General features: G+C 72.4%; 104 protein-coding genes, 2 tRNA genes and 2 pseudogenes (1 of these 108 only partly in view). 40 read left to right on the forward strand and 68 right to left on the reverse strand.

Annotated features, from left to right (window positions below):
• Window positions 1–76 precede the first annotated feature (76 nt).
• Window positions 77–301, forward strand: a complete 225-nt coding sequence (locus tag ACZ6JT_RS18940; protein WP_469211145.1) for a hypothetical protein — start codon at window positions 77–79, stop codon at window positions 299–301.
• Here the strand turns inward: ACZ6JT_RS18940 and ACZ6JT_RS18945 are convergent, their stop codons facing one another.
• Entirely contained in the window at window positions 302–829 is a 528-nt protein-coding gene (locus tag ACZ6JT_RS18945; protein ID WP_469211147.1) for a DUF4240 domain-containing protein, read from the reverse strand.
• Window positions 830–857: 28 nt separating this feature from the next.
• Window positions 858–1,661: a hypothetical protein gene (locus tag ACZ6JT_RS18950; RefSeq protein ID WP_469211148.1), complete on the reverse strand. Its 804-nt coding sequence runs from the start codon at window positions 1,659–1,661 to the stop codon at window positions 858–860.
• A 197-nt stretch (window positions 1,662–1,858) separates the two neighbouring features.
• Between ACZ6JT_RS18950 and ACZ6JT_RS18955 the strand changes: the two genes are divergently transcribed.
• Window positions 1,859–2,224 carry a hypothetical protein gene (locus tag ACZ6JT_RS18955; protein WP_469211150.1) on the forward strand — a complete coding sequence of 122 codons (366 nt, stop codon included), beginning with the start codon at window positions 1,859–1,861 and terminating at the stop codon, window positions 2,222–2,224.
• A 22-nt stretch (window positions 2,225–2,246) separates the two neighbouring features.
• Here ACZ6JT_RS18955 and ACZ6JT_RS18960 read toward each other — a convergent pair whose 3' ends face one another.
• Window positions 2,247–2,822 (reverse strand): GNAT family N-acetyltransferase, encoded by a 576-nt coding sequence (locus ACZ6JT_RS18960; RefSeq protein ID WP_469211152.1) that lies wholly within the window; start codon window positions 2,820–2,822, stop codon window positions 2,247–2,249.
• A complete protein-coding gene (locus ACZ6JT_RS18965; protein ID WP_469211153.1) occupies window positions 2,819–3,610 on the reverse strand; it encodes a carbon-nitrogen family hydrolase in 792 nt (263 codons plus the stop codon). The genes ACZ6JT_RS18960 and ACZ6JT_RS18965 overlap by 4 nt, the downstream gene beginning before the upstream one ends.
• A 150-nt stretch (window positions 3,611–3,760) precedes the next feature.
• Here ACZ6JT_RS18965 and ACZ6JT_RS18970 point away from each other — a divergent pair, with 150 nt between their 5' ends.
• The gene (locus ACZ6JT_RS18970) at window positions 3,761–4,585 is read left to right on the forward strand and encodes a maleylpyruvate isomerase family mycothiol-dependent enzyme (protein WP_469211155.1); all 825 of its coding nucleotides are present in this window, start codon (window positions 3,761–3,763) and stop codon (window positions 4,583–4,585) included.
• Between the two features lie 60 nt (window positions 4,586–4,645).
• Here ACZ6JT_RS18970 and ACZ6JT_RS18975 read toward each other — a convergent pair whose 3' ends face one another.
• Together ACZ6JT_RS18975 and ACZ6JT_RS18980 are read right to left on the reverse strand one after the other, a co-directional pair.
• On the reverse strand, window positions 4,646–5,929 hold the full coding sequence (locus tag ACZ6JT_RS18975) for an MFS transporter (RefSeq protein ID WP_469211568.1): 1,284 nt from the start codon (window positions 5,927–5,929) through the stop codon (window positions 4,646–4,648).
• 119 nt (window positions 5,930–6,048) lie between these two features.
• Window positions 6,049–6,777, reverse strand: coding sequence for a GntR family transcriptional regulator (locus tag ACZ6JT_RS18980; RefSeq protein WP_469211156.1), 729 nt, complete (start codon window positions 6,775–6,777; stop codon window positions 6,049–6,051).
• A 145-nt stretch (window positions 6,778–6,922) separates the two neighbouring features.
• Here ACZ6JT_RS18980 and ACZ6JT_RS18985 point away from each other — a divergent pair, with 145 nt between their 5' ends.
• Window positions 6,923–8,125, forward strand: a complete 1,203-nt coding sequence (locus tag ACZ6JT_RS18985; protein WP_469211157.1) for a DUF418 domain-containing protein — start codon at window positions 6,923–6,925, stop codon at window positions 8,123–8,125.
• On the opposite strand, the gene ACZ6JT_RS18990 is transcribed toward ACZ6JT_RS18985, so the two are convergent.
• From ACZ6JT_RS18990 to ACZ6JT_RS19000, 3 genes are all read right to left on the reverse strand, one after another.
• Window positions 8,082–8,420 (reverse strand): protease inhibitor I42 family protein, encoded by a 339-nt coding sequence (locus ACZ6JT_RS18990; protein WP_469211159.1) that lies wholly within the window; start codon window positions 8,418–8,420, stop codon window positions 8,082–8,084. The genes ACZ6JT_RS18985 and ACZ6JT_RS18990 overlap by 44 nt on opposite strands.
• Window positions 8,421–8,449: 29 nt before the next feature.
• The gene (locus ACZ6JT_RS18995) at window positions 8,450–10,345 is read right to left on the reverse strand and encodes a C1 family peptidase (RefSeq protein ID WP_469211161.1); all 1,896 of its coding nucleotides are present in this window, start codon (window positions 10,343–10,345) and stop codon (window positions 8,450–8,452) included.
• 159 nt (window positions 10,346–10,504) lie between these two features.
• A complete protein-coding gene (locus ACZ6JT_RS19000; RefSeq protein WP_469211162.1) occupies window positions 10,505–10,738 on the reverse strand; it encodes a mycoredoxin in 234 nt (77 codons plus the stop codon).
• Between the two features lie 87 nt (window positions 10,739–10,825).
• On the opposite strand from ACZ6JT_RS19000, the gene ACZ6JT_RS19005 reads away from it, so the two are divergent.
• Together ACZ6JT_RS19005 and ACZ6JT_RS19010 are read left to right on the forward strand one after the other, a co-directional pair.
• Window positions 10,826–12,031 (forward strand): DUF1266 domain-containing protein, encoded by a 1,206-nt coding sequence (locus ACZ6JT_RS19005; protein ID WP_376612121.1) that lies wholly within the window; start codon window positions 10,826–10,828, stop codon window positions 12,029–12,031.
• Window positions 12,032–12,106: 75 nt separating this feature from the next.
• Entirely contained in the window at window positions 12,107–12,526 is a 420-nt protein-coding gene (locus tag ACZ6JT_RS19010; RefSeq protein WP_469211164.1) for a PPOX class F420-dependent oxidoreductase, read from the forward strand.
• Window positions 12,527–12,551: 25 nt separating this feature from the next.
• Here the strand turns inward: ACZ6JT_RS19010 and ACZ6JT_RS19015 are convergent, their stop codons facing one another.
• From ACZ6JT_RS19015 to pdhA (ACZ6JT_RS19040), 6 genes are all read right to left on the reverse strand, one after another.
• Entirely contained in the window at window positions 12,552–13,106 is a 555-nt protein-coding gene (locus ACZ6JT_RS19015; protein WP_469211166.1) for a YcxB family protein, read from the reverse strand.
• 45 nt (window positions 13,107–13,151) lie between these two features.
• The gene (locus ACZ6JT_RS19020) at window positions 13,152–13,916 is read right to left on the reverse strand and encodes a hypothetical protein (protein ID WP_469211167.1); all 765 of its coding nucleotides are present in this window, start codon (window positions 13,914–13,916) and stop codon (window positions 13,152–13,154) included.
• A 60-nt stretch (window positions 13,917–13,976) separates the two neighbouring features.
• The gene (locus ACZ6JT_RS19025; RefSeq protein ID WP_469211169.1) at window positions 13,977–14,912 is read right to left on the reverse strand and encodes a GNAT family N-acetyltransferase; all 936 of its coding nucleotides are present in this window, start codon (window positions 14,910–14,912) and stop codon (window positions 13,977–13,979) included.
• 138 nt (window positions 14,913–15,050) lie between these two features.
• Entirely contained in the window at window positions 15,051–16,481 is a 1,431-nt protein-coding gene (locus ACZ6JT_RS19030; protein ID WP_469211170.1) for a dihydrolipoamide acetyltransferase family protein, read from the reverse strand.
• A gap of 12 nt (window positions 16,482–16,493) precedes the next feature.
• On the reverse strand, window positions 16,494–17,474 hold the full coding sequence (locus ACZ6JT_RS19035) for an alpha-ketoacid dehydrogenase subunit beta (protein ID WP_365467791.1): 981 nt from the start codon (window positions 17,472–17,474) through the stop codon (window positions 16,494–16,496).
• Window positions 17,474–18,682 (reverse strand): pyruvate dehydrogenase (acetyl-transferring) E1 component subunit alpha, encoded by a 1,209-nt coding sequence (pdhA, locus tag ACZ6JT_RS19040; RefSeq protein WP_469211171.1) that lies wholly within the window; start codon window positions 18,680–18,682, stop codon window positions 17,474–17,476. The genes ACZ6JT_RS19035 and pdhA (ACZ6JT_RS19040) overlap by 1 nt, the downstream gene beginning before the upstream one ends.
• A gap of 326 nt (window positions 18,683–19,008) precedes the next feature.
• Here pdhA (ACZ6JT_RS19040) and ACZ6JT_RS19045 point away from each other — a divergent pair, with 326 nt between their 5' ends.
• Window positions 19,009–19,668, forward strand: coding sequence for a response regulator transcription factor (locus ACZ6JT_RS19045; RefSeq protein ID WP_351586035.1), 660 nt, complete (start codon window positions 19,009–19,011; stop codon window positions 19,666–19,668).
• A gap of 239 nt (window positions 19,669–19,907) precedes the next feature.
• Here the strand turns inward: ACZ6JT_RS19045 and ACZ6JT_RS19050 are convergent, their stop codons facing one another.
• A complete protein-coding gene (locus ACZ6JT_RS19050) occupies window positions 19,908–21,497 on the reverse strand; it encodes a protein kinase domain-containing protein (RefSeq protein ID WP_469211173.1) in 1,590 nt (529 codons plus the stop codon).
• Between the two features lie 230 nt (window positions 21,498–21,727).
• On the opposite strand from ACZ6JT_RS19050, the gene ACZ6JT_RS19055 reads away from it, so the two are divergent.
• The 10 genes from ACZ6JT_RS19055 to ACZ6JT_RS19100 all read left to right on the forward strand — a co-directional run bounded on the left by ACZ6JT_RS19055 (window position 21,728) and on the right by ACZ6JT_RS19100 (window position 33,573).
• Entirely contained in the window at window positions 21,728–23,389 is a 1,662-nt protein-coding gene (locus ACZ6JT_RS19055) for a protein kinase domain-containing protein (protein ID WP_469211175.1), read from the forward strand.
• A 160-nt stretch (window positions 23,390–23,549) separates the two neighbouring features.
• Window positions 23,550–24,074 (forward strand): hypothetical protein, encoded by a 525-nt coding sequence (locus tag ACZ6JT_RS19060; RefSeq protein ID WP_469211177.1) that lies wholly within the window; start codon window positions 23,550–23,552, stop codon window positions 24,072–24,074.
• Window positions 24,075–24,204: 130 nt separating this feature from the next.
• Window positions 24,205–24,858 (forward strand): PadR family transcriptional regulator, encoded by a 654-nt coding sequence (locus tag ACZ6JT_RS19065; RefSeq protein ID WP_469211179.1) that lies wholly within the window; start codon window positions 24,205–24,207, stop codon window positions 24,856–24,858.
• Window positions 24,859–24,883: 25 nt separating this feature from the next.
• Window positions 24,884–25,624: an ABC transporter ATP-binding protein gene (locus ACZ6JT_RS19070; protein WP_469211180.1), complete on the forward strand. Its 741-nt coding sequence runs from the start codon at window positions 24,884–24,886 to the stop codon at window positions 25,622–25,624.
• A 101-nt stretch (window positions 25,625–25,725) separates the two neighbouring features.
• On the forward strand, window positions 25,726–28,485 hold the full coding sequence (locus tag ACZ6JT_RS19075) for an ABC transporter permease (protein ID WP_469211570.1): 2,760 nt from the start codon (window positions 25,726–25,728) through the stop codon (window positions 28,483–28,485).
• Window positions 28,486–28,566: 81 nt separating this feature from the next.
• On the forward strand, window positions 28,567–29,106 hold the full coding sequence (locus ACZ6JT_RS19080) for a bacterial proteasome activator family protein (RefSeq protein WP_030014634.1): 540 nt from the start codon (window positions 28,567–28,569) through the stop codon (window positions 29,104–29,106).
• A 192-nt stretch (window positions 29,107–29,298) separates the two neighbouring features.
• Window positions 29,299–30,189: an NTP transferase domain-containing protein gene (locus ACZ6JT_RS19085; protein ID WP_469211182.1), complete on the forward strand. Its 891-nt coding sequence runs from the start codon at window positions 29,299–29,301 to the stop codon at window positions 30,187–30,189.
• Window positions 30,186–31,481: a molybdopterin molybdotransferase MoeA gene (locus ACZ6JT_RS19090; RefSeq protein ID WP_469211184.1), complete on the forward strand. Its 1,296-nt coding sequence runs from the start codon at window positions 30,186–30,188 to the stop codon at window positions 31,479–31,481. The genes ACZ6JT_RS19085 and ACZ6JT_RS19090 overlap by 4 nt, the downstream gene beginning before the upstream one ends.
• Window positions 31,469–32,569: a potassium channel family protein gene (locus ACZ6JT_RS19095; protein WP_469211186.1), complete on the forward strand. Its 1,101-nt coding sequence runs from the start codon at window positions 31,469–31,471 to the stop codon at window positions 32,567–32,569. Before ACZ6JT_RS19090 ends, ACZ6JT_RS19095 begins: the two co-directional genes overlap by 13 nt.
• Window positions 32,570–32,595: 26 nt before the next feature.
• A complete protein-coding gene (locus ACZ6JT_RS19100) occupies window positions 32,596–33,573 on the forward strand; it encodes an NAD(P)H-quinone oxidoreductase (protein WP_469211188.1) in 978 nt (325 codons plus the stop codon).
• A 176-nt stretch (window positions 33,574–33,749) separates the two neighbouring features.
• Here ACZ6JT_RS19100 and ACZ6JT_RS19105 read toward each other — a convergent pair whose 3' ends face one another.
• The 3 genes from ACZ6JT_RS19105 to pdhA (ACZ6JT_RS19115) are packed head-to-tail and all read right to left on the reverse strand — an operon-like array spanning window position 33,750 to window position 37,233.
• Complete coding sequence (locus tag ACZ6JT_RS19105) at window positions 33,750–35,078, reverse strand: dihydrolipoamide acetyltransferase family protein (RefSeq protein ID WP_469211189.1); 1,329 nt, start codon at window positions 35,076–35,078, stop codon at window positions 33,750–33,752.
• Complete coding sequence (locus ACZ6JT_RS19110; protein WP_469211572.1) at window positions 35,078–36,046, reverse strand: alpha-ketoacid dehydrogenase subunit beta; 969 nt, start codon at window positions 36,044–36,046, stop codon at window positions 35,078–35,080. The genes ACZ6JT_RS19105 and ACZ6JT_RS19110 overlap by 1 nt, the downstream gene beginning before the upstream one ends.
• Window positions 36,047–36,096: 50 nt before the next feature.
• A complete protein-coding gene (gene pdhA / locus ACZ6JT_RS19115; protein WP_030718772.1) occupies window positions 36,097–37,233 on the reverse strand; it encodes a pyruvate dehydrogenase (acetyl-transferring) E1 component subunit alpha in 1,137 nt (378 codons plus the stop codon).
• A gap of 206 nt (window positions 37,234–37,439) precedes the next feature.
• Between pdhA (ACZ6JT_RS19115) and ACZ6JT_RS19120 the strand changes: the two genes are divergently transcribed.
• Window positions 37,440–38,045, forward strand: coding sequence for an Lrp/AsnC family transcriptional regulator (locus tag ACZ6JT_RS19120; protein WP_469211191.1), 606 nt, complete (start codon window positions 37,440–37,442; stop codon window positions 38,043–38,045).
• An 85-nt stretch (window positions 38,046–38,130) separates the two neighbouring features.
• Here the strand turns inward: ACZ6JT_RS19120 and ACZ6JT_RS19125 are convergent, their stop codons facing one another.
• From ACZ6JT_RS19125 to ACZ6JT_RS19135, 3 genes are all read right to left on the reverse strand, one after another.
• Window positions 38,131–39,816 (reverse strand): hypothetical protein, encoded by a 1,686-nt coding sequence (locus tag ACZ6JT_RS19125; RefSeq protein WP_469211192.1) that lies wholly within the window; start codon window positions 39,814–39,816, stop codon window positions 38,131–38,133.
• Window positions 39,817–39,938: 122 nt separating this feature from the next.
• Entirely contained in the window at window positions 39,939–40,526 is a 588-nt protein-coding gene (locus tag ACZ6JT_RS19130) for a TetR/AcrR family transcriptional regulator (protein WP_469211194.1), read from the reverse strand.
• Window positions 40,523–42,034, reverse strand: a complete 1,512-nt coding sequence (locus tag ACZ6JT_RS19135; RefSeq protein ID WP_469211196.1) for a 3-hydroxyacyl-CoA dehydrogenase — start codon at window positions 42,032–42,034, stop codon at window positions 40,523–40,525. Before ACZ6JT_RS19135 ends, ACZ6JT_RS19130 begins: the two co-directional genes overlap by 4 nt.
• 124 nt (window positions 42,035–42,158) lie before the next feature.
• On the opposite strand from ACZ6JT_RS19135, the gene paaN reads away from it, so the two are divergent.
• On the forward strand, window positions 42,159–43,841 hold the full coding sequence (gene paaN / locus ACZ6JT_RS19140; protein ID WP_469211197.1) for a phenylacetic acid degradation protein PaaN: 1,683 nt from the start codon (window positions 42,159–42,161) through the stop codon (window positions 43,839–43,841).
• Window positions 43,842–43,946: 105 nt separating this feature from the next.
• Here paaN and ACZ6JT_RS19145 read toward each other — a convergent pair.
• The 4 genes and pseudogenes from ACZ6JT_RS19145 to ACZ6JT_RS19160 form a co-directional block, all read right to left on the reverse strand.
• Window positions 43,947–44,042, reverse strand: a pseudogene (locus tag ACZ6JT_RS19145) (MerR family DNA-binding transcriptional regulator); the annotation flags it as partial.
• Window positions 44,043–44,813, reverse strand: coding sequence for a TrmH family RNA methyltransferase (locus tag ACZ6JT_RS19150; RefSeq protein ID WP_469211199.1), 771 nt, complete (start codon window positions 44,811–44,813; stop codon window positions 44,043–44,045).
• Complete coding sequence (locus ACZ6JT_RS19155) at window positions 44,806–45,996, reverse strand: HTTM domain-containing protein (RefSeq protein WP_469211200.1); 1,191 nt, start codon at window positions 45,994–45,996, stop codon at window positions 44,806–44,808. Before ACZ6JT_RS19155 ends, ACZ6JT_RS19150 begins: the two co-directional genes overlap by 8 nt.
• Window positions 45,984–46,646 (reverse strand): DUF5819 family protein, encoded by a 663-nt coding sequence (locus ACZ6JT_RS19160; RefSeq protein WP_469211202.1) that lies wholly within the window; start codon window positions 46,644–46,646, stop codon window positions 45,984–45,986. Before ACZ6JT_RS19160 ends, ACZ6JT_RS19155 begins: the two co-directional genes overlap by 13 nt.
• Window positions 46,647–46,781: 135 nt before the next feature.
• Between ACZ6JT_RS19160 and paaA the strand changes: the two genes are divergently transcribed.
• The 6 genes from paaA (at window position 46,782) to ACZ6JT_RS19190 (ending at window position 51,732) form a co-directional block, all read left to right on the forward strand.
• Window positions 46,782–47,831 carry a 1,2-phenylacetyl-CoA epoxidase subunit PaaA gene (paaA, locus tag ACZ6JT_RS19165; protein ID WP_469211203.1) on the forward strand — a complete coding sequence of 350 codons (1,050 nt, stop codon included), beginning with the start codon at window positions 46,782–46,784 and terminating at the stop codon, window positions 47,829–47,831.
• Window positions 47,828–48,112 (forward strand): 1,2-phenylacetyl-CoA epoxidase subunit PaaB, encoded by a 285-nt coding sequence (gene paaB / locus ACZ6JT_RS19170; protein ID WP_030009045.1) that lies wholly within the window; start codon window positions 47,828–47,830, stop codon window positions 48,110–48,112. The genes paaA and paaB overlap by 4 nt, the downstream gene beginning before the upstream one ends.
• Before the next feature lie 95 nt (window positions 48,113–48,207).
• On the forward strand, window positions 48,208–48,879 hold the full coding sequence (gene paaC, locus ACZ6JT_RS19175; RefSeq protein ID WP_469211573.1) for a 1,2-phenylacetyl-CoA epoxidase subunit PaaC: 672 nt from the start codon (window positions 48,208–48,210) through the stop codon (window positions 48,877–48,879).
• Window positions 48,873–49,379 carry a 1,2-phenylacetyl-CoA epoxidase subunit PaaD gene (gene paaD, locus ACZ6JT_RS19180; protein WP_030707587.1) on the forward strand — a complete coding sequence of 169 codons (507 nt, stop codon included), beginning with the start codon at window positions 48,873–48,875 and terminating at the stop codon, window positions 49,377–49,379. The genes paaC and paaD overlap by 7 nt, the downstream gene beginning before the upstream one ends.
• Window positions 49,380–50,483, forward strand: a complete 1,104-nt coding sequence (locus ACZ6JT_RS19185) for a 2Fe-2S iron-sulfur cluster-binding protein (RefSeq protein WP_469211205.1) — start codon at window positions 49,380–49,382, stop codon at window positions 50,481–50,483.
• Window positions 50,484–50,589: 106 nt separating this feature from the next.
• Window positions 50,590–51,732 carry an acyl-CoA dehydrogenase family protein gene (locus tag ACZ6JT_RS19190; RefSeq protein WP_469211206.1) on the forward strand — a complete coding sequence of 381 codons (1,143 nt, stop codon included), beginning with the start codon at window positions 50,590–50,592 and terminating at the stop codon, window positions 51,730–51,732.
• Between the two features lie 6 nt (window positions 51,733–51,738).
• Here the strand turns inward: ACZ6JT_RS19190 and ACZ6JT_RS19195 are convergent, their stop codons facing one another.
• The 6 genes from ACZ6JT_RS19195 to ACZ6JT_RS19220 all read right to left on the reverse strand — a co-directional run bounded on the left by ACZ6JT_RS19195 (window position 51,739) and on the right by ACZ6JT_RS19220 (window position 57,214).
• Window positions 51,739–52,083 carry a rhodanese-like domain-containing protein gene (locus ACZ6JT_RS19195; RefSeq protein WP_469211208.1) on the reverse strand — a complete coding sequence of 115 codons (345 nt, stop codon included), beginning with the start codon at window positions 52,081–52,083 and terminating at the stop codon, window positions 51,739–51,741.
• A gap of 100 nt (window positions 52,084–52,183) precedes the next feature.
• Window positions 52,184–52,945, reverse strand: coding sequence for a J domain-containing protein (locus ACZ6JT_RS19200; protein ID WP_469211574.1), 762 nt, complete (start codon window positions 52,943–52,945; stop codon window positions 52,184–52,186).
• Window positions 52,946–53,114: 169 nt separating this feature from the next.
• Entirely contained in the window at window positions 53,115–54,515 is a 1,401-nt protein-coding gene (locus tag ACZ6JT_RS19205; protein WP_469211209.1) for a DUF2252 domain-containing protein, read from the reverse strand.
• Between the two features lie 52 nt (window positions 54,516–54,567).
• Window positions 54,568–55,227, reverse strand: coding sequence for a response regulator (locus tag ACZ6JT_RS19210; protein WP_469211211.1), 660 nt, complete (start codon window positions 55,225–55,227; stop codon window positions 54,568–54,570).
• Between the two features lie 8 nt (window positions 55,228–55,235).
• Window positions 55,236–56,924, reverse strand: coding sequence for a sensor histidine kinase (locus ACZ6JT_RS19215; protein ID WP_469211213.1), 1,689 nt, complete (start codon window positions 56,922–56,924; stop codon window positions 55,236–55,238).
• Between the two features lie 207 nt (window positions 56,925–57,131).
• Window positions 57,132–57,214 (reverse strand) — tRNA-Leu (locus tag ACZ6JT_RS19220).
• A gap of 293 nt (window positions 57,215–57,507) precedes the next feature.
• On the opposite strand from ACZ6JT_RS19220, the gene ACZ6JT_RS19225 reads away from it, so the two are divergent.
• The 6 genes from ACZ6JT_RS19225 (at window position 57,508) to pknB (ending at window position 65,602) form a co-directional block, all read left to right on the forward strand.
• Window positions 57,508–58,362 (forward strand): FhaA domain-containing protein, encoded by an 855-nt coding sequence (locus ACZ6JT_RS19225; RefSeq protein ID WP_469211215.1) that lies wholly within the window; start codon window positions 57,508–57,510, stop codon window positions 58,360–58,362.
• A 10-nt stretch (window positions 58,363–58,372) separates the two neighbouring features.
• Window positions 58,373–58,870: an FHA domain-containing protein FhaB/FipA gene (locus tag ACZ6JT_RS19230; protein ID WP_215014477.1), complete on the forward strand. Its 498-nt coding sequence runs from the start codon at window positions 58,373–58,375 to the stop codon at window positions 58,868–58,870.
• Between the two features lie 138 nt (window positions 58,871–59,008).
• Window positions 59,009–60,469 carry a PP2C family protein-serine/threonine phosphatase gene (locus tag ACZ6JT_RS19235; protein ID WP_469211217.1) on the forward strand — a complete coding sequence of 487 codons (1,461 nt, stop codon included), beginning with the start codon at window positions 59,009–59,011 and terminating at the stop codon, window positions 60,467–60,469.
• A gap of 34 nt (window positions 60,470–60,503) precedes the next feature.
• Window positions 60,504–61,928: an FtsW/RodA/SpoVE family cell cycle protein gene (locus tag ACZ6JT_RS19240; protein ID WP_365467880.1), complete on the forward strand. Its 1,425-nt coding sequence runs from the start codon at window positions 60,504–60,506 to the stop codon at window positions 61,926–61,928.
• The gene (locus ACZ6JT_RS19245) at window positions 61,925–63,391 is read left to right on the forward strand and encodes a peptidoglycan D,D-transpeptidase FtsI family protein (protein ID WP_469211219.1); all 1,467 of its coding nucleotides are present in this window, start codon (window positions 61,925–61,927) and stop codon (window positions 63,389–63,391) included. Before ACZ6JT_RS19240 ends, ACZ6JT_RS19245 begins: the two co-directional genes overlap by 4 nt.
• Before the next feature lie 195 nt (window positions 63,392–63,586).
• On the forward strand, window positions 63,587–65,602 hold the full coding sequence (pknB, locus tag ACZ6JT_RS19250) for a Stk1 family PASTA domain-containing Ser/Thr kinase (RefSeq protein ID WP_469211221.1): 2,016 nt from the start codon (window positions 63,587–63,589) through the stop codon (window positions 65,600–65,602).
• 213 nt (window positions 65,603–65,815) lie between these two features.
• Here the strand turns inward: pknB and ACZ6JT_RS19255 are convergent, their stop codons facing one another.
• The 6 genes and pseudogenes from ACZ6JT_RS19255 to ACZ6JT_RS19280 all read right to left on the reverse strand — a co-directional run bounded on the left by ACZ6JT_RS19255 (window position 65,816) and on the right by ACZ6JT_RS19280 (window position 69,792).
• Window positions 65,816–66,538 (reverse strand): class E sortase, encoded by a 723-nt coding sequence (locus tag ACZ6JT_RS19255; RefSeq protein ID WP_469211223.1) that lies wholly within the window; start codon window positions 66,536–66,538, stop codon window positions 65,816–65,818.
• A 13-nt stretch (window positions 66,539–66,551) separates the two neighbouring features.
• Window positions 66,552–67,388 (reverse strand): annotated as a pseudogene (locus tag ACZ6JT_RS19260) (class E sortase); the annotation flags it as partial.
• Entirely contained in the window at window positions 67,370–68,008 is a 639-nt protein-coding gene (locus ACZ6JT_RS19265; protein ID WP_030707619.1) for an aminodeoxychorismate/anthranilate synthase component II, read from the reverse strand. The pseudogene ACZ6JT_RS19260 and the gene ACZ6JT_RS19265, both read right to left, overlap by 19 nt.
• Window positions 68,005–68,181 (reverse strand): hypothetical protein, encoded by a 177-nt coding sequence (locus tag ACZ6JT_RS19270; RefSeq protein WP_030011120.1) that lies wholly within the window; start codon window positions 68,179–68,181, stop codon window positions 68,005–68,007. Before ACZ6JT_RS19270 ends, ACZ6JT_RS19265 begins: the two co-directional genes overlap by 4 nt.
• 89 nt (window positions 68,182–68,270) lie before the next feature.
• A complete protein-coding gene (locus ACZ6JT_RS19275) occupies window positions 68,271–69,047 on the reverse strand; it encodes a class E sortase (RefSeq protein WP_469211226.1) in 777 nt (258 codons plus the stop codon).
• Window positions 69,019–69,792: a DUF881 domain-containing protein gene (locus tag ACZ6JT_RS19280; RefSeq protein WP_365467895.1), complete on the reverse strand. Its 774-nt coding sequence runs from the start codon at window positions 69,790–69,792 to the stop codon at window positions 69,019–69,021. The genes ACZ6JT_RS19275 and ACZ6JT_RS19280 overlap by 29 nt, the downstream gene beginning before the upstream one ends.
• A gap of 91 nt (window positions 69,793–69,883) precedes the next feature.
• Between ACZ6JT_RS19280 and crgA the strand changes: the two genes are divergently transcribed.
• Window positions 69,884–70,138 carry a cell division protein CrgA gene (gene crgA / locus ACZ6JT_RS19285; RefSeq protein WP_030383881.1) on the forward strand — a complete coding sequence of 85 codons (255 nt, stop codon included), beginning with the start codon at window positions 69,884–69,886 and terminating at the stop codon, window positions 70,136–70,138.
• 115 nt (window positions 70,139–70,253) lie between these two features.
• Here the strand turns inward: crgA and ACZ6JT_RS19290 are convergent, their stop codons facing one another.
• The gene (locus ACZ6JT_RS19290; RefSeq protein WP_469211227.1) at window positions 70,254–71,132 is read right to left on the reverse strand and encodes a rhomboid family intramembrane serine protease; all 879 of its coding nucleotides are present in this window, start codon (window positions 71,130–71,132) and stop codon (window positions 70,254–70,256) included.
• Between the two features lie 111 nt (window positions 71,133–71,243).
• Window positions 71,244–71,771, reverse strand: coding sequence for a peptidylprolyl isomerase (locus tag ACZ6JT_RS19295; protein ID WP_469211576.1), 528 nt, complete (start codon window positions 71,769–71,771; stop codon window positions 71,244–71,246).
• Between the two features lie 175 nt (window positions 71,772–71,946).
• Here ACZ6JT_RS19295 and ACZ6JT_RS19300 point away from each other — a divergent pair, with 175 nt between their 5' ends.
• Window positions 71,947–72,639 carry a DUF5324 family protein gene (locus ACZ6JT_RS19300; protein ID WP_469211228.1) on the forward strand — a complete coding sequence of 231 codons (693 nt, stop codon included), beginning with the start codon at window positions 71,947–71,949 and terminating at the stop codon, window positions 72,637–72,639.
• 70 nt (window positions 72,640–72,709) lie between these two features.
• Here ACZ6JT_RS19300 and ACZ6JT_RS19305 read toward each other — a convergent pair whose 3' ends face one another.
• Window positions 72,710–73,264, reverse strand: a complete 555-nt coding sequence (locus ACZ6JT_RS19305; protein ID WP_469211230.1) for a LysM peptidoglycan-binding domain-containing protein — start codon at window positions 73,262–73,264, stop codon at window positions 72,710–72,712.
• Window positions 73,265–73,454: 190 nt separating this feature from the next.
• On the opposite strand from ACZ6JT_RS19305, the gene ACZ6JT_RS19310 reads away from it, so the two are divergent.
• Complete coding sequence (locus ACZ6JT_RS19310) at window positions 73,455–74,375, forward strand: ATP-grasp domain-containing protein (RefSeq protein ID WP_469211232.1); 921 nt, start codon at window positions 73,455–73,457, stop codon at window positions 74,373–74,375.
• Window positions 74,376–74,460: 85 nt separating this feature from the next.
• Window positions 74,461–74,625 carry a hypothetical protein gene (locus tag ACZ6JT_RS19315; RefSeq protein ID WP_158754291.1) on the forward strand — a complete coding sequence of 55 codons (165 nt, stop codon included), beginning with the start codon at window positions 74,461–74,463 and terminating at the stop codon, window positions 74,623–74,625.
• Window positions 74,626–74,698: 73 nt separating this feature from the next.
• Here ACZ6JT_RS19315 and ACZ6JT_RS19320 read toward each other — a convergent pair whose 3' ends face one another.
• A complete protein-coding gene (locus ACZ6JT_RS19320) occupies window positions 74,699–77,920 on the reverse strand; it encodes an AfsR/SARP family transcriptional regulator (RefSeq protein WP_469211233.1) in 3,222 nt (1,073 codons plus the stop codon).
• 176 nt (window positions 77,921–78,096) lie between these two features.
• On the opposite strand from ACZ6JT_RS19320, the gene ACZ6JT_RS19325 reads away from it, so the two are divergent.
• Window positions 78,097–79,539, forward strand: a complete 1,443-nt coding sequence (locus tag ACZ6JT_RS19325; RefSeq protein ID WP_469211236.1) for an NB-ARC domain-containing protein — start codon at window positions 78,097–78,099, stop codon at window positions 79,537–79,539.
• Window positions 79,540–79,605: 66 nt separating this feature from the next.
• Here ACZ6JT_RS19325 and ACZ6JT_RS19330 read toward each other — a convergent pair whose 3' ends face one another.
• The 12 genes from ACZ6JT_RS19330 to ACZ6JT_RS19385 are packed head-to-tail and all read right to left on the reverse strand — an operon-like array spanning window position 79,606 to window position 92,468.
• Window positions 79,606–80,610 (reverse strand): MmcQ/YjbR family DNA-binding protein, encoded by a 1,005-nt coding sequence (locus tag ACZ6JT_RS19330; RefSeq protein ID WP_469211238.1) that lies wholly within the window; start codon window positions 80,608–80,610, stop codon window positions 79,606–79,608.
• A gap of 35 nt (window positions 80,611–80,645) precedes the next feature.
• A complete protein-coding gene (locus tag ACZ6JT_RS19335) occupies window positions 80,646–81,791 on the reverse strand; it encodes an NAD(P)/FAD-dependent oxidoreductase (RefSeq protein ID WP_469211239.1) in 1,146 nt (381 codons plus the stop codon).
• Between the two features lie 35 nt (window positions 81,792–81,826).
• Window positions 81,827–83,089, reverse strand: coding sequence for an ATP-grasp domain-containing protein (locus ACZ6JT_RS19340; RefSeq protein ID WP_469211241.1), 1,263 nt, complete (start codon window positions 83,087–83,089; stop codon window positions 81,827–81,829).
• A gap of 5 nt (window positions 83,090–83,094) precedes the next feature.
• Window positions 83,095–83,598: a YbaK/EbsC family protein gene (locus ACZ6JT_RS19345; RefSeq protein WP_388831571.1), complete on the reverse strand. Its 504-nt coding sequence runs from the start codon at window positions 83,596–83,598 to the stop codon at window positions 83,095–83,097.
• On the reverse strand, window positions 83,598–85,376 hold the full coding sequence (locus tag ACZ6JT_RS19350) for an ABC transporter substrate-binding protein (RefSeq protein ID WP_469211243.1): 1,779 nt from the start codon (window positions 85,374–85,376) through the stop codon (window positions 83,598–83,600). The genes ACZ6JT_RS19345 and ACZ6JT_RS19350 overlap by 1 nt, the downstream gene beginning before the upstream one ends.
• The gene (locus ACZ6JT_RS19355; protein ID WP_030707650.1) at window positions 85,373–85,708 is read right to left on the reverse strand and encodes an avidin-fold protein; all 336 of its coding nucleotides are present in this window, start codon (window positions 85,706–85,708) and stop codon (window positions 85,373–85,375) included. Before ACZ6JT_RS19355 ends, ACZ6JT_RS19350 begins: the two co-directional genes overlap by 4 nt.
• Window positions 85,705–86,529: a dimethylargininase gene (ddaH, locus tag ACZ6JT_RS19360; RefSeq protein WP_469211244.1), complete on the reverse strand. Its 825-nt coding sequence runs from the start codon at window positions 86,527–86,529 to the stop codon at window positions 85,705–85,707. The genes ACZ6JT_RS19355 and ddaH (ACZ6JT_RS19360) overlap by 4 nt, the downstream gene beginning before the upstream one ends.
• Complete coding sequence (locus ACZ6JT_RS19365) at window positions 86,522–87,769, reverse strand: ATP-grasp domain-containing protein (protein ID WP_469211246.1); 1,248 nt, start codon at window positions 87,767–87,769, stop codon at window positions 86,522–86,524. Before ACZ6JT_RS19365 ends, ddaH (ACZ6JT_RS19360) begins: the two co-directional genes overlap by 8 nt.
• Before the next feature lie 14 nt (window positions 87,770–87,783).
• Entirely contained in the window at window positions 87,784–89,100 is a 1,317-nt protein-coding gene (locus tag ACZ6JT_RS19370; protein WP_469211249.1) for an MFS transporter, read from the reverse strand.
• A gap of 15 nt (window positions 89,101–89,115) precedes the next feature.
• Window positions 89,116–90,735, reverse strand: a complete 1,620-nt coding sequence (locus tag ACZ6JT_RS19375) for a class I tRNA ligase family protein (RefSeq protein ID WP_469211251.1) — start codon at window positions 90,733–90,735, stop codon at window positions 89,116–89,118.
• Complete coding sequence (locus tag ACZ6JT_RS19380) at window positions 90,732–91,100, reverse strand: cupin domain-containing protein (protein ID WP_030707659.1); 369 nt, start codon at window positions 91,098–91,100, stop codon at window positions 90,732–90,734. Before ACZ6JT_RS19380 ends, ACZ6JT_RS19375 begins: the two co-directional genes overlap by 4 nt.
• Before the next feature lie 54 nt (window positions 91,101–91,154).
• Complete coding sequence (locus ACZ6JT_RS19385) at window positions 91,155–92,468, reverse strand: SidA/IucD/PvdA family monooxygenase (protein WP_469211253.1); 1,314 nt, start codon at window positions 92,466–92,468, stop codon at window positions 91,155–91,157.
• 335 nt (window positions 92,469–92,803) lie between these two features.
• Here ACZ6JT_RS19385 and ddaH (ACZ6JT_RS19390) point away from each other — a divergent pair, with 335 nt between their 5' ends.
• Complete coding sequence (gene ddaH / locus ACZ6JT_RS19390) at window positions 92,804–93,670, forward strand: dimethylargininase (protein ID WP_376615587.1); 867 nt, start codon at window positions 92,804–92,806, stop codon at window positions 93,668–93,670.
• 92 nt (window positions 93,671–93,762) lie between these two features.
• Here the strand turns inward: ddaH (ACZ6JT_RS19390) and ACZ6JT_RS19395 are convergent, their stop codons facing one another.
• Together ACZ6JT_RS19395 and ACZ6JT_RS19400 are read right to left on the reverse strand one after the other, a co-directional pair.
• Window positions 93,763–94,539, reverse strand: coding sequence for an MGMT family protein (locus ACZ6JT_RS19395; RefSeq protein ID WP_469211256.1), 777 nt, complete (start codon window positions 94,537–94,539; stop codon window positions 93,763–93,765).
• Complete coding sequence (locus ACZ6JT_RS19400) at window positions 94,536–95,141, reverse strand: RNA polymerase sigma factor (RefSeq protein WP_469211258.1); 606 nt, start codon at window positions 95,139–95,141, stop codon at window positions 94,536–94,538. The genes ACZ6JT_RS19395 and ACZ6JT_RS19400 overlap by 4 nt, the downstream gene beginning before the upstream one ends.
• A gap of 360 nt (window positions 95,142–95,501) precedes the next feature.
• On the opposite strand from ACZ6JT_RS19400, the gene ACZ6JT_RS19405 reads away from it, so the two are divergent.
• Window positions 95,502–97,700 (forward strand): BTAD domain-containing putative transcriptional regulator, encoded by a 2,199-nt coding sequence (locus ACZ6JT_RS19405; protein ID WP_469211260.1) that lies wholly within the window; start codon window positions 95,502–95,504, stop codon window positions 97,698–97,700.
• A gap of 17 nt (window positions 97,701–97,717) precedes the next feature.
• Here the strand turns inward: ACZ6JT_RS19405 and ACZ6JT_RS19410 are convergent, their stop codons facing one another.
• From ACZ6JT_RS19410 to ACZ6JT_RS19460, 11 genes are all read right to left on the reverse strand, one after another.
• Window positions 97,718–98,380 carry a LysE family translocator gene (locus ACZ6JT_RS19410; RefSeq protein ID WP_469211262.1) on the reverse strand — a complete coding sequence of 221 codons (663 nt, stop codon included), beginning with the start codon at window positions 98,378–98,380 and terminating at the stop codon, window positions 97,718–97,720.
• 23 nt (window positions 98,381–98,403) lie between these two features.
• Window positions 98,404–99,681, reverse strand: a complete 1,278-nt coding sequence (locus tag ACZ6JT_RS19415) for an ATP-grasp domain-containing protein (protein ID WP_469211264.1) — start codon at window positions 99,679–99,681, stop codon at window positions 98,404–98,406.
• Window positions 99,668–100,642 carry an alpha/beta hydrolase gene (locus ACZ6JT_RS19420; RefSeq protein WP_469211266.1) on the reverse strand — a complete coding sequence of 325 codons (975 nt, stop codon included), beginning with the start codon at window positions 100,640–100,642 and terminating at the stop codon, window positions 99,668–99,670. The genes ACZ6JT_RS19415 and ACZ6JT_RS19420 overlap by 14 nt, the downstream gene beginning before the upstream one ends.
• Window positions 100,643–100,683: 41 nt before the next feature.
• Window positions 100,684–102,015, reverse strand: a complete 1,332-nt coding sequence (locus tag ACZ6JT_RS19425) for an MFS transporter (RefSeq protein WP_469211268.1) — start codon at window positions 102,013–102,015, stop codon at window positions 100,684–100,686.
• A complete protein-coding gene (locus tag ACZ6JT_RS19430) occupies window positions 102,012–103,262 on the reverse strand; it encodes an ATP-grasp domain-containing protein (RefSeq protein WP_469211269.1) in 1,251 nt (416 codons plus the stop codon). The genes ACZ6JT_RS19425 and ACZ6JT_RS19430 overlap by 4 nt, the downstream gene beginning before the upstream one ends.
• Before the next feature lie 141 nt (window positions 103,263–103,403).
• Window positions 103,404–103,781, reverse strand: coding sequence for a Rieske 2Fe-2S domain-containing protein (locus ACZ6JT_RS19435; RefSeq protein ID WP_469211272.1), 378 nt, complete (start codon window positions 103,779–103,781; stop codon window positions 103,404–103,406).
• The gene (locus ACZ6JT_RS19440) at window positions 103,772–105,187 is read right to left on the reverse strand and encodes an iron-containing redox enzyme family protein (RefSeq protein ID WP_469211274.1); all 1,416 of its coding nucleotides are present in this window, start codon (window positions 105,185–105,187) and stop codon (window positions 103,772–103,774) included. The genes ACZ6JT_RS19435 and ACZ6JT_RS19440 overlap by 10 nt, the downstream gene beginning before the upstream one ends.
• A 63-nt stretch (window positions 105,188–105,250) precedes the next feature.
• Window positions 105,251–106,336 carry a 50S ribosomal protein L11 methyltransferase gene (locus tag ACZ6JT_RS19445; RefSeq protein WP_469211275.1) on the reverse strand — a complete coding sequence of 362 codons (1,086 nt, stop codon included), beginning with the start codon at window positions 106,334–106,336 and terminating at the stop codon, window positions 105,251–105,253.
• Window positions 106,337–106,595: 259 nt separating this feature from the next.
• Window positions 106,596–107,387, reverse strand: coding sequence for a 2OG-Fe(II) oxygenase (locus ACZ6JT_RS19450; RefSeq protein ID WP_469211277.1), 792 nt, complete (start codon window positions 107,385–107,387; stop codon window positions 106,596–106,598).
• A gap of 53 nt (window positions 107,388–107,440) precedes the next feature.
• Window positions 107,441–107,995, reverse strand: coding sequence for a methylated-DNA--[protein]-cysteine S-methyltransferase (locus ACZ6JT_RS19455; RefSeq protein ID WP_469211278.1), 555 nt, complete (start codon window positions 107,993–107,995; stop codon window positions 107,441–107,443).
• A gap of 216 nt (window positions 107,996–108,211) precedes the next feature.
• A tRNA-Ala gene (locus ACZ6JT_RS19460) sits at window positions 108,212–108,284 on the reverse strand.
• A gap of 161 nt (window positions 108,285–108,445) precedes the next feature.
• On the opposite strand from ACZ6JT_RS19460, the gene ACZ6JT_RS19465 reads away from it, so the two are divergent.
• Both ACZ6JT_RS19465 and ACZ6JT_RS19470 read left to right on the forward strand, forming a co-directional pair.
• On the forward strand, window positions 108,446–108,994 hold the full coding sequence (locus ACZ6JT_RS19465; protein WP_030707692.1) for a helix-turn-helix domain-containing protein: 549 nt from the start codon (window positions 108,446–108,448) through the stop codon (window positions 108,992–108,994).
• A 42-nt stretch (window positions 108,995–109,036) separates the two neighbouring features.
• A complete protein-coding gene (locus tag ACZ6JT_RS19470; RefSeq protein ID WP_469211281.1) occupies window positions 109,037–110,350 on the forward strand; it encodes a serine/threonine-protein kinase in 1,314 nt (437 codons plus the stop codon).
• Here ACZ6JT_RS19470 and ACZ6JT_RS19475 read toward each other — a convergent pair.
• On the reverse strand, window positions 110,337–111,643 hold the 3' portion of the coding sequence (locus tag ACZ6JT_RS19475) for a hypothetical protein (protein WP_469211282.1). 22 nt of this gene lie beyond the right edge of the window; the window shows 1,307 of its 1,329 coding nt (coding positions 23–1,329); the start codon falls outside the window, past its right edge — the gene reads right to left on this strand; the stop codon is at window positions 110,337–110,339. The two genes, ACZ6JT_RS19470 and ACZ6JT_RS19475, sit on opposite strands and share 14 nt — an antisense overlap.

A 111,643-nucleotide genomic window follows, 5' to 3' on the forward strand; every position in this document is an offset into this window, starting at 1 on the left:
GTGCACCCGCGGGGGTGACGACGCCCGCACGGGACACGTGGGAGCCTGAACGCAGGCAGCGAAGGAGGCGTCCGGCGTGACCCCAGCGCACGACTACAGCGAGGGCATCGACCCCGAGCGCGCACTGAAGTACGCCAACCGGCACCACGGCGGGGACCGCACCGAGATCGTCGAAGGGGTCATCAGCAACGTGACGCCGAGTTGGGACCACGAGAACGTGGCCGAAGAGATCCACCCCTTCGGGACGCCGGTGCGGTTGCCCGAGCCGTTCGGGATCGACCTCGACACCAGCGGGCTCTAGCTACGCGTAGGCGAAGAGGGTGCTCAGGCGGGGGAGGCGGGGTGCCAGTGCGGACGTGTCGTCGAAGTCGAAGTCCCAGGCCGGGTCCAGGGGCGGGTAGCTGATCGTGAAGGAGTCGGCCGGGAGTTCGCGGCCGGTGGCGGACTCGTAGGCGGTCCAGGCGATCGAGAGGGCCTCCTCGTCCCACAGTTCGTGGCCCTCGGCCGCGGCCTCGCGGACCGCCGGGTGGGCCGCCAGGGAGTCCGGGTCGGACAGGGCCGCTTCGAAGACCTCCCGGCCCTGGGTGAGGAGCCAGCCGCGGAAGTAGTCGAAGCCGTCGTCCGAGCAGCCGCCGTTGATCACGTAGGCCGCGGCCCAGAGCGGGCTGCGGTAGGACTCCGCCAGCAGGTCCCACAGCACCTGCTGGGCCGCGGCTATCTCCGCCGCCGGACGGGCCGCCAGCAGCTGTGCCGCCCGCCCCGCCACCTCGTCCGCCGCCGTGCCCGCGCGGGCCGTCTCGATCAACTGCCAGAACGTCTGCTTGTCCATGGCGAAAGCCTGGCACCCGGCACTGACATCAGCCGAGGAAGGAATGGAGAGATCTCGTGAGCGATGTGATGAAGGTGTTCCGGGCGTCCGCCGGGAGGAGGTCCAGCGAGAGGTAGGGGTTGAGGTCCTCCAGCTCGACGAGGAGGAGTTCGCCCGAGGGGGCCCGGCAGGCGTCGACGCGCTGGATGCCGTGGTCGAGGGTGTTCCAGTCGATGAAGGCGCGGGCGAAGGCCAGGTCCGCCTCGGTCGGGACGTAGCGCTCCAGCTCCCAGCGGCGGGCCGGGTCCGGGGCGTGGAGCGCGTACTGGAAGGCGTCGTCGACGAAGTAGAAGGACACCTCGTACGCGAAGTCGATGCGGGGCTGGATCAGCACCGCCCCGGCCGGGCCGTCCGGTGTCGCGGTGAAGGTGAGGCCGATGGAGTCGGCGCCCTGCTTCGGTTTGACCGCGTAGGTGGGGACCTGGGGCAGCTCCGAGAGCCTCGCGGGGTCGTCGATCGTCGGGATGACCGGGTAGCCGGCGGCCGTCAGGTCGAGGAGGTACTGCTTGCCCGCCATGTCCGCGCGGCCGGTAAGCGGGTTGTAGACCGGCGTGCCGGCGGCGAGGGCGGCGGCGCGGAAGGAGTCGTAGGCCTCCTGGTAGTGCAGGACCGGGCCGCTGTTGCGGACGACCACCGCGTCGAAGCCGAGCGGGAGGAGCGCCTGCGCGTCCGCGGGGTGGCACAGGGCCAGCTCGAAGTCGGCCCGCAGCCGGGAGGTGAGGAATATGTCCTCGTCGCAGTAGCGGCGCCCGCGCGCGGGGTAGGCCAGGTCGGTCACGTAGAGGAGTGGCATGGCGGAAACCTATCGCGGGCACTGATCGGCGCATGAAATACCTCGTACGGGACAAAGTGCCGGCCATCGGGGATGACGCCGGCTGAGTACGGGCCCAGGGGGAGGTGAGCACGCGCGCTCATGCCGGGGCCGTGGGGTGGGGCGAGGATCGTGCACGTCCCCACAGAGCGTGCACGTCCCCACGGAAGGAACCCCCGGTGAACCCCAGCACGTACGCGGCCCTGTACGGCCCGTGGCAGCCGGCGAAGCCCGCGCCCGAGGAGCGGCCCGCCGTCGCCGTGCTCGCGGCCCTGCTGTGGACGGTCACCACCCTCTCGCTCGTCTGGCTGGCCGGCCTCTTCTCCATCGTGCTCGTCTGGAGCGCGGCGGCCGGGCAGCCGGTGGTGGGCCTGCTGCTGCGTTTCCTCCTGGTCCCGGTGGTGGCGGCCGCGGCTCTCACCGCTCTGGCCTTCGCCCCCGGCATCCGCCGGCTCGCGGTGTCGAGCCGGATGCTCCTCCTGGGCGCCCTGGCCTGCCCGGCCCCGACCGTGCTCGCGGTCATGGCCTGGTTCCGCACCGCCTGAGCCGGGCGGACGGACCCACGCCCTACCGCCCGGCCGGCGGGCCGCCGGGCAGGGGCAGCACCATCACGTCGTAGGCCGGGTGCCCGTCGCCGTACCGGGCCCGGCCGACCTTCCGGTAGCCCCAGGCGGCGTAGGCCGTCCGTGCGGGTGCGGCCTCGGGGTCCGGGCGGGCGGTCAGCGTGCTCCGCTCGGCCTCCTGATCCGCGATCAGGAGCCGGTGCAGGGCGGCGGCGATGCCCTGCCGTCGCCAGGCTCCGCGCACGGCGAGTTCGGCCACGTTGAAGGTCCGCCGCCCGTTCTCCTCGACGAAGGATTCGCCGAGCGGCTCCTCCACGGCCTCCCACCACCGGGTGTCCGCGGGCAGCCGGTAGCCGTACGAGAAGCCGACGAGCTCGTCGCCGTCCCGCGCCAGGACCAGCCGGAATCCGTCCCGCTGCGCCTGCCGCCCGGCGCGCGCGCGGAAGGCGACGGCGTCCCGGGGCCCCTCGCGGTACGGGGGCTCCGCGTAGACCTCCCGGTAGACGCGGGCGAGCGCGTCCAGCCGCCGTACCGCCTCCTCGGCGTGCTCGATCCGCTCGTACGTGACGCCCGTGGTCACGCCTGGCCGTCGCGGCCCAGGCGGCGGTCCTTCAGGGCCGGGAACTGGGCGCGGGTCTCGGGGACCTTGGCCGGGTCCAGGTCCACCGTGAGGACGGCCTCGCCGGGGCCGGCCTCCGCCAGGACCTCGCCCCACGGGTCCACCACCAGGCTGTGCCCGGCCTGTTCGACGCCCGCGTGGGTGCCGGCCAGCCCACACGCCAGGACGTACGACTGGTCCTCCACGGCGCGGGCCCGGTTGAGCAGGGTCCAGTGGGAGCGGCGGCGCGCGGGCCAGCCCGCCGCGACGACCATCGTGGTGGCCCCGGCGTCGACCAGGCCGCGGAACAGCTCCGGGAAGCGCAGGTCGTAGCAGGTGGCGATGCCGAGGGTCTGTTCCGGCAGCTCCACCGTGGTCAGGGAGTCGCCCGGCGACATGAGCACCGCCTCACCCTGGTCGAAGCCGAAGCGGTGGATCTTCCGGTAGGTGGCGGCCAGCTCGCCCGCCGGGGAGAGGACGAGGGCGGTGTTGTAGAGGGAGCCGTCGCCGGCGCGCTCCACGACCGAACCCGCGTGCAGCCAGACCCCGGCGTCGCGGGCGGCCTTGGACATGGCCTCGTAGGTCGGGCCGTCCAATGGTTCGGCCTCGGTCTCGAACTGCTCGTAGGCGAAGGCGCCGACGGGCCACAGTTCGGGCAGCACGACGAGGTCGGAGGCTTCCTGCTCCCGTACGAGCTCGGCCACGCGGGCACGTCGGGAAGTCACCGACTCGCCCTCGTTCACTGCGATTTGGATCAGCGAGGCGCGCACACTACCACCGTCCTGGCGTTCAAGCCGTCAACTCGGGCCTACGATCGTCACACGAAAGCACTGCCGGGGTGCTCACCGGCAGCGTAGTTTTGGAAACTGAGTCCACCGCTTCCGAAAACGCGCCACTGAACAGCACCGCGAGGGGTCCCGTTGACCGTCCATCCCAGCCTTCAGCCCTATGCCGACGCGTGGACGCACTCCATCGAGGCGATATCCGAGCTGGTCCTCCCGCTGACGGAGGGCGAGTGGAACCGGGCGACGCCGTGCCCCGGCTGGTCGGTCCGTGACGTCGTCTCGCACATCATCGGCATCGAATGCGAGCAGCTCGGGGACCCGCGGCCGATCCACACGGTGGCGCGGGACCTGCGGCACGTGGTGGACGAGTTCAGCCGGTACATGGAGGTGCAGGTCGACGTGCGGCGTCACCACACCGCGCCGGAGATGACCTCGGAGCTGGAGTACACCGTCATCCGGCGCGCGCGGCAGCTGCGCAACGAGAAGCGGGATCCGGACACGATGGTGCGCGGTCCGCTGGGCGACCAGGTGACGCTGGAGCACGCGCTGCGGCTGCGCGCGTTCGACGTGTGGATCCACGAGCAGGACCTGCGGGCGGCACTGGGTGTGCCGGGGAACTGGGACGCGCCGGGTGCGTACGTGGCGCGGGACGTCCTGCTGGCCGGGCTGCCGAAGGTGGTGGCGAAGCGGGCGGGCGCGCCGGCGCACTCGGCGGTGGTCATCGACGTGCACGGCCCGCTGGAGTTCATGCGGACGGTACGGGTGGACGCGGACGGCCGCGGCACGGTCGACAAGGCGCCGTCGCTGGGTCCGGCCGTGACGCTGACGCTGGACTGGGAGACGTTCGTACGGCTGGCGGCGGGGCGGGTGCGGGCCCATTCCGTCGCGGACCGGGTGAAGGTCGAGGGCGACGCCGAGCTGGCGGAGGCCATCCTGACGCAGTTCGCCGTCACTCCGTAGGAGCGCCCCGTACGGCCGCCGGCCGGCCGCCGTACGGGCCTGCTCGCGCGGCGGACGGCCCTACGGGCCCTCGCGTCCTGCGGCGTCCGGCAGGGGACGCGCGCGGGGCGCCCGCTCCTGTTCCGCTTCCCGGGCCAGTGCGCGGCGGCGCAGCCGGAGGATCTGGGAGACGCCCAGCGCTTCGAGGACGAACACCGTCGAGAAGGCGATGCGGTAGTTGTCGCCGGTGGCGTCGAGCAGTACGCCCACGGTGAGCAGGGTGGTCATCGACGCGATGAAGCCGCCCATGTTCGTGATCCCCGAGGCGGTGCCCTGGCGCTGCGCCGGGTTGGCCGGGCGGGCGAAGTCGAAACCGATCATCGATGCCGGGCCGCAGCTGCCGAGGACCAGGCACAGGGCGATCAGCAGCCACATGGGTGCCCTGTCGCCGGGGTAGGCGAGGACGGCCGCCCAGAGGAGGGCCGTGAGGCCGACGGTGCCCAGCGCGAGCGGGATCCGCGCGGACTGGCGCCGGCCGACGACCTGGCCGTAGACCAGGCCGAGCGCCATGTTGGAGGCGACGACCAGCGTCAGCAGTCCGCCCGCGGTGGTCCGCGACAGCCCCTGCGCCTCGACGAGGAAGGGCATGCCCCACAGCAGCAGGAACACCATCGCCGGGAACTGCGTCGTGAAGTGCACCCACAGGCCGAGGCGGGTGCCGGGTTCGGCCCAGGACTCGCGGATCTGGCGCCGTACGAAACCACCGGATCCGCCGGAGCCCCCGCCGCCGCCGGAGCCCCCGGAGCCGTGCTGCGTCGGCGCCGGACCGTGCCCCTCCGGGTGGTCCCGCAGGAAGAGCACCAGCGGCACCAGCACGGCCACCCCGGCCACCGCGCTCCCCGCGAAGGCCGCGGTCCAGCCGACGCCGTGCAGGACGGGGGCGAGGACGAGCGTGGAGACGAGGTTGCCGGCCATGCCGACCAGCCCGGCGAGCTGCGCCATCAGCGGCGCGCGCCGGGCCGGGAACCACCGGGTGCCGAGCCGCAGTACCGAGATGAAGGTCATCGCGTCGCCGCAGCCGAGCAGGGCCCGTGCGGCGAGCGCCATGCCGTAGGAGGGGGAGAGGGCGAAGCCGAGCTGGCCGACGGTGAAGAGCACCGCGCCCAGCGTCAGCACCTTCTTGGTGCCGAGCCGGTCGACCATCAGGCCGACGGGTATCTGCATGCCCGCGTAGACGAGCAGTTGGAGCAGGGAGAAGGTGGCCAGCGCCGAGGCGTTGACGTGGAAGCGGTCGGCGGCGTCGAGGCCAGCCACGCCCAGGCTGGTACGGAAGATCACCGCCACGAAGTAGACGGCGACGCCGATGGACCAGACGGCGACGGCCCGTCCGCCGCCGGGAGGGTCCTGGACCGGCTGCGGCGCGCTCGCGGGCGCGCTCCCCGGTCCACTCCCCGGCGCGGTCTCCTGCACCGTGACCCGGGCGGTCACCGGCCCGGCCCCCGGACCAGTTCCCCGACGCGCCCGATGTGCCCGCGGACCACCGCGGCGGCCGTGTCCGCGTCCTCGGCCCGCAGCGCGTCCAGGATCTCGGCGTGCTCGGCCAGGGTGCGCTCCACCCGGTCGGGGTGGGCGTGCAGCAGGGCCACGCCCATCCGCAGCTGCCGGTCGCGGAGCTGGTCGTAGAGCCGGCACAGGATCTGGTTCCCGGCGCTGCGCACGATCTCGGCGTGGAAGCCGCGGTCGGCGGCCGTCATCGCGGCGAGGTCGCCCCCGGCGGCGTGCCGGCGCTGTTCCGCCAGCAGGGCCGCGAGCCGGTCCAGCAGGCCGGGCGGCGCGGGCACGGCCCTGCGCACGGTGAACTCCTCGACCAGCAGCCGGGTTTCGAGCACGTCCGTGATCTCCTGCGCGGAGACCGGCAGGACCAGCGCGCCCTTCTTCGGGTACAGCTTCAGCAGTCCCTCGGTCTCCAGGCGCAGCAGCGCCTCGCGGACCGGGGTGCGGGACACCCCGACGGCCTCGGCGAGTTCGCCCTCGGTGAGGAGGGTGCCGCCTTCGTAGCGGCGGTCGAGAACTCCCTGCTTGACGTGCCGGTAGACGCGTTCGGCGGCGGTGGCGGGCGCGGCTGTGGCCAGGCGTGTGGCTGTGGGTGCGGGGGCGGGTGTGGCTGCGGGTGTGGGTGTGGCGCTCTGGGCGGGCGGCGCGGCGGACGGCATGCGCACAGGATAGATACATGAGGGGTGCACCGGACTTGCCGTCCGGGATGTGGACCCGCGCCCCGCGCCGGTGCATCGAAGGATGTAGCCGGGCTTCGTCCACCCGCAGGACGTACCGGGCCGCGCGCGCCGGGACGCTGAAGTCATGGCCCACACGACCCTCGTCGCCCCCGCGGTGACCGCGACCCGGCTCCCCCTCCTCGACGTCCTGCGCGGCGCCGCCATCCTCGGCACCCTCATGACCAACGTCTGGATCTTCGCCTCCCCCGGCTCGGAGTGGAGCGTGCTCCAGGGCGGTCCGGGGGCGTCCGACCCGATCGCGGACCCCTCCGCGGCGAACCTCGCCGAGACCGTGTTCCGCTTCCTCGCCGACGGGAAGTTCCTGTCCCTGCTGACGATCCTGTTCGGGGTGGGCCTGGCCATCCAGTTCGACTCCGCCGCGCGCCGGGGCGAGCCGTGGCCCGGGCGCTACCCGCGCCGGGCCGCGTTCCTCTTCCTGGAGGGCACGGTCCACTTCGTGCTCGTCTTCGCCTGGGACGTGCTGATGGGGTACGCCGTCACCGCCCTGCTGGTGGCCTGGCTGCTCGCCCGGTCCGAGAGGGTGCGGCGGGTGGCGATGTGGACCGCGGGCGGGCTGCACCTGGCCCTAGTCGGCCTGGTGACGCTGCTGGAGCTCGCAGGTCCCGCCTCCGGGCCCAAGGCCCCCGACCCCGAGGCGGTCCGGCTCTACGCCCACGGCAGCTGGTCCGAACAGATCGCCTTCCGGCTCGAGCACGCCCTCGCGCTGCGCATCGAGCCCGTCTTCTCCTTCGGACTGCTGGTCTTCCTCTTCCTCCTCGGCGTCCGGCTGCACCGCGCCGGCGCCTTCGCTCCGACCGCCGGCGGACACCGCATCCGCGTCCGGATGGCCGCCTGGGGCCTCGGCGTCGGACTGCCGCTGGGCGCCGCCGCCACCCTCGGCGGCTCCGACTTCTTCTTCCTGGGCCGCTACGGCACCGCCCCGCTGATCGCCGTCGGGTACATCGGCCTGATCGGCTGCGCCCTCGACCGCTTCCGGGTGCGCGGCGCGGACGCCCTCGGCTCCGTCGGCCGCACCGCCCTGTCCTGCTACGTCGGCCAGAACCTGCTGTGCGTGCTGCTCTGCTACGGCCTCGGCCTGGGACTGGCCGAGCGCCTGGGCGGCAGCGGGCCCTGGTGGGTGATGGGCCTGTGGGCGGCGGTGAGCCTCACGCTGCTCACCGCGTCCCGGCTGTGGCTGCGCCGCTTCGAACGGGGACCGCTGGAGGCCGTACAGCACCGGCTCCTCAGGCGCCGCCGGTCCGCGGGGGGACGCCCGGCCGGGCGGTGACCTCCACGTCCAGCACGAACTCGTCGTACGGGGCCTCCTGCGGGTAGGGCGGCCGGACCTGCGCGAAGCGGATCCGGGCCCGGCCGCCGCCCGGGGCCAGGCCCCGTACGACGTACGTCCGCTCGATCGCGGCCCCGGGGAGGCCGGCACCGGAGGCCGACGGCCCCTCCGCCACCGCCACCACGTCCGCGTCGCCCGTGACCTGCCAGGTCCACACGTACCCGCGCGCGCCGCGTCCGGTGAGCCGCAGCTCGTACGGCTCACCGGGGTTCAGCACGACGCTCCGTACCTCCACGCCCGCCAGGTCCTCTCCGCTGCCGGATCTCAGCCGACGGGGCCGATGACCGCCCCCTCGTGCCAGCCCGCGCCGTCCCGCCAGTAGTGCTGGAGGCGGCGGTCGGTGCGCAGGACCACGACTTCCAGGTTGAACCCGAAGCTGCCCTGGAGCATCCCGGTGACCGAGGCGACGTCGTGCCCGAAGACCGCGCTGCGGGTCCAGGCCGAGCCCGCGGCGTTGCCGCGCCACCAGTGCTCCACGCGCCCGCCGGCGACGGCCGCGCACAGCTCGTAGTTCCCGGCGGTGTCCTCGTCGGCGGCCCCGTACTGCCCCTCGATCAGGCACGGCGCGGAGACGGCCGGCGTGCCGCTGCCGAAGACCTCCCCGGCGCGCCAGGCGAATCCGTTCGGGTCGTCGCGCCACCACAGCTGCATGCGGCCGTCCGTGCGGGCGGCGACGAGGTCGAGGTGGCGGCCGCGGGTCTGGACGAGGGCGGGCCCGAAGTGGGCGATGTCTGAGGCGAAGCGGCCGCCGTCGTTCCAGGTCCAGGGGGCGCCGTTGATGCGCCACCAGTGGTTCAGGCGGCCGTCGGCGGTCCGTACGACCACCTCGAAGTTGCCCGGCTTGCCGTAGTCGCTCTGGATGAAGGCCGGGGTCGAGCCGACGGCCGCGTCGCCCGGCCCGAAGGCGCCGCCGTCGCGCCATACGCGCACGGACTGCTCGAAGTACCAGTGGCGCAGCCGGCCGCCGGTGGTCACGTGCAGGGACTCCATGTTGCGGTTGTAGGTGGTGCCGGTGAAGGCGGGCTGGCCGGAGGCGTCGTTCGCGAAGGCGTCCGCGCGGGCCCACGCGAAGGGGGCGTCGCCCTCGCGCCACCAGTGCCGGAGCCGGCCGCCGGTGGTGGTGGCGAGGAGCTCGAAGTTGCGGTGGGCGCGGCCGTTGCCGCTCTCGTAGACGTTGCCGGTGTGCAGGCGGCGCTTGGTCCACGGGTCGATGTTGGTGCCGCGCAGGCCGCACTTGGCCCAGTGGTCGATGGCGACCTCGCCGTAGGCGATCCGGCCGTAGCCGCCGACGTGGTGGCCGGTCCCCCAGGAGTTCTTGAACAGCCAGCAGCCGGCCGCGTCGTCGTAGCCGACGACCAGCACGCAGTGGCCGCCGGCGAGCCGGTCGCTGGTGCGGTGGTAGACGCCGGAGCCGAGGGCGAAGAAGTCGTCGTACACGTCGAAGCAGGCGGTCAGCGGGCCGACCGTGTCCAGCCAGACCTTCTGCTGCTCGACGTCGCCCAGCCGCACGTAGTCGGGGATCCGGACGGTGCGCCCGGACCGGTCCCAACTGGGCGTGTACTCGGCGCGCCAGGCGTCGCGGCGGGCGGCGGGCAGATGGGCGGGCGGGGTGCTGTACGGCCGGCAGTCCGGGTCGGCGAGCCCCCCGTTGTCCTTGATCCAGTCGAGCGCGGTCTCCGGATCGGAACCCTGCCCGCAGGCGAAGCGCAGACCGTCGTGCACGTCCCCCTCCGAACGCTCCGCCCATACGCAGTGCTCGATGCGGGCCATGGACTCCACCAGGCCGGCGGCGCCGAAGGCCCAGCAGGAACCGCACGGGTTCTGGTCCTTCACCTTGGTGATCCACGGCCACCCCCAGCGGCTGCGCCAGTCCACGGCGGCGGGCCGGGCCGCCCCGGCCGTCGGCGGACCCGCCAGGAACCCGTGCGCGGCGCGGCGCCGGGTCAGGTGCGGATTGCCGCTCGCGTGCCCGAGGAGCGCCCGCAGATCGACGGCCCCCACGTCCGCGGCGGGCGTCAGGTTCGCCCCGGGCTCCAGACCGAGCGAGGGCCGCGGCACCGGCTCCTCGTCGGCCAGGTGCTCCATGACGGACCAGCGCGCCCCCCGCGCCGCGAGCCGGGCCCGCAGCTCCCCCGCCGTCCGGACAGACTCCTCCGGCATACCGGCCCCCCAGTGTGCAACCGCTCGGATCGAGACCCGCGAGCGTCCCTCCCCCACCGGGGGGCGTCAAGGGGGTCCGGACGGTCGCGCGGTGGCACGGGGGGCGTGCCGCGCGGACGCTTCCCGACATCGTGCGCCGGGCGGGGCGGGGTGGGGGGCTCAGCCGTGCAGGGCCTCGCGGATGCGGCGGACGGAGGGGTTCACCATCGCCGGGTGGTCGCCGACGACCACCGTCGGGACGGTCTCGTTGCCGTCGGCGACGCTGCGGACGAAGGCCGCCGCCTCGGGATCCCGCCAGATGTTGACCTTCCGGTACGGGATCCGGGCCAGGCGCAGCTGCGTGCGGAGCTTGATGCAGTACGTGCACCCCGGCCGCCAGTACATCGTGATCATCCCTGGAGCCTATGCGGGAAACCCCCGATCCGGGTGAGGGCCCTACGGGCCGGGCCGCCCGCGGAGGGGCCCGTATAAGGTCCCCGTATGGGCACCTGGATCGCGCCGAGCGTCATCGAGAGAGAGCTGTACGAGGCCAAGACCGCCGGCGACTGGGCCGCGTACTTCGACGTACTCGCCCGCGCCCAGCTCTACCTGGTCCAGCACCGCGTCCAGTCCGACGCGCACCCCGACTCCGTGTTCTTCCACGCCACCGCGGACCGCATGCTCGTCGTCCACACCGCCGGCATGCTGCCCGCCCCCACCCCCGAGACGGTCTTCGAGTCCCGGAGCCTGGGCTGGTTCTCCAAGGTCTGGGGCCCCGGGGATCCGGCCTTCCTCGCCGTGAACCCGGGCTCACCCACCGAGGCCTACCTCACCACCACCCCTGCCGACCTGGCCCGCTGGCGGGCGCACGCGGACGCCGCGCCGCAGTACGGCCTGCCCGACGGGAAGGTCCACGCCCTCTTCACCGGCGGCCCGCTGCACGGGCCCATCGCCCACGGCCTCGCCATAGGCGGCCATCTCGCCGTGACGAACGGCGAGTTCTGGAACGCCCTCGCCTACCACGGCAGCGGCTACCAGCACGAGCGCCGCCGCGTCGGCAAGAGCTGGAGCATCACCGACCGCGCCGACTGGCTCTCCACCCTGGAGCAGCTCCTGAGCGTGGACATGGTCAGTCCCGTCTGGGAGTACGCGCTCCGCGTCCGCCGCGTCCTCGCCTCCGACTTCGCCGGGCCCGTCGACGTCGAGCACTGGCGGCACGCCGCCGAGGCGAGCCTGCGCCGCAGCGCCGAGCGCTCCGCCGAGCCGCAGCTCACCCCCGACGGGGTCACCGTCGCCCAGCCGCGCCCGGTCGCCGAGGTGGAGGGCGAGATCGCCGGGGTCAAGCGCCTCATCGGCCGGATCGCCCGCTACGAGCAGCGCTTCCGCGCCGACGGGCTGCTCCCCGAGGACGGTTGGGTCCGTTCGGTGGAGGCCTGGGACCTCGGCCGGGCCTCCCAGATGGCCCGCTGGGGCATCGGCTGCCGCTACGGCACCCTCCACGAGGCCGAGAAGGCCGTACTGCGCGCCGGGGAGGCCGCCCGCCAGACGTACCGCTCGTGGGAGGAGTTCTCCGCCGGGTACGTCCTCGGCCGGTGCCTGCACTTCGACGAGGAGGAGTTCGGCACCTGGTACACGAGCGCCCTCGCCGCCCACGTCGAGCTGACCACCGATCCGGCCAGTCCGTGGCTCAACATTCCGTGGAACTGACCGACTTCGGGTCATCACCGGACGCGGCCGGAAACCGGCGGCGGCCGCGCACGCGCCCCGACTAGCCTCGCCGCCATGACTGTTGAGCTGAACGAGACGGTGCGGGGGCTGCTCGACTCCCCGCACCCCGCCGTGCTTTCGACCATCAATCCCGACGGCAGTCCGCAGAGTTCGGTGATCTGGGTGACCCGCGACGGGGGCGACCTGCTGATCTCCACCGAGCGGGGTCGCCGCAAGGAGCGCAACATCGTCCGGGACGGGCGGGTCGGTCTCACCGTCTTCGACCTGGCCAACCCCTTCCTTTACGCCGAGATCCGCGGCACGGCGACCGTCACCGAGGACGTCGGCCGCGCGGTGGCCGTCCGCATCGCCGAGGAGTACCTCGGCCCGGGCGCCGGCAAGGAGTACCGGGACGCCCCGCCGGAGGCCGTCCGCGTGGTCGTCCGCATCACCCCGACCAAGGTCCTCGGCAACGCGGCCCGCGCCGCGGGCTAGGGCCTGCGGGCGGCCGGCCGGACGGTCAGATGCGCCGCAGGTTCCGGTCGAGCAGGGCCCGCACGCGGTCCACGTCGGCCGGATCCTGCGCGCCGCGCTTGGGCAGTACGAAGACCCCGCGGGTGTTCTTGGTCTTGACCGCGAAGAACTCGTCCGTCTCGAAGTACCAGGGGAAGAGCCGCCACTCGATGTCGCCGGACAGTTCGGGGCCCCCATCCACCCCTGCGCCCGTGGTGGTCAGCCGATCCTCGTGGACGACCGTCCGGCAGGCGCCGTACTCCTCCATGTCCGCGTACTGCTCCCGCGCGATGCGGGCCAGTACCCGGGGGAGGGTCACCAGCGCGGTGAGCACGGCACAGGCCATCACGAAGGCGGTCACGGCGGGGGAGAACCCCTTGAGCGTCGGCAGCACCCACGAGAGCCCCAGGGTGAAGGCCGCGAGGCCGATCTGGCCCCGGATTCCCGGCCAGGTCCCGAAGGTGAAGCGCCGTACGGCCTTCGTGTAGTCGTCCTGCGTCGGCTCGTAGACGAACACGACCTGCTCGGTCGACTCCTGTACGCGATCCCCACCCATGTTCATGGCAGCGGAGCATAGCCGCAGGTCAACCGCCTGCGACAGGCCTGTTCACGGAAGGTCGGGGCGGACCTGCGACCAGGCGTCGACCGCCTGCGCCACCGGGTCGGCGTCCGGCAGGTGGGGGCGTACGGCGGTCAGCCAGGGCAGCAGGCTCTTGATGCGGCGCAGGTGCCGGATGCGGTGGTGCGGGAGGTCGCGCCAGCCGCGGCCCTGCGCCGCGGCCTGCGCCGGGGTGAGGTCGATCAGGGCCAGCAGCTCCCGGCACAGCGCCACCGGGTCGCCGCCGCGGGCCGGGCCGAACTGCTGGATCAAGTAGCCCTGTACGCGGGCCAGTTCGGGAGCTCCAACCAGCGCGGGCGTGCCCTCGGCCCGCGCGCACCGGTGAGCGGCGGCCAGCGCGACCCGGCCCCAGCGCAGCCGGACCTCGTCCGGGAGGCGTTCGTCCCGCATGCGCACTCCGGCGAGGACGCGCAGGGTCCGCGGCTGGGGTTCGTCCCGCAGCGGCGGACCGGTGGCCAGCCAGGCCTCCAGGTCCTCCAGCGAGTGCCCGTCGGGCGGCACCGAGGTCAGCACCTGCCCCCGGGTGAGCAGGGCGACCATGGCGCCCGTGAGGTGGACCTTCGCGGTGTGTCCGGCGTCGAAGGAGCCGACGGGCCGCCCGTACCGCTCGATGTGGCGCAGGCCCAGCCTCGACTCCCCGACGGCGTAGACCTGCCCGGCCCGGGCCACCCCGCCGACGCACCGGACCACGCACACGCCGCCCGTGACGTCGGCCTCCTCGACGGAGTACACCTGCAATTCGGCGATGGACACCCGACCCCCTTCCCCGGGCGGGAGATTACCTCCGCCGCGGGGGCGGGCACACGGCCCGGGTCAGCTCGAGGGGCCCTCCAGGACGAGCCGGATCTCGGTGACCTCGTAGCCGGCGCGGTCGAAGGCGGCGGCCATCGGGACGTTGACGGTGTCCGTGGTCGCGGTGATGCGCTGCGCGCCCTGGCCCGCGTGGAAGCGGGTGATCTCGCCCAGGATCTCGTCGATCAGGCCCTGGCCGCGCTGCTCCGGCACGACGCCCAGGTAGCCGACGTTGCGGTGGTACGGGGTCGCCGACGGGATGGCCATGCCCGCGAGGGTGCCGTCGGGGAGGTGGGCGAGCCGCCACCAGGAGCGCTCGCCGGGGCAGTCGAGGTAGAACTCGATGTCCTCACGGGCGAGCTGCTCCGCCTCCATCGTCTGGAGTTCCGTCTGCGTGTGCAGGTCGAGGCTGCCGGTGGACAGCCGGACGAAAGCGTCGAGGAACTCCTCGTCGGTGCCCTCGCGGAAGACGAGCCGCCCGGTGGACTCAGGCGTCCCGGCGGCCGGGGTCCACTCGTAGCGCAGGCGCTCGATCTCGCGCGTGAGGCCGGTCTGGTACGCGGCCTCCCGGCGCCAGGCGATCGCCGCGGCGAGCTCCGGGTCGGCCTGCCAGCCGCGGGGCAGGGAGACGTTGTAGCCGGGCAGCAGGCCGAAGGCGGCGTGGCCGGCCTCCAGCAGCCCGGCGGCGACCGCGGCCGGGTCGGTCACGGAGGCGCTGACCTGGAGGCAGTCGAGCGCGATGGGCCGCTCGCTGTCGGAGCGGCCCCACCACAGGGCGCGGGCCAGGATCTCGCCGTCCTCGTCCTCCGCGATCCAGATCCACTCGGGCCGGATCTGGTCTTCGGCGAGTTCCTCGCGGATCCTCTCGGCGGTCAGGGAGGGGACGGGACCGTCCGCCGGGTAGGCGACGGCACGGTCGAGGTCTGCGGGGTCTGCGGCGGCAGCACGGAAGATCATCCGGCGATGATCACACAGCCCTCCCACCCTGACCAGGGCTTTCCCGAGCCACTGCCGGCGGCCGCCGTCCCGTCATCGGTCATGGCGATGGCCGGCCTCCGGTGGGAGGCCGGCCATCGGTGGAGCTTGGGGCGGGTGTTACGACCAGGTGATCAGGCGGCGGGGGTGTTCCAGGACCGCCGCGATGTCGGCCAGGAAGCGGGAGCCGAGTTCGCCGTCGATGAGACGGTGGTCGAACGACAGGGCCAGGGTGGTGACCTGGCGCGGCTTCACCTTGCCCTTGTGGACCCACGGCTGGAGCTTGATCGCGCCGACCGCGAGGATCGCGGACTCGCCCGGGTTCAGGATGGGCGTACCGGTGTCGACGCCGAAGACGCCGACGTTGGTGATGGTGAGGGTGCCGTTCTGCATGTCGGCCGGGGAGGTCTTGCCGTCGCGGGCCGTGGCGACCAGCTCGGACAGGGCCGTCGACAGCTCGCCGAGCGTCTTGGCGTGGGCGTCCTTGATGTTCGGGACGATCAGCCCGCGGGGGGTGGCCGCCGCGATGCCCAGGTTCACGTAGTGCTTGAGCACGATCTCCTGGGCCGCCTCGTCCCAGGACGCGTTGACCTCCGGGTTGCGGCGGACGGCCACCAGGACGGCCTTCGCGATGAGGAGCAGCGGGTTGATGCGCAGCCCCGCGAGGTCCGGGTCGTCCTTGAGCTCCTGCACCAGCTTCATCGTGCGCGTCACGTCGAGCGTGATGAACTCGGTGACGTGCGGCGCGGTGAAGGCCGAGCCGACCATGGCCTGGGCGGTGACCTTGCGGACGCCCTTGACCGGGATGCGGGTCTCGCGCGCCGACGCCGGCACCTCGGCCGCCTGGACGGCCGGGGCCGCCACGGGGGCCGCTGCCGGGGCGGCGGCGGGCACGGCCTGCGGGGTGAGCGCCGCGGCGGCCGCCGCGTGGACGTCCTCCCGGGTCACGACCCCGCCGTCACCGGTGGGGACCACCGAGGCCAGGTCGATCCCGAGGTCCTTGGCGAGCTTGCGCACCGGCGGCTTGGCCAGCGGCCGCTCGCCGCTCGGCTGTGCCGGGACCGCGGGGAGCACCGGAGCCGCGGGCGCCGCGGGTGCCACGGGAGCGGCCGCCGGAGCGGTGCCGTTCTGCGCGGGTGCCGCCGCGGGCGCCTTGCGCGGGCGGCGCTTGGTGGAGGCGGTGGAGACGCCGTAGCCGACCAGGACGGGCTGGCGGGCCGCGGCGGCCGGCTCCTCCGCCTCGACGGCGGCAGGAGTCACTGCGGCGGCCGGGGCCGCCTCCTGCGCCGGCGCCTCGGCACCGGCGCCTGCCTCCGTCTGCACCGAGATGATGACCTGGCCGACGTCGACCGTGGTGCCCTCCTCGAAGAGGAGCGCGTGCACGACGCCGTCGAACGGGATCGGCAGTTCCACGGCGGCCTTGGCCGTCTCGACCTCGCAGACGACCTGACCGTCGGTGACGGTGTCACCCGGCTGGACGTACCACTTGAGGATCTCGGCCTCGGTGAGGCCCTCGCCCACGTCGGGCATCTTGAATTCGCGGATGGTCATGAACGTGGCTCCTCAGTACGCCAGCGAGCGGTCGACGGCGTCGAGCACCCGGTCCAGGCCCGGAAGGTACTCGTCCTCCAGGCGGGCCGGCGGGTACGGGGCGTGGAATCCGCCCACGCGCAGCACCGGCGCCTCCAGGTGGTAGAAGCACCGCTCCGTGATGCGAGCGGCGATCTCGGAGCCCATGCCCAGGAACACCGGGGCCTCGTGCACGACGACCAGCCGGCGGGTCTTCTCGACCGAGGTCTGCAGACCGTCGAAGTCCACCGGGGACATCGAGCGCAGGTCCACGACCTCCACCGACTTGCCCTCCTCGGCGGCCGCGGCCGCCGCCTCCAGGCAGACCTTCACCATCGGGCCGTAGGCGGCCAGGGTGATGTCCGAGCCCTCGCGGGCCACGCGCGCCTTGTGCAGCTCCCCGGGGATGGCGTCGACGTCGACCTCGCCCTTGTCCCAGTAGCGGCGCTTCGGCTCGAAGAAGATCACCGGGTCGTCGCTCAGGATCGCCTGCTGGAGCATCCAGTAGGCGTCGCTCGCGTTCGACGGGGAGACCACCTTGAGGCCCGGGACGTGCGCGAAGAGCGCCTCCGGGGACTCGCTGTGGTGCTCGACCGCGCCGATGCCGCCCGCGTACGGAATGCGGATGACGACCGGCATCTTGATCTTGCCGAGGGCCCGCGCGTGCATCTTCGCGAGCTGCGTGACGATCTGGTCGTAGGCGGGGAAGACGAAACCGTCGAACTGGATCTCCACGACCGGCCGGTAGCCGCGCAGGGCCAGGCCGATGGCGGTGCCGACGATGCCCGACTCGGCGAGCGGGGTGTCGATGACCCGCTCCTCGCCGAAGTCCTTCTGCAGGCCGTCGGTGATCCGGAAGACACCGCCCAGCTTGCCGACGTCCTCACCCATGATCAGAACCTTCGGGTCCTGCTCCAGGGCCTTGCGCAGCGACTCGTTGAGCGCCTTCGCGATCGACATCTTCTCGACAGCCATCAGTGACCCTCCTCGGCCGACTCGAAGGACGCGAGGTAGGCGGCGAACTGCGCGCGCTCCTCGTCGACGAGCGCGTGCCCGTCCGCGTAGACGTTCTCGAAGATCGCCATGGTGTCCGGGTCGGGCATGGAGCGCACGGCCTCGCGTACGCGCTTGCCCATGGCCTCGCTCTCGGCCTCCAGCTCGGTGAAGAACGCCTCGTCGGCGCCGCCCGTGGCCAGCAGGTGCGCCTTCAGGCGCAGGATCGGGTCCTTGGACTCCCAGGCCGCCGTCTCCTCGTCCCGCCGGTACTTCGTCGGGTCGTCGGAGGTGGTGTGCGCGCCCATCCGGTACGTGAACGCCTCGACCAGGGTCGGGCCCTCGCCGCGCCGGGCCCGGTCCAGGGCCCAGCGGGTCACGGCCAGGCAGGCCAGTACGTCGTTGCCGTCGACGCGGATGCCCGGGAAGCCGAAGCCCTGCGCGCGCTGGTAGAGCGGCACGCGCATCTGGCGCTCGGTCGGCTCGGAGATCGCCCACTGGTTGTTCTGGCAGAAGAACACCACGGGGGAGTTGTAGACGGCGGAGAAGTTGAAGGCCTCCATCACGTCGCCCTGGCTGGACGCGCCGTCGCCGAAGTAGGCGATGACGGCCGCGTCCGCGCCGTCCTTGGCCACGCCCATCGCGTAACCGGTCGCGTGGAGCGTCTGCGAGCCGATGACGATCGTGTAGAGGTGGAAGTTGTTGGTGTTCGGGTCCCAGCCGCCGTGGTTCACGCCGCGGAACATGCCGAGCAGGTTGGTCGGGTCGACCCCGCGGCACCAGGCCACGCCGTGCTCGCGGTACGTCGGGAAGACGTAGTCCTCGTCGTTCAGCGCTCGGCCGGAGCCGATCTGCGCGGCCTCCTGGCCGAGGAGCGAGGCCCACAGGCCCAGCTCGCCCTGACGCTGCAGGGCGGTCGCCTCACCGTCGAACCGACGGGTCATGACCATGTCGCGGTACAGCCCGCGCAGGTCCTCGGTGGTGATGTCGGCGACGAAGGGGGCGAACTCGGCGTTCTCCGCGTTGTCGACGCGGTCCCCTTCGGGCGTCAGCAGCTGTACGAGCTGAGGTACGACATCCTGCGTCTGCGCGGTGGCAGCGGCGGGCTTGGCGGCGCTTGCCGCGCCTGCCGCCCGCTTGGTGCCGCTGCTGCGTCGCGGCTTGCGCGCGGCAGTGCTCTCCACGGTCACGTGTGCTCCTCCGTCGGTCCGGCACCCGGGTTCTCCGGGGTCCAGTGCGGCTCACCTGCATCCGTGACGAGCGCACGGGGTGTGTGCGCGTCGCGTTCGGGATTCAGGCGTGACAGGTGCCCCGGCGAGTGCCCTGCGCAATGCACGTTACCCAGTGCGCCGCATAACTGCGAAACCCCGTTTGACCTGCGTTTTTGCTTGGATTTCCAAGTAAATCCGCGGCAACGGGAACAACCACTGGTCACAGCCTTGCAGGGGCCGGGAACAACGGCACGTTATCCCGGGTAACTCCGGCAGGGAAGGGGTGAGTGTGTGAAACTGACGTCGTGCGCGAAGACGGAAAAATCAAGGTATTCCTCCTGGACGACCACGAAGTGGTACGTCGGGGCGTCCACGAGCTCTTGTCGGTCGAACAGGACATCGAGATCGTCGGCGAGGCGGGCACGGCAGCGGACGCCCTGGTCCGCATTCCCGCCACGCGCCCGGACGTGGCCGTCCTCGACGTCCGGCTGCCCGACGGCAGCGGTGTGGAGGTGTGCCGCGAGGTGCGCTCCCAGAACGAGGACGTCAAGTGCCTGATGCTGACCTCCTTCGCCGACGACGAGGCCCTCTTCGACGCGATCATGGCCGGCGCCTCCGGCTACGTACTGAAGGCGATCCGCGGAAACGAGCTGCTCAGCGCGGTGCGCGACGTGGCCGCAGGCAAGTCCCTGCTGGACCCGGTCGCCACCGCCCGCGTGCTGGAGCGGCTGCGCGACGGCAAGAACGGCAAGCGCGACGACCGGCTCTCCCACCTCACCGAGCAGGAGCGGAAGATCCTCGACCTGATCGGCGAGGGCCTGACCAACCGCGTCATCGGCGAGCGGCTGCACCTGGCCGAGAAGACGATCAAGAACTACGTCTCCAGCCTGCTCTCGAAGCTCGGCATGGAGCGCCGCTCCCAGGCCGCCGCCTACGTGGCCCGCCTGCAGGCCGAGAAGCGCTAGCCCGACTCTTTCGGAACCCGGCTGACCCGCGCCCGCGCAGTTCACCGGAACGGCGCAGCCCCTCGAGCCGGCCACCGTAGAACTGGAACTATTCGGTCCGGGTCCGCATTTCGTTGACGGAGCGGTCTTCGACCCCGTCTACACGCGGATCGAACCCCAGTTCACCACCGTGCACGCGCTCACCGGGAATCCCGAACGCAGTACCGGCACGCGCTCTGATCCGCTGAATTCCCCGTCCCTCACTCCTCGAACAGGCCGGCGGGGCCACCCGTCTCGGTGGGCTTCGACGTCGGTGGCGTCGTGGGCTTGGTCGACTGGCTCGTCGAGGGCTTCGTCGTCGCCGTGTTGGACGGCGAGGTCGAACCGGTCGGCGAGTGCGAGGCGGTCGGCGAGTTCGACGGACTGAAGCTCTGCGTCCGACTGCGGCTCGGCAACGGCTGGTTGTCGTTGTTCGACGGCGCGCTGTCCGTGGGCTGGTGCGAAGGCTGGGCGTCCGGGGACTTGGACGCGCTCGGCGGGGCGCTGGAGCTCGGCTTGGTGCCCGGCGTCTGCTTCTCGTCGCCCTTGCTGCCCACGCTGTTGACGGCGAAGGCCACGCCGCCCGCGATGGCGACGATCGCGAGCACCGCGAACAGCCACATCTTCCAGCGGCTGCCGTTGCCGCCGCGGTCGTCATAGCCGTCGTAGCCGCCGCCGTTGCCACCGGAACCGCGGCCGCCGGGGAACGCCGAGCCGTCGTCGGGGTTGAGCGGCGGCACCATCGGCTGCTGGAACTGCGAGGTCGAGGAGTGCGCGGGGTACTGCCGCTGCCCGCCCGTCCCGGCCGCGGGCATGACCGTGGTGGCGCTCCCGCCGCCCCGGCCGTGCGGCAGGGCCATGGTGACCGGACCGGTGTTCCAGGTGCCGGTGTTGGCCCCCTGGTCGTGCAGCATCTGCAGGGCGTACTGGACCAGCCCGCGCATCTCCTCGGCGCTCTGGAACCGGTCGTCCGGGTCCTTGGCGAGGGAGCGCATGACGAGCCCGTCGAGCTCCTGCGGAATGTGGTGGCCCTCCGGCAGCTGCGAGGGCGGCACGGGCGCGTCCTGGACGTGCTGGTAGACCACCGACAGCGGGGTCTCGCCGGTGAAGGGGGGTCGCAGCGCGAGCAGTTCGTAGAGCAGACAGCCGGTCGCGTACAGGTCGGAGCGGTGGTCCACGGCCTTGCCGAGGGCCTGCTCGGGCGACAGGTACTGCGGGGTGCCCATGACCATGCCGGTCTGGGTCATCGTCGACTGGACGCCGTGCAGGGCGCGGGCGATGCCGAAGTCCATCACCTTCACCGCGCCTGTGTCGGTGATGATGACGTTCGCCGGCTTGATGTCGCGGTGCACGATGCCGTGCTGGTGCGAGTACGCGAGGGCCTCGAGCACGCCCGAGGTGATGATGAGCGCCTGCTCGGGACCCGGGGCCTCGGCGCTGACCAGCAGGTCGCGGATGGTGCGGCCCTCGACCAGTTCCATCACGATGTAGGGGACGGTGTTCGGGCCGACCCGGTCCTCGCCCGAGTCGTACACGGCGACGACGGCGTGGTGGTTCAGCCCGGCGACGGACTGCGCCTCGCGGGTGAAGCGGGCCTTGGACACCGGGTCCTCGGCCAGGTCGGCGCGCAGCAGCTTCACGGCGACGGTGCGGCCCAGCCGTACGTCCTCGGCCGCGAAGACCTCGGCCATGCCGCCCCGGCCCAGCCGGTGCGTCAGCCGGTAACGGCCGTCTCCCACCAGGCCGCCTGCGCCCCAGTGCTCAGGACCATCGGTCATCCCGGCGCCGTTTCCCTCGGGTTCGGGTGCCATCAGTCCTCGCCGTCGTCTCTCTCGGCCGCCGCTGAGCGGTAGTCCTCTTCTTTGGTGTTCCGACGAACGCTACAGCCTCGGAACCGGTCACCGTTCGGACAAGACCACCCTGTGCCCATGTGGTCACGGAACGGGCACCTGGCTTGACGTGTGCTTGCCCTCGGGCAGACTGGGCGCCATATGCGCCCGGCCAGAGGCGTGGGGACACATCCCGAGGGGAAGCAACAGTCATGAGCCAGGACGGCACTCAGGGCCAGTACGCGGGCGGCTCTCTGGCCGGTGGCCGTTACCAGCTAAGGGACTTGCTGGGCGCGGGCGGCATGGCCTCCGTGTACCTGGCGTACGACTCGGCGCTCGACCGGCAGGTCGCCATCAAGACCCTGCACAGCGACCTCGGCCGCGAGCAGTCGTTCCGCGAGCGGTTCCGCCGCGAAGCCCAGGCTGTAGCGAAACTGTCGCACACGAACATCGTCTCGGTATTCGACACCGGTGAAGGCGAAGTGACGTTCGGCGGCTCCGGCGCGGGCGACGGCGCCGTGATGCCCTACATCGTCATGGAATACGTGGAGGGCCAGCCCCTCGGCTCGGTGCTGGAGGCGGACATCCGCCAGTACGGCGCCATGCCGGCGGACAAGGCCCTGAAGGTGACGGCCGACGTGCTGGCCGCCCTCGAGACCAGCCACGAGATGGGGCTCGTCCACCGCGACATCAAGCCCGGCAACGTCATGGTGAACAAGCGCGGCGTGGTCAAGGTGATGGACTTCGGCATCGCCCGCGCCATGCAGTCGGGGGTCACCTCGATGACGCAGACCGGCATGGTCGTCGGCACCCCCCAGTACCTCTCGCCCGAGCAGGCGCTGGGGCGCGGCGTCGACGCCCGCTCCGACCTGTACTCGGTCGGCATCATGCTGTTCCAGCTGCTGACCGGGCGGATCCCCTTCGACGCGGACTCGCCGCTGGCCATCGCGTACGCCCACGTGCAGGAGGAGCCGGTCGCCCCGTCCTCCGTCAACCGCTCGCTCACCCCGGCGATGGACGCGCTGGTGGCGCGCGCCCTCAAGAAGAACCCGAACGAGCGCTTCCCCACGGCCGCGGCCATGGGCGACGAGGTGGCGCGGGTGCTGGCCTCCGGACAGACCGGGGCGCCGGTCATCGTCCAGGGCCATGGGCCGCTGAGCAGCGGTGCGGGCGTGGCCTCGGCCGTGTTCCCGCCGGTGGACTCCGGGTTCCAGGCGCCGCCGCAGTCGTTGCAGCAGCCGTACCAGGCCCACAACCCGACGCCCGCCCCGTACGCGCCGACGCCGGCCCCGCAGGGGCACGCGCAGGGTGGCTACGCCTACCCGCACACGCCCCCGCCGCAGCAGTACGCGCCGCAGTCGGTGCAGCAGCCGTACACGATCTCGCCGGCGAGCACGCAGAGCGTGTCCCGGGCGGGCGGCGACGGCAAGCGCAACATGCCGGTGATCGTGGGTGCGGTCGCGGTGGCGCTGCTGGCCGTCGGCGGTCTGATCGCGGCGATCGTGAACGGCGACGACGACAAGAAGGGCGGCACCACGGCGGACCCGGGGGCCTCCACGGCCGCGTCCGCCTCGGCCAAGGCCGGGTACAAGGGACCCGACATCACGCGCACGATCGACCCGAAGAAGTGCACGGAGCCGGTGAAGCACTACAGCGAGGCCGGCAAGTACTCGGCGCCGGACCTCAAGTACAAGAACCTGCTCTCCGTGAAGGAGTGCATCCAGGCCTCGGGCGGCAAGTACAAGATCGAATACAAGGACGAGGCCGTCTACGGCAAGGACACGGTGCTGATCCAGTCGCCGGCCGCCGGCGACAAGATCGACAAGGAAGGCACGGAGTACACGCTGACCGTGTCGACCGGCAATCCGGAGTAGTCCGGAGCAGCCCGCACCCGAGGCACCTCACGACACACCGGCATCCCGGGCACCCCAATGGGGCGCCCGGGATGCCGGTTTTGCTCCATTATGTAAATCTGGGCGCACATCTCTGACGCTGAGCGAGCGTCTCGGCCGCTCGGGACGGGAGGGGCTCCCCGTGATCCAAGGCTTCCGTCCGCCGCGCTGGCTGGCCTGTACCGCACTGGTCGCCGCCGCCCTCGCGCCCGCCGCCTCCGCGTACGCAGGCCCCTTCGCCCTGACCCCCGGCGCCACCTCGCGCACCTCACCCGCCGCGCGCACCCCATCCGCCTCCCCGGCCTCGGCCACCCCGTCGGACGAGGCCCCCCGCGAGCTCGCCGGCAGCTTCGCCGGGGTCGGGCGGGAGCGGCCCGGCCGGCCGGTGGGCGAGCCCGCCAACCCGGAGCTGGTCGTGGCCGCGCGGCCGCTGCCCGTCCGACCGCACGCTCGGCCCACACCCCCGGCCCCGCCGCCGCCCCCACCGCCCCCACCCGCCGTGGCGCCGAGCCCGCGCGGCCCGCACGGGGAGGTCCGCGCCCTCGGCACGGAACCGAACGACCGGGCCGCCGACCTGGCCGCGCACATACTCCCGCTCGGCACCGGATTCGCCCTGATGGGCCTGGGGCTGGGCTACCTCGGCGTGCGCCTGCGGCGGGGCGTCTAGGGCGCCCGCGGCCGGCGGCGCGAGGGGGCCCGCCGCCCGGTCCGCCATCCGGTCCGCTGTCGGGTCCGCCTTGCGGCGTACGCCCGAGGATGGTTGCCGAGCGTGAACATACTCGGTATACATACTCGGTATGTCGATCCGCCACGGGCTCCTCGCCCTCCTGGAACGGGGTCCTCGGTACGGCTCTCAGCTGCGCACCGAGTTCGAATCCCGCACCGGCTCCACCTGGCCGCTCAACGTCGGGCAGGTGTACACGACCCTCGCCCGCCTCGAACGCGACGGTCTCGTCGCCCCCGACGGCGAGGACGCCGCCGGGCACACCCTGTACGCCATCACCGACTCCGGGCGCACCGAGCTGCGCCAGTGGTACGAGCGGCCCGTCGACCGGGCCAACCCGCCCCGCGACGAGCTCTCCATCAAGCTCGCGATGGCCGTGGGCGCGCCCGGCGTGGACATCCGCGCCGTCATCCAGTCCCAGCGCCACGCCACGATCAAGGCGATGCAGGACTACACCCGGCTCAAGGCCACGGCGCTCGCCGCGGTCGAGAGCGGGCAGTCCCGCGAACGCGACGACGTGGCCTGGCTGCTCGTACTGGAGCAGCTGATCTTCCAGACCGAGGCCGAGGCCCGCTGGCTCGACCACTGCGAGGCCCGGCTCGTACGGCTCTCCCTGCCGGCCGACCGGAGAGCCGGCGAAGCCGAACCACCCCAGGCCACCGCCGCCGAGAGCCCGGCCCCGACCACCACCGATCGGCCCCGTACCGCCCGTATGCGGCGAGGCTGAACCACCGTCCCAGGGGGGACCCCTCATGCCTGACCAGCACCAGCAACCCGTACTGCAGTTGGACCGACTCGTACGCACCCACGGCAGCGGCGCCACCGAGGTGCACGCCCTGCGCGGCATCGACCTCTCGGTCTTCCCCGGCGAACTCGTCGCCGTCATGGGCCCCTCCGGCTCCGGCAAGTCCACGCTGCTGACCCTCGCGGGCGGCCTCGACACGCCGAGCAGCGGCCGGGTCGTGGTGGAGGGCACCGACATCACCGCGGCGAGCCGCAAGCAGCTGGCCGCCCTGCGCCGCCGCAGCATCGGGTACGTCTTCCAGGACTACAACCTGATACCGGCCCTCACCGCCGCCGAGAACGTGGCCCTGCCCCGCGAACTCGACGGGACCTCCGCCCGCAAGGCGCGGGTGTCCGCGCTCGCCGCGCTGGAGGAGATGGGCCTCGGCGCGCTCGCCGACCGCTTCCCCGACGAGATGTCCGGCGGCCAGCAGCAGCGCGTCGCCATCGCCCGCGCCCTCGTGGGCGACCGCCGCCTCGTCCTCGCCGACGAGCCCACCGGCGCCCTCGACTCCGAGACCGGCGAGTCCGTCCTGTCCCTGCTGCGCTCCCGCTGCGACGCGGGCGCGGCCGGGGTCCTCGTCACGCACGAGCCGCGGTTCGCCGCCTGGGCCGACCGCGTGGTCTTCCTGCGCGACGGCAGCGTCGTCGACGAGACCCTGCGCAGCCGGCCCGACTCCCTCCTCTCCGGGCAGGCGGCCGGCCAGTGACCTCCTCGCTCCAAGGCTGGTACCACTCCTGGGTCGCTGCCCTGCGCATCGCCCGCCGCGACGCCTGGCGGGCCAAGGGCCGCAGCTGCCTGGTCCTCGCGATGATCGCCCTGCCGATCATCGGCGTGAGCGCCGCCGACCTCACTCTGCGCAGCGCCGAGCTGTCCCCTGAGCAGACCCTCTCGCGCAAGATCGGGGCCGCCGACGCGCGCGTGAGCCACTCGCACCTGGGCGTGGCCGTCTACCAGCTGCCGGACGGCACCAGCTCCGTACCCGCCGGCGGTTTCGAGAAGTTCGACGGCGGGTCGCTGCCGCCGGAGAGCCCGCAGGAGCTGGACCCGTCAGCGCTCCCGGCCGGTGCCCAGGTCGTCAAGGACTCCGTGGGCTTCGGCAAGGTCCGCACCAAGCACGGTCTGCTCGACACCGATCTGCACGAACTCGACACGCAGAGCCCGCTGGTGGACGGCATGTTCACGCTCGACCGCGGCCGGCTGCCCGAGCGCGCCGGCGAGGTCGCCGCCACCACCGCCTTCCTGAAGAACTCCGGCTTCTTCGTCGGCTCCACGATCACCCCGCGCGGCGCGACCAGCTCGTACAAGATCGTCGGGGCGTACGAACGTCCCAGCGAGCTCGGCAAGCCCGAGATCCTGGCCCCGCCGGGAACCCTGATCGCCCCGCTCGACCGGGCGCTGGAGGCCTCCGGAGGCTTCGGGCTCCGCCCCAACGTCACCTTCCTGGTCAAGGTCGGCGGCGAAGGTTTCACGTGGAACATGGTCAAGGCGGCCAACACCAAGTCCCTGGTGGTCGTCTCCCGCGCCGTCATCCTGAACCCGCCCGCCGATGCCGACGTGCCGCTCTACCAGCAGGAACCCAAGGAGCAGTACCAGCTGGACGCGGGCCGCGCCTCCGACATGGCCGTCGTGGCCACCGTCGTGGGCCTCGCCATGCTGGAGATCTGCCTGCTCGCCGGACCGGCCTTCGCGGTCGGCGCCCGGCGCTCGCGCCGCCAGCTCGGCCTGGTCGGCGCCAACGGCGGCGACCGGCGCCACATCCGCTCCATCGTGCTCTCCGGCGGCCTGGTCATCGGAGCCGTGTCCGCGGTCATCGGCACCGTCGTCGGCGTCGTGCTCACCATCGCGCTGCGCCCCGTGCTGGAGGACCAGCTCGGCGTCCGCTTCGGCGGTCTCGACTTCCGCCCGCTGGAACTGGCGGGCATCGCCCTGCTCGCCGTGGTGACCGGTCTGCTGTCCGCGATCGTCCCCGCCGTCACCGCGTCCCGGCAGACCGTGCTGGCCTCGCTGACCGGCCGCCGCGGGGTGCGCCGCGCCAACCGCGTGCTGCCGGTCCTCGGCCTGCTCGCCGTCGCCGCGGGCGCCATGATCGCCCTGTACGGCACCGCGTCGAGGATGGGCGCCACCGTCGTCGCGGCCGGCAGCGCCCTCGCCGAGCTCGGCATCGTCGCCCTCACCCCGGTCCTGGTCGGCCTGTTCGGCCGGCTCGGGCGCTGGCTGCCGCTGTCGCCGCGGCTCGCGCTGCGCGACGCCGTGCGCAACCGGGGACGTACGGCGCCCGCCGTGGCCGCAGTCCTGGCCGCCGTCGCCGGCACCGTCGCGGTGGCCACGTACGAACACAGCCGGGACCTGCAGATGCGGCACGAGTACGTCGCCGACCTGCCGGACGGCGCCGGGGTGCTGGAGGCCAGGGAGCACAGCGCGTACAAGGAGGTGCCGGCCCTGCGCGTGGCCCTCTCCAAGGAGCTTCCGGTGGCGGTCCGGGCGGACTTCGACCGGCTGGTCGTCGGCATGCCGAGCTGCGAGTCGTTCTCCCGGGAACCCGGCTGCGGCCGCGTCGAGATCATCACGCCCAAGGAGCAGCGCTGCCCGCTGTACGACACCCCTGGTGGCGAAAGCGCCTTCAAAGACGAGCAGGCCCGGACACTGCGCCAGGACTGGCGCTGCGCGGAGATCAAGCACAGCAACCAGAACGCGGTGGTCGTCGCCGACGAGAAGCTGCTGAGCGTGCTGGCGGTCACCGACCCCGGCTCCGTGGCCGCCCTCAAGGAGGGCCGCGCCGTCTCCTTCGACAAGCGCCAGGTCAAGGACGGCAGGATCACCCTGCGGGTGGTCACCGCCATGGAGAGCGCCGGCACCACCCCCGCGTTCGGCGAGGATCCGCCCGGCGAGGACAAGGTCCTGCCCGTCCATCTGGCGCCCGAGACCGCCGAGGGCTGGGGCACCCGACTGGTCGTGCCGCCGGCTGCGGCCAAGGCCGCCGGACTGGCCACCGCGCCGTCCGGTTCGTACTTCACCCTCGACGGGACGGCGAGCAGCGAGCAGCGGCAGAAGATCGCCGGTGAGATCGACCGCATGGGCGTCGAGGCCGACCTGCGCATCGAGGCGGGCTACCAGGGCAACGACAGCCTGGGACTGCTCGCCCTGACCGTCTTCGCCGGCCTGGTCACCATCGGCGCGGCCGGCATCGCCACCGGGCTCGCCCAGGCCGACGCCGAGGCCGATCTGAAGACCCTGGCGGCCGTGGGCGCGGCGCCGCGCGTGCGGCGGACGCTCAGCGGCTTCCAGTGCGGGGTGGTCGCCCTGATGGGCGTCGTCCTCGGCTCGGCGGCCGGGATCCTGCCCGCGGTCGGACTGCGCATGGTGCAGCGACGCGAACTGGACGCGCTCCACCGGTACCAGCTCGGCAAGGGCTACGTGTCGGCGCAGGAGGCCCTGCCCTACGTGCCGATCTCCGTGCCGTGGGAGACCCTCGCCCAGCTGATCGTCGTGGTCCCGCTCGGCGCGGCCCTGCTGGCGGCACTGGTCACCCGCTCCAGCGGCGCCCTGGCCCGCCGGACCGCGCAGTAATCCCGGGCCCCCGTACAGGGTGGATCACGACTGTACGGGGGCACACCGTGTGAGAACGAAGGTGTGCGAGAGAATGACGGCATGGAGATGCCGAGGAGTGAACGGTCGCAGGACAGTCCCCCGCACGTTCTGATCGTGGGACAGGACGGGACGGCGGTCGGCGACGCCGATGACGAGTCGCGCGAGGTCCCGGTGACGGAGATGGTCGAACAGCCCGCCAAGGTCATGCGCATCGGCAGCATGATCAAGCAACTCCTGGAAGAGGTACGTGCCGCGCCTCTCGACGAGGCGAGCCGGGTCCGGCTCAAGGACATCCATGCCGCCTCGGTGAAGGAGCTGGAGGACGGTCTGGCCCCGGAGCTCGTGGAGGAACTGGAGCGCCTGTCCCTCCCGTTCACCGAGGAGGCCATTCCCTCCGAGGCCGAACTGCGCATCGCGCAGGCCCAGTTGGTGGGCTGGCTGGAAGGTCTCTTCCACGGCATCCAGACGGCCCTGTTCGCGCAGCAGATGGCGGCGCGGGCCCAGCTGGAGCAGATGCGGCGCGCCCTCCCGCCGGGCGGCCCCCACGACGACGACGAGGACGGCGGCCACGGCGCGATCCGCTCGGGCCCGTACCTCTAGCCTCCGGCGGTCCGCAGACAAAGGCGGGTCCGGTCCACGCCCCCCGGCGCGGGCCGGACCCGCCTCCGCTTTCGCTTTCGCTTTCGTCGGCCGCCCTGTTCGGCCCCGCCGGCACGAACACGGCCCCGCCCGGATAAGCCCGGGGGAAGTGCGGCTCTCCGCAGGGGACATGCTCCGCGCATACTCATGGGCATGAGCTACGACGCGATCGTGCTGGCCGGCGGCGCCGCGCGGCGCCTCGGCGGGGCGGACAAGCCCGCGCTGAGCGTGGGCGGCCGCGCCCTCCTCGACCGCGTCCTCGACGCCTGCCCCGACGCCCGGACCACGGTCGTGGTCGGCGGCCGCCGCCCCACCGCGCGCCCGGTCCGCTGGACCCGGGAGGATCCGCCCGGGGGCGGGCCCGTGGCCGCGCTGGACGCCGGGCTGCGCGGGACCACCGCCGAACTGGTCCTCGTACTCTCCGCGGACCTGCCGTTCCTGGACCGGGCGACCGTACGGGCCCTGCTCGACGCGCCCGGCCCGGACGGGGCGATGCTGCGCGATCCCGACGGCCGGGACCAGCCGCTGGTCGCCGCCTACCGCGCCGAGCCCCTGCGCCGCGAGATCGCCCTGCTGGCCACGGAACACGGCACCCTCACCGGACTCCCGCTCCGCGCGCTCACCGCCGAACTGCACCTCGCCCGCGTCACGGCGCAGCCACTCGCCTCGTTCGACTGCGACACCTGGGACGATCTCGCCGCCGCCCGAGCCCGCATCAGGGAGCATGGGAGCGTGCTGGACCAATGGATGACCGCCGCCAAGAACGAGCTGGGCATCGACCTCGAGGTCGACGTCAAGACCCTGCTCGACCTCGCCCGGGACGCCGCCCACGGCGTCGCCCGCCCCGCCGCCCCGCTGACCACCTTCCTGGTCGGTTACGCGGCCGCCCAAGCCGCCGCCACCGGCGCCGACCCCGCCCAGGCCGTCGCCGAGGCCTCCCGCAAGGCCGCCGACCTGGCGCTGCGCTGGGCCGCCGAGGCCGAGGCCGACGCGGGAACCGACGCGGGGGGCGACGCCACCGCCGAACAGAACGGCTCCGGATGACCCCCGCGAACTCCGCCGAACGGGCCCTCGACGAGGCCCTGGCCCTGGTCAGCCGCGCCCCCGAAGGCGGCGGGGCGGGCGACCACCGGGCCGCCCCCTGGCCGCGCGCCCGCGAGGCCGCCGTCCGTGCCGGGGCCGGAGTGCGGGCCCATACGCACCGGGTTCCCCTCGCCGACGCCCTCGGCGAGGTCCTGGCCGCGCCCCTGGACGCGCTGACCGACCTGCCGTCCTTCGACACCTCCGCCATGGACGGCTGGGCCGTCGCCGGTCCCGGTCCCTGGAGCGTCCGGTCCGGCGCCGGCGTCCTGGCCGGTTCCGAGCGGCCCGCGCCCCTCGCGGACGGCGAGGCCGTACGGATCGCCACGGGCGCGCGGATCCCCGCCGACACCACCGCCGTCATCCGTACCGAGCACTGCCGTGAGGCGGGCACCCAGCTCTTCGCCGACCGGCCCGTCCTCACCGGCCAGGACATCCGCCCGCGCGGCCAGGAGTGCCGCTCCGGGGACCTGCTGCTGCCCGCCGGCTCCCTGGTCACCCCGGCCGTCCTCGGGCTCGCCGCGGCGGCCGGGTACGACGAGCTGGCCACCCGGCCCCGGCCCCGCGTGGAGATCCTGGTCCTCGGCGACGAACTGCTCACCGAGGGCCGCCCGCACGACGGACTGATCCGCGACGCCCTCAGCCCCATGCTCGGCCCCTGGCTCGCCCGGCTGGGCGCCGAGGTCATCGGCACGCGAAGGCTCGGCGACGATCCGGAAGGGGCCGCGGCCCTGCTGGAGGCCGTCACCGGGTCCACCGCCGATGTGCTGCTGACCACCGGCGGCACCGCCTCCGGGCCCGTCGACCACGTCCACCCCGTCCTGCGCGAGGCGGGCGCCGAGCTGCTGGTCGACGGGGTGGCGGTACGCCCGGGGCACCCGATGCTGCTGGCCCGCATCGGCGACCGGGCGGACGGGCGGCACCTGGTCGGGCTGCCCGGCAACCCCCTGGCCGCCGTCTCCGGGCTGCTGACCCTCGCCGAGCCCCTGCTGCGCGCCCTCGCGGGCCGCCGCAAGCGCCCCCGCTACACGGCGCCGGTCCAGGGCGACGTACCCGGCCACCCGTACGACACGCGGCTGGTCCCGGTGCTGCTGAGCGACGAGCACGCGGTGCCGCTGCGCTACCACGGACCGGCCATGCTGCGCGGTGTGGCGGCCGCCGACGCGCTGGCCGTCGTACCGCCCAAGGGCGCGCGCTCCGGGCAGGACCTGGAAATCCTCGATCTGCCGTGGACTTCCGGGGGATGTTTCACGTGAAACTTCACGGTCAGGACGCCATGGCCCGCGAAGCCGACGAAAGGCTCGTCTCGCGGCGCATCAAACTGCCCAAGCGGATCGTCGAACAGCCGCTCCGGCAGGTCACCAAACGCCTGCTGATGGCCCTCTTCGTGCTCTTCCTGACGGTCTTCATCGTGTGGCTGGACCGCGACGGCTACCACGACAACGCCAACGAGCAGGTCGACTTCCTCGACTGCTTCTACTACGCGACCGTGACGCTGTCGACGACCGGCTACGGCGACATCGTCCCGTACAGCGACAGCGCGCGGCTGGTCAACATCCTGCTGATCACACCGCTGCGGGTGCTGTTCCTGATCATCCTGGTCGGCACCACCCTGGAAGTCCTGACGGAACGGACGCGGGAAGAGTGGCGGCTGAAGCGCTGGAGGAAGAACTTGCGTGAGCACACGGTCGTCGTCGGCTTCGGCACCAAGGGCCGCTCGGCCCTCCAGACGCTGCTGGCCACGGGCCTCAGCAAGGAGCAGGTCGTCATCGTCGACCCGAGCGCCAAGGTGATCGACATGGCCAACGCGGAAGGGCTCACCGGTGTGGTCGGCGACGCCACCCGCTCCGAGGTGCTGCTGCGCGCCGAGTTGCCGAAGGCCCGTCAGATCGTCATCGCCACCCAGCGGGACGACACGGCGGTCCTGGTCACGCTGACGGCCCGGCAGCTCAACCGCGGGGCGAAGATCGTCGCGGCGGTGCGCGAGGAGGAGAACGCCCCGCTGCTGCGCCAGTCCGGCGCCGACGCCGTCATCACGAGCGCGAGCGCGGCCGGCCGGCTGTTGGGCCTCTCGGTGCTCAGCCCGAGCGCGGGCACCGTGATGGAGGACCTGATCCACCAGGGCAGCGGCCTCGACCTGATCGAACGGCCCGTCCGCAAGTCGGAGGTGGGCAAGTCGGTGCGGGACACCGACGACCTGGTGGTGAACGTGCTGCGCGGACACCGGCTGCTCGCCTACGACGATCCGCACGCGAGCCCGATCCAGCTGACGGACCGTCTCATCACCATCGTCCGTGCGGCCCCGTCCGGCACGCCTCCGTTGACCCTGGGCTCTGCCGAGTAGGGGCGAGTTCGCGTAGCCTCCGGGCCATGCATGCGATCACCATCGAGCAGCCCGGCGGCCCCGAGGCCCTCGTCTGGACCGACGTCCCCGATCCGGTGGCGGGCGACGGCGAGGTCCTCGTCGAGGTCGCGGCGAGCGCCGTGAACCGCGCCGATGTCCTCCAGCGCCAGGGGTTCTACGACCCACCGCCCGGCACCTCGCCCTATCCGGGGCTGGAGTGCTCCGGTCGGATCGCCTCGATCGGGCCGGGGGTGTCCGGCTGGTCGGTGGGTGACGAGGTGTGCGCCCTGCTGGCGGGCGGCGGGTACGCGCAGCGGGTGGCCGTTCCGGCGGGTCAGCTGCTGCCGGTCCCGGCGGGCGTGGACCTGGTGACGGCCGCCGCACTGCCCGAGGTCGTCACGACCGTGTGGTCCAACGTGTTCATGGTGGCCGGGCTGCGGCCCGGCGAGACCCTGCTCGTGCACGGCGGGTCCAGCGGGATCGGGACGATGGCGATCCAGCTGGCCAAGGCGGTGGGCGCCACGGTCGCCGTGACGGCGGGCGGGCCGGAGAAGCTGGCGCGCTGCAAGGAGCTGGGCGCGGATGTCCTGATCGACTACCGCGAACAGGACTTCGTGGCGGAGCTGAAGGCGGCGACGGGCGGCGCCGGCGCGGACGTGATCCTCGACATCATGGGCGCGAGGTACCTCTCCCGGAACGTGGACGCCCTGGCCGTGAACGGCCGCCTCGCGGTGATCGGGCTGCAGGGCGGCGTGAAGGCCGAGCTGAACCTCGGCGCGCTGCTCGCCAAGCGCGCGGCGATCACCGCCACCACCCTGCGGGCCCGCCCGCTGGAGGAGAAGGCGGCCATCGTCGCGGCCGTACGGGAGCACGTGTGGCCGCTGGTGGCCGCGGGCCGGATCCGCCCGGTGGTCCACGCGTCGTTCCCCATCGCGGACGCCGCCGAGGCCCACCGGGTCATGGAGTCGAGCAGCCACGTGGGCAAACTGCTGCTCACGGTCTGAGCGCGGCGGGCACCAGCCCCTCCGGCGCGTCTCCGCGGAGCGCCCGTCCGGGCGATCCGCACCCACGCGGCCTGAACCCCGCCGCCCCTCCCGACTCCGTGGCACGGCCCCGGTTCCGGGAAGGGGCGGGGTGGGGGAGGCTGCGCGCAGCGGCGACCGCGTCCCACCCCGCGGAGCTACAGGCTGCGCAGCAGGACCGCCGGGGATTCCACGCAGTCGGCGACGTAGCGGAGGAAGCCGCCCGCCGTGCCGCCGTCGCAGACCCGGTGGTCGAAGGTCAACGACAGCTGGACGACCTTGCGGACCGCCAACTGCCCCTCGTGGACCCATGGCTTGTCGATGATCCGGCCCACGCCCAGCATCGCCGCCTCCGGGTGGTTGATGATCGGCGTGGAGCCGTCGACCCCGAACACCCCGTAGTTGTTCAGGGTGAAGGTCCCGCCCGTCAGGTCGGCCGGCGCCAGCTTCCCGGTCCGCGCCAGCTCCGTCAGGCGGGCGAACTCCGCCGAGAGGGACTCCGGGTTGCGGTCCTGCGCGTCCCGGACCACCGGGACCATCAGGCCCCGCTCGGTCTGCGCGGCGAAGCTCAGGTGCACGGCCGGGAGCCGGACGATCTCCTTCGCCTCCAGGTCCACCGTGGAGTTGAGCTCCGGGTAGCGGGCCAGCGCCGCCGTGCAGATCCGGGCCAGCAGCGCCAGCACCGAGATCTTGGGGCCGCCCACCGCGTTCATCGCGGCGCGGGCCGCCATCAGCTCGGTGGCGTCCGCGTCGACCCAGCAGGTGGCGTCCGGGATCTCCCGACGGCTGCGCGACAGCTTCTCGGCGACCGCGCCCCGCACGCCCTTGAGCGGGATCCGCTCGCCCTGCGCGGCCGGAGCCGGTGCGGCCTGCGCCGGTGCGGCCACCGGCTGCGCGGCACGAAGCGCCGCCTCGACGTCCGCCCGCAGGATCAGCCCCTCCGGGCCCGACCCGTGCAGGGCCCGCAGGTCGACGCCGTTGTCCTTGGCCAGCTTCCGCACCAGCGGCGAGATGACCGGCACCGGCCCGGCGGGAGCCGCCGGAGCAGCCGGAACCACCGGCGCCGCGACCGCGGGAGCCGGGGCGACCACGGGCGCCGACACCGCGGCGGTGACGGGTCGCACCCGTCGCCGACGCGCCGGGCGCGAGTGGTCGGAGCCGTAACCGATCAGGGGCCGGGGCGCGTTGCCGGAGCCGTCGGCCTCGGCGGCCGGGGCCGCCGGGGCCTCGGGGAGCGACGCCGCACCCACCGCCACGGTGATCAGCGGAGCCCCGACCGGCAGCTCCTGCCCCTCCTCGCCGAAGCGGGCGGTGACCACTCCGCCGTACGGGCAGGGCACCTCCACCATCGCCTTGGCCGTCTCGACCTCCACGACGGGCTGGTCGATGGCGACGACATCGCCCACCGCCACCAGCCAGCGCACGATCTCCGCCTCGGTGAGGCCCTCACCGAGGTCCGGCAGCTTGAATTCCATGACCTGCGGCATCAGTTCTCCCACTGCAGGCGTGCCACGGTGTCCAGGATCCGGTCCACGCCCGGCAGGTGGTGCTTCTCCAGCATCGGCGGCGGGTACGGGATGTCGAAGCCCGTGACCCGCAGCACCGGCGCCTCCAGGTGGTGGAAGCAGCGCTCCGTGACGCGAGCGGCGATCTCCGCGCCGGGTCCGCCGAAGCCGTTCGCCTCGTGGACGACCACCGCGCGCCCGGTGCGGCGTACGGACTGTACGACCGTCTCCTCGTCGAAGGGGACGAGCGAGCGCAGGTCCACGACCTCCAGGTCCCAGCCCTCCGCGCGCGCCGCCTCGGCCGCCTCCAGGCAGACCGGCAGCGAAGGCCCGTAGGTGATCAGCGTCGCGCTCGTGCCCGCCCGCCGGACCAGGGCCTTGCCGATGCCGGGCACGGCCGCCGGCGCCTCGGGCGACCAGTCGGTCTTCGACCAGTAGAGCCGCTTCGGCTCCAGGAAGACCACCGGGTCGTCGCTGGCGATCGACGCGCGCAGCAGTCCGTACGCGTCCTCGACGGTCGCCGGGGTCACCACGTGCAGGCCGGGCGTCGCGACGTAGTACGCCTCGGAGGAGTCGCAGTGGTGCTCCACGCCGCCGATCCCGCCGCCGTACGGCACACGGATGGTGATCGGGAGCGGCATCGCGCCGCGCGTGCGGTTGCGCATCTTCGCGACGTGCGAGATGAGCTGCTCGAACGCCGGGTAGGCGAAGGCGTCGAACTGCATCTCGACCACCGGCCGCAGCCCGTACATGGCCATGCCGACCGCCGCGCCCAGGATCCCGGCCTCCGCGAGCGGGGTGTCCGTGCACCGGTCCTCGCCGAACTCCTTCGCGAGCCCGTCCGTGATCCGGAAGACCCCGCCGAGCGTGCCCACGTCCTCGCCCATGACGTGGACCGTCGGGTCCTCGGCCATGGCGTCGCGCATGGCCCGGGTCAGGGCCTGCGCCATCGTCGAGGGCTTGGCCCCCGGCTTCGCGGACTTCGCCGCCGCCACCGTTGTCACGCCTGGTCCTCGGCTTCCAGCTCTGCGCGCAGCATGGCCGCCTGCTCGCGCAGCCGGTCCGTCTGCTCCGCGTACACGTGCGCGAACAGGTCCATCGGGTCCACCACCGGGTCCGCGTTCATCCCCTCGCGGAGCGCCGCGGCCATCACCTCGGCCTCGTCGCGCGCCGCCTGGATGCCCGCCTCGTCGATGATCCCGCGCGCGGTCAGTTCGCGCTCCAGGAGATCGATCGGGTCGTGCGCCTTCCAGGCCTCGACCTCGGCGTCACCGCGGTAGCGGGTCGCGTCGTCGGCGTTCGTGTGGGCCTCCATCCGGTACGTGACCGCCTCGATCAGCGTCGGACCGCCGCCGGCCCGGGCCCGCCGGACCGCCTCGGACAGCACCTCGTGCACCGCCGCGATGTCGTTGCCGTCGACCAGCCGGCCGGGCATCCCGTACCCCACGGCCTTGTGGGCCAGCGTCGGGGCGGCGGTCTGCTTGGCGAGCGGGACGGAGATCGCGAAGCCGTTGTTCTGCACCAGGAAGACCACCGGGGCCTGCCAGACGGCGGCGAAGTTCAGCGCCTCGTGGAAGTCGCCCTCGCTGGTGCCGCCGTCGCCGACCATGGCGAGGGCGACGACGTCGTCGCCGCGCAGCCGGGCCGCGTGCGCCAGACCCACCGCGTGCGGCAGCTGGGTGGCGAGCGGGGTGGAGAGCGGGGCTATGCGGTGCTCACGCGGGTCGTAGCCGGTGTGCCAGTCGCCGCGCAGCAGGGTCAGCGCCTGTACGGGGTCCAGTCCGCGCGCCACGGCCGCCAGGGTGTCGCGGTAGCTCGGGAAGAGCCAGTCCTGGTCCTCGAGGACCATCGCGGCCGCGATCTCGCAGGCCTCCTGGCCGACGGTGGAGGGGTAGACGGCGAGCCGGCCCTGCTTGGTCAGTGCCGTGGCCTGGGCGTTGTAGCGGCGGCCGCGCACCAGCTCGGCGTAGCAGCGCCGCATCAGCGCGGGGTCCAGCCGGTCGGCCGCCTCGGTGCCCAGGACCCGGTGGGGCTCGGGGTCCGGGAGCAGCGGAGCGGCGTCCGTACGGGGCCTCCAGGCGGGCGGCGGGGTGGGACGGTGGGACGCACCGGCACCGGGCAGCTCTTGGACCGTCATGGCGGCGTACACCTCCTCGTGGGAAGCGGGCTGGGGGCACCCCCAGCCGTAGCTGGGGGAGGCGACGGCTCGGGTGTGAGGCGCCTCACCTACCGATTGTTCGGTTGTCCGCGCAATTTGGCTACAGGCGACTCCAGGCTGTGGACAAACTGGCGCCGGGGCCCTGGGATGGATGCAGGACGTCCAGGAGAGGGAGGCATCGGGCAATGCCGGATGAACAAATGGTCGGAGCCGGTTCCGCACCGGTTCCACCGGGGGGCGCCCCGGGCACACCCGGTGCCCCGGCGGTCCCGCCGGTCACACCCCGCCCCCTGGACCCGATCGACCGGTCGATCATGCGGCTGCTCCAGGCGGACGGCCGTGCGTCGATACGGTCGGTGGCGGAGCAGGTGCACGTCTCGCGCGCGAACGCCTACGCCCGCATCAACCGGCTCATCGACGACGGGGTGATCCGCGGTTTCACGGCCCGCGTCAACCACGAACGCGCGGGCCAGGGCGCATCGGCGTACATCACCCTGAAGATCGTCCAGAACTCCTGGCGGACGGTGCGCGAGCAGCTGCGCGAGCTTCCGGGGGCCGCCCACATCGCGCTGGTCAGCGGGGACTTCGACGTCCTGTTGCTGGTGCACACGCCCGACAACCGGACGCTGCGCGAGCTGGTCCTGACCCGTCTCCAGGCCATCCCGGAGGTCCTTTCCACGCGCACCCTGCTGGTCTTCGAGGAAACGGATCTCCTGGACACGGGACCGGGCGGACCGGGCGGCCAGGGCGGGCCGGGTGCGGGCGGCCCCCCGGCGCTCACCGAGGAGTAGTCCGTACGCGCGACAGCGCCCCGGGAACGGCCGTGGAGGGCCGTTCCCGGGGCGCTGTGCCCGGCACCCGTGGGTGCCGCGGGTGCTACGGCTTGATCACCGGGTTCTCGTAGTAGCCGGAGATGTCGACGACGAGGTCGGTCTTCTCCCAGCCCTGGTTCCAGAAGTCCACGATGCCGTTCTGGCCCCCGCTCGCCTGGACCAGGTTCGGGACGGTCCTGCCCTTCGTCCAGTTCAGCGTCGAGGCGCCGGGTCGCGCCGGCGTGACGGCGGTGCCCTTCTCGTACTGCTCCACCGTGTTCGGGTCCGGGGCGACCGAGAGGAAGCCCCCGCCCGCCGTGTTGGTGACGGTGGTGTTCAGGACGTACGCGCTGACGCCGCCGTCCTCCGGAAAGAACGGCACGGCCAGGTAGCCGCGGCCGGCGATCGGCCCGAAGGCCCCGCTGATCGCGCCCTCCGGGTCGCGCGTGTCGAGCCAGCGCATCGGCGAGAGCGGCATGAAGGCACCCTTGCCGGCCGGGCTGTAGTAGCCGACGACGTCCACCACGACGTCGGCGCCGGCCCAGGCGTTGTTGCGGATGTTGATGGACCCGTCGGCGCCGACCGGCACGATCACCGAGTTGGCGACGGTCTGACCGGCGGTGAAGTTCACGTTGGACGCGAGCGGGATCCTGCCGCCGCCCGGGTAGACGATCAGGTGGCCGGCCTCCTTCGGGCCGGTCACCGTGACGTTGAGCGCCACGGCCTTGACGCCCTGGGGCACCCCGCGCAGGCCGGCGATCTGCGTGCCGAAGCTCGTCTGACCGGGGACCTGGCCCTTGTTCGTGCCGAGGCCGTCACGGGTGTCGACGAACCGGGTCGGCTCCATCGGCGTGTAGCCGTTGGCCGCCTTCGGCATGAAGTAGCCGGTGATGTCGGCGATCAGGTCGACCGACTCCCAGCCGCCGTTGTAAAGGTCCACGGAGCCGTCGTTGCCGACGGGGACGACGACCAGGTTCGGCACGGTCTGGCCGGGCTCGAAGTTGATGTTCGAGGCGTTCGGCCGCTGGTTGCCCGTGTCGAAGGCCGTGATGTGGCCGGCGCTGGTGGTGTTGGTGACGGTGACGTTGAGGACCACGGCCTGCACGCCGGCCGGGATCGTGCCGTAGCCGCCGATCTTCACCCGGGCGGAGCCGTACGGGGCGACCTTGGCCTTCGGCGCGCGGAACCCCTCGCGGGTGTCCAGCAGACGCGTGGGCTCGTACGGCGTGAACTCGGAACCCGAGGTGACGACCGCGACCTCGTTCTCGACGTACACCTTGTTGGCGACGTCGTTCACGCCGACCTTGATCGTGTACTCGCCGACCTCGGCGTAGGTGTGCTCCGGCATCAGCAGGGCAGAACCGGAGGCGGTGAGGTACTGCACCGGGCCCCCGTCGCCCCAGGAGATGCTGACCTCGAGCGCGGCGTCGGCGCTCGTGACGTTCGCCTCCAGCTGGAGGGAGTGCGCGCCGGTGTTGGTGGCGCTCAGGGCCACCTGCAGGTCCGGATTGCCGGCGGCGGCGACGCCCGCCGTCCGGGCGGCGCCGGGGGCACCCTTCCGGACGGACTTGTCGGCGCCGCTGGTGAAGGTCCTGAAGTGGGACGCTCCGACCTTCTTCGGGTCGGAGGGCTTGGCGACCTGCCGGACGGCCGGCGCGGACGGATCCGCGGCCTGGGCCGTGCCCGGCAGGACACCGACGACGGCCGCGACGATCGCGGCGGCTGAGACTACGAGACGGCGACTGCGCACCGGTCCCCCCATTTTCGCTCGGTGCGATGTGTCCTGAAAGCACGTTTTGAACGCGCTCAAGACTGAATCCCGCTCAGGCTACAGAAACGCCCGGCGGCGCGGCGAAGGGGGGCACCCGCAGGTCAGCGGGCGGTGCGCAGTCCGTCCAGGGCCATGCTGACCACCGCGTCCGCGAGCTGGTCCTGGCTGGTTCCCGGGTGCGGGCGGTACCACTCGACGAGGGAGTTCACCATGCCGAACAGCAGTCGGGTGGCCAGCCGGATGTCGACGTCCGCCCGCAGGTCGCCGTCGGCCGCGGCGGCCTTGAGCAGGTCGGCCACCTGGTGGTCGAACTCGCGGCGGCGTTCCAGCGCCCAGCGCTCGGTCCGGGTGTTGCCGCGCACGCGCAGCAGCAGCGTCACGTACGGCAGCTCGCCGACCAGCACCTCGACCGTGCGGCGGGTGACGTACTCGACGCGGTCGACCGCCCGGCCGCGGACCGCCCCCGGCTCCTCCAGGACCGCGAAGAGGCCGTCGAGGGCGCGGCTGACGGCCCGCCGCAGCAGCTCCTCCTTGCCCGTGACGTGGTGGTAGATGGAGGACTTCGAGATGCCCGCGGCCTTGGAGAGGTGCTCCATCGAGGTGCCGTCGTAGCCGCGCTCGTTGAAGACCTGGACGGCGACGGACAGCAGCGTCTCGGGGGTGTACGTGTCCCGCTTGACCGTCGTCATTCGGCCTCCTCCTCGTCACCCGCGGCGTAGCCCAGCTTGAACAGCGCCAGCGAGGGCGCGTACCGGCCGCCGGGACAGCGCTCGTCGAGGTTGTGCAGGAGGTCGTAGGCGAAGTCCCGGCCGAGCCGCTCGTGCCACTCGGCCGGGCCCACCGGGTAGTTGACCCCGAGCCGCATCGCCGTGTCGATGTCCTCGGCCGAGGCCACCCCGCGGGCCACGGCGTCCGCCGTGAGGTCGATCAGCATCGCCACGGTCCGGGCGACGATCATGCCGGGAACGTCACCGATGACGGATACCTGCTTGCCCAGCTTCTGGAAGAGGCCGACCGCCTCGGCGAGGGTCCGCTCGCTGGTGTCCTCGCCGGCGGAGAGCGCGATGCGGGTGGCGCCGCGGTAGTCGAGCGCGAGGTCGAAGTACACGACGTCCGCGAACTCGACCGAGGTCTTCCCGTCCGCGAGGACCAGCTGGCCCTCGCCGGGCAGCTGGATGTACGGGCCCCCGTGCTCGGTGGCCGTGACCGCGATCCCGGCCTCCTCCAGCAGGTCGGTCAGCTCCGCCGCAGGCCCGAGGTCGCCGACCACGGTGACCTTGGCCGGGGCCTCCTCGGGTCCGGCGGTGTGCGGCTGCGCGGCGACGGCGTCCGGGCCGTACGGGAACCAGCCGTGGCCCGACTTGCGGCCGAGGCGACCCGACTGGACCAGCCGGCGCTGCGCGAGGGAGGGGGTGAACTTGGGGCTGTGGAAGAAGGACTCCCACACGGAGCGGGTCACGGCCTCGTTGACGTCCTGGCCGATCAGGTCGGTCAGCTGGAAGGGGCCCATCTTGAAGCCGCCGCTCTCGCGGAGCACGGCGTCGATGGTGGCCGGGTCGGCGCCCTGCTCCTCGTACACCGCGAAGGCCTCGGCGTAGAAGGGGCGGGCGATCCGGTTGACGATGAAGCCGGGGGTGTCGGCGCAGCGGACCGGTGTCTTCCCCCAGCCGAGGACGGTGCCGTACGCGCGCTCGGCGGCGGCCGGGTCGGTCGCGGAACCGCTGACCACCTCGACGAGCGGGAGCAGCGGGGCCGGGTTGAAGAAGTGGAGGCCGAGGAAGCGGCCGGGGTGCGCGAGCCCGGCGGCGAGCTCGGTGACGGAGAGCGAGGAGGTGTTCGTGGCGAGCAGCGCGTCCGGCGCGACCACCTCTTCGAGAGCGGCGAAGAGCGCCTGCTTGACGGTGACGTTCTCGACCACCGCCTCGATGACGAGGGCGGCCCCGGCGAGGTCCGGGAGGGCGGGCGCCGACGCGATCCGGCCGATCGCGTCCTGGGCCTCGGCCCGGTCCAGGCGGCCCTTGGCGGCCATCCGCTCGACGCGGTCCTGCACGAAGCCCACGCCGTCGGCGGCGAGTGCGGCGTCGATGTCGTAGATCAGCACGCGGTGACCTGCGAGAAGGGCGACCTGGGCGATGCCCTGGCCCATGGTGCCCGCGCCGACGACCGCCACAGTGCGGGACCGCTCGATTGCTGTCATGTCCTGATCCTCCCGCACCGACTTATCCACAGGTCTGCCGGGCCCTCTTGTCCCGACCGATCGTTCGGTTACTCTAACTCCAGTCTGCTCTTCTTCGCCCGGCTCAACGAGGAGTTGGTCCCTGATGGCCGCCGAGCTCACCGTCCCCCAGTTGTCCGCCAAGCACCGGCCCACCCTGGACCAGGCCCTGTCGGCGATCCGCAGCCGCGCCTACTGGTCCCCGCATCCCGAGCACCCCAAGGCGTACGGCGAGACCGCGCCGGCCGACGGGCTCGCCGCCTTCGAGGCCCTGCGGGGCACGCGGCTGGACCTGGGCCAGCCCGGCACCGACGGCTGGACGGGCTCCGAGGTGTCCCCGTACGGCCCGGAGCTCGGCGTCGAGTACCCGCACGCCGACCCGGACGTGCTGCTGCCCGCGATGAAGGCCGGCATGGGTGCCTGGCGCGACGCGGGACCCGAGGCGCGCGCCCTGGTCTGTATCGAGATCCTGGCCCGCATCTCCGCCCGCACCCACGAGTTCGCGCACGCGGTCATGCACACCAGCGGCCAGGCGTTCATGATGGCGTTCCAGGCCGGCGGCCCCCACGCGCAGGACCGCGGCCTCGAGGCCGTGGCCTATGCCTACGAGGAGCAGACCCGGGTCCCGGGGCAGGCCGACTGGTCCAAGCCCCAGGGCAAGAAGGACCCGCTGAACCTCGGCAAGAGCTTCACCGCGGTCCCGCGCGGCATCGCCCTCATGATCGGCTGCAACACCTTCCCGACGTGGAACGGCTACCCCGGTCTGTTCGCCTCCCTCGCCACCGGCAACGCCGTGCTGGTCAAGCCGCACCCGCGGGCCGTGCTGCCGCTCGCACTGACCGTCAAGGTGGCGCGCGAGGTCCTCGCGGAGGCGGGCTTCGACCCGAACCTGGTGGCGCTCGCGGTCGAGCGCCCGGGCGAGGGCATCGCCAAGGACCTGGCCGTCCGTCCCGAGATCAAGCTGATCGACTACACCGGGTCCACGGAGTTCGGCGACTGGCTGGAGGCCAACGCCCGCCAGGCGCAGGTCTACACGGAGAAGGCCGGCGTCAACACCGTCGTCCTGGACTCCACCGACGACTACAAGGGGATGCTGGCGAACCTCGCGTTCTCCCTGTCCCTGTACAGCGGCCAGATGTGCACCACCCCGCAGAACCTGCTGATCCCGCGCGACGGCATCGCCACGGACGCCGGCCACAAGACCTACGACGAGGTCGTCGCCGACCTCGCCGCCTCGGTCGGCGGCCTGCTGGGCGACGATGCCCGGGCCAACGCGCTGCTCGGCGCGCTGGTCAACCCGGACGTCAAGGCCCGCCTGGAAGCGGCGGCCGGACTGGGCGAGGTCGCGCTGGCCTCCCGGGAGGTCGTGAACCCCGAGTTCCCGGACGCCGTGGTCCGCACCCCCGTCCTGGTCAAGCTGGACGCGGCCAAGCCGGACCCGGAGGCGCCCTACCTCTCGGAGTGCTTCGGCCCGGTCGCCTTCGCCGTGGCCGTGGACACCACCGCCGACGCCCTCGACCTGCTGCGCCGCACGGTGCGGGAGAAGGGCGCCATGACGGTCGGCGCGTACACGACCTCGGCCGACACCGAGCGGGCGATCGAGGAGGTCTGCCTGGAGGAGTCCGCGCAGCTCTCGCTGAACCTGACCGGCGGGGTGTACGTCAACCAGACCGCCGCGTTCTCGGACTTCCACGGCTCCGGTGGCAACCCGGCGGCCAACGCCGCGCTGTGCGACGGCGCCTTCGTCGCGAACCGCTTCCGCGTGGTGGAGGTCCGCCGCCAGGCATAGGACGCCTCCGCCTGATCAGGCGGATCAGGCCCCGGACGCCTCCTGCCCCAAGACGCGGGAGGAGGCGTCCGCCTGGGCCACCCCGCGCAGGGCGGCGAAGACCGCGTCACCGGGCGGGAGCAGGCCCTCCCGGACGTCGTACTTGATCGTCGGCACCGGTACCCCGGTCCGCCGGCTCAGCTCTCCGATGCGCCCGCGCATTCACCCTTTGTGTTCGCTGGCGGGCGGGCCGCCCCAGTGGAAGAGCGCCATGGCGACGCTGGTGGCGAGATTGTAGCTGGAGACCTGCGGGCGCATGGGCAGGGAGACGAGGTGGTCCGCCCGCTCGCGCAGCTCGGGTGAGATCCCGTGGCGCTCCGAGCCGAAGGCGAGGAGGGCGTCGTCCGGGAGGGTGAGGGTACGGATGTCCACGCCCTCGGGGTCGAGCGCGTAGAGCGGCCCGGGCGGCAGCTCGTCCAGCGCGAGGCGCTCGACGGTGGTGGCGTAGTGCAGACCGGCCCCGGCCCGGACCACGTTCGGGTGCCAGGGGTCCAGGTCGCCGCGGGTCACCACGCCGGTGGCGCCGAAGCCGGCGGCGAGGCGGACGACGGCGCCGACGTTGCCGAGGTTGCGGGGGTTGTCGAGGACGACGACGGGCGCGGACCTGGGCACCCGCCCGAGCCCGGCGAGGGCGGCCGCGCGGTCGGGGCGTACGGCGAGGGCCGCGACGCCGGTGGGGTGCACTCGGGGGAGCAGCTCCTTGAGTCCGGCCCGGCGCACCAGCCGGGCCACGTCGGCCTGCACGTCGGGAGCGAGCTCGGCGGCGAGCGCGCGGACGCCGGTGGGGTCGTCGGCGAGGGCGATGCGTACGTCGGCGCCGAAGCGGAGGGCGTGCTTCAGTGCGTGGAATCCGTCGAGCAGCACGAGGTCCGGCCGCTCGGCGGCCTCCCGCCACTCCCGCACCGTCTCGTCCGCGCCCGTCTGCTCACTCATGCCCCGACCCTACGGTCCCCCGGACCGGCTCCGGTTCGCGCGGCGCGGGGACCGGCTCGGCGGCGACGGCACGGCTCGGGCGCAGGCCCGCGGCACGGGCGCCGAGCCAGATCAGGAAGCCCGTCGGCAAGAACACCGCGTCGGCGGCGATCATCGCCAAAGAGAAGAACGGCAGCCCCAACAGCACCGCGATCCCCGCGTGCTCCAGCATCATCACGGCCAGCAGCACGTTCTTGACCCGCCGGTTGAACAGCGTGAACGGAAACGCCACCTGCACCGCCACCGTCCCGTACGACAGCAGCATCACCAGCGTCCCGCTCCCCGCGACCAGCGCCGACAGCCCCGGCCACGGGGTGAAGTAGTCCAGCCCCAGGGGGTAGTACAGCGCCGTACCGTCCTGCCACCGCGAGCCCTGGATCTTGTACCAGCCCGCCGTCGCGTAGATCAGGCAGACCTCCGCCATGATCACCAGCAGCCCCGCGTTGTGCAGCAGGTTGGCGAGGACGTCCAGGACCGCCCGTCCCTCGCCCTCCGGATCGTGGCGGTCCACCAGCCACCACAGCCCGCAGGCCACCCACACCGCCGCGAAGGCCGCCAGCCAGCCGTAGCCGAACCCGCCGGTCACGGCCCCGTACGCGAACACGAGCCCCAGCGCGCCCCACAGCACCGGCCCGGCGGCGCCCGCGCAGGCCGACCCGCGCAGCCGGGCCCGCCGCGCGTCCAGCGACCACACCTGGGCGCACCGGGTGAGCACCAGGTAGATCGCCATCAGGTGGATGACGTTGTCCCCGCCGTCGCCCATGAACACGCTGCGGTTCTGCAGCGACAGCACCCCGACCATGAACACCACGGAGGTCGCCCGCGTGCGCCAGCCCAGCAGCAGCCCCACGCTCGCCAGTACCGAGACGGCGTAGACGCTCTCGAACCACAGCGCCGAGTCGGACCACATCAGCACCGTGAAGGCACCGTTGGAGTCGGTCAGTCGCTCCGCGAGGCGCCAGCTCCACGGCCCGTCCGGCCCGTACAGCTCCGCGCGGTTCGGGAACTCGCACAGCAGGAAGAACAGCCAGGTCCCGGCGAAGCCGATGCGCACGACGGCGCTCTGGTAGGGGCCGAGCGCCTCTCCGGTGACCTTCGCGGCCGCCTGCCCGAGCGCCGCGCGGGCCCGCCTCACACCGTCCACCACGGCAGCTCCCGGTAGTAGGTCTGGGTGTCGGTGGTCTCGGTGCTCCACTCCGGCGCGGGCACCGAGGTCGTCGCCGAGCGCAGCTGGATCCGCAGGAGGTGGCCGCCCGGGTGCTGCGGGGAGAGCCGGTTCACGGCGATCCGCCGCAGGTACTCCTCGGACAGCTCGCCCCGATCGCCGGTGGGCTTGTTGTCCTCGTCGTGGGAGCCGGTGAAGAAGTCCCAGGCCCGGCGCAGCTCGTTCTGCCGGGTGTGGCTCGGCAGCAGGCTGTGCCGGATGGCGGCGTTGTCCTCGGCGCTCAGGTCGCGCCAGCCGGTGGTGATCAGCTCGCCGCCGGCGGTGCGCACCTCCGCGCGCGCCTCCACGGCGATGTTCTGCTGGAGCGGGTTGGGGGCGAACAGCTTCCAGTTCTGTTCGAACTCGGGATAGATCCAGCTGTCGATCGCCCGTGCGTGCTGCTTGCTGACCGTGTTGGAGGGGGCCACGTGCAGGAAGACGAGCGCAAGGTGGGCGCAGACCGCCACGGCGACGGCCCCCAGGGCCAGGGCCGTGACGACCCGGTACGGGGTGGACAGACCGGCTATTCCGGGCGCCCGGGGCGGTGGCGGAGCGGCCCCTTCGGCGAGCTCGTGCCCGTTCGCATCCATCCCGCCCCGATCGTCCGGCGTCCACAGGGTTGACCACAGAGGTTGACACCCTACGGGCCGTCGTCTCACCATTGAAGCGGATGAACCGAACGATCGGTCGGTCGGGCGGACGGCAGGCACTGACAGGGGGCCGTGATGGTGGCAGTGACCCCGGAGACGGGACCGGACACGGCCCTCGGGGCAGACAGGACGGACGGGACGGGCATGACTGCTGACCTGGGCACACAGCTCGCGGCGGCGTTCGACGCCGCCGTGGCGGCGGACGAGCGCGTGGAGCCGCGCGACTGGATGCCCGACGAGTACCGCGCCTCCCTGGTCCGCCAGATGGCACAGCACGCCCACTCCGAGATCATCGGCATGCAGCCCGAGGCGAACTGGATCACCCGCGCGCCCTCGCTGCGCCGCAAGGCGATCCTGATGGCCAAGGTGCAGGACGAGGCCGGCCACGGGCTGTACCTCTACAGCGCGGCCGAGACGCTCGGCACCAGCCGCGACGAGCTGCTCGACAAGCTCCACTCGGGGAAGCAGAAGTACTCCTCGATCTTCAACTACCCCACCCTGACCTGGGCCGACGTCGGCGCGATCGGCTGGCTCGTGGACGGCGCGGCGATCACCAACCAGGTGCCGATCTGCCGCTGCTCCTACGGGCCCTACGCCCGCGCCATGGTCCGGATCTGCAAGGAGGAGTCCTTCCACCAGCGCCAGGGGTACGAGCTGCTCCTCGCCCTCTCGCGGGGCACCGAGGCCCAGCACGCCATGGCGCAGGACGCGGTGAACCGCTGGTGGTGGCCCTCCCTGATGATGTTCGGCCCGCCGGACGACGAGTCGGCGCACTCGGCGCAGTCGATGGCCTGGCGGATCAAGCGCCACTCGAACGACGAGCTGCGCCAGCGGTTCGTGGACATCGCCGTCCCGCAGGCCGAGTCCCTCGGCCTGACCCTGCCCGACCCGGACCTCAGGTGGAACGAGGAGCGCGGGCACCACGACTTCGGCGCCATCGACTGGGCGGAGTTCTGGGACGTGCTGAAGGGCAACGGCCCCTGCAACGAGCAGCGGATCGGCCAGCGGCGCACGGCCCACGAGGAAGGCGCCTGGGTGCGCGACGCCGCCGCGGCGTACGTGGACAAGCAGGCGGCAAGGCAAGCGGCGGAGCACGCCGAACAGAACGAGGAGGCACGGGTATGACGCAGAACTGGCCCCTGTGGGAGGTCTTCGTGCGTTCGCGCCGCGGCCTCTCGCACACGCACGCGGGAAGCCTGCACGCCCCCGACGCGGAGATGGCCCTGCGCAACGCCCGTGACCTGTACACGCGGCGCGGCGAGGGCATCTCGATCTGGGTGGTGCCCTCCACCGAGATCACCGCCTCCTCGCCGGACGAGCGGGACCCGTTCTTCGCCCCGTCCGCCGACAAGCCGTACCGGCACCCCACCTTCTACGACATCCCGGAGGGGGTGAGCCACCTGTGAGCGGCACCGACACCGGCACCACCGACACCGGCACCGGCACCGGCACCGGCACCGGCACGACCGTCGCGGCGGCTCTCGCGCTCGGCGACGACGCGCTGGTCCTCTCCCACCGCCTCGCCGAGTGGGCGGGGCACGCCCCCGTCCTGGAGGAGGAGGTCGCCCTCGCGAACATCGCCCTCGACCTGCTCGGCCAGGCCCGCATCCTGCTGTCCATGGCCGGCGACGAGGACGAGCTGGCCTACCTGCGCGAGGAGCGGTCCTTCCGCAACCTCCAGCTGGTCGAGCAGCCGAACGGCGACTTCGCCCACACCATCGCCCGCCAGCTCTACTTCTCCTTCCACCAGCACGAGCTGTACGGGGAGCTGGCCCGCGGCGACGGCCCGTTCGCCCCGCTCGCGGCCAAGGCCGTCAAGGAGACCGCGTACCACCGCGACCACGCCGAGCAGTGGACCCTGCGGCTCGGCGACGGCACCGAGGAGAGCCGGCTGCGCATGCGGACCGCCCTCGACGCCCTGTGGAAGTACACCGGGGAGATGTTCCAGCCGGTGGAGGGGCTCGACGGCGTGGACTGGGCCGCTCTGGAAGAGCGCTGGCTGGCCGCGCTGACCGGTGTGCTGGAGCGGGCCGGTCTCGCCCTGCCCGAGGGGCCGCGCACCGGCGCCTGGGCCGCCGGCGCCGGCCGCCAGGGCCTGCACACCGAGCCGTTCGGCCGGATGCTCGCCGAGATGCAGCACCTGCACCGCAGCCACCCGGGGGCGTCATGGTGACCGCCGACGCCGGGGTGACCCGCCTGGAGGCGGAGCTGGCCGAGCTGGCCGGTTCCGTCCCGGACCCCGAGCTGCCCGTGCTCACCCTCGGCGAGCTCGGCGTCGTGCGCGGTGTGCGGATGCACGAGGACGGCCACGCCGAGGTCACCCTCACGCCCACCTACACCGGCTGCCCGGCCATCGAGGCCATGTCGGCCGACATCGAGCGGGTCCTGACCGGCCACGGCATACCCGAGGTGCGGGTGACCACCGTGCTGGCCCCCGCCTGGTCGACCGACGACATCAGCGCCGAGGGCCGCCGCAAGCTCGCCGAGTTCGGCATCGCCCCGCCCCGCCCGCACGCGGCGGGCGGGCCGGTCCCCCTCACCCTGTCGGTCCGCTGCCCGAACTGCGGATCGACCGACACCGAACTGCTCAGCCGGTTCTCCTCCACCGCGTGCAAGGCGCTGCGCCGCTGCGTCGCCTGCCGCGAACCGTTCGACCACTTCAAGGAGCTGTAGATGGCCGCCCCCCGCCACGGCGCGTTCCACCCGCTGACGGTGGCGGCAGTCGACCGGCTCACCGACGACTCGGTGGCGCTGACCCTCCGGGTTCCCGCGGAGCTGCGCGAGGAGTACCGGCACGCCCCCGGCCAGCACCTGACCCTGCGCCGCACCGCCCCCGAGGGCGGCACCGAGGTCCGCCGCACCTACTCGATCTGCTCTCCCGCACCGGCGCCGGACGGCCCGGGCCCGGCGGAGCTGCGGGTCGGCGTGCGGCTGGTGGAGGGCGGCGAGTTCTCCACCTTCGCCCACAAGGAGATCGCCGCCGGGGACGTCCTCGACGTCATGGTCCCGGCCGGCCGGTTCGTGCTGGAGCCCGCCGCCGCCCCGGCCTCGGGGCACTACGCCGCGATCGTCGGCGGCAGCGGCATCACACCCGTGCTGTCCATCGCCGCGACCCTGCTGGCCGCCCGGCCCGACGCCCGCTTCTGCCTCGTGCGCAGCGACCGTACGGCGGCCTCGACGATGTTCCTGGAGGAGGTCGCCGACCTCAAGGACCGGTATCCGGCGCGGTTCCAGCTGGTGACGGTCCTCTCCCGGGAGGAGCAGGAGTCCGGGCTGCCCTCCGGGCGGCTGGACGAGGAGCGGCTGGCGGCCCTGCTGCCCGCGCTGCTCCCGGTGGCGAAGGTGACGGGCTGGTTCCTGTGCGGCCCCTACGGTCTGGTGCAGGGCGCCGAGCGCGCCCTGAGCGGCCTCGGCGTCGTACGGACCCGGGTGCACGAGGAGATCTTCCACGTCGAGGAGGTCACGGCGCCGGCCCGCACCGCGGCCTCGGTGGCCGCCTCGCACGGGCGGGTCACCGCGCGGCTCGACGGACGTTCCGGCACCTGGCCGGTCCAGGACGGCGAATCCCTGCTGGACGCGGTGCTGCGCAACCGCGCGGACGCCCCGTACGCCTGCAAGGGCGGGGTCTGCGGCACCTGCCGGGCCTTCCTGGTGTCGGGCGAGGTCCGGATGGACCGGAACTTCGCCCTGGAATCCGAGGAGACGGAGGCCGGATTCGTCCTGGCCTGCCAGTCGCACCCGCTGACGGAGGAAGTGGAGATCGACTTCGACCGCTAGGGCGGCCTGGCCGGGAGTTCCGCTCCGGGCCTTCCTCTGTCCAATTTCCAGAACCTGTTCTATCTTGACGCACCGTCAGACCTGAACGCGCGCGGGAGGACAGGCAGTGGACTTCACCTTCACCGAGGAGCAGCAGGCCGCCGTCGAGGCGGCCCGGGCCGTGTTCGCGGACGTCGCACCCGACGGCGTGCCCAGCCCCGCGCTCACCCCGGGCGCCGTCGCCGACGACTTCGACCGCCCGCTGTGGGCCAGGCTCGCCGGGGCCGACCTGCTGGGCCTGGTCCTGGCCGAGGAGCACGGCGGCGCCGGCCTGGACGCCATCGCCCTGTGCCTGGTGCTGCGCGAGGCGGGCCGGGCGCTGGCCCGGGTTCCGCTGCTGGAGCACTGCGCCGCGGCCATGGCGGTCCAGGCCCACGGCAGCCCCGAACTGGCCTCCGCCCTGCTGCCCGGCGCGGCGCGCGGCACGCTCGTGCTCACCGCCGCCGCGCACGGCCGCTCCGGCCACGACCCGGCCGAACTCGCCGTCACCGCCCGCCGCGAGGAGGGGGCGTGGGTCCTGGACGGCACGCAGACCGCCGTCCCCTGGGCGCAGAACGCCGACTGGATCGCCGTGCCGGCCCACACCGGGGAGGGCGACGCCGTCCTCGCGTTCGTCCCGCGCACCGCCGAGGGCCTCGCCCTCGCCGAGCAGGTCTCCACCAGCGGGGAGCGGCTGGCCGAACTCGCCCTGGACGGCGTACGGGTGGAGGCCGCCCACCTCATCGACACCCCGGGGGCCTGGGAGCGGCTCCGCCAGCTCCTCGCCACCGGCACCTGCGCACTGGCCCTCGGGCTCGGCGAGAGCGTCCTCACGATGACCGCCCAGTACACCGGCAAGCGCGAGCAGTTCGGCTTCCCGGTGGCCACCTTCCAGGCGGTCGCCGTCCAGGCCGCCGACCGCTACATCGACCTGCGCGCCATGGAGGTCACCCTGTGGCAGGCCGCCTGGCGGCTCGACGCCGCGACCGCCGGGGCCGGCGGTCCGCTCCCGAGCTCCGGTGACGTCGCGGTCGCCAAGATCTGGGCCTCGGAGGGCGTGCGCCGGGTCGTGCAGACCGCCCAACACCTGCACGGCGGCTTCGGCGCCGACACCGACTACCCGCTGCACCGCTACCACGCCTGGGCCAAGCAGCTGGAACTCCAGCTCGGCCCGGCCGCCGCGCACGAGGAGGCCCTGGGCGACCTGCTGGCCGCCCACCCCCTCGGCTGAGCGGGACTACAGCACGAAGGCCGGATTCCCGTTGTCCGTCACCATCGGGCGCCCGGCACCGTCCCAGGCCTTCATCCCGCCGTCGACGTTCACGGCGTCGATCTCCTGGCGCACCAGGTACTGGGTGACCTGCGCGGAACGGCCGCCGACCCGGCACATCACGTACACGCGGCGGCCGTCCTCGACGGCCTCCGTAAGCTCACCGAAGCGGGCGACGAAGTCGCTCATCGGGATGTGCAGGGCGCCCTCGACGTGGCCGGCCGCCCATTCGTCGTCCTCGCGGACGTCAAGGACAAAGCCTTCGGAGGGCACCGCGGCGGCGTCCACCGAGGGAAGCGGTCCGAAGTTCATACGTCGCCTTCTCTCATCACAGATGGTCCCTCCAACTTATCCGACGGGCACGTTCGACCCCGCCGGCGCGGCCCGTGGCACGGACCGTGGCACGGCCCGCTCACTGCGCGGCGAGCGCCGCCGCCAGCTCCGCCTCACGCTCGGACACCTGCGCCAGCAGCTGCTCCGCGATCTCCTCGAGCAGCCGGTCCGGGTCCTCGGGAGCCATCCGCAGCATCGACCCGATCGCGCTGTCCTCCAGCTCCCGGGCCACCAGCGCCAGCAGCTCCTTGCGCTGTGCCAGCCACTCCAGCCGGGCGTACAGCTCCTCGCTCTCGCTCGGCGCGGCCGCCTCCGGGGCCGGTCCGGCCGCCCACTCCTCGGCCAGCTCGCGCAGCAGCTCCGCGTCGCCCCGCCCGTAGGCGGCGTTGACCCGGGCGATGAACGCGTCGCGCCGCTCCCGCTCCGCCTCCTCCTGGGCGAGGTCGGGGTGCGCCTGGCGGACCAGCTCGCGGTACAGGCGGCGGACCTCCTCCGTGGGCCGCACCCGCTCCGGCGGCCGCACGGGCCGGTCGGTGAGCATCGCGCCGGCGTCGTCGGAGATCCCGTCCGAGCCCAGCCAGTCGTGGAACAGCTCATCCACGCCCGGCATCGGCATGACCAGTGAGCGTGCCTCCCGGGCCCGGCGCAGGTCCTCGGGGTCCCCCGTGCGGGCCGCCCTGGCCTCGGCGATCAGCGCGTCCAGCTCGTCGAGCCGCGAGTACATCGGGCCGAGCTTCTGGTGGTGCAGGCGGGAGAAGTTCTCCACCTCCACGCGGAAGGTCTCGACCGCGATCTCGAACTCGATCAGCGCCTGCTCGGCGGCCCGTACGGCCCGCTCCAGGCGCGCCTCCGGGCGCTCCTCACCGGTGACGGAGGAGTCGCCGGAATCACCGGGGACTGTCTGTTCGGGCTGCTCGGTCTGCTCGCTCACCCGGCCAGCCTACGGCCCCTCCGCGCGGGCGGTGTTTCACGTGAAACACCGCCCGCGGCGACCGGGCCCGCCGACGCCGTCAGACCCCGGCCTCCGCGGCGATCCGGCCCGCCCGCACCGCCGCCACCAGGTCGGCGTGGTCGGCCTCGCTCCTGTCGGCGTAGGCCACCGCGAAGGCCGCCATCGCCTCGTCCAGTTCCTCGTTCTTGCCGCAGTAGCCGGCCAGCAGCCGCGGGTCGGCGCTGTGCGCGTGCGCCCGGGCCAGCAGGGCGCCGGTCATCCGCCCGTAGTCGTCGATCTGGTCGGCGGCCAGCGCGGCCGGGTCCACGCTGCCCTTGCGGTTGCGGAACTGCCGGACCTGGAACGGCCGGCCCTCCACCGTGGTCCAGCCCAGCATGATGTCGGAGACCACCTGCATCTGCTTCTGCCCGGCGACCACCCGGCGGCCCTCGTGCTCCTCGGGCGGCGAGACGAAGCCCAGCGCGGGCAGGTGCGGCAGCAGCACCGAGGGCCGGGCCTCCTTCACCTGGAGCACCAGCGCCTCGCCCCGGTGGTCCAGCAGCAGCACCACGTACGAGCGGGTGCCGACGCTCCCGGTCCCCACCACGCGGAAGGCCACGTCCTGGATCGTGTACCGGGACAGCAGTGGCAGCCGGTCGCCCGGCAGGGTCCCGAGGTAGGGGCCGAGCGAGGCCGCCACGGCGGCCGCCTCCGCGTCGCCGACCCGGCGCAGCACGGGCAGCGCGTCGACGAAGCGGAGCCCGCCGTCCGGCCCCGTCCGCGTCGACTTGGCGGCGAACCGGGCGGAGGTGTTGTTGCGGGCCTTCTCCGAAACCCGCTCCAGCGTGCCCAGCAGGTCCCGGGCGTCGGCGTGCGAGACGAGTTCCTCGTCCGCGATGGCGTTCCACGCGTCGAGGGCGGGCAGCCTGGCCAGCAGCCGCATGGTCCGCCGGTAGGCGCCCACCGCGTCCAGCGCGGCCGCCCGGCAGGTGTCCTCGTCCGCGCCCGCCACCCGGCCGGCCAGCACCAGCGAGGTCGCCAACCGCTTGACGTCCCATTCCCACGGGCCGAACACGGTCTCGTCGAAGTCGTTCAGGTCGATGACGAGCCGCCCGTGAGCGTCCCCGTAGAGGCCGAAGTTCGCCGCGTGGGCGTCGCCGCAGATCTGCGCGCCGATCCCGGTCACGGGGCCGCCCGACAGGTCGTGGGCCATCAGCCCGGCCGACCCGCGCAGGAAGGCGAAGGGGTTCGCGGCCATGCGGCCCACCCGTATGGGAGTCAGCTCGGCGACCCGCCCCGCGTTGGACTCCTCCACCGCCCGCACCGCGTCCGGCCGCCCGGCCGGCGCCACGAAGGCGGCGTGCGCCGCCCGCGGCACGCGCGCGCGCAGCGCCTTGCCCTCCGCCTTGGGAGAGCCCGCCGCCGTTCGCGGCGCGAAGCCCGCCACGTCCGGAATCCGCTGCCCCGCTACCGCCGCCATCGGCGCCGCCCCCACCCGTTCATCGATCGTCTTTCGAACGGGCTGACCGTATCTACAGCCCGGCGTCCCTGGCCAGCAGCGCGGCCTGGACCCGGTTCTCGCAGCCCAGCTTCGCCAGGATGCGGCTCACGTACGTCTTCACGGTCGCCTCGCTCATGTGCAACCGCCGGCCCGCTTCCGCGTTGGACAGCCCCTCGCCCAGCAACGCCAGCACCCCGCGCTCCCGCTCGCTCAGCTCCGCCACCCGGCGCCGGGCCTCCTCGCCGCGCGCGGCGGCCTTCCCCGACGCCAGCTGGTCCACGACGTGCCGGGTGGCCCCCGGCGAGAGGTACGCGTCCCCGGCCGCGGCGGCCCGGACGGCCCCGATCAGCTCGCCGGGCGCCGAGTCCTTCAGCAGGAACCCGGCGCCGCCCTGGCCCAGCGCCCGCAGCACGTTCTCCTTCTCGCCGAAGGTCGTCAGGATCAGTGCGCGCACCTCCGGCGCGACCCGCCGCAGTTCGGCCAGCGCCGTCAGCCCGTCCATCACCGGCATCTGGATGTCGAGCAGCATCACGGCGGGCGCGTGCGAGCGGGCCAGTTCCACCGCCTCCCGGCCGTTCGCGGCCTCCGCGACGACCTGGATGTCCGGCGCCGAGGTCAGGATCATCCTGATCCCGGCCCGGATCAGCGGCTCGTCGTCGGCGATCACCACGCGGATCACTTCGGCTGTCACCCGTGCTCCTACTGCTTGACCTCGTAGACCTGCTTGTCGACGAGCTTGCCGTCCTGGAAGCAGAACCGGAAAACCAGGTCCGTGTCCCAGCTCCCCGACGACTCCTCGGCCAGCAGGGCCAGGCACTCCGACCCCGGCGGCCTGGCCGGCCCCTTGCGGACCGCTCCCGCCGTCATGAAGCTCTCGCCGCTCGGCAGCCGGTCGCGGACGGACTGCTCCGACTCGCCCACGTGCACGGCGTCGTACTCGTCGCGGCCGATCATGGCGTCGCCCGCCGAGTCCACCAGCAGCACGACTCCGGCACCGAGCACGATCACCAGCAGCACCACCGCCGCGAAGGCGATCCCGCAGCCCACGGCGACGCCGCCGGTCCGGCTGCGCACCCGTACGGCCAGCTCCTTGTCCAGGGCCGCCCAGTCCATCGGCTGCTCCCCGGCCGGCGCGTGCGTCCGCGCGTGGGCCCGCTGCCCGAAGTCGTCGGCCACGTCCTCCACCCCCGCCGGCTCGGCGCCGTACGGGAGCACCCCGGCCACCCGGAACCCGCCGTCGTCGGTGGCGCCCGCGTGCACCATCCCGCCGACCAGCCGCGCCCGCTCGCGCAGCCCCGTCAGGCCCTGCCCGCCCGAGACGACCTCGGGGTCCACCGGACCGGCCGCCGGACCGTTGGCGATCTCCACCACCAGCGAGTCGTCCTCGTACCGCAGCTCGACGGCGATCGGCGCCCCCGGAGCGTGCTTGTACGCGTTCGTCAGGGCCTCCTGGACGATCCGGTACGCGGCGTGGTCGCACGCCGCGACCAGCGGCCTCGGCTGCCCCGAGGTGGTCAGCCGTACGTCGGTGCCCGAACCGCGCGCCGACTCCACGACCCCGGGGATCCCGGCCACGCCGCGCGCCGCCGGCTGGGCGTCCTCCACCGGCGCGGGCGCCTCCACGCCGTCGCGCAGGATGCCGACGACCTCGCGCAGTTCGTGCATCGCGGCCACCGAGGCCTGCCGCAGCACGCCCACGGCCTCGCGCTGACGGCCGGTGAGTTCCGGATCGACCTCCAGCGCCCCGGTGTGCACGGAGATCAGGGCCAGTTGGTGCCCCAGGCTGTCGTGCATGTCCTGGGCGATGCGCTGCCGCTCGCGCAGCCTCGCCTGCCCGGCGACCATGGCCCGCTCGCGCAGCAGCTGTCCGTTGCGCTCGTGGAGCGCCCGCAGCAGGGTGCGCCGCTGCGACCAGTACCGGCTGGCCAGACCCGGCATCACGATCATGGCCAGGAACATCAGCGTGGAGAACACGATCACCAGCACCGGCTGCATCTGCGCCGACTGGTCCGCGACGCTCGCGCCGACCGCCGCGACGAAGGCCAGCGCGAAGGCGGCCACCGCCCGGCCCACCCCGACGATCCGCCGTCCCGCCGACCAGGCCAGCAGCGGCGTGACGAAGAACGTCCCCGGCAGGAGGACGCCCACCGCCGAGGCGACCACGAGCGCGGTCCCCGGCAGCCGCCGGCGCATCAGGGTCAGCGCCACCACGACCACGGAGCCCACGAGCATCCGCGGACCGGAGCCGCCGCTGAGCTCGTCGACGCCCAGCCCGAGGACGGCCAGCACCCCGCCGACGGCCAGGTCCGTCACCAGCATCCGCCGGGTCCACGGCTGTGGCCCCCTCAGCCGGTCCCAGCCCGCCCGCGTCTTCGCCTTCACATCCACCCGCCCGACCCTAGACACCCCGCCCCCCGCCCGGCTGCCCTCTTTCGTCGCCCCCTCCCCGACGAAAGTCGAACGCGGGCGGCGACCTGGACGACGTGTCCTGGATCACCCCCGGCAGGGCGGCAGAAGCGACCGGGGGAAGGAGAAGTGACGGGGAAACACGAAACGGCCGCCACCGCTTTCGCAGTGACGACCGTCTCGTCGATGTGGGCGAGGGGGGATTTGAACCCCCACGTCCCGAAGGACACTGGCACCTGAAGCCAGCGCGTCTGCCGTTCCGCCACTCGCCCGAGCAGCGTCCCAGTGGTTCTTCCCTTTCGGGCCGTTCCCCTGGCGACGTCGAAACATTAGCACGGTGAACGGGGTGGTTTGCAATCGCTTTCCCGGGACACCCGCACCCCGCTGTGGACGGCCCCTCCCGCACTCCGCTCCCGGTGCGGGACACTGTTCCTGCGACGCCCCTACGATCCCTTGTGAGGACCAACACTCGTCCTCACAGGAGCGATGGGGAACCACTGGAATCCGCCACGCGTGGATACGATCAGTAAGCAGTACAGGGCGACAACGACGGAGGAGGTGCCCCATGGGAGTCCTGAAGCGGTTCGAGCAGCGACTCGAAGGTCTGGTGAACGGCACCTTCGCCAAGGTGTTCAAGTCCGAGGTCCAGCCGGTGGAGATCGCGGGAGCCCTCCAGCGGGAGTGCGACAACAACGCCACCATCTGGAACCGCGAGCGGACCGTCGTCCCCAACGACTTCATCGTCGAGCTCAGCGCCGGTGACTACGACCGCCTGAGCCCCTACTCCGGGCAGCTCGGCGACGAGCTCGCGGGCCTCGTCCGCGACTACGCCAAGCAGCAGCGCTACAGCTTCATGGGCCCCATCAAGGTCCACCTGGAGAAGGCCGACGACCTCGACACCGGGCTCTACCGGGTCCGCAGCCGCACCCTCGCCTCCAGCACCTCCCAGCCGCAGGCGGGGCCGGCCTCACCGCAGGGCGGCTACGGCTACCCGCCGGAGAACCAGCCGCAGGGCGGTTACGGCTATCCGCCGGTCGCCGCCCCGCCCATGCCCAGCGCACCGCCGCCCGGCGGCGCGGGCCCGCGCAGGCCCGCCCCCGGCGGACCCGGACCGGCCCCCGCGGCCGGCCCGGGCGGCCCCCGGCGGCACTGGATCGAGATCAACGGCACCCGCCACCAGATCTCGCGCCCCACGCTCGTACTCGGCCGAAGCACGGAAGCCGACGTGCGGATCGACGACCCCGGCGTATCCCGCCGGCACTGTGAGATCCGGACCGGAACGCCCTCGACGATCCAGGATCTCGGGTCCACCAACGGCATCGTGGTGGACGGGCAGCACACCACCCGCGCTACGCTCCGCGACGGCTCGCGGATCGTCGTGGGCAGCACCACCATCATTTACCGGCAAGCCGAAGGGTGAAGCGGGGGCAATGTCAGAGCTGACCCTGACGGTCATGCGGTTGGGTTTCCTAGCCGTTCTGTGGCTGTTCGTCATCGTGGCCGTCCAGGTCATCCGCAGCGATCTCTTCGGGACGAGAGTGACCCAGCGCGGCTCCCGCCGCGGTGGAGCCACGAGCGCCCCGCAGCAGGCGGGCCGCCAGGCCGCGCCTCCGCAGCAGCGCCAGCGCCGCGGTGCGCCCACTAAGCTCGTCGTGTCCGAGGGCACCCTCACGGGAACCACGGTGGCCCTCGCCGGCCAGACGATCACCCTGGGCCGCGCCCACGACTCCACGATCGTGCTGGACGACGACTACGCGTCCAGCCGCCATGCCAGGATCTATCCCGACCGTGACGGCCAGTGGATCGTCGAGGATCTCGGGTCCACCAACGGCACGTATCTCGACCGGACCCGGCTGACCACCCCGACGCCCATTCCACCGGGCGCACCGATCCGCATCGGCAAGACCGTCATCGAGCTGCGGAAGTAGTACGAGAATGAGCGAGCGGAGCGAGCGCGCGACGGCGATCCGTCCCACCGTGGACACGGACACGCGCGCGCTCCCGACCGGAGGGTGGGCAGTGTGGCTCGAGACCGGTTGTACCCGGAGCCGACCGGCGAGGTGCGCATGAGTCTGTCCCTGCGGTTCGCCGCCGGATCACACAAGGGCATGATCCGCGAGGGGAACGAGGACTCCGGCTACGCCGGCCCCCGTCTCCTCGCGATCGCCGACGGCATGGGAGGCCAGGCCGCCGGCGAGGTCGCGAGCTCCGAGGTGATCTCCACCCTCGTGCAGCTCGACGACGACGTCCCGGGCTCCGACATCCTCACCTCCCTCGCCACAGCCGTGCAGCGGGCCAACGACCAGCTGCGCGTCATGGTCGAGGAGGACCCCCAGCTCGAGGGCATGGGGACCACCCTGACCGCCCTGCTGTGGACCGGTCAGCGCCTCGGCCTCGTCCACGTCGGCGACTCCCGCGCCTACCTGCTCCGCGACGGCGTCCTCACCCAGATCACCCAGGACCACACCTGGGTGCAGCGCCTCGTCGACGAGGGCCGCATCACGGAAGAGGAAGCCACCACCCACCCGCAGCGCTCCCTGCTGATGCGCGCGCTGGGCAGCGGCGACATCGTCGAACCCGACCTCTCCATCCGTGAGGTCCGGGCCGGCGACCGCTACCTGATCTGCTCCGACGGGCTCTCCGGCGTCGTCTCCCACCAGACCCTGGAAGAGACCCTCGCCGACTACCACGGCCCCCGCGAGACCGTGCAGTCGCTGATCCAGCTGGCGCTGCGCGGCGGCGGACCCGACAACATCACCTGCATCGTCGCCGACGTGCTCGACACCGACAGCGGCGACACCCTCGCCGCCCAGGTCAGCGACACCCCGGTGGTCGTCGGCGCGGTCGCCGAGAACCAGCACCAGCTCTTCGACGGCGGCAACGCCATGCAGACGCCGGCCGGCCGGGCCTCGGGCCTCGGCCGCCAGGCCCCGCCCCCCGCCGGTGCCTTCGGCCCCCCCGGCAGCGGCGACGCCCCCGGCTACGGGTACTCCGAGCAGGGCAAGGGCGGCGGCGGTTACGGCAGCTTCGGCGAAGCCGACGGCTACGACGCCGACTCCGGCTACGAGGACGGGTACGGCCACCCCCGCAGGCGCCGCAGCAAAGGGCGCAAGTGGACCACCCGTACGCTGACCCTGCTCATCGTCGTCGGCGTCATCGGCGGCGGCCTGTACGCCGGCTGGCGCTGGACCCAGACCCAGTTCTACGTCGGCAAGAAGGGCGAGCACGTCGCGCTCTTCCGCGGCATCAGCCCGAAGCTCGGCCCGCTGGAGCTCTCCAAGGTGGAGACCGACCGCCCCGACATCGAACTGAAGTACCTGCCGCCCTTCAAGCGGAAGCTGGTCGAGGCCACCATCAGCGAAGGCAGCCTCGACGTCGCCAAGAGGAAGCTCGACGACCTCGGCGTCCAGGCATCCGCCTGCAAGAAGGACGAAGAGCGCCGCAATGCCGAGGCGCAGAACACTCCGGCACCCGGTCCCGGCCTGACTCCCGAGGAGCAGCAGCTGGTCGGGCTGTGCGGGAAGTAGCAGTCACACGCGGGCGCAGGGGGCCTGCCACACCATGAGCGTTGTCACCAACACGACCACCATCGGGGCCATCGAGCTGCCGAGCCGGCGGAACACCGAGCTCCTGCTGCTCGTCTTCGCCGTGGTCATCCCGATGTTCGCCTACGCCAACGTGGGTCTCGCGATCAACGGCAGCCTGCCGCCCGGCATGGTGCTCTACGGCCTCGGCCTCGGCTGCCTCGCCGGGATCGCGCACCTCGTCGTGCGCCGGTACGCCAAGTACGCCGACCCGCTGCTGCTGCCGCTGGCCACCCTCCTCAACGGGCTGGGCCTCGTCCTGATCTGGCGCCTGGACCAGTCCGAGCGCCTGCAGAACCTGGCGAAGCGGTCCTTCGGCACCTTCTCGCCGTCGGCGCCGCGGCAGATGATGTACACGGCGGTGGCCATCGCCCTGTTCGCCGCCGTGCTGCTGGTCCTCAAGGACCACCGCGTCCTGCAGCGGTTCACGTACATCTCCATGGCCGGCGCCCTGGTCCTGCTGATCCTGCCGGTCATCCCGGGCCTCGGGGCCGACGTCTTCGGCGCCAAGATCTGGATCAGCGTCGGCGGCTTCTCCATCCAGCCCGGTGAGTTCGCGAAGATCGTCATCGCGATCTTCTTCGCCGGTTACCTCATGGTGAAGCGCGACGCGCTCGCGCTGGCCAGCCGCCGCTTCATGGGGCTCTACCTGCCGCGCGGCCGCGACCTCGGCCCGATCCTGATGATCTGGGCGATGAGCCTGCTCGTCCTCGTCTTCGAGAACGACCTCGGCACCTCGCTGCTCTTCTTCGGCATGTTCGTGATCATGCTGTACGTGGCCACCGAGCGCACCAGCTGGATCGTCATCGGCCTGCTGATGTCGGTCGGCGGCGCCACCGTCGTCGGGGCCACCGCCAGCCACGTCAAGGCCCGCGTCACCGCCTGGCTCGACCCCTTCGCCTGCTACTCCACCTCCGGCGCCTGCGAGCAGGTCGGCCAGTCGATCATGAGCTTCGGCTCGGGCGGCGTCCTCGGCACCGGATGGGGCCAGGGCAACTCCGACCTCATCGGCTTCGCCGCCAACTCCGACTTCATCTTCTCCACCGTCGGCGAAGAGCTCGGGCTCGCCGGTGTGATGGCCTTCCTCCTGATCTACGGCCTGATCATCGAGCGGGGCGTCCGCACCGCCCTCGCCGCCCGCGACCCCTTCGGCAAGCTGTTCGCCATCGGCCTCTCCGGCGCCTTCGCGCTCCAGATCTTCGTGGTCGCCGGCGGCGTCATGGGGCTCATCCCCCTCACCGGCATGACGATGCCCTTCCTCGCGTCCGGCGGTTCCTCCGTCCTCGCGAACTGGATCCTCATCGCCGTCCTCATCCGGATCAGCGACACCGCCCGCCGACCGGCACCGGCCCCCGCCCCGTCCCCCGACTCCGAGATGACCCAGGTGGTCCGCCCGTCATGAACAAGCCCCTGCGCCGCATCTCGCTGTTCTGCGGGCTGCTCGTCCTCGCCCTGCTGATCCGTACGAACTGGCTGCAGTACGTCCAGGCCGAGGAACTCAGCACGCGCAAGGAGAACCGCCGGGTCCAGATCGCCCAGTACGCGACGGAGCGCGGCAACATCATCGTCCGGGGCGAGCCGATCACCGGCTCCGCGGTCACCGACGGCAGCGACTACAAGTTCAAGCGGACCTACAAGGACGGCGCGCTGTGGTCGCCCGTCACCGGGTACGCCTCGCAGGCCTTCGGCTCCACCCAGCTCGAATCGCTGGAAGACGGCATCCTCACCGGCAACGACGACCGGCTGTTCTTCGACCGCACCATCGGCATGTTCACCGGGGAGAAGAAGCAGGGCGGCAACGTCGTCACCACGCTCAACCCCGACGCGCAGCGGGCCGCCTTCAAGGAGCTCGGCGACAAGAAGGGCGCGGTCGCCGCCATCGACCCGCGCACCGGCGCCATCCTCGCCCTGGTCTCCACCCCCTCGTACGACCCCTCCAGCTTCGCGGGCAACTCCAAGGCCGACGAGAAGGCCTGGGTCGAGCTGAAGGACAGCGAGGACAAGAAGCTCGTCAACCGCGCCCTGCGCGAGACCTACCCGCCGGGCTCCACCTTCAAGGTGGTCACCGCGGCCGCGGCCCTGGAGCACGGCGTCGTCAAGAACATCGACGACCCGACGGACACCCCCGAGCCGTACATCCTGCCCGGCACGCAGACCAAGCTGCCCAACTCGCACACCGGTTGTGAGAAGGCCAGCCTCAACGAGGCCCTGCGCATCTCCTGCAACTCCGTCTTCGCGAACATGGGCGACAAGGTCACCCGCGACAAGATGGTGGAGACCGCGGAGAAGTTCGGCTTCAACAACGACAAGATCGACATCCCGGTCCGCGCCTTCGCCAGCATCTACGACAAGAAGATGGGCAAGGACGGCAACGCCCAGAGCGCCATCGGCCAGTTCAACACGGCGGCCACCCCGCTGCAGATGGCCATGGTCACCGCCGCCATCGCCAACGACGGCAAGCTGATGAAGCCGTACATGGTCGACCAGCTCACGGCCCCCAACCTGGACATCATCGAGAAGCACGAGCCGCAGGAGATGAGCCGGCCCCTCTCCGCCGCCAACGCGCAGAAGGTCCAGGAGATGATGGTCAACGTCGTCGAGAAGGGCACCGGCACCAACGCCAAGATCAAGGACGTGAAGGTCGGCGGCAAGACCGGTACGGCGCAGCACGGCGAGGGCAACAAGAAGCGCCCCTACGCCTGGTTCATCTCCTACGCCGAGACCGCGGACGGCACCTCGCCCGTCGCCGTCGCCGTGGTGATCGAGGACAGCGAGGGCACCGCCCGTGACGACATCAGCGGTGGCGGTCTCGCCGCCCCCGTCGCCCAGGCGGTCATGAAGGCAGTGCTCAGCAGCCAGGGGTGACCAAGCAATGACGGGCCGGAGCGGAGTGACGCACCTCACTGAATTCCGCCCGGATCCGAGCGTACGGTACCGGTCCAGTATCAGCCTGTGGCCACGAACCGATCACGGACGATCGGCCGGTAGCCTTTGCGCGAACAGCACACCGCCGGACCACACACAGGTGCGGTCGGGACTGACGGAGAGGGCTGCAACGTTATGGAAGAGCCGCGTCGCCTCGGCGGCCGGTACGAGCTGAGCCACGTGCTCGGCCGTGGTGGCATGGCCGAGGTCTACCTCGCCCACGACACCCGGCTCGGCCGTACCGTCGCCGTCAAGACCCTGCGCGCCGACCTCGCCCGCGACCCGTCCTTCCAGGCCCGGTTCCGGCGCGAGGCCCAGTCGGCCGCGTCGCTGAACCACCCCGCGATCGTCGCCGTCTACGACACCGGCGAGGACTACGTCGACAACATCTCCATCCCGTACATCGTGATGGAGTACGTCGACGGCTCCACCCTGCGCGAGCTGCTGCACTCGGGCCGCAAACTGCTGCCCGAACGCACCCTGGAGATGTGCATCGGCATCCTCCAGGCCCTGGAGTACTCGCACCGGGCCGGCATCGTGCACCGCGACATCAAGCCCGCCAACGTGATGCTGACGCGCACGGGCCAGGTCAAGGTCATGGACTTCGGCATCGCCCGCGCCATGGGCGACTCCGGCATGACCATGACGCAGACGGCCGCCGTCATCGGCACCGCCCAGTACCTCTCCCCGGAGCAGGCCAAGGGCGAGCAGGTCGACGCGCGCTCCGACCTCTACTCCGCCGGCTGCCTGCTCTACGAACTCCTGTGCGTGCGGCCCCCGTTCGTCGGTGACTCCCCCGTGGCCGTCGCCTACCAGCACGTACGGGAAGAGCCGCAGCCCCCGTCGAACTTCGACCCCGAGATCACGCCCGAGATGGACGCCATCGTCCTCAAGGCCCTGGTCAAGGACCCCGATTACCGCTACCAGTCGGCCGACGAGATGCGCGCCGACATCGAGGCCTGCCTCGACGGCCAGCCCGTCGCCGCCACCGCCTCCATGGGCGCGGCCGGCTACGGCTACCCCGACCAGGGCCACGGATACGGGCAGCCCGGCTACGACCAGCCCACCACCGCCCTGCGCGCCACCGAAGGCGGCCAGACCGCGATGATGGCGCCGATGCCCCCGGGCGACGGCGGCTACGGATACGGCGACCAGGGCCACGGCGGCTACGACCAGGGCCCGAACCGCCGCCAGCAGAAGAAGAGCAAGGCCTCCACGGTCCTGCTCGTGCTGGCCGGCGTCCTCGTCCTCGTCGGCGCGATCCTCATCGGCCGCTCCCTCTTCAGCGACACGGCCGACAACCGGCCCGCCGTGCCCAAGCTCATCGGCCAGACCTTCGAACAGGCGCAGCGCAGCGGCACCAACGTCGGCCTCACCGTCGTCAAGGGCGGCGACGCGCCCTGCGAGAACCAGCCCAAGGGCAACGTCTGCACGCAGGACCCGGCGGCCGACACCAAGGTCAAGGACGGTTCCACGGTCACGGTGACGGTCTCCTCGGGCGCGCCCAAGGTGCAGGTCCCCATCGTCACGAGGATCACCTTCGAGGAGGCCGAGAAGACCCTGAAGGACAGGGGCTTCCAGGTCGAGCGCAAGAACGAGGAGTCCGACCAGACCCCCGGCCTCGTGATCGACCAGGACCCGAAGGGCGGCGAGGCGGAGAAGAACTCCGTCATCAAGCTGACGGTCGCCAAGGAGCCCGCCAAGGCCGTGGTGCCCGAGCTCAAGGGCAAGACCAAGGACGACGCGGAGAAGGCGCTCAAGGACGTCAAGCTGAAGCTCGGCAGCGTGACGGAGAGCGAGCAGCCCGGAGCCGCGCCGGGGACGGTGGTCTTCCAGCAGTTCGCGGCGGGGCAGCAGCTCGAGGTGGGCAAGACGGTGAACATCACCATCGTCAAGGCCTCGACGGCGACCGTGGTGCCGAACTTCGCCGGCCGGACGCTGGGCCAGTACAAGGACGATCTGCAGCGCGCGAACCTGCGGATCGGCATCGTCGCCGGCCCGACGGACGACAACGCGATCGTGGTGAACACCAGCCCGCCGCCCGGCACCCCGCTCACCTCGGGCCAGCCCGTCAACGTGGCCACCGCCCAGGGCCAGCAGGACGGCGGCGGCATCATCTCCGGGCTGACCGGCGGTGGCGGCCGCAGGTAGCCCGCAAGCCCGGCACGAAGGGCCCGGCCCTCCTCCCTGTCGACGGGAGGAGGGCCGGGCCTTTTCCGTACCCGTCTTCGGCACTTCCGCTGCGCGGCCGTCTGCGCCCCGCCCGGGACCGCCCGGGGCTCGGGTGGCCCCGGGGGGCCGTGGGGGCTCAGGGGGCGCCACAGGAGCCCGTGGGAGGCCCGTGGGGGCCCGTGGGGGCCTTCCTCAGCGCAGCTCCGCCGGCAGCGTCCGCTTCGCGTCCACCTTCTCCGTGCGGACCAGCTCGCCCCACACGACGTACCGGTACTTCGAGGTGTAGACCGGCGTGCAGGTGGTGAGCGTGATGTACCGGCCCGGAGCCGTCCTGCCCGAGTCCTTGGGGACCGGGTTGATCACGTCGGTGTGGTACTTCGACGTCTGGCGCAGCTCCGCGAAGACCTTGTAGACGTACCAGGTGTCCCGGGTCTCGAAGACGATCGCGTCGCCGCTGCGCACCTTGTCGATGTTGTGGAACTTCGCCCCGTGTCCGTCGCGGTGCGCGGCGAGCGAGAAGTTCCCCTTCTCGTCCCACGGCAGCGCCGACTTCACCGGCTCCGTGTAGTACCCGGCCACGCCGTCGTCAAGGACGTCCGGCGCCGTGCCCGCCTTGACGAGCACCTCGCCGTTCTTCATGGCCGGCACGTGCAGGAAGCCGACGCCGTCCCGGGTGTCCAGCGCCCCCGGCTCCGCGGGCCCGGCGGGTGTCTGCCACTGCTGGCGGACCTCGTCGCCCCTCGCGGAGGCCTGCCGGTCCGCGAGAACGTTCGTCCACCACAGGGAGTAGGCCACGAACAGGCCCAGCACCAGGCCCACCGTGATCAGGACCTCGCCCAGCAGGCTCAGGAAACCGGCGAGCACACTGCGGTTGCCGGCGGGCGGGGCCGCGGCGCGGCGGCGGGCTCGAGACACTGCTTGTTCGTCCTTAACTGGTCAGCGCGGGCGGCGGACCCTGGCTGCGGGGCCGTTCCTCGGTCATCCTGCCCCATACGATCATCCGGTAGGTGCTGGTGAACTCCGGGGTGCACGTGGTCAGCGTGATGTACCGGCCCGGGGAGGTGAATCCCGATCCCTCCGGCACCGGCTTGATCACCGCCACGTTCGTGGGCGGGGTCTGCGCGAGCGACGAGGTCATCTCGTACGTGTAGTACGCGTCCCGGGTCTCGACGACGACGGGATCCCCGGGCACCAGCCGGTTGATGTAGCGGAAGGGCTCGCCGTGGGTGTTGCGGTGGCCGGCCACCGCGAAGTTGCCCTGCTCGTCCGAGGGCATCGCCGTCTTCAGCGCGCCCTCGCCGTAGTGCCCGACCATGCCCCGGTCCAGCACCTTGGGCTTGCTGATGCCCTCCGCCACCGGGACCTTCACGTCGAGCTTCGGGATGTGGAGGATCGCGAAGCCCTGGCCGGGCTCGAAGGCCGTCACCGGCGGCGCGGCGGCGCCGTCGCCCGGCGGGTGCTCCCAGGTCTGGCGCAGCGAGCCGGCGGCGCCGTTCGCCGCCCGCTCCGCCACGACGTTCGTGTACCAGAGCTGGTAGGCGACGAACAGCAGCATCACCAGCCCCACCGTGATGAACAGCTCTCCGCCCAGCCGGCTCGCGATGACCACCGGGCCGCCCGACGCCGGCCGCCTGCGCCGCCGTCCGCCCCGTCTCCGGGTGTGTCTGGCGGCCCGTTTCGCGGCCTCCTGAGCTGCCCTGCGTCGCGCGGCCCGGCCCTCCGTGGGCGCGGACGGCGCGACCGTCGTCACGCGACGGCCTTGCCCACCACCGGGGCCAGCCCCACCGACCGCTCCACGGCACCCGCGTCACCGCACCGCACCAGCCAGTTCGCGAGCATCCGGTGGCCCCACTCGGTCAGTACGGACTCGGGGTGGAACTGCACGCCCTCGACGTCGTGCTCCCGGTGGCGCAGGCCCATGATGATCCCGTCCTCGGTGCGCGCCGTGACCTCCAGCGCGTCGGGCAGGGTGCCGGGCTCGGCGGCGAGGGAGTGGTAGCGGGTCGCGGTGAACGGCGAGGGCAGTCCCTCGAAGACGCCCAGCCCCTCGTGGATCACGGGCGAGGTCTTGCCGTGCAGCAGCTCGGGCGCCCGGCCGACGACGCCGCCGTAGGCGACGGCCATCGACTGCATGCCCAGGCACACGCCGAAAACGGGAACGGCCGTCCGCGCGCAGTGCCGGACCATGTCGATGCAGACGCCCGCTTCCTCGGGGGTGCCCGGCCCGGGGGACAGCAGGACCCCGTCGAAACCGTCCTGCGCGTGCGCGAGCTCGACCTCGTCGTTGCGCAGCACCTCGCATTCGGCGCCGAGCTGGTAGAGGTACTGGACCAGGTTGAAGACAAAGCTGTCGTAGTTGTCGACAACCAGAATGCGCGCGCTCACGGAGTGGCTCCCGATCCCTCGTCCACCGTCACATCGTTGAACGGCAGGAGCGGCTCGGCCCACGGGAAGACGTACTGGAACAGCACGAAGACGACCGCGAGGACCAGTACGAGTGAGATCAGCGCGCGGACCCACGCGTTGCCCGGCAGGTGCCGCCAGATCCAGCCGTACATGCCGCCTGTTTCCTTTTCGTCCACATTCGTTCAACGCACCGCGGGGGCGGTACGCGAACAGACTAAAGGCAGCGGCCCCACGGGGTGGGTCACCCGGACAAACCCTCCGGCCGGCCCTGCCGCACGGCGCGGGTCCCGGTCAGTTCCGCCCAGACGACCAGCCGGTGGCTGTGGCCCCACTCCGGATCGCAGGTCGTCAGGGTCAGGTACCGGCCGGGCGTGGTGAAGGGCGACCTCTCCGGGACGGGGGCGACCACCCCGACCTGGGTCGGCAGCGTGCGCAGGGGCCCGCCCCGCACGGTGTACGTGTACCAGGTGCTCTCGTCCTTGAGGATCACCTCGTCCCCCGCGCGCAGTTCCGGGAAGTCCTTGAAGGGATCCCCGTAGGTGCGGCGGTGGCCGGCCACGGAGAAGTTCCCGGTGGCGCCGAGGCGGGCGGTGCCGGCGTAGTGGCCGAGGCCCTTCTTGAGCAGCTCCGCGTCCGTGCCCTCCAGGACGGGCTTGACCCAGTCCGGGCCGAAGCGCGGGACGTACATCTCGGCGAAGGCCCGGCCGGCGGCGTAGGGGGGCGGTTCGGCGGGTCCGGCCGGCTCGGCGGGGGCCGCCGGCGCCGCGGACGGCGAGGACGGCGGCGCGGACTGCGGCGCGGCCGCCGGTTCCGCCGCCGCCCAGCGGTCGCGCAGCCCGGCCCGCTCCCCGTCCATGGCCCGGTCGGCCTTGACGCCGGTCCACAGCAGGACGTAGGCGACGAAGAGCACGATCAGCGTGCCCGCCGTCAGGCACACCTCGCTGAACGTACGTACCACCAGGCGCAGTACGACGTCGCGACGGGCCCGCTCACGGGGTGGGAGCCACCGGCTTCGCATAGTGGAGGTCCACTGTGCCGGAGTAGCCCGGAAGTGTCAGCGCCTTGTGCTCGTCCACTTTCCAGCCGAGCCCGTACGCGTTCACGTACAGCTGGTAGTTCTGCAGCGCCGGCGAGGCGGCCAGGGCCTTCTTCAGCGCGTTCGGGTCGCCGACCGCCGAGATCTTGTACGGGGGCGAGTAGACGCGGCCCTGGAGGATCAGGGTGTTGCCCACGCAGCGCACCGCGCTGGTCGAGATGAGCCGCTGGTCCATGACCTGGATGCCCTGGGCGCCGCCCTGCCAGAGGGCGTTCACCACGGCCTGCAGGTCCTGCTGGTGGATCACCAGGTCGTTGGGCTGGGGCTCGGGCACGTTGGGGATGCGGGCGGTGGCGTTCGGCGGGGCGTCGTTGAGGGTGACCGTCAGGCCCTTGCCGGACAGCTCCTCGGTGCCCGAGGCCGCGCGCAGGGCGGCCAGCTTCGCGTCCTCGGCCTTGGTGCTGCCGTCGTCGCGGTCGGCGAGGGCGTCCACCCGGCGGCGGGCCACGCCGGTGCTCTGCTCCAGCTCCGCGTTGTCCTGGCTGCGCTCCTTGATGAGGTCCGACAGCTTCAGGAGCGATGCGTCCGTCCGGATGTTCGTACCCTTGGAGGTGTTGAAACTGGTGACGAAGAGCAGCCCGGCGAGGGCGAAGACGGCGGCCGTCAGCAGCCGGACCGGCCTGGCCCGGCGACGGGGACCCGCGGAGGAGTCGTCTGAATTGCTCAACGTACCCTTCTCCTTCAACGCCACAGGTCCACTACGCTAACGGACGCCCGGGGCAGGCAAGGTCCCCAGCGCATCGACAGGAGAGCCCCTCGTGCCGAAGTCACGTATCCGCAAGAAGGACGACTACACGCCGCCGCCCACGCGGCAGCCGCAGAGCATCCGGCTGACGAACCGCAGCTGGGTCGCCCCGGTCATGCTGGCGTTCTTCCTGATCGGACTCGCGTGGATCGTCGTCTTCTACGTGACCGAGACCCAGCTGCCGATCGAGGCGCTGGGCAATTGGAACATCGTGGTCGGGTTCGGCTTCATCGCCGCGGGCTTCGGTGTCTCCACGCAGTGGAAGTAGCACCTCTCGACCTCTGACGGAAGCTCTCCCCATGAGTTATCCACAGCGTCATCCACACCTGAGGAAAAGACAGAAGATCTGTGGATAACTCTGTGGAGAGTTGACGCCGGTGTGATCAGGTGAGTTCCGCCGTGCGGGCCAGGATCACCGCCGCGACCAGCAGGAACACCACCGCACAGGTGCCCCACTGGACGAGTGCGCGGGTCCTGCCCGCGGTGGGCATGAGCATGCCCACGCCCGCCAGCGCACCGGTGACGAGGCCGCCCACATGGGCCTGCCAGGACACGCTGAGCGCACCGCCGAGCGGCACGAAGGTCAGCACCAGCATCAGCACGACCATGACGATCACCGGCCGCATCTCGTACCGCAGCCGCTTCGCCAGCACGACGGTGGCGCCGAGCAGGCCGAAGACGGCGCCCGAGGCGCCGAGGGTCGGGACGTACGGCTCGCTCAGGAGATAGACGAGCGCGCTGCCGCCCAGACCCGAGAGCAGGTACACCGCGAGATAGCGGACCCGGCCCAGCGCCGCCTCCAGCGGGCCGCCGATCACCCACAAGGCGATCATGTTGCCGATGATGTGCCACCACTGGACGTGCAGGAACGCCGAGGTCAGCAGTCGGTAGTACTCGCCCGTGGCGACCCCGTGGACCGGGCCGCCGGGATACTCCCGGTACCGGCCGCCGATCAGCTCCAGCCGGACGGCGAGCGACGGGTCGAAGAGCACCACGAGGAACAGCAGTACGTTGATCCCGATGAGGATCCTGGTGACGAGGTGGGGGTCGGAGGCGACCACCCCGCCCGCGACGGTCCGCGGCGCGTTGGCGGTCGGCCGGTGCCCGGTACCCGAACCCTCGCGGACGCACTCGGGGCACTGGAAGCCGACCGAGGCGCTGATCATGCACTCGGGGCAGATGGGGCGCTCGCACCGGGTGCAGCTGATCCCCGTGTCGCGGTCCGGGTGCCGGTAGCAGCCCGGCAGACGGTCGGTGTCCATCGCTTCCCTCGATCAGCGGCGAGGCAGGGTGCGCCCCGCCGGTCCGGTGTGCCCCATCACTTCATACGCATGCAGGACGGACGGGCGGGGCGGAAAGGTTCCCGGGGGCCGTCAGCGCTTCTCGACGGCCACGGACTTGATGATCACATCGTCCAGGGGGCGCTCGGTGCGCGGGTTGGTGGCGCTGCCGGCGATGGCGTCCACGACCTTCCGGCTGGCCGGGTCGGTGACCTCGCCGAAGATGGTGTGCTTGCGCGTCAGCCAGGCGGTGGGCGCCACGGTGATGAAGAACTGCGAGCCGTTGGTGCCCGGGCCCGCGTTGGCCATGGCGAGCAGGTAGGGCTTGGTGAAGGCCAGGTCGGGGTGGAACTCGTCGGCGAACTGGTAGCCGGGGCCGCCGGTGCCGTTGCCGAGCGGGTCGCCGCCCTGGATCATGAAGCCGCTGATGACACGGTGGAAGACGGTGCCGTCGTACAGCGGGTCGGTGGTCTTCTGGCCGTCGGTGGGACGGGTCCACTCCCGGGCGCCGGTGGCGAGCTCCACGAAGTTCCGGACGGTCTTCGGAGCGAAGTTCTCCAGCAGCTCGATCTCGATGTCGCCGTGGGTCGTCTTCAGGGTGGCGTAGAGCTTCTCGGCCACGGATCTGCCTTCCATAGTCATCACTGTCGGTCCAGATGGTCGCACGGAGCGCTCCGCAGCACTGAAATCCTCCACCCGTATGCCCTGTCACGCATGCCTATCGGCGACAGGAGAGGCATGATCCGACAAAGGGTGGAAAGGTGAACTGTGTCCGCCACCGAGGAGGAGGATCCCCGTGACCCGCAAGGACAGCGTGCGCCTGGCAGCCGAGAGCGCCAGGGAGAGTTTCCTGCACGCGGCGGAAGTGGTGGCACCGTACGCGGAATCCGCCAGGGACGCCGCGGTGCACTACGCCCAAGAGGCCAACGAACTGCTCGCGCCCAAGGTGTCGTACGCGGCCGACGCGGCCGCCCGGCAGGCGCGTACGACCTACGACAGCCATCTGCATCCCCGGCTCAAGGCGGCGCGCGCACACGTGCCGCCGAACGTGGACCGGGTTGCGACCAAGGCGGTGCACCAGACCCGCGTCGCCGCGCGGCAGGCCGCCGACTACACCCAGCCGCGGTGGGAGAGCGCGGTCGCCGCCGCCACGCCGGTGGCCGAGGAGGCCGCCTCGCGGTCGGTGGCGGCCTTCGCGGCGCTGCGCGGCCAGATCTCGGCCAAGGAAGTGCAGAAGCTGGTGCGGCGCCACGAGCGGCGGGAGCGCTGCAAGGGCCTGCTCAAGGGTGCCGTCGTGGTCGGCGTGCTGGCCGGCGCCGCCTACGCCGCGTGGAGGTGGTGGGACCAGCAGTCGAACCCGGACTGGCTCGTCGAGCCGCCGGCCGCCACCGAGCTGTCGACGCAGGACGCCGCACCGGCGAGCTTCGACGACGAACTCGCGGCCAAGGAAAGCGAGTCCGGTTCGGCTGCGGATGACACGCAGCGCTGAGCGCGCGCCCACGCGGAAGGGGCCCGGATCCAGTCGGATCCGGGCCCCTTCCGCGTGTCCGCGTGGGGGCTCAGCCGGGGAGGGTGAGGACCGTGCCCGGGCGGATCAGGTCGGGATTCGAGCCGACGACACCCTTGTTCATCGCGTAGAGCTCCCGCCAGCGGGCCTCGTTGCCCAGCTCGCGGCGGGCGATGGCGGGGAGCGAGTCGCCGGGCTTGACGGTGTACGTGCGCTTCTTCGCGGTGGCCCCCGGCTTGGGCATGGGTGCCGCGGGCACGGCCTTGTGCGCGGCCGAAGCGGGGGAGGGGGTGTGCGCGGCGCCCGCCGGCGCGGCGGGCGCCGGACCGGGCTTCGGCATCGCGGCGGGCTTGGGAGGGGCCGGCACGGCCTTGTGCGCGGCGGACGTGGGGCTCGGGGTCGCGGGGGCGGGCGTGGGCTTGCGCTTGGGCGGTGCGGCGGCCGCCATCCGCTCGGCGGCGGCCCTGGTGGCCGCGGCGGCGTCGGCGGCCGAGCTCGCGGGAGGTGTCGCCCGCGCGGCCGACTGCTGCTCCACCTGCCCCTTCGCCTTCTCGGCGGCCTCGTGTTCCTTCTTCTTGTCGGACTTCAGGAAGTCGAAGAGTCCCATGTGCGTACGCCTCCGGCGTGATGGTGCCCCCCTGGGCTCGTGCCTTCCCCCACTGTCGGACACGGGGCGTCGGGCGGCCCTGCGACGGGGCCATCCGGGGGACCTCCGGCGGTGCGCCGACGGGGGCCCGCGCACCGGGAACGGGGCGGGAAGGGACCGGGAACGCGCGGCGCCAGCATCGTGGGACACGATGGAGGAGAATTCTGTGATCATCAACCAGTCCGCGGAACGGGTCGTGCTGGTCAGGCCCGGACCAGGGCTCGTAAGCGCCGCGGTCGTGGCGGGCCTGGACGTCTGGGTGGTGTCGGACACCGGGCCGTGTCCGGTCCAGACAGGGCCTCCCGCCGGGCTGCCCCCGCAGCGACTCCTCCGGGTGGACTTCGACGACACGGCCGCGCTGCGCGCCCTGGTGGCGGACACGGTCGTCGAACACGGCATCGGGCACGTCCTGTACCTCGCGAGCGATCTCGAGAAGGGTCTCGGCCGCGGGACGGCGGCCGCCGCCGAGGAAGTGCTGCGGGACCTCTCCGCGTGCCGGCAGACCCCGTCGGGGCGGCTGCCGGACGTGGTGACGATCCGGCGCATCCTCAACGAGAGCCGGACCTCGGCCGTACGCGCCGAGGAGGCGGGGTCCGTCGCCGAGGCGCGCTCGCTGGCGGAGGACTTCCCGCTGCCGGTGGTCATCAAGTCGGCCGACAAGGCCGGCTGTTGGTGGACGGTCCCGGTGCACGACCGGCCCGCCCTGGACCGGTGGGCCGAACAGGCCGTCACCGCGCGGCATTCGGCCCCCTATCTCGTCGAAGAGCTCTTGACGGGAGCCAAGTTCCGTGTGGAGACCCTGACGGTCGACGGAATGCACCTCGTCGCCGACATCGCCCCCGAGGGGAACGCCGTACCGCTGCACGAGACGGAGCAGGCCGGGATCCGCGCGACGGTACGGGCCCTGCTGGATCTCGCCGGTTACGAATCGGGCACCACGCGGACGGACGTGCTGGTCAGCGCGCGGGGATCGAGGATCGCGGCGGCCACCGAACCGGACCGGGAACAGGCCGGTAACGGCCGTTCCCGGGCCGCGGCCGGGAACGGTATCGAGAGGGGAACGGACCGGTAAGGGCCTCGGCCAGTCTGTGTCTTGTCGAGAGCGGCCACCGCACCACACGGGAGCCGCACCGGTACACAACCTGGGGGTTCAACACATGCGCAGCAAGCTGGCCGGACTGATCGGGATCTTCGCGGCGACCCTCGTGATCGGCGTCGGTGTGACGGTCCAGTCCGCGGACGCCGGTCAGCCCTCCGGGTACGAGGTCCTCGCGGACGACAAGGGCCCCGGCGCCCCCTCCCCGGGCCCCACCACCCGCTGAACAGCCGCTTCCCGCGCACCACGCGGATGTGCCCCGCACCGGATTCCGGTGCGGGGCACATCCGTGTGCCGGGTCAGTACGTCCGGCGGTGCTCCGGCAGACCCATGAACTCGAATAACTCCTCGGCGGCCGCACGGTGTCCGGCCGCCTCCGGTGAGCGGCCGAGCGCCTCCGCCGCACGGGCGAGGCCGACCAGGGCGGACGCCTCCTCGGCCCGGAAGTTCATCGGGGCCGCGATCTTGTGGGCGTGGGCGTGCAGGTCCAGCGCCTCCTCGTACTCCCCCCACGTCATGTGGAGCCGTCCGAGGACGTTCTCGACCTTGGCGAGCCGGATCGGGGCGCCGCTCGCACGGCCGAGGAACAGGGCCCGCTCGGCGAAGGAGCGGGCCTGCGTGCCGTCCCCCCGCTCCTGCGCCACCTGGGCGGACACGGCGAGCACCAGGGCGACGTCACCCGGCGACCTGGTCTCGTCGCACAGGTCTCGGGCACGCTTGAGGGTCTCGTGCGCGTCCGTGTAGTCGCCGATGCCCACCTGGGCGAAGGCCAGATCGGCCAGGGCCACGATCTCGTTGCTGCGGTAGCCGAGGTCGCGGCCGATCCCGATCGCCCGGCGGGCGGCCTGGGCCGCCTCCGGGTAGCGGCCCCACCGCTCGTACAGCGTGCTGAGGGTGGTGAGGTTCTCGGCCTCCGCGCGCGGGTTGCCCAGCTCCCTGGACATGGCGAGGGAGCGCTCGAGGAGGGGCAGCGCCTCCCCGTACCTGCCGAGCATCGACAGCAGCAGCCCGATGGTCGATTCGCTGTGCGCCTCGGTGTGCCGGTCCCCGGCGCGCACCGCGGTGTCGCGCGCCTCCCTGGCCACCTCCAGCCCTTCCTCGAAGCGGCCGAGCTTCCAGCAGGCCGCGCCCAGATTGGCGAGGCTGATGCCGAGGAGCGCCGGATCGTCGAGCCGGCGCGCGGCGGCGACCGCGAGGTGGCCGACGCTCCAGAACTCGTCGAGCTGTCCGCGCGCGTGCAGGTGGAAGCCCACGTTGCGGCTCAGGCAGGCCGCGTACCGGTCGTGGCCGGTCCGCTCGGCGAGGGACACGGCCGCCAGCAGCCCGGCCTGTTCCCGGTCGAACCAGCTCACAGCCTGCTCGGCCAGCGTGAAGGCCGGCCGTTCGCCCTGGTAGGGCGGGATGCCAGTGGGCCGGCGCTCGCGGCCGGGGAACAGCACCTCGCAGGCCGCGTTGGAGGTCGTCAGGTAGTAGCCGAGCAGCCGCTCGACGGCCGCCGCGTCGTCCTGCGCCGTCGCCGGTCCCCGCAGGCTCTGCGCGAAGCTGCGCACCAGGTCGTGAAAGGTGTAGAGACCGATGTCGGGCTGCTGCACCAGATGGACGTCGAGCAGGAACTCCAGGGCGTCCTCGGCGTCCCGGACGGCCGTGCCGAGCAGGGCCGCCGCCGAGTACACGTCGGTTCCCGCACACGGGTACAGGCTCAGGATGCGGAACGCCGTGCGGTACTCCTCGTCCATCGCCAGGTACGACAGGCGCAGGGTCGCCGCGACGCTGCGCTCGCCCGAACTCAGCTCGTCCATCCGGCGTTTCTCGTCGCGCAGCCGCTCGACCAGATAACGCACCGTCCAGCGCGGCCTGTTGCGCAGCCGCGCGGTCGCGATCCGCAGGGCCAGCGGCAGGTGTCCGCACAGCTCGGCCAGTTCGGCGGAGGCCTCCGGCTCGGCGGCCACGCGGGTCGTGCCGAGCGTCTCGGTCATCAGGCTGGTGCTGTCCTCGGGCTCCATCATCCCGATCGACACCCACTCGACGCCGTCGAGGTCCAGCAGCCGCCCCCGGCTGGTGATCAGGACCAGACAGCCGGGCGAGGCCGGCAGCAGTGGCCGGATCTGCGCGGCGTCGACCGCGTTGTCGAACAGCAGCAGCATCCGCCGGCCGTCCAGCTTCGAGCGCCACAGGGCCGTGCGGCCCTCCAGGTCCTCGGGGATCCGGTCGCCCGGGGTGCCGACGGTCCGCAGCAGGCTGTCGAGCGCGCTGGCCGGTGACACGGGCTGGCCGCCCGGGGTGAATCCGTGCAGGTCGATGTGGAGCTGCCCGTCGGGGTACCCCCCGGCCAGCCGGTGCGCGGCGCGGACGGCCAGGGTGGTCTTGCCCATGCCGCCCATGCCGTCGATGGCCACGATCCGGGAGTACCGCTCGGCGCCCCGGCCCTCGTCCTGTACGTAGTCGAAGAGCTCGGCCAGTTCCTTGGCGCGGCCGGTGAAGTCCGGCAGGTCGTACGGCAGGGTGCACGGGGCGTCGGCCGGCCCGGCCGTCCCCGCCGGCGCCCCCGGCTCCGCGGGAACCGGCTCCGGTGACCCGGCCGCCGCGGGTTCGGCGGCCGGTCGTACGGGAACGGCCGGCTCGGGCGCCTGCGCTACGGGAGCCGCCCGCTCGGCCGGTTCCGGACGTACGGTCGGGGCCGGTACGGGCGTCACCGGTACGGGCTGCGGGCGCTCGGGCGCGGCCAGTTCGGGGCTGTCCCGCAGGATCGCCTCGTACAGCCGGGAAAGCCTCGGTCCCGGATCGATCCCGAGCTCGTCGACGAGGAGCTCGCGGACCTCCCCGAACTCCTTGAGCGCCTCGGCCTGCCGGCCCGAGCGGTACAGGGCGAGCATCAACTGGCCGCGCAGCGTCTCCCGCAGCGGATGCTGGGTGATCAGCGCGCGTAGCCCTGAGATGAGCTCGCCGCTCTCGCCCAGCGCCAGGCACAGCTCGAAGCGCTGCTCGGCAGCGGCCAGCCGGCGCTCCTCCAGTGCCGTCGCCGCGGCCTCGATCACCGGCCCGCCCGCGCCGGACAGCACCGATCCCCGCCACAGCGCGAGAGCGGCCCGCAGGTACTCGGCTGCCTCGGACTGCCGGCCCTCCCGCACGGCCTGGCCCGCCACCCTGGTCAGTGCGTCGAACTCCAGGAGGTCGAGCTGGTCGTCCGCCACCACCACGCGGTATCCGGGCCCGTCGGTCGCGATCACCGCGTTGCCGGCCGGTATGCGCCGCCGCAGATCGGCGACGGCCTTGCGGACCTGGTGCGCCGCGGTCACCGGCGGGTCCTTCTCCCAGGTCGCCTCGACCAGTCGGGCGACGGGCACCACCCGGCCGGCCTCGAGAAGGAGCATGCACAGGACCCGTTCCTGAATCGCTCCCCCCAGCCTCAGCCGTACTTCTCCGTCCCACCCCTCAAGCGATCCGAGCACGTGAAACCGCGGTCTTCCCCCCACGGGATCCGCGCTCCGTCTCTCCCCGGACTCCGCATCCGCCCCCGGCATCTGCTATCCACCCCCCAAGAACACGACCCCTGGCCAGGTCATGTCACCGGGATCATAGGGGTTCCCCCTAGCACCCGGTAAGCATCCGGTAGCAGATCAGGAAGGGCGACACAGACAGTTCATGGGCAGGCCGGAGGAGCTGGCAGCACACAGAACGAGTGCCAAAGGAGCAAGGTGTGGGAAGACTGGAGCGACCACTGGCCCCCGATGCCGGACCAGTCACCGCGTTCGCCCGGGAGTTGCGCAGGCTGCGGACCGCGGCCGGCAGTCCCGGTTACCGCGACATGGCCACCCGGGCCATGTTCTCCGCCTCGGTGCTCTCCGACGCGGCCGCCGGATACCGCCTCCCGACCCTTCAGGTGGCCCTCGCCTTCGCGGAGGCCTGCGGCGGGGACCGCGCCACCTGGGAGCGCCGCTGGCACGAGGCGGCGCGCGCCGACGGCGACGAGGGCGCGGCCCGCCCGGCGGCCAAGGCCGTGCAACAGCACCAGGAGAACGAGCTGCGGGCCGCCGACGTGCGCGCCGTCCTGCCGCCGCCCGCCCAACTGCCGATGGAGGCTCGTCCCCTGGTGGGACGGTTCGAACTGCTGCAGCGGGCCCGCGCGCTGACGGCCCCCACCTACGGCGAGCAGCGTCCGGCGGGACCGCTGCTGATCAGCGGTCAGGTCGGGGTGGGCAAGTCGGCCTTCGCCCTTCGGCTCGCCCACGAACTGGCGCCCGGCCTGCCGGACGGACAGCTCTACGCGAACCTGGACCCGGCCGCCGACGGACGCAAGGACGCGGCGGGAATCGCGGGCGGCTTCCTGGAAGCGCTCGGCATCCCCGCCGACCGCATCCCGAACGATCCGGGGCAGCGCATCGGCCTGTACCGCTCGCTGCTCCACCGGCGCCGCCTGCTCGTGGTGCTGGACGGTGTGCAGCACGAGCGGCAGGTACGCGAACTGCTCACCGCGGCCCCCGAGAGCCGCATCGTCATCACCAGCCGCTCAAGGCTGCTGGGACTCGACGGAATTGGCCGAATCCGGCTGCCCGCCCTGGACCGTGACGAGTCCATGGAGCTGCTCGCCGGGCTCATCGGCGCGGACCGGGTCGGCACCGAGCCGCGCGCCTGCCTGCGCCTGGCCGACGCGTGCGGGGACCTGCCGCTCGCGCTGAACCTGGCCGGCCGGCGCATCGCGGCCCGGCCCGAGTGGATGCTTCAGGACTCCGTGGCCGAGCTGCTCGGCGACGGACGGCCGGAATCCGGCCGTTTCCCGGGCCGGCTGCAGGTCGGCGACGACAGCCTGGGCAGCCGGCTGGACAGCGCCTACCGGCTGCTGACCCCGTGGGCCCGCCTGATGCTGCGCCAGTTCGCCGTCTCCGAGAACCCGCCCTCCGTCGACAACGTGGTGTACGAGTCCACGGACGCGCTCGCCGTCCTGGTCGAGCGCTCCGCCCAACCGGTGGAGGACCTCCTCGAACGCCTCCTCGACGCGGGCCTGGTCGAACACTCCGATCTGCCGGGGCAGTACGGGCTGACGCCGATGGCCAGGGCGTTCGCACTGGCCCAGCCCGACCCGACGGAGGAGGAGCAGGTGCCCGTGGCGCGCTCCGAGGTGCTCGCGCGGGTCTCCCGCTAGTCCGCGGCCGCCCGCCGCCGACGCGCCCCGCGGCTCCCGCCGCGGGGCGCGTCGGCGTGTCGTCCCTCAGGCCTCGGAGCGCCCCGGGTCCGGCCGGCCCGCCGCGTGGGTGATGGTGAGGTAGAGGTGTTCGTCGAGGACCTTGGCGAGGGAGATCCCGGCCCGGCCGATGTCGGCGCACAGGGTCCGCTCGTCCGCGCCGCCGCCTTCCGCGAGCGCCGCCCGCGCCCAGGCCCGGCCGGTCTCCAGGTGGCGGGCGAAGGCGGCCCCGTCCCGTACGCCGTAGAGCCGGTCGGCGATGGCCGCGTCCCACGGCATGACCGCATCGGGACGCAGGGCGTACAGCGCCTTGGACGCGGCGGTCGGGCCGAGGCTGCGGCGGCCGATCGGCAGCGCGGCCAGTTCCTCGTAGGCCCGCGCGAAGCGGGAGATGTCGCGGGGGGTGAGCCGGGACAGCGGCGCGTCCGGCAGGGGGTGGCGCTCCCACCAGGCGGCGAGCCCCGCGCCGAACAGGTCGGGTTCCCCCTCCCGCGGGTAGCGGATCCGGCAGCCCCAGGAGTTCAGCCAGCGGTGCAGGGCGGTGCGGTGGGCGGCGACGGAGAGGTCGAGACCGGGCGCGGTCTCCTCGCGCAGCGCCAGCCAGCTCCGGTCCACCCCCGCGAAGCCGTTGAACACCGCGGCCGAGGCCCGCAGTTCGGCCAGGGTGGGGGCGGGCGGGGGCGGCGGCGCGGCCGGGGCCAGGTGTGCGCGCGCCACCTTGGCCGGCACCACCATCCGCCAGGCCTCGGTGACCAGTTCCGTCAGCTCCTCCAGGTCCAGGGCCGCCATCCTGGCCTCGACCCAGTTGAAGCGCAGGTCGGACTCACGGGGCATGAGGAACTTCGCCGGTTCGGCCGCGACGAGCGCCGCCCGCTCCTCCTTGGGGAAGGCGAAGCCCAGCTCCGTCTCGTCCCGGGAGAGCGCCAGGTAGACGATCTGCCCGATCCGGAACTTCACGCGGTCCCGGACCAGGTGCTCCTCGGTCCTCGGCAGGCTGAGCGCGAGCCCGCGCACGTCGTCCGTCGTGACCACCGTTTCCTCCTTCTGTCTCACCCTCGGCCGCCCGCTCACCGGCCCGCGAGCTGCGGGGCGAGCGCGTCGAGCGGCGGCCCGTCGAGTGCGCCGAGCCCGATCGGCGACGGCATCCGGCCGGTCAGCCGGTCCGCCAGCGACCGTGCGATGAGCGGCGCGAACTTGAAGGATGTGCCACCGCAGGCCGCGTACGCGTACGCGTCACCGCCGAGGCCGACCACCAGCGGTCCGCCGGTCTCGGAGAAGGAGGAGTAGTAGGCGTCCTTGGCGGCGGTGACCCAGGCCGGGCCGAAGCCGGGCAGCAGGTCCCCGAACTCCTTCTCCAGCCGGCGCTGCCAGTACGGATCGGTGGCGTGGTCGGTGAGTTCGTCCACCACCCGGCAGGCGGTGGCCGAGGTCAGCTTGAGGGCCGTGCCCGCCACCGGCGGGATCAGCCAGGCTCCCCCGGTGGTGCCGAGCGCGGGGATGGCCGGGGTGGACGCCCAGGCCTGCGCCTGGTGCCGGGGCACCCGGCAGTAGAGGAGGGACTGGCGGAACAGCGTCAGCCGTTCGGCGATGCCCTCCGGCATCAGCCCCCGGGACCAGGGGCCCACCGCGACCAGGACCGCGTCGCCGTGCAGCACCTGCCCGTCCACCAGCCGTACGTTTCCGCTCTCGCCGTCGACGGCGGTCACGGCCCGGTGCTCGATGAGCTCGATGCCGGACTGCCACTTCAGCCAGCCCACGCACGCGGCGAGGACCCGTTCGGCGAGCAGGACCCCGGCCTCGTCCTCGAGTACCGCGCCGAGACCGCCGTCCACGCGCAGGTGCGGATAGCGGTCGGACAGGCCGGCCGCGGTCAGTTCCCTGACGCTGCCTCCGGCGTTGCCGAGCATCGCCGCCGCTTCCGCCGCCGCCGCGGGCGGCAGCACGGTCAGGGCGCCGACCTGCTCGTAGAAGCGGGTCAGGAAGAGCTCTTCCAATTCGACCCAGCGGCGGTGCGCGCGCAGCGCGGCCGCCGTGGCCTGCGGATCCGCAGGGTGCAGGGCCCGCAGGATCCGGTGCTGGTCGAAAGAGGTGGCTCTGCTGTGCGGGATGGGGCCTTGGTCCACGACCGTGACCTTGTGTCCGTCGAGCACGCATTCGACTGCCGTGAGCAGGGCGATCACACCGCCGCCCACTACCGTCACCCTCGCCGACATCACACACCTCCTTTCCGTGTTCCGGTGCCGACGGGTCAGCTGTCGAGGACGATCGTGGTCAGTGCGGCGGCCTTGGCGAGGTGCTCCTCGCAGCCCGGCCGGTCCTCGCCGGCGCAGATCACGTTGGCGTAGCGGCTGAGGTAACCGTCCGGCGGCAGCAGCAGCGTCGTCCCGGACCCGACCATGACGTTCGCCTCCAGCAGCCCCGGGGTGTCGGACGCGGCGGGCACGTCGACCGAGCGGACCGTGCCGTTCTGGGGCGGGTAGAGGAAGCGGATGCCCACGGTGCGGGAGCGGGCCGGCGTCCACTCGGGGCGGGTGCCGGTCGCCACTTCCGCGGCCACCTCGCCCGGCTCGATGCCGGTGGCGAGACTGCCCAGGTACGGGATGAGGTCGCCGCCCAGCCGGGCGTTCACCTCGATGATCACCGGTCCGCGGGAGGTCAGCTTCACCTCCGTGTGGGTGATGCCGTAGCCGACTCCCAGTTCCCGGTGGGCGTCGCGCAGGATGCCCAGCAGCTCCTCGTCGGCCAGCAGCGGATCGGTGGCGCTGACCACGTGCCCGGTCTCCTCGAAGTAGGGCTCCAGGCCCACTTCCTTGTGCGCGAGGAAGAGCGGGGTCCACTCCCCGTCGAAGACCACGCCGTCGATGCTGATCTCGGGCCCGATCACGCACTCCTCGACCAGCGCACCGCCCTCGTAGTCGCTGTTCCCACCGCGGCCGGCGGCGTCGGCGACCTCGAAGGCCGCGCGGACCGCCTCGGGGCGGTCGACCCGGATCACGCCGATGCTCGCCCCCATGCCGCGGGGCTTGAGCACGACCGGGTAGCCGAAGGAGTCGGCCGCCTCGAGCGCCTGGTCGGCGTCGGTCACGTAGGCGAAGTGCGGCTGGGGCAGTCCGGCGGCGGTCAGCAGCTGCCGGGTGTGGTGCTTGTTGCGGCAGTTGTCGGCGCCCCGCGAGGTCAGTCCGGGCAGGCCCAGCCGCTCGGCTATGAGCGCGGTGGTCACCACGAGCGTCTCGTCGTAGCTGAACACCCCCACCACCCGGTGTTCTGCGGCCACCGCCTCGGCGGCCCTGATCAGCCCTTCCTGATCGGGCACCAGGCGTTCCCGGTCGAGCAGGGCGACGGTGGTCGAGCCGATGACGTACTCCTTCTGCCAGGTCGGGTCCACCGCGTCCAGGATCCAGATCGGGCGCCGGCGGGCGGCGCCCGCGAGCAGGTACTCGCGGTAGGCGCGTTGTCCGCTGCCGACCAGGATCACCACGCCGTCATCGGTCGTCTTGGCGTCTTCCGTCATCTTCGTCACCTCGCGGAGTGGGTCAGGACCCGGTCGCCGGCCGTCGCGATCGCCGCGAGCTGCGGCTGGGCGATGGCCAGGTAGTCGGGGGTGGACAGGGCCACGGAGCGGTCCAGGCGGGCCGCGTTGAAGTAGATCTCTTCGGTGAGGATCAGGCCCTCGTCGACGACGAGGTGCAGGTCGGGGTGGAAGCTGAGCGGCATCACCGTGCCGCAGACGCTGCCGGCCAGGCGCTCGGCGATCTCCGGCGTCGCGAAGGCCGTCCGGCCGCCGCCGAACAGCGAGCCGACCGCCTCCAGGTCGACCTGGCGGTCACCGGGCACCACCGCGAGCACGTACTTGCCGACCCGCTTGGTGATGCTCACGCGGACGACGATGCACTTCGCGGCCTGCTCCAGCGGGTGGCCGCGCAGCACGCTCGCCAGGTCCGTGCGGCCTTCGGCGGGGTGGTCGATCAGCCGGTAGCGGGCCTGGTGTCCGTCGAGGTGGTCGAGCAGCCTCTGGTACATCACAGCTCCTCGCCGACGTAGTGCCAGTCCTCGGGGTTGATCAGCCCGAACGGGTTGACCGGGGCCACGCCGCGGAGGTTCTTGGCGACCTCCAGGAGACGGAAGGGGAAGTTGGGCATCCAGATGACCGGGACCTGCTGCGCGATGTAGTCCTGGTAGGCGTAGAGGTCCTCCAGGTCGTCGCTGACCACCGTGCGCGCGATCAGTTCGTCGGCCTTCGGGTCGCTGTAGCTGCCGAAGTTGACCGAGGATCCGGTGGAGTAGAGGGCCTCTCCGGTGGGGTAGAAGCCCGGGCCGTAGCCCCATCCGCCGTTCCAGTCGCTGAACTCCCACAGGCACGGACTGTCGGGGCCCGGGGTGCAGGTGGTGTCCTCCAGGACCAGGACGCTCGCCTCGACCTCGGTGAGCTCGATCTCGATGCCGGCCTGCGCGGCGTCCGCGGCGAACTTGCGCATGACCGCGGTCAGCGTCTCGTGCCCCTTGGCGTACCGCATGGAGAAGCGCAGCGGGGTGCCGGCCGGGATGCCCTCTCCCGCTTCGCCCGGTCCGGTGCCCTCGCGGACGCAGATGCCCGGGGTGGTGCTGGTGTCCCAGCCGTTCTCGGTCAGGTAGCGGCGGGCCGCGTCGATGTCGAAGGGGTACGGGTCCTCGTGCGCGGCGGGCGAGAGCAGCGGGCTGTCCGGCAGGGCCGGGATGGGCCCGGTGGTCGGGTAGCCGTAGCCCTTGTAGACGTCGCGGATGGCGCCCCGGGAGTCGAGGCTGGACTGGAGTGCCTGACGGAAGTAGAGCTGCTTGAAGATCTTTCCCGCGACGGTGGGGTTGTTGAAGTTGATCGGGAAGTAATGGATCTTGTAAGTGAGCTGGGGCACGAGGTCGTAGTGCTCGCCGAGCGGGTTGGGACCGCCCAGCTGCGGGTCCTCGGCCGGCTCCGTGACCTCGTCGAAGGGCAGGAAGCCGATCTGCACGCCGTCGACGGCCTCGGGGCCCCGGCGGAGCATCTCGTACTGCTCGGTGTCCGAGTCGGTGGGCACCAGCCGGAACTCGTCCAGATAGGGCTTGTTGGGCCCGGAGTAGTGCTCGTTGGGCAGCAGGACGCATTCGCCCGAGGTGCCGTCGATGGTGTAACTGCCGAGCCGCCAGGGTCCGTTGACCACGCTCCAGACGGGGCTGGTGTCCCAGCCCTTGCGCTCGTCGTTGCAGGCCCGCAGGTAGGCGTAGACCGCGGAGGCCTGGGCCGGGTCGTGGGTGGCGTCGGCCGGGCGGTCGTCGCCGGTGCGGTCCCAGGCCCTCGGCAGCGGGGTGATGGTGCTGAACTGGTTCATCAACACCCAGTTGTGCGAGTACGCGCGGTCGAAGGTGAAGCTGACCTTGTCCTCGGCGACCTTCTCGTAGCCGGCCAGGTTGTCCGGGAAGAAGCCCGGCGTGTAGCCGCCGAAGCTGTCCTTCTCGGCCTCCAGGAGGTGCATCCACAGCATCACGTTGTCGGCGTTGACCGTCTCGCCGTTCGACCACTTGTACGGCTTGACGGTGATCGTCGCCTTGCGGCCGTCCTCGCTCCACTCGGGGGGCTCGGCGAGGCTGCGCTCGTAGTCGACGGTCGGCTGGCCGCCGGTGCCGTACCAGTACAGCGGGCGGTACATCAGGGTCTGGAACTCGTGCAGGTTGGCCACCCCGTAGTACTCGCCGGGGGTGAACGGGAAGATGAAGACGGGGCTGAAGCCGCTGGTGCAGGCCCAGGTCACGCTGCCCCCGCGGAGCGGGGTGGTGGGCGGGGTCATCTCGGTACCTCCTCCAGTGCGGATTCACCGCTGTCCGAGTGGGCTCCGTAGCGCTCCCAGCGCTCGTTGAGCCGGATTCGTCCGTCGTCGAGGAACTCGGGGGTGCTCCAGCACCTGCCGGCGATCACCTCGCCGTCCGCGAGGACCATCGTGTAGGCGAATTCGAGGTTCCCGTCGGGCTCCACGCGGCCGTTCAGCGAGCCCCGGCGGACGGGGCCGCCGTCGAAGTCGGCCCAGAGCAGGTCGCCTTCCTGGCGGTAGTGGCCGACGGGGGCGTCCTCGCCCGCCGGGTAACCGGTGTTGCGGAAACTTCTGCCGTCGTAGTCGATCACCGGTGTCGTATCTCCTGAGTGATGCACTTGACCGCGCCACCGGCCTTCAGCAGTTCCGACATGTCCACGCCGTGCACCTCGAAGCCGCGCTCGCGCAGCTCACCGATCAGGTGCGTGGCCGTCTCCGTCACGACCACGTTCAGTCCGTCGCTGACCGCGTTCAGACCGAAGGCCTCGGCATCGTCCCGGGTCGCGAGGATCGCGTCCGGGTAGAGCTCCCGCAGCACCTCCCGGCTCTCTTCGGAGAAGGCGGCGGGGTAGTACGTCACCAGGTCGTCGTCGAGGACGCACAGTGCGGTGTCCAGGTGGTAGTAGCGGGGGTCGATCAGGTCCAGGCCGACCACCGGCAGGCCGAAGAAGGCGCGCAGCTCCTCGTGCGCGAGGGGGTCGCTGCGGAATCCCGCGCCGGCCAGGACCCGCCGGCCGGCCGGGGCGAAGTCCCCCTCGCCCTCGTTGACGTGCTGCGGTACGAGGACCTCGGTGTGGCCGTGCCCTTCGAACCAGGCCCGGTACGCGTCGGCCTCGGCCGCCCGCTCCCGGTGGCGGAACTTCGCGATGAGCACCTTGTCGTCGATCACGGTGGCGCCGTTGGCGGAGAACACCATGTCCGGCAGGCCCGGGACCGGGTCGATGAAGGAGACCTCGTGGCCGAAGCCGATGTAGAGGTCCCGGACCCGCTCCCACTGGGCCAGCGCCAGCTCGGCGTCCATCGGCTTGTCCGGGTTCATCCACGGGTTGATCGCGTAGCTCACCTCGAAGTGGGTGGGCCGGCACATCAGGTAGTGGCGTCGGGTGGCCGCGCGCCGCGGGGTCTCAGCCATGTTCCGGCCTCATCTCCGTACGGATGCGGCTGGCCACGATGTGGGCGGTGCTCAGCGCCTCCTCCAGCGACTCGCCCGTGGCGCCCAGGAAGCCGAGGATGTTGTTGCCCGCCGGCGGACGCTTGATGACGGTCCCCGGAGTGGCCGTGATCTTCAGGAAGAAGACGGAGTCCGGGACCTCGGCGGGCACGTCGACCGACTCCACCGTGCCCGCCCCGCTGATCAGGCACATCGCGGCGGTGTGCACACCGGTCGGCGCGTAGTGCGAGACATCGGGCCTGGTGCCCCGGGCCACGTCCACCACGCACTTGATGGGGTCGTGGCCGGCGCTGATGCGCGCCATGTGGTCCAGCCCGCCGCCGCCGGGGCGGATCGCTATCTCCAGGATGAAGGGCTTGCCCTGGTGGAACCTCACCTCCGCGTGCAGCACGGACCGGCGCAGTCCCTGGGCGTGGGCGGCGTCCCGGACCACCTCGTGGACCGCGGCCACCTGCTCGGGGGTCAGGGAGCTCGGCGCGTGGTGGACGTCGTCGTCGAAGGTCCCGCTCTCGACGGTGATCCGGTCCACGATGGAGCCGAGGTACACCTCGTCGTCCCAGGCCAGCGCCTCGATGAGGTGCTCGTGACCGTCGAGGTAGCCCTCGACGATGATCCCGTTCGGGCCGAGGTCCAGGCCGTCCGCCTCCATCAGCGCCCAGGTCATGGTCTCGATGCCCAGGGTGGCGTCCGCGAAGCGGGCGGCCATCTCCTCGGGGTCGTCGACCTTGAAGACGAAGTTGCTGGCGGCGCCCAGGGTCGGCTTGAGGATCAGCGGGTAGCCCAGCTCCTCGCCGGCGGCCAGCGCGGCCTCGACGTCGGGGGCGTACCGGAAGCCGGGGTGCGCCGCGCTGCCGCGCTCGTGCGCCTGGCGCATGAGCAGCTTGTTGCGGCTGGTGCGGGCCGCCTCGAACCCGATGCTCGGCAGTCCGAGCGCCTCGGCGACGACCGCCACCGTGACGACCCCGGACTCCGAGAAGGTCAGGACCCCCTCGAACTCCTCCTCGGCGTGCCAGACCTTGGCGGCCGTGACGATGTCCTCGATGTGCTTGGAGCCTGCGATCCGGTACCGCTGCGCGTCCCAGAAGTCCTCGGTGCCCAGTCCGTTGAGGACGTAGACCTCTGCTCCGAGGTCCTGGAGCTGCTGGTAGCGGGAGATGTAGTAGGTGGCGTTCTGGCTGGCCTCGATGGCGAGCAGCTTCATCTGTGCCTCTCCCCTCAGACCTTGGCCGGGACGGACTCGCGGGCCTCGGCCTCGGCGGCGGGCTCGCTGATCGCGGCCGCGGCGGCGGGCTCGGCGACGTTCTCGGACTCCGCGGCGGCGGCCGCGGCGGCGACCTCGCGGTCGTGCTTGCCGAGCGAGATGACGGTGATGGTGGCGATGACGACGACCAGGGCGGAGAGGGCGTAGAAGCCGTTCTTCACGTTGGTGGAGTCCACCAGGAGCGAGATCAGGACGACGGCGGTGGTGCCGGCCGCGAGGCCGAAGGCGTTGGTGGCACCGAAGACGAAGCCGGTCTTCTCCTCGGGCGCCGCGCTCATCAGGGCGGTACGGGCCGAGATGCGTGCCACGCAGAAGGCGATGGCGGCGAAGGGGATGACGGCCATCATCGCGTAGAGGTGGATGGACTCCATGGACAGGAGCACCGCGAAGGCGAGGTAGCCGATCAGGGCCGTCTTCAGCACGGTGGCCTTGGAGCTGATCTTCTTGAAGGCCCAGGCCGCGAACAGCGCACCGATGCCGAACAGGGCGTCGACGATGCCGAGGTAGCCGGCGTTGGACTTGAAGCCCTCGATCACCAGGACCAGCATGATGCTGTTGCCGACGATGATGACGATGTTGCCGATGATGTAGAGCACCGCGAGACGGGCCAGCGGCGGGCGGACGACGGTCAGCTTGGCGGCGGCGGCCGACGCGGCCTTGGCCGCGGCCTCGGTGACGGCCTGGCCGGCCGGACGACGGCCGATGAAGAACAGCAGGGCGGCGGAGACCAGGAACGTGATCGCGTTGAAGTAGAAGAGCGACGTGGTGCCGACCCAGACGATCACCCAGCCGCCGAGGGCCGCCGAGGCGAGCGTGCCGGCCTGGATGGCGATCTCGGCGTTGCCGTTGAACTGGGCGAGCCGGGACTCCGGGATGCGCTCCTTGATCAGGGCGTTGCTGGCCGGGAAGAAGAGGGCCGCGGAGATCGACAGGATGAAGCTGGCCACGTAGCTGACGGTCGACGGGTTGCCGCCGAGGGCGAGCCAGAGCGGCAGACCGATCGCGGCGGCGGCGCTGGCCAGGTCGGAGACCATCGCCAGGGTCCGGCGGTCGAAGCGGTCGGCGAGCTTGCCGAAGAACAGGGAGAGCGCCACCTGCGGGATGGTGACGGCGATCATCAGCCAGCTGACCGCGAGCATGGTGTTGGCCTCGGTGAAGACCAGGTACGAGGCGGCGGTGAGCTGGATGCCGTTGCCCAGGTTGGTGATGAAGGTCGCGGGGATCAGCAGGCGTTCTGCCCGATTGGGACGGGGCGGGGCGATCGTGGACACAGTGCTCCTCGGAGGTCAGGCTCGGATGTCGGCCGGCTCGGCCACGGGCGCGAACGCCCCGACCGCGGTGGACAGGAGGGGGAGTCGCAGCGGAGCGACGGGGTCGGTGGTGAAGGCCCCGGCCGGCAGGGTCAGATCGGCCCCGGCCCGCTCGGCACGGGCCGCGAGGTCGACGAGCAGCGGAGCGGCGCAGGCCGTCAGCGTCCGGACGGCGAGGACCAGGTCACCGAGGTCGCTCGGGACGTCCGCGGCCACCCGGTCCGCCTGCTTCAGCAGCCGGTCGATGTGGACGACGACCAGGTCAGCGGCCCGGTGGAGGCTGAAGCTCTCCAGCTCGTAGTGGGAGCGGAAGCGCTCGACGACGATGCCGGCGTGGTCGGCGCCGGTCCGCGACACCGGGAGCAGCGCGTCCGCCGGGACGCCGGCGAGCAGTTCCTCCACGCGGCGGACGAGCCGGTTCCACGGCTCGACGAGCCGATCGCTCGCCAGGGTGTCGAGCGCCTCGCGGCTGAAGTTCGTCCGGGAGTGCTCCGGCGCGGTGAGCGCCAGGTAGAAGCGGACCAGGTCGCGGGGCACCTCGGCCACCAGATCGGCGGCCCAGACCACGTGGCCTTTGCTTGTCGAGAACTTCTGGTTCTCCAGCTCGTAGAACTCGTTCGACACGATGGCGTGCGGCTCCACGTACCGGTCGCCGTGCGCCATCAGCAGGGCCAGGTGCGTCATTCCCCAGAAGTAGACGTTGTCGAATCCGAGGAAGTACACGAGGTCGATGCCGTGCTCGGACAGCCAGTGCTCGTCGTAGCGGTCGGTGTGCTCGCCGAGCTGCTCGGCCGCGTACCAGGTGCAGTACATCGAGGCGGCCATGCCCTCGGCCCAGGCGTTGAGGACCTGCCCGGGCGTCTCGACGAACGGCGCCGGAATGCCCCACCCGGTGGGGTAGGTGATCGGGAAGTCCGGAAGCGGACGCTCCAGCGCCTCGCGGACCAGCTGCGCGGTGTGCGGCCGCAGCACGTCCCGGTGCCGGACGTAGTAGTCGGCGAGGCGGTCGCGGTACTCCTCCATCGGCAGCACGAGGATCTGCGCCTCGCGGTGCGTGACCACGGCGTCCGGGTCGACGGTGGAGCGCGGACGCAGCAGCTCGTCGAAGTTGTTGGGGTGTCCGCAGGACTCGCAGAGTCCGCCGCGGCTCTCCACCAGGCACACCGGGCAGTCGCCGGCGACCAGGCCCTCCATGAGGTACTCGCCGGTGGCCTCGACGTACGGCAGGCGCACGGTCTTCAGCCGGAACGCGCCGTCGTTGTGGAGGTCGGTGACGAAGTCGATGACGGTCTGCCGGTACCCCTTGTCGAAGGGGGCGAAGCCGTCCACGGAGATGCCCGCCGCCTCCAGGGTGGCGCGGATCTGCGTCGCGGAGCGCAGGGCCAGCTCCTCCGGCGTCAGGCCCGCCTTGGCCGCGCTGGACACCACGTAGGTCTGGCTGTCGTCGGTGCCGCTGGTGAAGATCACCGGGCGGCCGGAGGCCCGCAGGTAGCGCGCGTGCACGTCACCGGCCAGGTAAGGGCCCGCCAGGTGCCCGGTGTGCAGATCCCCGTTGGGGGTCGGCGGCGGCGCGATGATGACCGTACGGCGTGTCATGCCTGGGCTCCTTCGTGGCGTGCCGCGAACCGCTGCGTCATGTCGAGGTCCCACCAGACCGAATACATCTCGAAGTCCTCCGCGGACTCGTTGATCACCCGGTGGTCCGAGCCGGGGGCGAAGTAGACGATGTCGCCGGTCACGAGGGGCTTGCGGACGCCCTGCGACTCCAGGACCGCGGTGCCGGATACGGCGATGAAGATCTCGTACTCGTGGTGGGCGTGCGCCGTCGACGCGGTACCGGGGCGTATCACGCACCAGGAACCCTCGAAGGGGGCGTTGAGCTCGGGCCAGGGCAGCAGGCGCTGGGCGTCCAGCCCGTTCTCGTGCGTCAGGGCGTCGCGGTCGAGTTGCTTGGTGAGCATGGGGGTCGTTCTCTCCTCGTCAGGCGGGTACGGCTCGTGAGGGGCGCGCGGTACTCAGACCGCGCCGGCGAGTGCCAGCTCGCGCTCCTGGGCCGGGATCTCCAGCGATCTCGTCCGGCGGTGCGCGAGGATGTCCTCGGTGATCTCGGCGGAGCGGCCGGCGAGCACGCTGAGCAGCGAGTCGGCGATGCCGTGGGTGGCCTCGTTGACGCCCTGCAGGTAGCAGGCGGCGGTCGCCGGGCGGCCCAGGTCGAGCCGGTACTTCCGGCTCACGTTGATCTCGTCGAGTCCGATCGACTGCGCGAGGGCCTTGACCGCCCACGGCATCTCGCGGACGAAACCGGTGCCCAGGAGCACGAGGTCCGTGCGCATCTCCCGCTCGGCACCCGACTTGCGGTCGACGAGGGTCAGGACGATCTCCTCGCCGTCCATCCGCGCGCCGGTCACGTCGGTCATGGGGTGGAGCGCCAGGCGCTCCTGGCCGCTGCGGCGGTCCTGGTAGAACTGCCGGTAGAGGCCGTCGAGGGTGGCCGGGGACAGACCGCCGTAGTTGGAGCGGTACATCTCGGCGAGCAGCTGCTGGCGGGCCTCGGGCGAGGACTCGTAGAACTCGTCGATGAAGGACGTGTAGTACAGCTCGTTGGTGAACTTGCTGCTCTCGTAGCCGTTCAGGCCGATGGAGCGCATGATCATGGTCGGCCTGCACTCGGGCAGGTCCCGCAGCGCGGCGCCGAACAGCTCGGCAGCGCTCTGCGCCCCGCCGATGACCGCGACCCGGTGCGGCAGGTCCGCGCGCACCTCGGCGATGCGCTGCGTGTACTGCGTGCTGTGGATGACGCGCTCGGCCGGCAGGCCGTCGAACACCGCGGGGACGTGGGCGTCGCGGCCGGCGCCGATGACCAGGTAACGGCAGCCGATGGTGTCGCCGTTGGCGAGGGTGACCACCCAGCCGGAAAGCTCGCCGTCCTCGCCGTTCACGGCCTCGACGGAGGTGCATTCGCGGCCGTATTCGACCTTTACGGTGGCGAGTTCGTCGGCCACCCACTGCAAGTATTCGGATATCTCACTGCGGTACGGAACGAAGCTGGCCAGGTTGACGAAAGCGTCGAGCCGTTTCTGCGAGTGAAGGAAGTTGACGAAGGAAAAGCGGCTGCACGGATTGCGCATGGTGACCAGGTCCTTGAGGAAGGAGACCTGGCTGAGCGCGTCGGGCAGCAGCATGCCGCGCTGCCACACGATGTCCTGCTCGCGCTCGATCAGCAGGGTGTCGCCGGCCAGCTCGGGGGCGAGCTCCTCGACGGCGACCGCCAGCGCGAGGTTCGCCGGCCCTGCACCGACTGCGAGCAGTTCGACGTTGCGATGCGCCATGGAAGTACCTCCAGATGGAACAGGTGGACAGGTTCGTACGGTCGGCCGGGACGGTCCGGGGTCTCTTTCCCGTCCTTGCTTCGCCTCCCGAAACCGGGTGATGTCCACATTCCACGGGAGCGCCCGATTGCCCGGAAGCGAAGTCGGACACGGACAATCAACTCTGCGGAGGGCCTGGTCAGAGGGTTGATTGACCGGTATCACCGACTACTTCCGGTCAATGCGGAGCGCCTTTTCCATTGGCCGCAGTGATCAGTCGCGTTCGCGCTTCCGGCCCGCCCGCACATCCCGCGGGCGGCCGGGCCTCCATCCGCACCCCATGACTAGGAGCCCTCGTGCCGCTCACCGAGCCCATCACCCCCGCCGGCGCTCTCTACCGTTCCGAAAGCCCCACCCGGGTCGCCACCCGCCGCCGTCTGCTGATGTGCCGGCCCCGGCACTACGACGTCACGTACTCGATCAACCCGTGGATGAACCCGCAGCACGCCACCGACAACGCGCTCGCGGTCAGGCAGTGGGAGGGGCTGCGCGATCTGTACCTCGAACTCGGCCACGTGGTCGAGGAGATAGACCCCATCGAGGGCCTGCCCGACATGGTGTTCGCGGCCAACGGCGCCACCGTGGTCGACGGCAAGGTCTACGGGGCCCGCTTCCGCCACGCGGAGCGCACCGCCGAGGGACCCGCGTACCTGAGATGGCTGGAAGGCCGCGGTTACACGGACACGCTGTGGCCCGAGTACGTCAACGAGGGCGAGGGCGACATCCTCACCGTCGGGCGGCGCCTGCTGGCCGGCACCGGATTCCGCACCGACCCGCGCTCACACGCGGAGGCCCAGGAGTTCTTCGGCCTCCCGGTCACCTCGCTGACGCTGGTGAACCCGGAGTTCTACCACCTGGACACGGCGCTGTCCGTGCTGTCGGACGACGAGGTCATGTACTACCCGGCCGCCTTCTCCCAGGGCAGCCAGGCGGTGCTGCGCGCCATGTTCCCCAGCGCGATCCTGGCCGACGCCGAGGACGCCTCCGTGTTCGGGCTCAACGCCTTCTCCGACGGCCGCCACGTGTTGCTGCCCGCCGCGGCCACCGGCCTGCACGCCAAGCTGCGCGCACGCGGCTTCGAGCCGATCGGGGTCGAGCTCTCCGAGCTGCTCAAGGCCGGCGGCAGCGTCAAGTGCTGCACGCTGGAACTCCGCGACCGCTGAGCGGCGCGGACGTCCCCGTACCTTCCGTGCCGGCGCGGCGGCACGGAAGGTGAGAGGGGCAAGGGGGTGGCCCGGCACGGCCGGTCCGCCCGTCACACGGTGGCCGGCCGGCAGCTGCGGCACCCCCTGAATCCGGCGGCGGCGGCCTCGTCGGCCGAGGTGAACGGCACCTCGTGCCGGGCGGTGATCCGCCGCGCGTGCGCGCACGTCGGGTAGCAGAAGATCCGCGTGGTCCCGCTGCCCAGGAAACGGGCACCGAGGCGCACGAACCGCTCCACCCGCTCGGCGTCCACGCCCTCCCCTTCCCGCAGTCGCCGTTCGAATCCGGCCGGCAGCCCGCAGTCCGCCGGCTGCCCGTCGTCCCGGCACACCCGGTGCGCCGGGACGAGCAAGGGCACGGGATTGGCCCGCACCGCCGCCATCACCTCCGCGGGGGCGAGGCCGGGCAGCCCGGCCTCGCGGGCCAGCCAGGCCGTCGGGCGCAGCTGCCCGAACGGGATGAGCCGGGTCGCCTGCAGGACCGCGCTCTGTTCCCCGGGCAGCGGCCCGAAGTCGTAGCGCAGGGTCCGGTCCCGCCCGCGCAGGGCCCGCGCCAGACCCGGCGGGGGCTTGGTCCCCGAGAGCACCGACCGCCCGGTCCGGGCCCGGTAGGCCTCCTCGAACTCCCCGTCGCCGGCGTACCAGTCCGTGGCGGCGGCACCCGTGACCGCACCCCGCCCGTGGGCGACGTAGAGGGGGCCGACCGGGGAGTCGGCGCGTACGTAGCAGTCGTAGCGGTGCGCCGGAACACCGGCGCGCTCCAGCACACGTACCGCGAACCCCACGGGTGCCACCTCGCTCAGGGTGCCCAGCTCGTCCGGCAGTCTCATCCCGCCGCCTCCTTCCGTTCCTCCCGGGCCGGCCCGAGCCGGGTGCGGTCGACGGCCAGGGCGGGCTCGGCGCGCAGAGTGGCCAGACCCCGCGACACCTGCGCCTTCACCGTTCCGACCGGACAGTCGAGGACCGTGGCCATTTCCTGGTAACTCAACTCGCCGATGTAGCGCAGCACCACCGGCAGCCGGTGGTGGTCCGGCAGACCCCACAGCGCGGCGACCAGCCGGGCCCGCCGCGCCCCGTCGAGGGCGCGCTGCTCCGGCCCCGGAGCGTCGTCCAGGGTCTCGGCGCACGCCGCTTCGGCTCCGTCGGCCACGCCCGGCCGGCGGCTCAGGGTACGCAGGTGGTTGCGCCACACGTTCGCCGCGATGGTGAGCAGCCAGGCGCGCGGCTGGAGCTGCCGGCGACGCTCGGCGGAGTACTCGCGCAGGGCCGAATAGGCCCGCAGGAAGGTCTCCTGACCCAGGTCGTCGGCTTCCCGCGCGGAGCCCGAGAGGCGCAGCAGAACGGAGCGCACGGCGCCCGCCTGGGTGCGGACGAGTTCGGTGAACCCGTCGTCCAGGTCGGTCGCGAGCAGTTCCGTCAACGGGAGCGGCATCTCGTCCATCGTCCTGGGAAACACCGGACCGCGCGAGACCGTTGCACCGCGCCCACGCCGGCACACGATAATTTTTCGCTTCTGGCCAAAACAGCGGTGTTCTTGGCCAGAAGGCACCCGTGGTGGTCAAGGTTTTGGCGTTACGGTCGGATCGTGGGCGCTGAGCCGCGCCCCCACTTCCGCTCTTTCCCGTCGCGGCGCGCCGTCCGGCACCGCACGGCGATCCGATATCCGAAGATCCCAAAAGATCCCAGAAGATCCCGACGGACCGCGCCTCGCGCTGTGCCGTCACCGCGCACCTTCCGCTCGCAGCCGCTGGACAGGGACCACCGCGCTGCACCTCAGCCACCAGGGGGAACGTTGGAGAACCGCGTTTTCGGGACGAGATCCACGGAGGACTGCGGCTGGTCGTTCGGTGAACGGCTGCGCTCGTTCCGGGGGCGGGCCGGCCTGCCCCAGCACGAACTGGCGGAACGTGCCGGAGTGAGCGTGCGGACGCTGCGCGACATCGAGCAGGGCCGGGTGCGCCGCCCGCAGACACGGACCATGCAACTGCTGGCCGACGCACTGGGCCTCGACGCGGACGCGGCTCGGCAGCTCTCCCTGCCCGCCCGCGGTGCCGTACGCCCCGCCGGCGGGCGGTCCGGTGACCGGTGCCCCGGTGACGAGCGCCTGCGCATCGGCATCCTCGGGCCGCTCTCCGTCCGGTACCGGGGCACCGAGACACCCGTACAGGCGACGAAAGTCCGGCGCCTCCTAGCCCTGCTGGCGCTCCAGCACCCGGAGCCGGCCACCCTGGGGGAGATCACCCACGCCCTGTGGCCGGACGACCCGCCCCGCTCGTACCAGAGCCTGGTCCACACCTACGTCAGCCAGGCGCGACGGCTGCTGCTGCCCTCCGACTCCGTCGCCGGGCTGCCCGCCGAGTCGTTCCTGACGCGTACGCACACCGGGTACGCGCTTGCCCTGGACCGCGACCAGGTGGACCTGACCCGCTTCCAGGACCTTTCGCTGCGGGCCCGGAAGGCGCACCGGGCCGGGGACGCGGCGGCCGCCCACGACCTGGCCGCACGCGCCTACCGATGCTGGCGCGGCCCCCTCCTGGCGGGCGAACCCCTGCTGCCGCACCATCCCGCCGCGACGGCGGCCGCCCGGCAGCGGGTGGAGAGCCTGCTGTTGTACGCCGACCTCGCCCTGCAACTGCACCGGCCCGGTCAGGTGGTGCAGGCGCTGCGCGGCGCCGCCGAGGAGGAGCCGCTGCACGAGGGCCTCCAGGCCTCGTTGATGCTCGCGCTGGCGAGCTGCGGGGAACAGCAGGAGGCACTACGGGTCTTCGCCGCGGTGACGGACAGGCTGGACCAGGAGCTGGGCGTCCAGCCGGGCGCCGAACTGCGCCGCGCCCACCTGCGGATCCTGCACCAGGAACTCCCCTGGCCGAGGACGGGACCGGTGGCCGAACGGACGCCCGCCGGCGCGCCGACGCCCGTACCGCGGCCGGTCACCGCGCCGCCGCGGCCCCGGCCGTCCCAGATCCCGGCCGCGAGCACGGGGTTCGTCGGCCGCGGCGCCGAGCTCGAACAGCTGGACCGGCTCCTCCTGCTGCCCGCCTTCGAGCGGGGCGGGCAGGTCCCGGCGGCGCTGGTCACGGGCTTTCCCGGAGTGGGCAAGACGGCACTCGCCGTGCGCTGGGCGCACCGGGTGAGAGAGCGCTTCCCGGACGGGCAGTTGTACGGCGACCTGCACGGGTACGGCGACCGGCGCGCCCTGGACCCGGGGAGGGTGCTCGCCTCGTTCCTGCGGGCGCTGGGCGTGCGCGACACGGAGATCCCCGACACCCTCGACGAGGCCGCGAACCTCTACCGCACCCTGCTGTCGGACCGGCGGATGCTGATCGTGCTGGACAACGCCCGCGAGGAGAGCCAGATCCGGCCGCTCGTGCCGGGGACGGCGGGGTGCGCGGTCCTGGTCACGAGCCGCAACACCCTGCCGGGGCTGGTGGCCCGCGACGGTGTGCCCCGGATCGACCTCGACGTGCTCGACCCGGACGAGGCGCTCGCTCTGCTGGGCCAGCTGGTGCGCGGCGGCCGCGTGGAGGCCGAGCCGCTGGCCGCGATGGCGCTGGTCCGGCACTGCGGCGGGCTCCCGCTGGCGATCCGGCTGCTCGCGGCCCGGCTCGCGGAGTATCCCGGGAGCGGTATCGCCCAGCTGTGCGTCGAGTTGCAGGAGGCCGGGGCGTTCGCGGACCCGCCGGTCGCGAGCGACGACCTGTTCGCCGCGGCCCACGCGGCGTTCGAACCCTCCTACCGGTCCATGCCGGAACCCGTGCGCCGCTGTTTCCGGTTGCTCGCGCGGACCGGGGGACGGCTGGTCAACGCGTACACCATGGCGGACCTGGCGCAGACGACCCCGCCGGAGGCGACGCACGTGCTGCGCCGCCTGGTCGGGGCGAGCCTGCTCCGCGAGGGCGTGCCCGGCCGCTTCTCACTCCCCGCGCCGCTCCTGCGCTACGCGCGCCGGCTGGCGCTGCGGGAGGACACGGAGCGGTTGCACGCGGTGTGACGCGGGCGGCGGCCGCGTCACCCGCCGAGTGCCAGCCGGAGGGCGAACACGCCGAACACGACGGCGGTGAGCCCGTCGGCGACGCGCAGCGTCCGCGGGGACCGCAGGTGCCGGGCGAGCCGGTGGACCAGTCGCATCCACGTCAGGAGCCAGATGAGCCCCAGGGCCAGGTAGCAGGCGGCCAGCAGGGGCACACCCGCCTCGGGGGCCATTCCGGAGGGCACGAACTGCGGCAGGAACGCCATCAGGAAGATGCCCACCTTGGGGTTGGACCCGGTGCACAGCAGACCCTGCACGAAGGCCTGCCGTTCGGACGGTCCGGCCGCCGTGATCGCGACGGCCCCGGCCGGAGCCGCCCCGGCCTGCGCGACCGCCCCGGCCGCCGGAGCCGCCCCGGCCGCCGCGCCCCCGGAGCCGGCCGGGCGGGAGAACCGCCGCAGGGCGAGCACCGCCCAGCCGAGCAGGACGAGCGCGCCGGCCCACCGGAAGGCCGCGAACAGCCCCGGGCTGGCGGCGAGCAACGCGGCCAGCCCGGCCGCACCGAGGCCGGCCTGGACGGCCCCCGCGGTGATCATCCCGAGGGCCGCCGCGGTGGCCACCCGCAGGGACCCGTTCAGCACCAGACCCGTGATCAGGACGAGGTCGGGGCCCGGCATCATGATCACGATCAGGGAACTCACCAGGAACGCGGCGGTGTTGATCTCTACTCCTCGATGGACAGGAGGCGCTCCGCTGCCCGGACCGCCTCGTAGTCGCGCCGGATCTGCTCCTCGTCGGGGTGGGCGAGGATCACGAACCCGAAGTTGAGGCTGTCGACCAGGTCCCGCGTGGCGCGGACGTGGTCGCCGTCCTTCAGGCTCTGCACCGAGAAGTGGTGACTGGGCAGGTCCGGGATGAACTCCAGGGCCGCCGTGCCGGAGACGGTGCCGGTGCGGGGCGCGATGTGGAAGACGCACATCTGGTGCAGCAGCAGCTCGTAGCCCTGGGGGAGTTCGCCCCCGGTCAGCCAGCGCACGGTCCGGTCGATCTGGCTGTCGGAGGTGGCGTTGCGGTTGAAGCGCGGCTGGCCGCCGCCGTGCGGGCGGGCACCGAGCTCGATGAGCAGCGGACCCTCGGCGGTGCCCATCACCTCGACGTGGGCCGAACCGAAGCGCAGGCCCACCGCGTCCAGGACGCCGAAGACGTACTCCGTGAGGTCCGGGATGGCCGGGTCGTCCGGCGGGAGCCACCGCATGGTGTCGTAGACGGCCATGTGCGGGCCGTTGTCGACCTTGCGGTAGGCACACACGTCGACGACGGCGTGCTTCCCGTCGTGGCTGAAGGTGTCGATCACGTACTCGGTACCCGTGACGAACTTCTGGACGATGAGCTGGTCGTCCGTCTCGCCGAACTGGTTGGTCCGGCCGAGCTGGCGGCCGAAGACCGCCCGCCAGTCCGTACCGCCCGCCAGTTTGATCACGCCGTCGGTGCTGGCGCTCTTGGGCGGTTTGACCACCAGGTCCGCGCCGGCCAGGCCCTCGCGTTCCAGCCAGGCCGCGACCTCCTCGGCGTCGTCGGTGCAGATCTGCGGGATGACCGGCAGGCCGGCCGCCGCGACGGCGGCCGCCATGCTGCTCTTGTCCCGGCGGGCGGCGGCCAGTTCGGGCACGTTGCCGCGCGCGGGCACCACTCGGGGGGCGAGGCGCTCGGCCAGTTCCACCCCGGACTCGCAGCCGGCCAGGACGGCCCGCGGGTCCAGCTCCCGCAACCGCTCGACGACCGGCTCCAGGTCCCCCTCGTACACGATGATCTCGGCGAAGTCCTGCGGCCGCCACGAGGAGGCGTAGGCCTCCGGCGGGCGGGGGCCCGTGACGACCGCCACCACCGGCACGCCGTGTCGGGTCAGCGGCTCGGCGAAGAGGGCCCCCGAGGAGTAGGGATCGACGATCACGCAGGGCCCGCCGCCGAGCGGCGCACCCGTCCCCCGGTCAGCGTCCGTCACGGCCGGCCGCCTTTCCGTCCCCGTCGGCCGGCGCGGCCAGGGCGGCCACGGCGTCGCAGTAGCGCGCGAAGAACTCCCCGGCCGGTTCGCTGATGCGGCGGGCGCGCACCGGGGCGTGCACCATGCCCGGCTCCATGACGTACGTGACCGGCGTCCCGTTCTTGCGCAGCCGCTCGGTGTACTTCTCGGCGTCGACGCGCAGCGAGTCCATCTCGCAGCCCACCACGTAGGCGGGCGGCAGGTCGTGGAAGTCTCCCGCCAGCAGCGGCGAGACGTACGGCTCCTCCGCCTGTCCGGGCTCGGGGCAGTAGCAGGCGGTGTAGAACTCCATCTCGCCGCCGGAGAGCAGGGGGGCGTCCTCGCCGCCGTGCCGCCACCGGGTGAAGTCCAGCACCGGGCTGATCACGGCCTGGCCACGCAGCCGGGGGCCGCCCCGGTCGCGCGCCATCATCGAGAGGACCACGGCCATGTTGGCCCCCGAGCTCTCCCCGCAGAGCACCGCCGCGTCGGGGTCGAGGCCGTCGAGCCCGAGCGCGGGCAGGTCGGCCAGGGCCCCGCACAGGCCGGCGTAACAGTCCTCCAGCGGACCGGGGTACGGGTTCTCCGGCGCCATGCCGAAGTCCAGGGCGACCGCCACCAGACCGGTGCGGTCGGCCAGTTCGGCGACCAGGCTGTGGTGGCTGTGGAGCGATCCGATGACGAAGCCGCCGCCTCGTATGTAGAACAGCGGTGCGTCGCCCGTGCGCCGGGCCGGTTCGTAGACGCGGATCCGGGCGGTGCGGCCCGCGTGGGTGACGCTCGCGTCCCGGTGGGTGACCCCCTCGGGCACCGGGATGGGCAGCACCTCGGTCAACGCGTCGTACAGGGCGCGCTGTCGTTCGACGGGGTAGGTGTAGAAGTCGGGTGGCAGGGCGCCGTCGACGGTCTCCACGAACTTCTCGATGCCGTCTGCGTAGGCCATGGGCAGCTTCGCTCACTTCCGGATGCGGGGTGGAGAGGTGCTCAGGAGGTTTCCGCGGTCGCCGGTGCGGCCGCGCCGCCGGAGGCCGCGGCGGTCGGCTCGGCGGGACGGGCGTCGGCCGGTCCGGGCTCGGCGGGCCGTTCCTTCCCGGCGGCCGGGGGTTCGGCCATGCCGAGGAGGGTGGCGACGACCGCCACCGCGGTCAGGCCGCCGCACAGCCACCACACGGAGGCCGCCGACGCCTGCCAGGCGGCGATGCCGATCACCGGGCCGACGGCGTAGCCGATCTGCATGGGGAACGCGCAGGCGGCGATGTACCGGCCGCGCAGGTGTGCGGGGGCGACCTTGCCGGGCCAGGCGGAGGCGGTCGGGGTGCCGACGATCTCGCCGATCGTCCACACCACGGTCGCGACGACGAACACGGCCATGCCGGGGCCGGCCACGTACAGGTTCATGCCGACGCCGACCAGACCGATGCCCAGGGCGACCGCGAACCGGGCTGGGAGGTGCTGCACGTACTTGGTGAACAGCAGCTCCAGGCAGATGACCATGGCCGCGTTCATCGACAGCAGGACCGAGTAGAAGGTCGGGCCGTGGCCGTCGGCCTTGAGCTGGAGCGGCAGGGCGGAGGTGTGCTGGATGTAGACGACGGCGTTGAGGAACAGTGCCAGCAGGAAGAGGAGGTAGCGCTTGTCCCGCAACACGGCCGCGTACGAGCGGCTGCCCTCCTCCGGCTTCGGCCCGGCGGAGGCGGCGGTCGTACGGGTGCGGACCAGGACCAGCGCCAGCACGGCGAAGGCCGCCTGCGCCCCCGCCTCGGCGTAGAACATCAGGTTGTACGAGTACGTGATGAGCAGCGCGCCGATCAGCGGTCCCGCGGTGGTGCCGAGGTTGAACGCCATCCGGTAGACGGCGAACACCATCACGTGGTGCTCCTCGGGGGTGGCCTCCACCAGCAGCGCCGAGGAGGCGGGCCGGTAGGCCTGGGCGACCACGCCGATCACCGCGGCCACCGCGATCACCAGGGGCAGCGTGTCCAGGTAGACCAGGCTGAGGGTGAGCAGGCTGGCGAAGGCCATGGAACCGACGATGGTCCGCGCGTAGCCGATCCGGTCCGAGACCGAACCGCCGACCAGGACGCCGACGACGGAGCCCACTCCGTACGCGCCGAGCGCGAAGGCCGCCGCGGAGGTGCTGAAGCCCTTGTCGGTGAGGTAGAGCACCAGGTAGATCTGGAGGAAGGTGCCCAGCCGGTTGATCAGCATGCCGACCAGGACCAGCCAGATCGGGCCGGGGATCCCCCTCAGGGTCTCGGTGACGGAAGGCCGGCCGGCCTTCCGCCCCTCCGGCGAGCCTTGTCCGGTGGTGCTCACGGAGCCGGCACCTCCACCGGCCGGGAGGCGACCTCCACGATCTCCGGGGCGCGCAGCAGCGCGGCGCGCGCCTGCTCGACGGAGTCGGACAGGGCGATCACGCGGGCGTAGCGGGAGATGTAGCCGCGGGGCGGCAGGCGCAGCACCGCACCGGGGTCGACCATGGCCTCGGCGCTGTGCACGTCGGGACCGAAGCGGTCCTCGTGGACGGTGACGGAGTCGATCAGGACGTCCTCGCCGGGGTAGAGGAACGTGATCGCGGCGGCCTTGCGGTGCCGCGCCGCGGTGTCCGGCGTACGGCCCGCGGCGGTGTCGGCCGCCGCCATCGCGACGTCGATCCCGGTGGCCAGCTGCCCCAGGTAGGGGATCATGTCGCCGCCGAGGCGGGCGTTGACCTCCATCAGGCGCAGGCCGTCGGCGGTGATGCGGAACTCGGTGTGGCTGACTCCCGTGTGGAAGCCCAGCGCGGCGTGCGCGGCGCGCAGCGCCTCCAGCAGCTCGGGGTCGGTCAGCAGCGGGTCTGCCCCGTCGACCTCGTGGCCCGTCTCCTCGAAGAAGGGCGCCAGGCCGACCTGCTTGCGGGCCACGACGAGCGGCACGCACGCGCCGTCGAAGAAGACCGCGTCGACGCTGATCTCCGGGCCGTCGGCGTACTCCTCCACCAGGACCGGGACGTCGAAGACGGGCACTCCGGGGTAGGAGGCGCCGGACGCGGCCCGGTAGGCGCCCTCCATGTCCTCGGGGCCGTCCGCCCTGCGCACGCCCATCCCGCCGGCGAGGCCGCGCGGCTTCACCACGACGGGGAAGCCGATCTTCTCCGCCGCGGCCCGCGCCTCGGCCAGGGAGCGGACGCCGATCGAGACCGGCTGCGGGACCCGGGCCTCGTCCAGCGCGATCCGGGTGGCGTTCTTGTCGCGGCAGGCGGTCACCGCCTCGGGGGAGTTGCCCGGCAGCCCGAGCGCCCGCGCCACGTGGGCGGCGGGCGTGACCAGTCCCTCGTCGTAGCAGAACACCCCGGCCACCTCGTGCGCGGCGGCCACCCGACGGGCGGCCTCGACCAAGGCGTCGGCGTCGGTGTTGTCGACGACCGTGCTCCCCACCACGTACGGGTCCTCCCAGCTCACCGGTGCGGGCTGGAGGAGCCATAACGCGTAGCGCCGGCTCACCGTCCGCAGGATGAACTCCCTGCTGCGCCGGCCACTGCTCCCGATCAACAGCAGCAGGGGCTTCTGCCCGTCCCACGCCATGGTCCACTCTCCTCGTTCGTCGTCATGCGTCCGGCGGGTGTGGTGCGGGCCCTTCCCGGCCCCGCGCCGCACCCGCCATCACCTGTAAACACCGGCCCGGCCCAGGGCGTTGCAGTCGCCCGGGGGCTTGGCCGGAAGGGGTCAGACCGCCGCGCCGGAGCGGGCCAGTTCGGGCGACAGCGGCCGGTACTCCCGGCTCGTGACACCGCACGGGCGGCCGGATACCGCCGGCCGCCCGGCCGGCCGGCGGTCGGGGAAGACCGCGGTGACCCGGCTGCCGGCCCGTACCGCGGGGATCTCGGCGCGCAGCCGCGCCGCGGACGTCCTGCGGTCGTGCCAGGGGCAGACGAGCCGGGAGGCGTCCGGCGTCACGCCGGCCAGGTGCAGCGGACCGCCGCGGTGCGGGCATTCGGCGTTCATCACGAAGCCCCGGCCGTCGACCGTCGCGTACACGTACGAAGTGCCCGCGACGACCACGCAGTTGTCCCGCCCGGCGACGGGGAAGGTCACTACAGGCATTTGCGGTAGTCCCCCACCGAGTGGATCTCGTAGACGCACTCCTCGGACAGGATGTCGGCGCCGTGCAGCCGGTTGCGCCGGATGACGACGCCCTCGCCGGCCTCCAGGGTCAGCGAGGAGCCCAGGCCGCTCTCGAAGCGCATGGTGCCCGAGACGATGTGGCAGAGCTCGTCGCCCTCGTGGCAGTGGGTGTTCGACAACTCGTTGAAGGGCTCGACCAGGTGCGCCACCGGCGCCTCCACCCGGCCCTCCCGGATGGCCTCGTAGACGGGGCCGTGCAGCTTCTTGAGCTCCGGCTGGTCGTCCATCCAGCTGATCTGCGCGCAGAAGTCCTGGTCGGCGACCTCCAGCAGGACTCGGTACTCCTCGATGCCCCGGACGATCTCGGGGATGATCCCCTCGCCGTGGGCCTCGATCAGCGGCGCGATGATCTTCTCGCGCGCCATGCGGCCGTGGTGCTGGTCGATGTGGACGTGCTCGGTGAAGTACGTGGTGTCGACGGAGTCGCCGAAGACCCCGTGCAGCAGCCGGTCGGCGCGCCGGCAGAAGTCGACCAGCGAGCTCTCCGTGTAGAACAGCGCGCCCACGTAGCGGAAGAACAGCTCGTGGTTCTTGCCGAGGTAGTGGAAGTAGTTGTTCAGCAGGAGGCTGCTGTTGAGGTAGTACTGCCAGTACCGGTGGAGGTCGGCCTGGAGGCCGACGGACTCCAGCGTCCGCTCGAACAGGGTGCTGTGCTTGGTGTCGTGCACGCCGTAGCCGTACTCGTCGATGACGACCTTGAACCACTCGGACTGGACGGGACCGTAGTAGCCGAGCACGTTGCGGATCATCGGCGACGCCTCGGAGAGGAAGTCGGCGGCGAACTGCACCAGCCACATGCGCGCCGCGCGTTCGGGGTCGCTCGACCCGGTGACGGCCTGCTCCACCGGCGTGGGCTCCTCGCCGCCGCCCATGTCGAGGGAGTCGAGGTAGCTGTCGAGGCTGGCCTTGGTCCACTTCCCCGAGGTCTCGACCTCGTCGTCGAGGAAGCCGAAGGCGTACCGCTCCAGGGCGGGGCGGACCCGCTCGCCGAGCGCGCGGTTGGCCGGACTGTAGAACGCCCGGAAGTCCTCCTCCTTGCCCTCCAGCCCGGACTTGGGGAAGAACACCAGGTCGGCCTCGTATATGGAGGTGAGCAGGCGCTGCACGGCCAGGCTCGTGTAGTCGAGGATGTTCTCCCGGCCCGGCACCTTGTCGAAGTCGAGGTGCGGGAGCACCTGCGGCCGCAGCTGGCGCCGGTACGGATTGTCGTGGTTCTGCCAGTCCGTGTTGTCGAGGAAGATCGGATTCGTGGCGTACTGCACGATGGCGTCGCGCAGGGCGGCGCCGCTGAGCTCGAACGGGATGTGCTCGGGTACGTGACTCATCGCGTGCTCCTTGGTCCGGATCGCAGGACGTACGGCCGTGTGCCTGGTGGGCGGGCCGGTGGGTCAGATGTGCGCGCTGAGGGAGAAGTCGCTCCAGCGCAGCCGGAGGGGGACGCTCTCGCCCGTCTTCACCGGCACCGGCTTCTCCAGGGGGACCCATCCCTGCATCCAGTGCGAGCGGGTGTTCTCCGGGGAGTTGCACAGCGTGGTGCCGTGCCCCATGTCCAGCTCGAACCAGACGACCAGGGCGTGCGCCTCCCCGTCGCCGCGCGCGACGAGGTCGACCGACCGCTCGCCCGGCTCCAGGGCGTCCTCCGCCAGGTCGAACGCCAGCACCTCGGCGGACTCGGACAGGAACCGGTGGGGCCAGGTGTTGAGCCGCACCGGGAGGTGACCGCGCGTGGCGAGCACGTTCATGAGGGAGACGTCGAAACCCTCGGCCGTCGTCACCTGGTTGAGCCGCAGGATGTCCTCGCTGCTGACGAGCCGGCCGTAGAGCCGGCCTGCGGACGGCAGCATGATCCCGTCGGGTTTCAGCAGGTGCCGGCGCGCGTGCCGGATCGACGGCAGGAGTCCCTCGCCGATGAGACCACAGTCGACGATCTCCGAGATCAGCACGTCCACCGGACCGTCGAGGTCGGGGCCGATCTCCAGCAGGTTGGACGGCTTCCCGACCACCGTGATGACATCGCTGAACCCGTGGGCGTCGACCACCTGACGGGCGACCTCCGCGAGCATCGGGTTCATCTCACAGGTGATCACGCGCCCCGCCCCGGCCCGCGCCGCGGCCATGGCCAGCAGCCCGCTCCCCGAACCGATGTCCAGGACGGTCGCCCCGGCCGGTATGCCCCGCTCCAGTGCGCCGACGAGGGCCTCGTTGCGCTCGGTGTCGTTCAGCATCGCGAAGTGCCAGCGGGGCACGGTTCTGCGGGCGATCCGCCCGAAGACCTCGGAGTCGGTGGCGGCGCCCCCCGCCGGCGTCGTGAGCAGCGCCGACGCCTGCTCGGCGATCTCGTTCATGTGCTGCGCCAGCGTCTGCAGCGAGGCCGTGATCAGGCGGTGCTGCGAGCTGGCGGCCGACGGACCCGGACCGTCCGGCCCGGGGTCCAGCCTCGTCGTCGCGCCCTCCGCGCCCTGGACCTGCTGCATGTTCGCTCCTCCCGTTGAACCGCCGGATCAACCGTGGTGCACGAGCTGCCGGCAAGATCCCGGCGCTGTCGCAAGGTCGACCGTACGGAAGGTCGGTGGTGCGAAACTCCAGCGATCCTCCAGCCGTACCGGCGGTTCTGCCAGGCATTGGCTCCCTGGAGGCAGGGGTTGACCTGCGAACGTGTCGGTGCCGCCGGTTCACTGGAAGCAGGCGGCAGAAACCGGGTCCCCGCGCCGGTTGATTGCGCCGATTCCGCCGCTATCGGGCGTCGTGGAAGATCACCCCCAGCACGTGGCGCTGCCCGCCGGTCACGGAGCTCACCCCGTGCCGCAGGGTCACCCGGCTCCAGCCGCGCACGGAGCGGACCGGGCGGTGGCTGACCGTGAAGATCATCCCCTGGCCCTGTCCGGGCCGTCTGACGAGCGGGCGGGACTGGGCGCGCGGGCGCTGCTCGACGAAGACGCTCTCGCCGCCGGTGAAGTCCTCGTCCGGCCGGTCCAGCATGATCGCCACCTGGAGCGGGAAGGTCAGGTCGCCGTAGACGTCCTGGTGCAGGCAGTTGTAGCCGCCCCGCTCGTACCGCAGCAGCAGCGGCGTCGGGCGGTGCTGCCCGGCGGCCGCGCACGCCGCGATCAGTCCCTCGAACCCGGGGGCGAACGCCGGCTGCCCCAGGCGCCGCGCCCAGTCGTTGGCGATCAGGGCGAGCGGCGGGTACAGCTGCTCCCGCAGGTTCTGCACGAGCTCGGGCAGCGGGTACGAGAAGTAGCGGTAGAGGCCCTCCCCGAAGCGGTGCCGCGCCATCGTCACGGTGCTGCGGAACGCGGTGGGATCGTCGAAGAGCTCCCGGAGGTCCGCGCACTGCCCGGGCGTCAGCAGCGGCGGGGTCAACGCCACTCCCTCCGCGTCCAGTTCGGCGGCGAGCGCCCGCCAGTCGAGGTGCGCCGGGGACGGAGCGCCACCCGTCACCCGGGCGGCTTCCGGCGGGTACGGGGCGAAGTCCGGGCCGGGCAGGTCGAAGCCCGGAAGCTGCGGGGGCTCGTAGGCGCTCACGTGCTCTGCTTTCCGTAGCGAGGAGGGGCGGGGGGGCGGCGGGGCGGGACGGATCAGTGCGCGGAGGGTGCGCCGGCCGCCTCGAGGGCGAGCAGATCGCGCTTGGCCTGCGGCCCTCCCGCGTACCCGCTGAGGCTCCCCGTGGAGCCGACGATCCGGTGGCAGGGCAGCACCACGCACAGCGGATTCGCGCCCAGCGCGGTGCCCACCGCGCGCGCCGCCCGGGGCCGGTCGAGCGCCTCGGCCAGCTGCCCGTAGGTCGCGGTCCGTCCGTACGGGACGAATTCGGGGAGCAGCAGATTGGTGCGCCGGCTGAACGGGGTGGCCAGACGCAGGTCCACCGGAACGGTGAATTCCCGGCGCGCCCCGCTCAGGTACCCGTCGATCTGCGCCCGGGCCTCGTCCAGCACCTTGAGCCCCGGCGCTCCCGCCTCCCCCGGCTCCACCGGCGCCAGTCCGGCCCGGCCCAACCGCTCCGCCGCGCTCTGCGCCGTGCCGTAGCAGCACAGGACGAGCGCGTCGTCCGTGGCCGCCAGTACGAGCGACCCCACGCGCGTGGCGTGGAACGCCACCGTGGCGACGCCGGTGGCAGGGCTGGTGGTCGGCATGGCGCGACTCCTTCGTTCGTCGTGATCCTCGTGCAGCCCGCTCGCGTCCCGCTCGGAAAACCCACGAGGCGGCCGACGGTAGAAACACCGTCTCCGCGCGAACAGTTGCGGAACACCGCCCCCCACCCCCGCCGACCCCGTCCCCAGCGGCCGCACCGGAACGCGAAAAAGGCCCCCTGACCGGCGTTTCCGCAGGTCAGGGGACCTTCCATGATGTGGAGCCTAGGAGATTCGAACTCCTGACATCTGCCTTGCAAAGGCAGCGCTCTACCAACTGAGCTAAGGCCCCGTGGAACTGGACGCACCCGTCCCACGCAAGAAGGGGGTCGTTCCGCAGAACAGAGTACCGGGTGTACCCCCTCATCTCGCAAAATGATAGGGACTCCCGTCGTGCGACCACTCTCCGTAAGATGCTCGCGAGGTTCGCACCAGCGAAGGGGAGTAGTAAGAGTGGACGCAGTACAGCAAGAGGCCACGGCCAGAGCCAGAGAGCTTCAGCGCAGTTGGTACGGGGAGCCGCTGGGAGCGCTCTTTCGCCGGCTCATAGATGACCTCGGCTTGAACCAGGCCCGCCTCGCTGCCGTGCTCGGCCTGTCGGCGCCCATGCTGTCCCAGCTGATGAGCGGCCAGCGCGCCAAGATCGGGAACCCGGCCGTGGTGCAGCGCGTCCAGGCCCTCCAGGATCTCGCCGGCCAGGTGGCCGACGGAAGCGTCAGCGCCGGGGAGGCCACCGACAGGATGGACGAGATCAAGAAGACCCAGGGAGGATCCGTCCTGAGCAACAGCGGCCAGACCACCATCAGCTCCGGCGCACCCACGGTCAAGCGGGTCGTCCGCGAGATCCAGTCGCTGCTGCGCTCGGTCTCCGCGGCCGGCGACATCATCGACGCGGCGAACACCCTCGCCCCCAGCCACCCGGAACTGGCAGAGTTCCTCCGGGTCTACGGCGCGGGCCGCACCGCCGACGCGGTGGCCCACTACGAGGCCCACCAGAACTGACGGCACGGGGGCGGACGACGGTGACGGGGGACGGGCGCAGCGATGGGTGAGGTCTTCGCCGGCCGGTACGAGCTGATCGATCCGATCGGGCGCGGTGGCGCGGGCGCCGTGTGGCGCGCCTGGGACCACCGCCGTCGCCGCTACGTCGCCGCGAAGGTCCTCCTGCAGAGCGACGCCCACACCCTCCTGCGCTTCGTGCGGGAACAGGCCCTGCGGATCGACCACCCGCACGTGCTCGCTCCCGCCAGCTGGGCGGCCGACGACGACAAGGTCCTCTTCACCATGGACCTGGTCGGCGGCGGCTCCCTCGGCCACGTGATCGGGGACTACGGCCCGCTGCCGCCCCGCTTCGTGTGCCTGCTGCTCGACCAGCTCCTGTCGGGGCTCGCCGCGGTGCACGCGGAAGGCGTGGTCCACCGCGACATCAAACCGGCCAACATCCTGATGGAGGCCACCGGAACCGGGCGGCCGCACCTGCGGCTGTCCGACTTCGGCATCTCCATGCGCAAGGGCGAGCCCCGGCTGACCGAGACGAACCACGTGGTCGGCACCCCGGGCTATTTCGCCCCCGAGCAACTGCTGGGCGCCGAGCCCGACTTCCCCGCCGACCTCTTCGCCGTCGGGCTGGTCGCCCTGTACCTCCTCCGGGGCGCCAAGCCCGACTCCCAGGGCCTCGTGGAGCACTTCCTGGCCCATGGCACGCCGGGCGCCCCGGAGGGCGTCCCCGCCCCGCTGTGGGACGTCCTCGCGGGTCTCCTCCAACCGGACCCGCGGAGCCGCTTCCGTACGGCCACAGGGGCGCGCAAGGCCCTTGCCGAGGCCGTGGAACTGCTGCCGCCGCCCGCACCGGACGAGGATCCGGTGGAGGTGTTCGACCAACTCGGCCCGCTCCCGCCCGGTTTCGGCCCGCAGGGGCCGTCGGCCACGGCCCCGGTGACCCCGCAGGCGCCCACCGCCGGCGTGGTGCCGCTCGGCGCGCCCGCCTCCGTGCCGACGGCCGCGGAGCCCGCCCGTACCGATCCGCGCGCGAGGGCGGCGACGGCGTCCACCGCTCCCCCGGCCGCGACCGCGCCGACCACGCCGACCACGCCGACCGAGCCGACCGAGCCCGCCGCGCCCACGGACCCGTACCTGGCCGTCCCGGCCCAGGTGCCCGCGTACGGGCCCTCGGAGACGGGCAGCTTCCACCTGCCGCCGCCCTCACCGGCGAACGTGCCGACGGCGCTCTCCTCCACCGCCCCGCCCGTCCGGACGGGCGGCGGCATCGCCCCGCCGCCCGCCAAGGCCGTGGCCTCGCTCCTCGCCGCGGCGCTCCTCTGCTTCGCCGTCGGCGTCTGGGCCCTCACCCAGCTGTAGGAACGGGCCGTCGCCGCCCCAGCAGCGTCCAGCCGCCGAGTACGAGCAGCAGCACCGCCCCGGTGCCGAAGCCGGTCCCGGCGACGACCCGCATCACGGACCGCTTGTCGGCGGCCGCCGCGGCCTCCGGGGCGGTCAGCCCCTCCTCGGCGGCGGTCCGGTCCGCCTCGCCCACCCCGAAGCCGCCCGCGGCCGGACTCCCCTTGTACGCGGGCCCCTTGGCCGGGGCGCCGCCGACCTCCAGCCGCAGGGTCAGCGGCACGGGCACCGCGTCCTCGGTGAAGTCGGCGACCTTCGAGCCCATCGTCACCGCCACGTAGTACCAGCCCGCGACGGCCACGGACCGCACGGCCCGGTCACCGGCGAACCGGTTCTCGTAGGCGACGGGAGGGGTCTTCCCCAGGGTGATCCCGGCCTGCTTGCCGTCGTACGAGACGTCCTTGTCGGAGATCAGGCCGCGGTACGGGGTGTAGAGCGCGATGGTGAGCCCGCCCGAGGCGGACCCGTACGTCTTGGTCATCCGGGCGGCGGCCAGTTCGGCGCCGACCCCCAGCTGCTGTCCCCAGTCCAGCGGGACCCGGTAGTACCGGGTCTGCCCGGGCCGCATCTCGTCGCGCCACACGCCGGCGCCGAGGGCGCGCGCGTCGTTGAAGCCGGTGCCCCCGGAGCGGCCCACCGCCTCGGTCCCCGGCAGCGCGGGGGCCCCGGAGGGCCAGCTGCTCGGCGCGGTGGTGGGAGCGCCCGCGGCGCGCCCCGGTTCCCGCTGCACCTTGATCTCCAGTGGCCAGGGGCTCTGGTCGTAGCCCTTGGCCGACGTGCGGGTGATCTTGGCGTAGTACACGCCGGCGGGCGCGCACTCCTCGTCCTCCCCGCCCCACCGGACGCCGGCCGCGCTGATGGGGTAGGGGTCGTAGCCGAAGTTCGCCCGGCCGACGCTGTCCCGGCAGGAGCGCCCGGCGGTGGTCATGATCTCCACCTCGATGCCGTCGCCGCCGGAGACCCTGGCGCCCGCCGCGGGCCGGACCACGGCGGAGACGTAGACGTTCGAGTCGTCCTTCTCCAGGACGAGGCGGTACACGCGCTCCCCGGGGCCGAGGGTGTCCTCGTAGACGCCGCCGGGCTCGATCTGCGGGGCGTCCGCGCTGGAGGGCTTGCCCTCGACCGCCTTGGCCCCGTCCGCGGCCCGGTAGGTGGGGACCGGCTGCGGCTGCGCCCCCTCCGCGCGGGCGGCCGCCGGCAGTGCGGCCGCCAGGCCGAGGGTCGCCGCCCCCACCACGGCTCCCAGCCGCACCG

It is taken from the genome of Streptomyces sp. NPDC046308, assembly GCF_055588065.1.

Excerpts from the sequence above, each read along its gene's own strand:
- ACZ6JT_RS19365 (WP_469211246.1), bottom strand. The coding sequence starts at position 87,769 with ATGAAGCTGCTCGCCATCGAGGCCAGCCAGAACGCCACCTACTACATC.
- ACZ6JT_RS19095 (WP_469211186.1), top strand. The coding sequence starts at position 31,469 with ATGTTTCACGTGAAACTTCACGGTCAGGACGCCATGGCCCGCGAAGCC.
- ACZ6JT_RS19160 (WP_469211202.1), bottom strand. The coding sequence starts at position 46,646 with ATGGATGCGAACGGGCACGAGCTCGCCGAAGGGGCCGCTCCGCCACCG.
- ACZ6JT_RS19110 (WP_469211572.1), bottom strand. The coding sequence starts at position 36,046 with ATGGCGCAGGCCCTGACCCGGGCCATGCGCGACGCCATGGCCGAGGAC.
- ACZ6JT_RS19400 (WP_469211258.1), bottom strand. The coding sequence starts at position 95,141 with ATGCCGCTCCCGTTGACGGAACTGCTCGCGACCGACCTGGACGACGGG.
- pdhA (WP_030718772.1), bottom strand. The coding sequence starts at position 37,233 with ATGACGGTCCAAGAGCTGCCCGGTGCCGGTGCGTCCCACCGTCCCACC.
- paaD (WP_030707587.1), top strand. The coding sequence starts at position 48,873 with ATGGTGACCGCCGACGCCGGGGTGACCCGCCTGGAGGCGGAGCTGGCC.
- ACZ6JT_RS19315 (WP_158754291.1), top strand. The coding sequence starts at position 74,461 with ATGCGCAGCAAGCTGGCCGGACTGATCGGGATCTTCGCGGCGACCCTC.
- ACZ6JT_RS18985 (WP_469211157.1), top strand. The coding sequence starts at position 6,923 with ATGGCCCACACGACCCTCGTCGCCCCCGCGGTGACCGCGACCCGGCTC.
- ACZ6JT_RS19030 (WP_469211170.1), bottom strand. The coding sequence starts at position 16,481 with ATGACCATCCGCGAATTCAAGATGCCCGACGTGGGCGAGGGCCTCACC.
- paaB (WP_030009045.1), top strand. The coding sequence starts at position 47,828 with ATGACGCAGAACTGGCCCCTGTGGGAGGTCTTCGTGCGTTCGCGCCGC.
- ACZ6JT_RS19430 (WP_469211269.1), bottom strand. The coding sequence starts at position 103,262 with ATGGCGTGGGACGGGCAGAAGCCCCTGCTGCTGTTGATCGGGAGCAGT.
- ACZ6JT_RS19090 (WP_469211184.1), top strand. The coding sequence starts at position 30,186 with ATGACCCCCGCGAACTCCGCCGAACGGGCCCTCGACGAGGCCCTGGCC.
- ACZ6JT_RS19055 (WP_469211175.1), top strand. The coding sequence starts at position 21,728 with ATGAGCCAGGACGGCACTCAGGGCCAGTACGCGGGCGGCTCTCTGGCC.
- ACZ6JT_RS19320 (WP_469211233.1), bottom strand. The coding sequence starts at position 77,920 with ATGCCGGGGGCGGATGCGGAGTCCGGGGAGAGACGGAGCGCGGATCCC.
- ACZ6JT_RS19130 (WP_469211194.1), bottom strand. The coding sequence starts at position 40,526 with ATGACGACGGTCAAGCGGGACACGTACACCCCCGAGACGCTGCTGTCC.
- ACZ6JT_RS19385 (WP_469211253.1), bottom strand. The coding sequence starts at position 92,468 with ATGGCGCATCGCAACGTCGAACTGCTCGCAGTCGGTGCAGGGCCGGCG.
- paaN (WP_469211197.1), top strand. The coding sequence starts at position 42,159 with ATGGCCGCCGAGCTCACCGTCCCCCAGTTGTCCGCCAAGCACCGGCCC.
- ACZ6JT_RS19290 (WP_469211227.1), bottom strand. The coding sequence starts at position 71,132 with ATGGACACCGACCGTCTGCCGGGCTGCTACCGGCACCCGGACCGCGAC.
- ACZ6JT_RS19150 (WP_469211199.1), bottom strand. The coding sequence starts at position 44,813 with ATGAGTGAGCAGACGGGCGCGGACGAGACGGTGCGGGAGTGGCGGGAG.
- ACZ6JT_RS19435 (WP_469211272.1), bottom strand. The coding sequence starts at position 103,781 with ATGCCTGTAGTGACCTTCCCCGTCGCCGGGCGGGACAACTGCGTGGTC.
- ACZ6JT_RS19195 (WP_469211208.1), bottom strand. The coding sequence starts at position 52,083 with ATGAACTTCGGACCGCTTCCCTCGGTGGACGCCGCCGCGGTGCCCTCC.
- ACZ6JT_RS19000 (WP_469211162.1), bottom strand. The coding sequence starts at position 10,738 with ATGATCACGATGTACTGGCGGCCGGGGTGCACGTACTGCATCAAGCTC.
- ACZ6JT_RS19310 (WP_469211232.1), top strand. The coding sequence starts at position 73,455 with ATGGAGGAGAATTCTGTGATCATCAACCAGTCCGCGGAACGGGTCGTG.
- ACZ6JT_RS19100 (WP_469211188.1), top strand. The coding sequence starts at position 32,596 with ATGCATGCGATCACCATCGAGCAGCCCGGCGGCCCCGAGGCCCTCGTC.
- paaA (WP_469211203.1), top strand. The coding sequence starts at position 46,782 with ATGGTGGCAGTGACCCCGGAGACGGGACCGGACACGGCCCTCGGGGCA.
- ddaH (WP_469211244.1), bottom strand. The coding sequence starts at position 86,529 with ATGGCTGAGACCCCGCGGCGCGCGGCCACCCGACGCCACTACCTGATG.
- ACZ6JT_RS19335 (WP_469211239.1), bottom strand. The coding sequence starts at position 81,791 with ATGTCGGCGAGGGTGACGGTAGTGGGCGGCGGTGTGATCGCCCTGCTC.
- ACZ6JT_RS19025 (WP_469211169.1), bottom strand. The coding sequence starts at position 14,912 with ATGATCTTCCGTGCTGCCGCCGCAGACCCCGCAGACCTCGACCGTGCC.
- ACZ6JT_RS19445 (WP_469211275.1), bottom strand. The coding sequence starts at position 106,336 with ATGCAGCAGGTCCAGGGCGCGGAGGGCGCGACGACGAGGCTGGACCCC.
- ACZ6JT_RS19065 (WP_469211179.1), top strand. The coding sequence starts at position 24,205 with ATGTCGATCCGCCACGGGCTCCTCGCCCTCCTGGAACGGGGTCCTCGG.
- ACZ6JT_RS19305 (WP_469211230.1), bottom strand. The coding sequence starts at position 73,264 with ATGGGACTCTTCGACTTCCTGAAGTCCGACAAGAAGAAGGAACACGAG.
- ACZ6JT_RS19035 (WP_365467791.1), bottom strand. The coding sequence starts at position 17,474 with ATGGCTGTCGAGAAGATGTCGATCGCGAAGGCGCTCAACGAGTCGCTG.
- ACZ6JT_RS19440 (WP_469211274.1), bottom strand. The coding sequence starts at position 105,187 with ATGAGTCACGTACCCGAGCACATCCCGTTCGAGCTCAGCGGCGCCGCC.
- ACZ6JT_RS19005 (WP_376612121.1), top strand. The coding sequence starts at position 10,826 with ATGGGCACCTGGATCGCGCCGAGCGTCATCGAGAGAGAGCTGTACGAG.
- pknB (WP_469211221.1), top strand. The coding sequence starts at position 63,587 with ATGGAAGAGCCGCGTCGCCTCGGCGGCCGGTACGAGCTGAGCCACGTG.
- ACZ6JT_RS19205 (WP_469211209.1), bottom strand. The coding sequence starts at position 54,515 with ATGGCGGCGGTAGCGGGGCAGCGGATTCCGGACGTGGCGGGCTTCGCG.
- ACZ6JT_RS19225 (WP_469211215.1), top strand. The coding sequence starts at position 57,508 with ATGGGAGTCCTGAAGCGGTTCGAGCAGCGACTCGAAGGTCTGGTGAAC.
- ACZ6JT_RS18980 (WP_469211156.1), bottom strand. The coding sequence starts at position 6,777 with ATGCCGTCCGCCGCGCCGCCCGCCCAGAGCGCCACACCCACACCCGCA.
- ACZ6JT_RS19395 (WP_469211256.1), bottom strand. The coding sequence starts at position 94,539 with ATGAGACTGCCGGACGAGCTGGGCACCCTGAGCGAGGTGGCACCCGTG.
- ACZ6JT_RS19420 (WP_469211266.1), bottom strand. The coding sequence starts at position 100,642 with ATGGCCTACGCAGACGGCATCGAGAAGTTCGTGGAGACCGTCGACGGC.
- ACZ6JT_RS18995 (WP_469211161.1), bottom strand. The coding sequence starts at position 10,345 with ATGCCGGAGGAGTCTGTCCGGACGGCGGGGGAGCTGCGGGCCCGGCTC.
- ACZ6JT_RS18950 (WP_469211148.1), bottom strand. The coding sequence starts at position 1,661 with ATGCCACTCCTCTACGTGACCGACCTGGCCTACCCCGCGCGCGGGCGC.
- ACZ6JT_RS19050 (WP_469211173.1), bottom strand. The coding sequence starts at position 21,497 with ATGGCACCCGAACCCGAGGGAAACGGCGCCGGGATGACCGATGGTCCT.
- ACZ6JT_RS19470 (WP_469211281.1), top strand. The coding sequence starts at position 109,037 with ATGGGTGAGGTCTTCGCCGGCCGGTACGAGCTGATCGATCCGATCGGG.
- ACZ6JT_RS19455 (WP_469211278.1), bottom strand. The coding sequence starts at position 107,995 with ATGCCGACCACCAGCCCTGCCACCGGCGTCGCCACGGTGGCGTTCCAC.
- ACZ6JT_RS19135 (WP_469211196.1), bottom strand. The coding sequence starts at position 42,034 with ATGACAGCAATCGAGCGGTCCCGCACTGTGGCGGTCGTCGGCGCGGGC.
- ACZ6JT_RS19085 (WP_469211182.1), top strand. The coding sequence starts at position 29,299 with ATGAGCTACGACGCGATCGTGCTGGCCGGCGGCGCCGCGCGGCGCCTC.
- ACZ6JT_RS19185 (WP_469211205.1), top strand. The coding sequence starts at position 49,380 with ATGGCCGCCCCCCGCCACGGCGCGTTCCACCCGCTGACGGTGGCGGCA.
- ACZ6JT_RS19080 (WP_030014634.1), top strand. The coding sequence starts at position 28,567 with ATGGAGATGCCGAGGAGTGAACGGTCGCAGGACAGTCCCCCGCACGTT.
- ACZ6JT_RS19275 (WP_469211226.1), bottom strand. The coding sequence starts at position 69,047 with ATGCGAAGCCGGTGGCTCCCACCCCGTGAGCGGGCCCGTCGCGACGTC.
- ACZ6JT_RS19230 (WP_215014477.1), top strand. The coding sequence starts at position 58,373 with ATGTCAGAGCTGACCCTGACGGTCATGCGGTTGGGTTTCCTAGCCGTT.
- ACZ6JT_RS19075 (WP_469211570.1), top strand. The coding sequence starts at position 25,726 with ATGATCGCCCTGCCGATCATCGGCGTGAGCGCCGCCGACCTCACTCTG.
- ACZ6JT_RS18945 (WP_469211147.1), bottom strand. The coding sequence starts at position 829 with ATGGACAAGCAGACGTTCTGGCAGTTGATCGAGACGGCCCGCGCGGGC.
- ACZ6JT_RS19105 (WP_469211189.1), bottom strand. The coding sequence starts at position 35,078 with ATGCCGCAGGTCATGGAATTCAAGCTGCCGGACCTCGGTGAGGGCCTC.
- ACZ6JT_RS19015 (WP_469211166.1), bottom strand. The coding sequence starts at position 13,106 with ATGAACATGGGTGGGGATCGCGTACAGGAGTCGACCGAGCAGGTCGTG.
- ACZ6JT_RS19380 (WP_030707659.1), bottom strand. The coding sequence starts at position 91,100 with ATGCTCACCAAGCAACTCGACCGCGACGCCCTGACGCACGAGAACGGG.
- ACZ6JT_RS19010 (WP_469211164.1), top strand. The coding sequence starts at position 12,107 with ATGACTGTTGAGCTGAACGAGACGGTGCGGGGGCTGCTCGACTCCCCG.
- ACZ6JT_RS19375 (WP_469211251.1), bottom strand. The coding sequence starts at position 90,735 with ATGACACGCCGTACGGTCATCATCGCGCCGCCGCCGACCCCCAACGGG.
- ACZ6JT_RS19235 (WP_469211217.1), top strand. The coding sequence starts at position 59,009 with ATGAGTCTGTCCCTGCGGTTCGCCGCCGGATCACACAAGGGCATGATC.
- ACZ6JT_RS19270 (WP_030011120.1), bottom strand. The coding sequence starts at position 68,181 with ATGTACGGCTGGATCTGGCGGCACCTGCCGGGCAACGCGTGGGTCCGC.
- ACZ6JT_RS19120 (WP_469211191.1), top strand. The coding sequence starts at position 37,440 with ATGCCGGATGAACAAATGGTCGGAGCCGGTTCCGCACCGGTTCCACCG.
- ACZ6JT_RS19245 (WP_469211219.1), top strand. The coding sequence starts at position 61,925 with ATGAACAAGCCCCTGCGCCGCATCTCGCTGTTCTGCGGGCTGCTCGTC.
- ACZ6JT_RS19340 (WP_469211241.1), bottom strand. The coding sequence starts at position 83,089 with ATGACGGAAGACGCCAAGACGACCGATGACGGCGTGGTGATCCTGGTC.
- ACZ6JT_RS19350 (WP_469211243.1), bottom strand. The coding sequence starts at position 85,376 with ATGACCCCGCCCACCACCCCGCTCCGCGGGGGCAGCGTGACCTGGGCC.
- ACZ6JT_RS19070 (WP_469211180.1), top strand. The coding sequence starts at position 24,884 with ATGCCTGACCAGCACCAGCAACCCGTACTGCAGTTGGACCGACTCGTA.
- ACZ6JT_RS19240 (WP_365467880.1), top strand. The coding sequence starts at position 60,504 with ATGAGCGTTGTCACCAACACGACCACCATCGGGGCCATCGAGCTGCCG.
- ACZ6JT_RS19345 (WP_388831571.1), bottom strand. The coding sequence starts at position 83,598 with ATGTACCAGAGGCTGCTCGACCACCTCGACGGACACCAGGCCCGCTAC.